The 113,028-nt window shown below is 74.5% G+C and carries 106 protein-coding genes, 1 tRNA gene and 5 pseudogenes (2 of these 112 only partly in view); 60 read left to right on the forward strand and 52 right to left on the reverse strand.

The genetic code is table 11. From position 1 onward, the window contains the following. Positions 1-103, forward strand: partial view of a cytochrome P450 gene (locus tag ACFPK1_RS02165; protein ID WP_378019243.1) — the 3' portion only. It extends 1,133 nt beyond the left edge of the window; the window shows 103 of its 1,236 coding nt (coding positions 1,134-1,236); the start codon falls outside the window, past its left edge; it ends in the stop codon at positions 101-103. Positions 104-126: 23 nt separating this feature from the next. Continuing rightward, positions 127-1,643, forward strand: a pseudogene (locus tag ACFPK1_RS02170) (FGGY-family carbohydrate kinase). Here ACFPK1_RS02170 and ACFPK1_RS02175 read toward each other — a convergent pair. Beyond that, positions 1,626-2,189 carry a TetR family transcriptional regulator gene (locus ACFPK1_RS02175; protein WP_378019244.1) on the reverse strand — a complete coding sequence of 188 codons (564 nt, stop codon included), beginning with the start codon at positions 2,187-2,189 and terminating at the stop codon, positions 1,626-1,628. The pseudogene ACFPK1_RS02170 and the gene ACFPK1_RS02175 sit on opposite strands and share 18 nt — an antisense overlap. Before the next feature lie 86 nt (positions 2,190-2,275). Here ACFPK1_RS02175 and ACFPK1_RS02180 point away from each other — a divergent pair, with 86 nt between their 5' ends. After that, positions 2,276-3,166 (forward strand): SDR family oxidoreductase, encoded by an 891-nt coding sequence (locus ACFPK1_RS02180; RefSeq protein WP_378019245.1) that lies wholly within the window; start codon positions 2,276-2,278, stop codon positions 3,164-3,166. A 60-nt stretch (positions 3,167-3,226) separates the two neighbouring features. On the opposite strand, the gene ACFPK1_RS02185 is transcribed toward ACFPK1_RS02180, so the two are convergent. Beyond that, positions 3,227-4,588, reverse strand: coding sequence for an MFS transporter (locus ACFPK1_RS02185; RefSeq protein WP_378019246.1), 1,362 nt, complete (start codon positions 4,586-4,588; stop codon positions 3,227-3,229). Between the two features lie 95 nt (positions 4,589-4,683). On the opposite strand from ACFPK1_RS02185, the gene ACFPK1_RS02190 reads away from it, so the two are divergent. From ACFPK1_RS02190 to ACFPK1_RS02225, 8 genes are read left to right on the forward strand one after another with little or no spacing between them, the layout of a single operon-like run. After that, positions 4,684-5,883 carry an alpha/beta fold hydrolase gene (locus ACFPK1_RS02190; protein ID WP_378019247.1) on the forward strand — a complete coding sequence of 400 codons (1,200 nt, stop codon included), beginning with the start codon at positions 4,684-4,686 and terminating at the stop codon, positions 5,881-5,883. Continuing rightward, a complete protein-coding gene (locus ACFPK1_RS02195) occupies positions 5,880-6,686 on the forward strand; it encodes an N-acyl homoserine lactonase family protein (protein WP_378019248.1) in 807 nt (268 codons plus the stop codon). Before ACFPK1_RS02190 ends, ACFPK1_RS02195 begins: the two co-directional genes overlap by 4 nt. Continuing rightward, a complete protein-coding gene (locus ACFPK1_RS02200) occupies positions 6,683-7,567 on the forward strand; it encodes an NAD(P)-dependent oxidoreductase (protein ID WP_378019249.1) in 885 nt (294 codons plus the stop codon). Before ACFPK1_RS02195 ends, ACFPK1_RS02200 begins: the two co-directional genes overlap by 4 nt. Further along, a complete protein-coding gene (locus tag ACFPK1_RS02205) occupies positions 7,564-7,950 on the forward strand; it encodes a cupin domain-containing protein (RefSeq protein ID WP_378019250.1) in 387 nt (128 codons plus the stop codon). The genes ACFPK1_RS02200 and ACFPK1_RS02205 overlap by 4 nt, the downstream gene beginning before the upstream one ends. Beyond that, positions 7,947-8,342, forward strand: a complete 396-nt coding sequence (locus tag ACFPK1_RS02210) for a carboxymuconolactone decarboxylase family protein (protein WP_378019251.1) — start codon at positions 7,947-7,949, stop codon at positions 8,340-8,342. Before ACFPK1_RS02205 ends, ACFPK1_RS02210 begins: the two co-directional genes overlap by 4 nt. Further along, the gene (locus ACFPK1_RS02215) at positions 8,339-9,220 is read left to right on the forward strand and encodes an NAD(P)-dependent oxidoreductase (RefSeq protein WP_378019252.1); all 882 of its coding nucleotides are present in this window, start codon (positions 8,339-8,341) and stop codon (positions 9,218-9,220) included. The genes ACFPK1_RS02210 and ACFPK1_RS02215 overlap by 4 nt, the downstream gene beginning before the upstream one ends. Further along, positions 9,217-9,984: a carboxymuconolactone decarboxylase family protein gene (locus tag ACFPK1_RS02220; RefSeq protein WP_378019253.1), complete on the forward strand. Its 768-nt coding sequence runs from the start codon at positions 9,217-9,219 to the stop codon at positions 9,982-9,984. Before ACFPK1_RS02215 ends, ACFPK1_RS02220 begins: the two co-directional genes overlap by 4 nt. Continuing rightward, entirely contained in the window at positions 9,981-10,664 is a 684-nt protein-coding gene (locus ACFPK1_RS02225; protein WP_378019254.1) for a GntR family transcriptional regulator, read from the forward strand. The genes ACFPK1_RS02220 and ACFPK1_RS02225 overlap by 4 nt, the downstream gene beginning before the upstream one ends. Positions 10,665-10,692: 28 nt before the next feature. Here the strand turns inward: ACFPK1_RS02225 and ACFPK1_RS02230 are convergent, their stop codons facing one another. The 10 genes and pseudogenes from ACFPK1_RS02230 to ACFPK1_RS02275 all read right to left on the reverse strand — a co-directional run bounded on the left by ACFPK1_RS02230 (position 10,693) and on the right by ACFPK1_RS02275 (position 18,945). Beyond that, the gene (locus ACFPK1_RS02230) at positions 10,693-11,682 is read right to left on the reverse strand and encodes a sensor domain-containing diguanylate cyclase (protein WP_378019255.1); all 990 of its coding nucleotides are present in this window, start codon (positions 11,680-11,682) and stop codon (positions 10,693-10,695) included. 220 nt (positions 11,683-11,902) lie between these two features. Continuing rightward, positions 11,903-13,102, reverse strand: coding sequence for an amidohydrolase family protein (locus ACFPK1_RS02235; protein ID WP_378019256.1), 1,200 nt, complete (start codon positions 13,100-13,102; stop codon positions 11,903-11,905). A gap of 65 nt (positions 13,103-13,167) precedes the next feature. Then, positions 13,168-14,109 (reverse strand): MBL fold metallo-hydrolase, encoded by a 942-nt coding sequence (locus tag ACFPK1_RS02240; RefSeq protein ID WP_378019257.1) that lies wholly within the window; start codon positions 14,107-14,109, stop codon positions 13,168-13,170. Next, positions 14,106-15,005, reverse strand: coding sequence for a fumarylacetoacetate hydrolase family protein (locus ACFPK1_RS02245; protein WP_378019258.1), 900 nt, complete (start codon positions 15,003-15,005; stop codon positions 14,106-14,108). The genes ACFPK1_RS02240 and ACFPK1_RS02245 overlap by 4 nt, the downstream gene beginning before the upstream one ends. A 9-nt stretch (positions 15,006-15,014) precedes the next feature. Further along, the gene (locus ACFPK1_RS02250) at positions 15,015-16,106 is read right to left on the reverse strand and encodes a hypothetical protein (RefSeq protein WP_378019259.1); all 1,092 of its coding nucleotides are present in this window, start codon (positions 16,104-16,106) and stop codon (positions 15,015-15,017) included. A 100-nt stretch (positions 16,107-16,206) separates the two neighbouring features. Continuing rightward, complete coding sequence (locus ACFPK1_RS02255; RefSeq protein ID WP_378019260.1) at positions 16,207-17,070, reverse strand: LysR family transcriptional regulator; 864 nt, start codon at positions 17,068-17,070, stop codon at positions 16,207-16,209. A 60-nt stretch (positions 17,071-17,130) separates the two neighbouring features. Next, positions 17,131-17,430 (reverse strand): hypothetical protein, encoded by a 300-nt coding sequence (locus ACFPK1_RS02260; RefSeq protein WP_378019261.1) that lies wholly within the window; start codon positions 17,428-17,430, stop codon positions 17,131-17,133. A 44-nt stretch (positions 17,431-17,474) separates the two neighbouring features. After that, the gene (locus ACFPK1_RS02265) at positions 17,475-17,993 is read right to left on the reverse strand and encodes a hypothetical protein (RefSeq protein WP_378019566.1); all 519 of its coding nucleotides are present in this window, start codon (positions 17,991-17,993) and stop codon (positions 17,475-17,477) included. Positions 17,994-18,115: 122 nt separating this feature from the next. Continuing rightward, positions 18,116-18,631: pseudogene (locus ACFPK1_RS02270) on the reverse strand (putative T7SS-secreted protein); the annotation flags it as partial. Further along, the gene (locus tag ACFPK1_RS02275) at positions 18,631-18,945 is read right to left on the reverse strand and encodes a type VII secretion target (RefSeq protein WP_378019262.1); all 315 of its coding nucleotides are present in this window, start codon (positions 18,943-18,945) and stop codon (positions 18,631-18,633) included. The pseudogene ACFPK1_RS02270 and the gene ACFPK1_RS02275, both read right to left, overlap by 1 nt. Positions 18,946-19,040: 95 nt before the next feature. On the opposite strand from ACFPK1_RS02275, the gene ACFPK1_RS02280 reads away from it, so the two are divergent. From ACFPK1_RS02280 to ACFPK1_RS02295, 4 genes are read left to right on the forward strand one after another with little or no spacing between them, the layout of a single operon-like run. Next, positions 19,041-19,733 (forward strand): SDR family NAD(P)-dependent oxidoreductase, encoded by a 693-nt coding sequence (locus ACFPK1_RS02280; RefSeq protein ID WP_378019263.1) that lies wholly within the window; start codon positions 19,041-19,043, stop codon positions 19,731-19,733. Further along, positions 19,730-20,773 (forward strand): S-adenosylmethionine:tRNA ribosyltransferase-isomerase, encoded by a 1,044-nt coding sequence (locus tag ACFPK1_RS02285; RefSeq protein WP_378019264.1) that lies wholly within the window; start codon positions 19,730-19,732, stop codon positions 20,771-20,773. The genes ACFPK1_RS02280 and ACFPK1_RS02285 overlap by 4 nt, the downstream gene beginning before the upstream one ends. Continuing rightward, positions 20,770-21,135 carry a hypothetical protein gene (locus tag ACFPK1_RS02290; RefSeq protein ID WP_378019265.1) on the forward strand — a complete coding sequence of 122 codons (366 nt, stop codon included), beginning with the start codon at positions 20,770-20,772 and terminating at the stop codon, positions 21,133-21,135. The genes ACFPK1_RS02285 and ACFPK1_RS02290 overlap by 4 nt, the downstream gene beginning before the upstream one ends. Positions 21,136-21,168: 33 nt before the next feature. After that, positions 21,169-21,954 (forward strand): MerR family transcriptional regulator, encoded by a 786-nt coding sequence (locus ACFPK1_RS02295; protein WP_378019266.1) that lies wholly within the window; start codon positions 21,169-21,171, stop codon positions 21,952-21,954. Here the strand turns inward: ACFPK1_RS02295 and ACFPK1_RS02300 are convergent. Next, entirely contained in the window at positions 21,866-22,531 is a 666-nt protein-coding gene (locus ACFPK1_RS02300; RefSeq protein WP_378019267.1) for a VC0807 family protein, read from the reverse strand. The genes ACFPK1_RS02295 and ACFPK1_RS02300 overlap by 89 nt on opposite strands. Before the next feature lie 132 nt (positions 22,532-22,663). On the opposite strand from ACFPK1_RS02300, the gene ACFPK1_RS02305 reads away from it, so the two are divergent. The 4 genes from ACFPK1_RS02305 to ACFPK1_RS02320 all read left to right on the forward strand — a co-directional run bounded on the left by ACFPK1_RS02305 (position 22,664) and on the right by ACFPK1_RS02320 (position 25,522). Then, positions 22,664-23,806: a sensor histidine kinase gene (locus ACFPK1_RS02305; protein ID WP_378019268.1), complete on the forward strand. Its 1,143-nt coding sequence runs from the start codon at positions 22,664-22,666 to the stop codon at positions 23,804-23,806. Continuing rightward, complete coding sequence (locus tag ACFPK1_RS02310; protein WP_465252215.1) at positions 23,803-24,456, forward strand: response regulator; 654 nt, start codon at positions 23,803-23,805, stop codon at positions 24,454-24,456. Before ACFPK1_RS02305 ends, ACFPK1_RS02310 begins: the two co-directional genes overlap by 4 nt. Before the next feature lie 164 nt (positions 24,457-24,620). After that, a complete protein-coding gene (locus tag ACFPK1_RS02315; RefSeq protein WP_378019270.1) occupies positions 24,621-24,953 on the forward strand; it encodes a hypothetical protein in 333 nt (110 codons plus the stop codon). 5 nt (positions 24,954-24,958) lie between these two features. After that, on the forward strand, positions 24,959-25,522 hold the full coding sequence (locus ACFPK1_RS02320) for a DUF3558 domain-containing protein (protein WP_378019271.1): 564 nt from the start codon (positions 24,959-24,961) through the stop codon (positions 25,520-25,522). 90 nt (positions 25,523-25,612) lie between these two features. On the opposite strand, the gene ACFPK1_RS02325 is transcribed toward ACFPK1_RS02320, so the two are convergent. Then, positions 25,613-26,551, reverse strand: a complete 939-nt coding sequence (locus ACFPK1_RS02325) for a zinc-binding dehydrogenase (protein ID WP_378019272.1) — start codon at positions 26,549-26,551, stop codon at positions 25,613-25,615. A gap of 128 nt (positions 26,552-26,679) precedes the next feature. Between ACFPK1_RS02325 and recC the strand changes: the two genes are divergently transcribed. The 5 genes from recC (at position 26,680) to ACFPK1_RS02350 (ending at position 36,802) form a co-directional block, all read left to right on the forward strand. Further along, positions 26,680-29,907, forward strand: coding sequence for an exodeoxyribonuclease V subunit gamma (recC, locus tag ACFPK1_RS02330; RefSeq protein ID WP_378019273.1), 3,228 nt, complete (start codon positions 26,680-26,682; stop codon positions 29,905-29,907). Continuing rightward, the gene (locus ACFPK1_RS02335; RefSeq protein ID WP_378019274.1) at positions 29,904-33,290 is read left to right on the forward strand and encodes a UvrD-helicase domain-containing protein; all 3,387 of its coding nucleotides are present in this window, start codon (positions 29,904-29,906) and stop codon (positions 33,288-33,290) included. Before recC ends, ACFPK1_RS02335 begins: the two co-directional genes overlap by 4 nt. After that, positions 33,287-35,134 (forward strand): exodeoxyribonuclease V subunit alpha, encoded by a 1,848-nt coding sequence (recD, locus tag ACFPK1_RS02340; RefSeq protein ID WP_378019275.1) that lies wholly within the window; start codon positions 33,287-33,289, stop codon positions 35,132-35,134. Before ACFPK1_RS02335 ends, recD begins: the two co-directional genes overlap by 4 nt. 88 nt (positions 35,135-35,222) lie before the next feature. Beyond that, on the forward strand, positions 35,223-36,506 hold the full coding sequence (locus tag ACFPK1_RS02345) for an SLC13 family permease (RefSeq protein ID WP_378019276.1): 1,284 nt from the start codon (positions 35,223-35,225) through the stop codon (positions 36,504-36,506). Positions 36,507-36,544: 38 nt separating this feature from the next. After that, a complete protein-coding gene (locus ACFPK1_RS02350) occupies positions 36,545-36,802 on the forward strand; it encodes a hypothetical protein (RefSeq protein ID WP_378019277.1) in 258 nt (85 codons plus the stop codon). A 36-nt stretch (positions 36,803-36,838) separates the two neighbouring features. On the opposite strand, the gene ACFPK1_RS02355 is transcribed toward ACFPK1_RS02350, so the two are convergent. The 3 genes from ACFPK1_RS02355 to ACFPK1_RS02365 all read right to left on the reverse strand — a co-directional run bounded on the left by ACFPK1_RS02355 (position 36,839) and on the right by ACFPK1_RS02365 (position 40,084). Beyond that, positions 36,839-37,459, reverse strand: coding sequence for a hypothetical protein (locus ACFPK1_RS02355; RefSeq protein WP_378019278.1), 621 nt, complete (start codon positions 37,457-37,459; stop codon positions 36,839-36,841). Then, on the reverse strand, positions 37,452-38,462 hold the full coding sequence (locus tag ACFPK1_RS02360; RefSeq protein WP_378019279.1) for a WXG100 family type VII secretion target: 1,011 nt from the start codon (positions 38,460-38,462) through the stop codon (positions 37,452-37,454). The genes ACFPK1_RS02355 and ACFPK1_RS02360 overlap by 8 nt, the downstream gene beginning before the upstream one ends. A gap of 110 nt (positions 38,463-38,572) precedes the next feature. Further along, a complete protein-coding gene (locus ACFPK1_RS02365; RefSeq protein ID WP_378019280.1) occupies positions 38,573-40,084 on the reverse strand; it encodes a carboxylesterase/lipase family protein in 1,512 nt (503 codons plus the stop codon). A gap of 231 nt (positions 40,085-40,315) precedes the next feature. Between ACFPK1_RS02365 and ACFPK1_RS02370 the strand changes: the two genes are divergently transcribed. From ACFPK1_RS02370 to ACFPK1_RS02390, 5 genes are all read left to right on the forward strand, one after another. Further along, on the forward strand, positions 40,316-40,963 hold the full coding sequence (locus ACFPK1_RS02370) for a hypothetical protein (RefSeq protein ID WP_378019281.1): 648 nt from the start codon (positions 40,316-40,318) through the stop codon (positions 40,961-40,963). Between the two features lie 24 nt (positions 40,964-40,987). Then, entirely contained in the window at positions 40,988-41,602 is a 615-nt protein-coding gene (locus ACFPK1_RS02375) for a hypothetical protein (protein WP_378019282.1), read from the forward strand. 152 nt (positions 41,603-41,754) lie between these two features. Continuing rightward, positions 41,755-43,326, forward strand: a complete 1,572-nt coding sequence (locus tag ACFPK1_RS02380) for an N-acetylmuramoyl-L-alanine amidase (protein WP_378019283.1) — start codon at positions 41,755-41,757, stop codon at positions 43,324-43,326. 51 nt (positions 43,327-43,377) lie between these two features. Next, complete coding sequence (locus tag ACFPK1_RS02385) at positions 43,378-44,181, forward strand: transglutaminase family protein (protein ID WP_378019284.1); 804 nt, start codon at positions 43,378-43,380, stop codon at positions 44,179-44,181. A 119-nt stretch (positions 44,182-44,300) separates the two neighbouring features. Further along, positions 44,301-44,846, forward strand: a complete 546-nt coding sequence (locus tag ACFPK1_RS02390) for a PadR family transcriptional regulator (protein WP_378019285.1) — start codon at positions 44,301-44,303, stop codon at positions 44,844-44,846. Here ACFPK1_RS02390 and ACFPK1_RS02395 read toward each other — a convergent pair. From ACFPK1_RS02395 to macS, 3 genes are read right to left on the reverse strand one after another with little or no spacing between them, the layout of a single operon-like run. After that, on the reverse strand, positions 44,843-45,523 hold the full coding sequence (locus ACFPK1_RS02395; protein WP_378019286.1) for a VC0807 family protein: 681 nt from the start codon (positions 45,521-45,523) through the stop codon (positions 44,843-44,845). The two genes, ACFPK1_RS02390 and ACFPK1_RS02395, sit on opposite strands and share 4 nt — an antisense overlap. Positions 45,524-45,570: 47 nt before the next feature. Then, entirely contained in the window at positions 45,571-46,197 is a 627-nt protein-coding gene (locus tag ACFPK1_RS02400; protein ID WP_378019550.1) for a response regulator, read from the reverse strand. A 40-nt stretch (positions 46,198-46,237) separates the two neighbouring features. Then, a complete protein-coding gene (gene macS / locus ACFPK1_RS02405) occupies positions 46,238-47,407 on the reverse strand; it encodes a MacS family sensor histidine kinase (protein WP_378019287.1) in 1,170 nt (389 codons plus the stop codon). A 134-nt stretch (positions 47,408-47,541) separates the two neighbouring features. Here macS and ACFPK1_RS02410 point away from each other — a divergent pair, with 134 nt between their 5' ends. The 3 genes from ACFPK1_RS02410 to ACFPK1_RS02420 all read left to right on the forward strand — a co-directional run bounded on the left by ACFPK1_RS02410 (position 47,542) and on the right by ACFPK1_RS02420 (position 49,813). Continuing rightward, complete coding sequence (locus ACFPK1_RS02410) at positions 47,542-47,916, forward strand: WXG100 family type VII secretion target (RefSeq protein ID WP_378019288.1); 375 nt, start codon at positions 47,542-47,544, stop codon at positions 47,914-47,916. Positions 47,917-48,002: 86 nt separating this feature from the next. Further along, complete coding sequence (locus ACFPK1_RS02415; protein WP_378019289.1) at positions 48,003-48,506, forward strand: hypothetical protein; 504 nt, start codon at positions 48,003-48,005, stop codon at positions 48,504-48,506. A 170-nt stretch (positions 48,507-48,676) separates the two neighbouring features. Further along, positions 48,677-49,813 carry a hypothetical protein gene (locus tag ACFPK1_RS02420; RefSeq protein ID WP_378019290.1) on the forward strand — a complete coding sequence of 379 codons (1,137 nt, stop codon included), beginning with the start codon at positions 48,677-48,679 and terminating at the stop codon, positions 49,811-49,813. 7 nt (positions 49,814-49,820) lie between these two features. Here the strand turns inward: ACFPK1_RS02420 and ACFPK1_RS02425 are convergent, their stop codons facing one another. Then, positions 49,821-50,330, reverse strand: coding sequence for a hemerythrin domain-containing protein (locus ACFPK1_RS02425; RefSeq protein ID WP_378019291.1), 510 nt, complete (start codon positions 50,328-50,330; stop codon positions 49,821-49,823). Positions 50,331-50,402: 72 nt separating this feature from the next. Beyond that, positions 50,403-51,401, reverse strand: a complete 999-nt coding sequence (locus ACFPK1_RS02430) for a hypothetical protein (RefSeq protein WP_378019292.1) — start codon at positions 51,399-51,401, stop codon at positions 50,403-50,405. 171 nt (positions 51,402-51,572) lie between these two features. Here ACFPK1_RS02430 and ACFPK1_RS02435 point away from each other — a divergent pair, with 171 nt between their 5' ends. Beyond that, positions 51,573-51,890, forward strand: a complete 318-nt coding sequence (locus ACFPK1_RS02435) for an adhesin (RefSeq protein ID WP_274200145.1) — start codon at positions 51,573-51,575, stop codon at positions 51,888-51,890. A gap of 21 nt (positions 51,891-51,911) precedes the next feature. On the opposite strand, the gene ACFPK1_RS02440 is transcribed toward ACFPK1_RS02435, so the two are convergent. Both ACFPK1_RS02440 and valS read right to left on the reverse strand, forming a co-directional pair. Beyond that, a complete protein-coding gene (locus tag ACFPK1_RS02440) occupies positions 51,912-52,892 on the reverse strand; it encodes a DUF6925 family protein (RefSeq protein ID WP_378019293.1) in 981 nt (326 codons plus the stop codon). 14 nt (positions 52,893-52,906) lie between these two features. Beyond that, positions 52,907-55,474: a valine--tRNA ligase gene (gene valS, locus ACFPK1_RS02445; protein WP_378019294.1), complete on the reverse strand. Its 2,568-nt coding sequence runs from the start codon at positions 55,472-55,474 to the stop codon at positions 52,907-52,909. Between the two features lie 77 nt (positions 55,475-55,551). On the opposite strand from valS, the gene ACFPK1_RS02450 reads away from it, so the two are divergent. The 3 genes from ACFPK1_RS02450 (at position 55,552) to ACFPK1_RS02460 (ending at position 58,355) form a co-directional block, all read left to right on the forward strand. Beyond that, positions 55,552-56,496, forward strand: a complete 945-nt coding sequence (locus tag ACFPK1_RS02450; RefSeq protein ID WP_378019295.1) for an NADP-dependent oxidoreductase — start codon at positions 55,552-55,554, stop codon at positions 56,494-56,496. 354 nt (positions 56,497-56,850) lie between these two features. Further along, complete coding sequence (locus ACFPK1_RS02455; RefSeq protein ID WP_378019296.1) at positions 56,851-57,297, forward strand: hypothetical protein; 447 nt, start codon at positions 56,851-56,853, stop codon at positions 57,295-57,297. Positions 57,298-57,386: 89 nt separating this feature from the next. Further along, positions 57,387-58,355 (forward strand): hypothetical protein, encoded by a 969-nt coding sequence (locus ACFPK1_RS02460; RefSeq protein ID WP_378019297.1) that lies wholly within the window; start codon positions 57,387-57,389, stop codon positions 58,353-58,355. On the opposite strand, the gene ACFPK1_RS02465 is transcribed toward ACFPK1_RS02460, so the two are convergent. From ACFPK1_RS02465 to ACFPK1_RS02500, 8 genes are read right to left on the reverse strand one after another with little or no spacing between them, the layout of a single operon-like run. Beyond that, a complete protein-coding gene (locus ACFPK1_RS02465) occupies positions 58,356-59,123 on the reverse strand; it encodes a maleylpyruvate isomerase family mycothiol-dependent enzyme (protein WP_378019298.1) in 768 nt (255 codons plus the stop codon). 16 nt (positions 59,124-59,139) lie between these two features. Then, entirely contained in the window at positions 59,140-59,451 is a 312-nt protein-coding gene (locus ACFPK1_RS02470; RefSeq protein ID WP_378019299.1) for a Rieske (2Fe-2S) protein, read from the reverse strand. Beyond that, on the reverse strand, positions 59,448-61,976 hold the full coding sequence (nirB, locus tag ACFPK1_RS02475; protein ID WP_378019300.1) for a nitrite reductase large subunit NirB: 2,529 nt from the start codon (positions 61,974-61,976) through the stop codon (positions 59,448-59,450). The genes ACFPK1_RS02470 and nirB overlap by 4 nt, the downstream gene beginning before the upstream one ends. Positions 61,977-61,978: 2 nt before the next feature. Then, the gene (locus ACFPK1_RS02480) at positions 61,979-62,323 is read right to left on the reverse strand and encodes a molybdopterin oxidoreductase (RefSeq protein ID WP_378019301.1); all 345 of its coding nucleotides are present in this window, start codon (positions 62,321-62,323) and stop codon (positions 61,979-61,981) included. Next, entirely contained in the window at positions 62,323-64,449 is a 2,127-nt protein-coding gene (locus ACFPK1_RS02485; protein ID WP_378019302.1) for a molybdopterin oxidoreductase family protein, read from the reverse strand. The genes ACFPK1_RS02480 and ACFPK1_RS02485 overlap by 1 nt, the downstream gene beginning before the upstream one ends. Positions 64,450-64,499: 50 nt before the next feature. Next, entirely contained in the window at positions 64,500-64,790 is a 291-nt protein-coding gene (locus ACFPK1_RS02490) for a carboxymuconolactone decarboxylase family protein (protein WP_378019303.1), read from the reverse strand. 51 nt (positions 64,791-64,841) lie between these two features. Then, positions 64,842-65,099 carry a carboxymuconolactone decarboxylase family protein gene (locus ACFPK1_RS02495; RefSeq protein WP_378019304.1) on the reverse strand — a complete coding sequence of 86 codons (258 nt, stop codon included), beginning with the start codon at positions 65,097-65,099 and terminating at the stop codon, positions 64,842-64,844. Positions 65,100-65,128: 29 nt separating this feature from the next. Then, positions 65,129-66,178 (reverse strand): LLM class flavin-dependent oxidoreductase, encoded by a 1,050-nt coding sequence (locus ACFPK1_RS02500; protein WP_378019305.1) that lies wholly within the window; start codon positions 66,176-66,178, stop codon positions 65,129-65,131. Positions 66,179-66,358: 180 nt separating this feature from the next. On the opposite strand from ACFPK1_RS02500, the gene ACFPK1_RS02505 reads away from it, so the two are divergent. Then, entirely contained in the window at positions 66,359-67,894 is a 1,536-nt protein-coding gene (locus ACFPK1_RS02505; protein ID WP_378019306.1) for a Re/Si-specific NAD(P)(+) transhydrogenase subunit alpha, read from the forward strand. Next, entirely contained in the window at positions 67,891-69,294 is a 1,404-nt protein-coding gene (gene pntB / locus ACFPK1_RS02510; protein WP_378019307.1) for a Re/Si-specific NAD(P)(+) transhydrogenase subunit beta, read from the forward strand. Before ACFPK1_RS02505 ends, pntB begins: the two co-directional genes overlap by 4 nt. Here pntB and ACFPK1_RS02515 read toward each other — a convergent pair. Beyond that, the gene (locus tag ACFPK1_RS02515; protein WP_378019308.1) at positions 69,281-69,682 is read right to left on the reverse strand and encodes an ankyrin repeat domain-containing protein; all 402 of its coding nucleotides are present in this window, start codon (positions 69,680-69,682) and stop codon (positions 69,281-69,283) included. The genes pntB and ACFPK1_RS02515 overlap by 14 nt on opposite strands. Before the next feature lie 42 nt (positions 69,683-69,724). Continuing rightward, positions 69,725-70,105, reverse strand: coding sequence for a hypothetical protein (locus tag ACFPK1_RS02520; protein ID WP_378019309.1), 381 nt, complete (start codon positions 70,103-70,105; stop codon positions 69,725-69,727). Positions 70,106-70,288: 183 nt separating this feature from the next. Here ACFPK1_RS02520 and ACFPK1_RS02525 point away from each other — a divergent pair, with 183 nt between their 5' ends. The 4 genes from ACFPK1_RS02525 (at position 70,289) to ACFPK1_RS02540 (ending at position 75,404) form a co-directional block, all read left to right on the forward strand. Beyond that, positions 70,289-70,930, forward strand: coding sequence for a response regulator (locus ACFPK1_RS02525; protein ID WP_378019310.1), 642 nt, complete (start codon positions 70,289-70,291; stop codon positions 70,928-70,930). After that, positions 70,927-72,822, forward strand: coding sequence for a sensor histidine kinase (locus ACFPK1_RS02530; RefSeq protein ID WP_378019311.1), 1,896 nt, complete (start codon positions 70,927-70,929; stop codon positions 72,820-72,822). The genes ACFPK1_RS02525 and ACFPK1_RS02530 overlap by 4 nt, the downstream gene beginning before the upstream one ends. 126 nt (positions 72,823-72,948) lie before the next feature. Then, complete coding sequence (locus tag ACFPK1_RS02535) at positions 72,949-75,213, forward strand: carbon starvation CstA family protein (RefSeq protein WP_378019312.1); 2,265 nt, start codon at positions 72,949-72,951, stop codon at positions 75,211-75,213. Further along, positions 75,213-75,404, forward strand: a complete 192-nt coding sequence (locus ACFPK1_RS02540) for a YbdD/YjiX family protein (RefSeq protein WP_378019313.1) — start codon at positions 75,213-75,215, stop codon at positions 75,402-75,404. The genes ACFPK1_RS02535 and ACFPK1_RS02540 overlap by 1 nt, the downstream gene beginning before the upstream one ends. A gap of 90 nt (positions 75,405-75,494) precedes the next feature. Here ACFPK1_RS02540 and ACFPK1_RS02545 read toward each other — a convergent pair whose 3' ends face one another. The 7 genes from ACFPK1_RS02545 to ACFPK1_RS02575 form a co-directional block, all read right to left on the reverse strand. Beyond that, positions 75,495-77,324: a phosphoenolpyruvate carboxykinase (GTP) gene (locus tag ACFPK1_RS02545; RefSeq protein WP_378019314.1), complete on the reverse strand. Its 1,830-nt coding sequence runs from the start codon at positions 77,322-77,324 to the stop codon at positions 75,495-75,497. Between the two features lie 205 nt (positions 77,325-77,529). Next, on the reverse strand, positions 77,530-78,438 hold the full coding sequence (locus ACFPK1_RS02550) for an NAD-dependent protein deacetylase (RefSeq protein ID WP_378019315.1): 909 nt from the start codon (positions 78,436-78,438) through the stop codon (positions 77,530-77,532). Between the two features lie 72 nt (positions 78,439-78,510). After that, on the reverse strand, positions 78,511-79,929 hold the full coding sequence (locus ACFPK1_RS02555) for a metallopeptidase TldD-related protein (protein ID WP_378019316.1): 1,419 nt from the start codon (positions 79,927-79,929) through the stop codon (positions 78,511-78,513). Beyond that, entirely contained in the window at positions 79,926-81,431 is a 1,506-nt protein-coding gene (locus ACFPK1_RS02560) for a TldD/PmbA family protein (protein ID WP_378019317.1), read from the reverse strand. Before ACFPK1_RS02560 ends, ACFPK1_RS02555 begins: the two co-directional genes overlap by 4 nt. A 53-nt stretch (positions 81,432-81,484) precedes the next feature. Next, positions 81,485-81,805 (reverse strand): DUF6802 family protein, encoded by a 321-nt coding sequence (locus ACFPK1_RS02565; RefSeq protein WP_378019318.1) that lies wholly within the window; start codon positions 81,803-81,805, stop codon positions 81,485-81,487. Positions 81,806-81,815: 10 nt separating this feature from the next. After that, positions 81,816-83,483, reverse strand: coding sequence for a hypothetical protein (locus tag ACFPK1_RS02570; RefSeq protein WP_378019319.1), 1,668 nt, complete (start codon positions 83,481-83,483; stop codon positions 81,816-81,818). Positions 83,484-83,515: 32 nt separating this feature from the next. Continuing rightward, a complete protein-coding gene (locus tag ACFPK1_RS02575) occupies positions 83,516-84,889 on the reverse strand; it encodes a dynamin family protein (RefSeq protein WP_378019320.1) in 1,374 nt (457 codons plus the stop codon). A 180-nt stretch (positions 84,890-85,069) separates the two neighbouring features. Here ACFPK1_RS02575 and ACFPK1_RS02580 point away from each other — a divergent pair, with 180 nt between their 5' ends. The 5 genes from ACFPK1_RS02580 to ACFPK1_RS02600 all read left to right on the forward strand — a co-directional run bounded on the left by ACFPK1_RS02580 (position 85,070) and on the right by ACFPK1_RS02600 (position 88,866). Beyond that, positions 85,070-85,516: a hypothetical protein gene (locus ACFPK1_RS02580; RefSeq protein WP_378019321.1), complete on the forward strand. Its 447-nt coding sequence runs from the start codon at positions 85,070-85,072 to the stop codon at positions 85,514-85,516. A gap of 116 nt (positions 85,517-85,632) precedes the next feature. After that, positions 85,633-85,908, forward strand: a complete 276-nt coding sequence (locus ACFPK1_RS02585; protein WP_378019322.1) for a hypothetical protein — start codon at positions 85,633-85,635, stop codon at positions 85,906-85,908. A gap of 134 nt (positions 85,909-86,042) precedes the next feature. Further along, positions 86,043-86,729 (forward strand): tRNA (guanosine(46)-N7)-methyltransferase TrmB, encoded by a 687-nt coding sequence (gene trmB / locus ACFPK1_RS02590; protein ID WP_378019551.1) that lies wholly within the window; start codon positions 86,043-86,045, stop codon positions 86,727-86,729. Between the two features lie 41 nt (positions 86,730-86,770). Then, positions 86,771-87,472, forward strand: coding sequence for an NYN domain-containing protein (locus ACFPK1_RS02595; RefSeq protein ID WP_378019323.1), 702 nt, complete (start codon positions 86,771-86,773; stop codon positions 87,470-87,472). Positions 87,473-87,600: 128 nt separating this feature from the next. Continuing rightward, on the forward strand, positions 87,601-88,866 hold the full coding sequence (locus tag ACFPK1_RS02600; protein WP_378019552.1) for an amidohydrolase family protein: 1,266 nt from the start codon (positions 87,601-87,603) through the stop codon (positions 88,864-88,866). Positions 88,867-88,879: 13 nt separating this feature from the next. On the opposite strand, the gene ACFPK1_RS02605 is transcribed toward ACFPK1_RS02600, so the two are convergent. Continuing rightward, entirely contained in the window at positions 88,880-90,223 is a 1,344-nt protein-coding gene (locus ACFPK1_RS02605; protein WP_378019324.1) for an MFS transporter, read from the reverse strand. Between the two features lie 50 nt (positions 90,224-90,273). After that, a complete protein-coding gene (locus tag ACFPK1_RS02610; RefSeq protein WP_378019325.1) occupies positions 90,274-90,735 on the reverse strand; it encodes a MarR family winged helix-turn-helix transcriptional regulator in 462 nt (153 codons plus the stop codon). Between the two features lie 92 nt (positions 90,736-90,827). Between ACFPK1_RS02610 and ACFPK1_RS02615 the strand changes: the two genes are divergently transcribed. Then, entirely contained in the window at positions 90,828-92,717 is a 1,890-nt protein-coding gene (locus ACFPK1_RS02615; RefSeq protein ID WP_378019326.1) for a propionyl-CoA synthetase, read from the forward strand. Here the strand turns inward: ACFPK1_RS02615 and ACFPK1_RS02620 are convergent. Continuing rightward, positions 92,714-93,079, reverse strand: coding sequence for a hypothetical protein (locus ACFPK1_RS02620; RefSeq protein ID WP_378019327.1), 366 nt, complete (start codon positions 93,077-93,079; stop codon positions 92,714-92,716). The two genes, ACFPK1_RS02615 and ACFPK1_RS02620, sit on opposite strands and share 4 nt — an antisense overlap. A gap of 61 nt (positions 93,080-93,140) precedes the next feature. Between ACFPK1_RS02620 and ACFPK1_RS02625 the strand changes: the two genes are divergently transcribed. Further along, positions 93,141-93,515: a helix-turn-helix transcriptional regulator gene (locus tag ACFPK1_RS02625; RefSeq protein ID WP_378019328.1), complete on the forward strand. Its 375-nt coding sequence runs from the start codon at positions 93,141-93,143 to the stop codon at positions 93,513-93,515. Between the two features lie 21 nt (positions 93,516-93,536). Here ACFPK1_RS02625 and ACFPK1_RS02630 read toward each other — a convergent pair whose 3' ends face one another. Next, complete coding sequence (locus ACFPK1_RS02630; protein WP_378019329.1) at positions 93,537-94,235, reverse strand: transglycosylase SLT domain-containing protein; 699 nt, start codon at positions 94,233-94,235, stop codon at positions 93,537-93,539. A gap of 509 nt (positions 94,236-94,744) precedes the next feature. After that, positions 94,745-95,680 carry an alpha/beta hydrolase gene (locus tag ACFPK1_RS02635; protein WP_378019330.1) on the reverse strand — a complete coding sequence of 312 codons (936 nt, stop codon included), beginning with the start codon at positions 95,678-95,680 and terminating at the stop codon, positions 94,745-94,747. Between the two features lie 100 nt (positions 95,681-95,780). Between ACFPK1_RS02635 and ACFPK1_RS02640 the strand changes: the two genes are divergently transcribed. Genes ACFPK1_RS02640 through ACFPK1_RS02650 form a run of 3 tightly spaced genes read left to right on the forward strand, consistent with a single transcriptional unit; the run spans position 95,781 to position 97,040 of the window. Next, a complete protein-coding gene (locus tag ACFPK1_RS02640) occupies positions 95,781-96,143 on the forward strand; it encodes an ArsR/SmtB family transcription factor (RefSeq protein ID WP_378019331.1) in 363 nt (120 codons plus the stop codon). Then, positions 96,143-96,622, forward strand: a complete 480-nt coding sequence (locus ACFPK1_RS02645; RefSeq protein ID WP_378019332.1) for an SRPBCC family protein — start codon at positions 96,143-96,145, stop codon at positions 96,620-96,622. Before ACFPK1_RS02640 ends, ACFPK1_RS02645 begins: the two co-directional genes overlap by 1 nt. A gap of 25 nt (positions 96,623-96,647) precedes the next feature. Beyond that, the gene (locus ACFPK1_RS02650; protein WP_378019333.1) at positions 96,648-97,040 is read left to right on the forward strand and encodes a DUF6841 family protein; all 393 of its coding nucleotides are present in this window, start codon (positions 96,648-96,650) and stop codon (positions 97,038-97,040) included. On the opposite strand, the gene ACFPK1_RS02655 is transcribed toward ACFPK1_RS02650, so the two are convergent. After that, the gene (locus ACFPK1_RS02655) at positions 97,041-97,547 is read right to left on the reverse strand and encodes a GNAT family N-acetyltransferase (RefSeq protein ID WP_378019334.1); all 507 of its coding nucleotides are present in this window, start codon (positions 97,545-97,547) and stop codon (positions 97,041-97,043) included. 117 nt (positions 97,548-97,664) lie between these two features. Continuing rightward, a tRNA-Gly gene (locus tag ACFPK1_RS02660) sits at positions 97,665-97,738 on the reverse strand. Between the two features lie 280 nt (positions 97,739-98,018). On the opposite strand from ACFPK1_RS02660, the gene ACFPK1_RS02665 reads away from it, so the two are divergent. Together ACFPK1_RS02665 and ACFPK1_RS02670 are read left to right on the forward strand one after the other, a co-directional pair. Beyond that, positions 98,019-98,591: a glycosyltransferase family protein gene (locus ACFPK1_RS02665; protein WP_378019335.1), complete on the forward strand. Its 573-nt coding sequence runs from the start codon at positions 98,019-98,021 to the stop codon at positions 98,589-98,591. A gap of 157 nt (positions 98,592-98,748) precedes the next feature. Then, positions 98,749-100,509 carry a diguanylate cyclase domain-containing protein gene (locus ACFPK1_RS02670; RefSeq protein ID WP_378019336.1) on the forward strand — a complete coding sequence of 587 codons (1,761 nt, stop codon included), beginning with the start codon at positions 98,749-98,751 and terminating at the stop codon, positions 100,507-100,509. A 26-nt stretch (positions 100,510-100,535) separates the two neighbouring features. On the opposite strand, the pseudogene dcd reads toward ACFPK1_RS02670, so the two are convergent. From dcd to ACFPK1_RS02690, 4 genes and pseudogenes are all read right to left on the reverse strand, one after another. Continuing rightward, positions 100,536-100,820: pseudogene (gene dcd, locus ACFPK1_RS02675) on the reverse strand (dCTP deaminase); the annotation flags it as partial. 204 nt (positions 100,821-101,024) lie between these two features. Next, positions 101,025-101,816 (reverse strand): annotated as a pseudogene (locus tag ACFPK1_RS02680) (LAGLIDADG family homing endonuclease); the annotation flags it as partial. 45 nt (positions 101,817-101,861) lie between these two features. Beyond that, positions 101,862-102,167 (reverse strand): annotated as a pseudogene (locus tag ACFPK1_RS02685) (dCTP deaminase); the annotation flags it as partial. A gap of 225 nt (positions 102,168-102,392) precedes the next feature. After that, positions 102,393-104,900, reverse strand: coding sequence for a heterodisulfide reductase-related iron-sulfur binding cluster (locus ACFPK1_RS02690; protein ID WP_378019337.1), 2,508 nt, complete (start codon positions 104,898-104,900; stop codon positions 102,393-102,395). A gap of 485 nt (positions 104,901-105,385) precedes the next feature. Between ACFPK1_RS02690 and ACFPK1_RS02695 the strand changes: the two genes are divergently transcribed. From ACFPK1_RS02695 to ACFPK1_RS02720, 6 genes are all read left to right on the forward strand, one after another. Continuing rightward, positions 105,386-105,652 (forward strand): hypothetical protein, encoded by a 267-nt coding sequence (locus ACFPK1_RS02695; RefSeq protein ID WP_133828392.1) that lies wholly within the window; start codon positions 105,386-105,388, stop codon positions 105,650-105,652. After that, positions 105,649-106,767, forward strand: coding sequence for a hypothetical protein (locus ACFPK1_RS02700; RefSeq protein ID WP_378019338.1), 1,119 nt, complete (start codon positions 105,649-105,651; stop codon positions 106,765-106,767). The genes ACFPK1_RS02695 and ACFPK1_RS02700 overlap by 4 nt, the downstream gene beginning before the upstream one ends. A 61-nt stretch (positions 106,768-106,828) precedes the next feature. Further along, positions 106,829-110,050 carry an ATP-binding protein gene (locus ACFPK1_RS02705; protein ID WP_378019553.1) on the forward strand — a complete coding sequence of 1,074 codons (3,222 nt, stop codon included), beginning with the start codon at positions 106,829-106,831 and terminating at the stop codon, positions 110,048-110,050. Then, positions 110,047-112,089 (forward strand): hypothetical protein, encoded by a 2,043-nt coding sequence (locus tag ACFPK1_RS02710; RefSeq protein ID WP_378019339.1) that lies wholly within the window; start codon positions 110,047-110,049, stop codon positions 112,087-112,089. The genes ACFPK1_RS02705 and ACFPK1_RS02710 overlap by 4 nt, the downstream gene beginning before the upstream one ends. Then, on the forward strand, positions 112,073-112,657 hold the full coding sequence (locus ACFPK1_RS02715; RefSeq protein WP_378019340.1) for a hypothetical protein: 585 nt from the start codon (positions 112,073-112,075) through the stop codon (positions 112,655-112,657). The genes ACFPK1_RS02710 and ACFPK1_RS02715 overlap by 17 nt, the downstream gene beginning before the upstream one ends. A gap of 81 nt (positions 112,658-112,738) precedes the next feature. Then, positions 112,739-113,028 carry the 5' end (the start) of a C40 family peptidase gene (locus tag ACFPK1_RS02720; RefSeq protein ID WP_417281741.1) on the forward strand. 694 nt of this gene lie beyond the right edge of the window, so only the first 290 of its 984 coding nucleotides appear in the window; the start codon lies at positions 112,739-112,741; its stop codon lies beyond the right edge, outside the window.

The following is a 113,028-nucleotide window of genomic DNA, read 5'->3' on the forward strand; positions in this document are numbered from 1 at the left end:
GGCGCTGCTGCAGCGCTTCCCGGACCTGCGCCTGGCGGGCGAGCCGGAGTTCCGCCACCGCACCCTGATCTATGGGCTGCACCGGCTGCCGCTGGCCTGGTGATGGCCTCCGGCCACGTGAGCGATATGGGTCGCCCGAGCGACCCATATCGCTCACGTGCGGGCATCGTCCTCGGCATCGACATCGGGACGTCGTCGTCGAAGGGGCTCCTCGTCGACGGGCACGACGGGCGCGTGATCGCGCGGGCCGAGGTCGAGCACGCCACGTCCTCGCCGCGTCCCGGGTGGGTCGAGCACGACGCCGAGGGCGTCTGGTGGGCCGACGTCGCGCACCTGACCCGCGAGCTGCTCGCGCACGGCACACCCGATGCGGTCGGGGTCAGCGGCATCGGCCCGGTGCTGCTGCCCGCCGACGCGCAGGGACGGCCGCTGCGCCCGGCGATCCTCTACGGCGTCGACACCCGCGCGACGCGCGAGATCGCCGAGCTCACCGCGGAGATCGGTGCCGAGGAGATCGTCGCCCGGTGCGGCACGCCGCTGTCGAGCCAGGCCGTCGGGCCCAAGTGGCGGTGGCTGCAGCGCCACGAGCCCGAGGTCTGGTCCCGCACCGAGCGCTTCCTCATGGCGAGCTCCTACCTCGTGCAGCGGCTGACCGGCGAGTACGTCCTCGACCACCACTCGGCGAGCCAGTGCGACCCGATGTACGACCTCGAGGCCGCCGGCTGGGCGCCCGACCTCGCCGAGGTCGTCGCCCCCGGCCTCCCGCTGCCGCGGCTGCTCTGGCCCGGGGAGCTCGCGGGGACGATCACGACGGGCGCGGCCGAGGCCACCGGGCTGAGGGCGGGCACGCCGGTGATCGCCGGGACGATCGACGCCTGGGCCGAGGCCGCCAGCGTCGGCGTGCGCGACGCCGGCGACACGATGGTCATGTACGGGACGACGATGTCCTGGTGCAGGTCACGGACGCGCCCGTGCGGCACCCGGCGCTGTGGGCGACGCGCGGCGTCCCGCCCGGCTCGTTCACCACCGCGGCGGGCATGGCGACGTCCGGAGCCATCACCGCCTGGCTGCGCGACCTGACCGGCGCCGACTACGCGACCCTCGTCGACGAGGCCGCCGCCGTCCCGCCCGGCGCGCGCGGCCTGCTCCTGCTGCCCTACTTCGCGGGCGAGCGCACCCCGATCCTCGACCCGGACGCCCGGGGACTGGTCCTCGGCCTCACCACGGGTCACGGGCGCGCCGAGCTCTACCGCGCCGCGCTCGAGGGCATCGCCCACGGCGTCCGGCACAACCTCGACGCGTTCCGCGACGCCGGCGGCCCGGACCCGCGCCTCGTCGCCGTCGGCGGCGGCACCCGCGGCGGGCTGTGGACGCAGATCGTCAGCGACGTGACCGGCCGCGCGCAGGACGTCCCCGCCGACACGACCGGCGCGGCCCTCGGCGACGCCCTCCTCGCCGCGCAGGCGCTGGGCCTGCCCGCCGACGTCGCCACCTGGAACCCGATCGTCGCGACCGTGACCCCCGACCCCGAGCGCACCGCGCGCTACGACGCCTTCCACGGGCACTACCGCGCGCTGTACCCGGCCACCGCCGCGGCGGCGCACTTCCTGGCGCACGAGCAGCGGCTAGGGAGCGAGCAGTGACCGCAGCTCGCCCAGCACGGCCCGCAGGATCGCGGCGAGCGGGCGCTGCTCGCCCTCGGCGATCCACGTCGCGAACCCCACCCTGAACACCGCGACCCCGCTCTCCGCGGCGAGGGCGGCCGCGACCGGGTCGGCGCCGCGCCGGCGCAGCGCGTCGGTCATCGCCGCGGCCAGCCCCGAGAGCTTGAGCAGCTCGCGCTCCTGCAGGCCCGGATCGGCGTCGATGACGCCCTGCCGGGCTCGTGACCAGGCCCGCCGCTCGTCGGGGAAGAACGCGGTCGCGCCCTCGAGGGCCGCGGCGACCACGGCCATCGGGTCGTCCCCGGTGGCCTCCTCGATCCCGGCGACGAACAGGCGCTCGAACTCGTCCTGGCCGGCGAAGAGCACCTCGCGCTTGTCGGCGAAGTGCCGGAAGAACGTCCGCTCGGTGAGGCCCGCGGTGGCGGCGATCTCGGCGACGGTCGTGCCGTCGAAACCCGCCGCGGCGAAGCGCTCGAGGGCGGCGGCCTGCAGCCGCTCGCGCGCCCCGGGCTTCCAGCGGACCATGGCGTCAGCGTACTGATGACAGCGACTGACATGAGGGCGTACGCTGATGTCAGTAACTGACATGATGGACGAGGAGGCCACGCGAGATGCGTGTTTTCGTCACCGGAGCCAGCGGCTGGATCGGCTCCGCCACCGTCGACGAGCTGCTCGCCGCCGGCCACGAGGTCGTCGGCCTCGCCCGCTCCGAGCGCTCCGCGTCGACCCTCCATGCGAAGGGCGCCGAGGTGCTGCGCGGCGACCTCGACGACCTCGACGCGCTGCGCCGGGGCGCCGGCGACGCCGAGGGCGTCGTCCACCTCGCGAACAAGCACGACTGGGCGAACCTCGCCGAGTCGAACCGGGCGGAGCGCACGGCCGTCGGGACGCTCGCCGAGGCGCTGGTCGGCACGGGCCGGCCATTGGTGCTCGCCGGCGGGGTCGCGGGGCTCGCGACGGGCCGGCCGGGGACCGAGGCGGACCCGTCGCCCGCCGTCGGCGCGGACTCGCCGCGCGGCGGGACCGAGAACCTCGCGCTCGGCTACGTCGACCGCGGCGTGCGCTCCGTCAGCGCCCGCTTCGCGCCCACCACCCACGGCCACGGCGACCACGGCTTCATCGCGCTGATCATCGCCGCCGCGCGCCGGCACGGGGTCTCCGCCTCCGTCGGCGACGGCTCGACGCGCTGGTCGGCGGTGCACCTGTCCGACGCGGCCCGCCTGGTCCGCCTCGGCCTCGAGCGGGCTCCCGCCGGGGCGCGGCTGCACGCCGTCGCCGAGGAGGGCATCCCCAGCCGGGAGATCGCCCAGGCGATCGGCGACGCGCTGGGCGTGCCGGTCACGTCGGTGGCGCGCGAGGACGCGCTCGAGCACTTCGGGTTCATCGGGGGCTTCTTCGGGATGGACATGGCCGCGTCGAGCGAGCACACCCGGGCGCTCCTGGACTGGACGCCGACCGGCCCGGGTCTGCTCGAGGACGTCAAGGCGGGTGCTTATGCCTGACGGCACGTGAGTGGAATGGGTCGCCAGGGCGACCCATTCCACTCACGTGGGCGGAGCCCATCACTCGAAGTCGACGTCCTTCGTCTCGGGGCCGGCCGCCGCGCCGCCGGCCCCGAGCAGGCCGCCGAAGCCGAGCAGGACGAGCACCGCGACCGCGTAGGGCATGAACCCGCCGAGGCCCTCGAGGAAGAACGCGTAGAACGACGGGATCACGACCGACACGCTGAACCCGAGCCCGAAGCCGGAGGCGCGCACGTCGGTGCGGAAGCGCTCGGTGATGTAGGGCAGGACGACGCCCCACGGCGCGGTGACCACGATCGAGAACACGCAGACCACGAGGATGATCAGCCCGAGCGGCAGGCCCCGCGCGTTGACGAGCACGGCCATCAGCGCGACGCCCACGGTGGCGATGAGCAGCCCGCCGATCACGAAGAACCGCCGACGCCCGATGCGCTGGCCCAGCACCCCGGCGCCGATGTAGCTGCCGACCAGGCAGACGTAGGCGAGCAGCAGCGTGACCGTCAGCTGCGTGTTGGTGAGGCCGACGAGGTTGCGCAGCACGGTCGTCGGGAGGAAGAGCGTCACGAGGTTCTGGGTCAGCCAGAACCCGGTCATCATGAGGAAGACCTGCAGGAACGTCGGGCTGCGCAGCACGGCGAGCAGCGGGCGCCCGGCGCCGCCCTGCGAGGTGCCCTCCGACTTCGCGGCCTCGGCGGCCTCCCAGATCTCCGACTCGGAGACGCTGCGGACGTAGTAGGCGGCGAGCACGAACGCGAGCAGCGCGCCGAGCACGAACGGGACGCGCCATCCCCACACGGCGTACGGCGAGTCCGGCCCGGCCAGCGGGAAGAGCGCGAAGCCGGCGAGGGCGACGAGGTTGATGGCGATGTAGGCCAGCGGGAACGCCGACAGGATGATGCCGCCGAGCAGCCCGCGGCGGCTCTTCGTCGAGTACTCCATGGCCAGGGGCAGCGCGCCGGTGTAGCCGCCGCCGAGGCAGATGCCGTCGAGGAACCGCAGCACGATGAGCAGCCAGTACGCCGCGATCCCGATCGTCGTGTAGCCAGGCACCAGGGCGATGAGCAGCGTGATCACGCCGAAGCCGGTGACCGAGATGATCGTGCTGCGCCGCCGCCCGATGCGGTCGGCGAGCGCCCCGAACACCGCGGCGCCGATCGGGCGCCCGACGAGCGTCGTGACGAACACCAGCGAGGTGAAGATCGCCGCGGTTCCGGGGTCGAGCTGCGCGGGCTGGAAGTAGAGCAGCGCCGGGGTCAGCACCACCGTCGGCAGGTAGATGTCGAACATGTCGACGAACTCGGCGAAGAACGCCCCGCGGGTCGCCGACTTCCGCTTCGCCGCGCGCTCCGGGGTCTCGCTCGCCGCGGTGGCCACCGACCCGGCCTGCTCGTGACTCGTCATCGAGACCACTCCTCATGTCTGGCTGTCAGACAATCGGCAACGTAGGGTCGGCCCCGCCGGACGTCAACCACCTGGGGTCTCGACGAGGAGGCGCGATGGGGCTGGAGCTGCACTTGCTGACCGACGATCTGCTCGCCGGGCTCCCACCCGGCCCCGACTGGAGCCTGCTGCTGCAGATCGGGGCGGAGCGCCACCTCCTGCGGACGGTGGGCGGGGCCCTGCGCCACGAGGGCGCGCCCGGCATCAACGCCACCTGGGACGTCGGCTTCGCCGTGTCCGACGCGGAGTGGGCCGACTTCTGCGCCGACCCGCCCCCGCGCGGCGCCACGTCGGCCCAGGCCCTCGTCGCGACGCGGGGCAGCGAGCGGATCACCGGGCGGCGCGAGGTCTGGGCCCGCATCGCCCCGGCGGTCGACCGCTTCCTCGAGGCCCTGCGCCCCACTGACCGGAAGCGCCATCCCGACCCGGCCCCACCGCCGCCGGGGTTCGGGTCGAGCGTCGGGCGCTACCTGCACCTCGACGACGGAAGACGGATCTTCGTCGAGACCGCGGGGGAGGGCCCGCCGCTGCTGTGCCTGCACACCGCCGGCGCCGACTCCCGGCAGTTCCGCGGCCTGCTCGAGGACCCCCGCGTCACCGACCACCACCGGGTCATCGCGTTCGACATGCCCTGGCACGGGCGCTCCGACCCGCCCGACGACTGGCAGCACCGCCGCTACACCTTCGACACCGCGACCTACGCCGCGACGGTGCTCGCGGTCGCCGACGCCCTCGAGCTCGACCGCCCGGTGCTGCTCGGCTGCTCGATGGGCGGGGCGATCGCGCTCTACCTCGCCGCCGAATACGGGGAGCGGTTCCGCGGGGTGTGCGCGCTCGAGGGCGGGCTCGGGAGCCCCGGGCGCTTCGTCGAGTGGACCCACCGCGCCGACGTCGACCACTCCGCCTTCCTGACCAGCTGGGTCGGCGGGCTGATCGCCCCCGCGAGCCCGGCGGGTCGGCGCGCGCAGACGCTCTGGGGCTACGCGAGCAACGGGCCCGGCGTCTACCAGGGCGACACGGCGTTCTACTCGATCGACTTCCCGCCGATCGCCGCGGCGCTGGGTCGCGCGAGCTGCCCGTTGTACGTCTTCAGCGGCGAGTACGACTACTCGGCCACCACCGAGATGAGTCGCCGGGCCGCCGAGCAGCTCGGCGGTGAGCTCGTCGTCATGACCGGCCGCGGCCACTTCCCGATGTCCGAGGACCCCGAGGGTCTCCTCGAGTACCTGATGCCGGTGTTGGAGAAGATCCGATGAACGAGGTGCTCGCCGTCCGCTACGGCACCCGCACGACCACCCGTTCCGAGAGCTACCTCAACTGGCACGTCTACGGCGAGCCCGACGAGGCGTTCCCGATGGACTACTTCTTCTGGGTCGTCCGCAGCGGCGGGCGCACGACGGTCGTCGACTGCGGCTTCGACCCCGAGGTCGGACGGCGACGGGGCCGGGAGGTGCTCGTCGACCCGGTCGAGGCGCTGCGCGCGCTGGGCGTCGACCCCGCCGGCGTCGACCGGCTGGTGGTCAGCCACGCGCACTACGACCACATCGGCAACCTGTCCCACTTCCCGTCCGCCGAGATCGTCATGACGGCCCGGGAGCTCGACTTCTGGACGGGGCCGCACGCCGGGCGCGTGCAGTTCGCGCACTCGACCGAGAAGAACGAGATCGCCGAGCTCGCCCGCGCGGACGCCGAGGGCCGCGTGACGACGTTCTCCGGGGTCTGCGAGGTGGGGGACGGGTTCTCGCTGCTGGAGGTCGGTGGGCACACGCCGGGCCAGCTGATCGGGCGGGTCGACGTGGCGGGCGGCGAGGTCGTGCTCGCGGCGGACGCGCTGCACTTCTACGACGAGCTCACGCAGGACCGGCCGTTCTTCGTCGTCGCCGACCTGGAGGCGATGTACGCGGGCTTCGACACGCTGCGCGACCTCACCGAGGTCCCCGGCCGCGTGCTGGTCGCCGGGCACGACGTCGACGTGGGGCGCCGCTTCCCCGGCCGCGTGCAGGGCACCGGTATCGACGACCTCGTGATCCGGCTCGACGTGGGGGAGGCACTCCGATGACACCGGTCGGCATGATCGGGCTGGGCAACATGGGCGGGCGCATGGCACGCCGGCTCGTCGACGCCGGGTGGGAGGTCGTCGGGTACGACCCGGTGGCCGAGGTGACCGGCGTCGAGCTGGTGGCGGGCCCCGCGGCGGTCGCGGAGCGGTGCCCGGTCGTGCTGCTCTCGCTGCCCGACTCCACGGTGGTCGAGCCGGTGGTGCAGGAGCTGCTGTCCGCGGCGGGCGCCGGCACGACCGTCGTCGACCTCTCGACCGCGTCCCCGGAGTCGACCGTCGCGCTCGCCCGCGACGCCGCCGCGCGGGGCGTCACAGTCCTCGACGCCGGCATCTCCGGCGGCGCGGCGGCGGCCGAGAAGGGCACGCTCGTGATCATGGCGGGCGGGGACGCCGCAGCGATCGACGCGGTGCGTCCCGTGCTCGCGCCGCTGGCCGCGACCGTGCACCACCTCGGACCGGTCGGCGCCGGGCACACGGCGAAGCTGCTCAACAACTTCCTCAACGCGGTGACGCTCGCCGCGACCGCCGAGGTCATGGTCGCCGGCCGGCGCGCCGGGCTGGACCTGCGCACCCTGCTCGCGGCGATCAACGGTGGCAGCGGGCAGTCGTTCGCGTCGACCAACCGCTTCCCGCGCATCGTCGAGGGCGACTATCTCGAGGGCGGGCTGACCAGCCGTCTGATGACCAAGGACGTCACGCTCTACACGGAGCTGCTCGCCCGCCTGGGCGTGCCGTCGCTCAACGCCGCCGGGCCGGTCGCCTCGTTCGGGATGGCCGCCCACCTCGGCTACGGCGACCTCATCTCCAACCGCGTCGTGGACGCCCTCGGCGATCTCGCCGGCGGGGTCCGCATCCAGCAGAACCGGGAGACCTCCTCGTGAAGATCGTCCACGGCCGCGCCGACGGCGCCGTCACCGAAGCCCGCGGCGCCACCTTCACCGGCACCGTCTGGGGCGACCCCGTGCTGCCGACCACCGACGGCACCACGATCAACTCGGTGACGTTCACGCCCGGCGCGCGCACGTTCTGGCACCACCACGAGGGCGGTCAGATCCTCGTCGTCACCGCCGGCACGGGCTGGGTGTGCACGCACGGCGAGACGCCGCAGCCGCTGACCGTCGGCGACGTCGTCTGGGTCCCGCCGGGCGAGCAGCACTGGCACGGCGCCGGCCCCGACTCGATCATGACGCACCTCGCCACGTCGCTGGGCACGACGACCTGGCTCGACGAGGTGTCCGCCGACGAGTACGGGCAGGCGCGATGAGCCGCGAGAACGGGACGGACCACCGGTTCGAGCGGGGCCTGGCCATCCGCAAGGAGGTCGTCGGCGAGGCCCACGTCGAACGCTCGATGGCGAACGTCAGCGAGTTCTCCCGACCGATGCAGGAGTGGGTGACCCGCGCCTGCTGGGGCGAGGTCTGGGACCGGCCGGGGCTGGACCGGCGCACGCGCAGCCTGCTCAACCTCGTCATGCTCACCGCGCTGGGCCGCTCGCACGAGCTCGCCGTGCACGTGCGGGGTGCGCTGACCAACGGGTGCACGACCGAGGAGATCCAGGAGGCGCTGCTGCAGGCGGCGGTCTACTGCGGTGCGCCCGCGGGCCTGGAGGGGTTCCGGGTGGCGGAGAAGGTGCTGGCCGAGGAGGGACGGCTGTGAGCCCCCCGCCGAGCACACCGTCGAGCACCGTCGGGTTCGTCGGGCTCGGGCACATGGGGACACCGATGGTGTCGCGGCTGGTCGACGCCGGGGTGACGGTCCGGGCGTACGACGCGTCCCCGGAGGCTCGTGCGGCCTGCAGCGGGGCGGTGCCCGGGGCGACCGTCGTCGACTCCGCCGCCGACACCGCGACCGGCGCCGAGGCGGTGCTGCTCTGCCTGCCGGACAGCGACGTCGTCGAGGCGGTGGTGGCCGAGCTGGACGCCGCCCGGGTGGTCGTCGACATGAGCTCGTCGGAGCCGCTGCGCACCCGCGCGCTCGCCGCGCAGCTCGCCGAGACCGGCCGCGTGCTGGTCGACGCCCCGGTCTCCGGCGGCGTCGCGGGCGCCCGCGCCGGCACGCTCGCGATCATGGTCGGCGGCCCCGAGGAGGTCGTGGGCGAGCTGGAGCCCCTGCTCACCGCGATGGGACGGCCGCGCCACGTGGGGCCGGTCGGCGCCGGGCACGCGCTCAAGGCGCTGAACAACCTCATGTCCGCCGCGCACCTGCTCGCCAGTTCCGAGGCGGTGCTCGTCGGCGAGGAGTTCGGGCTCGACCCCGCGGTGATGCTCGAGGTCGTCAACGGGTCGTCGGGACGCAGCGGGTCGACCGAGAACAAGTGGCCGAACCACATCCTGCCCGGCACCTACGGCGCCGGCTTCGCGATCGGGCTCATGGTCAAGGACATCCACATCGCCCTCGACCTCGCCGGCAGCACGGGCGTCCCCACTCGGCACGCGGCGGCCACCGTCGCGGTGTGGGACGCGGCCCTCGCGGCGCTGGGGCCGGGCGCCGACCACACCGAGATCGCCCGCTGGCTGCGGGAGGAGGCATCGTGACGCTCACCGACGAGCAGCAGGCCATCAAGGACGAGTTCGTCCGCGTGCGCGGGACCTGGGACGGGTCGTGGGAGCGGATGCTCGAGCTCGACCCGGCGTTCGTGCGCGCCGCGCTCGATCTCGCCGCGGTGCCCGTCCGGCACGGGGCGCTCGAGCCCAAGGTCCGCGAGCTCCTGCACATCGCCGTCGACGCCGCGGCGACCCACCTCCACACGCCGGGGGTGCGCCGGCACGTGGCGGCCGCGCTGGACGCCGGGGCGACGCCGGCGGAGGTCATGGAGGTCCTCGAGCTGACGAGCACGCTGGGCATCCACGCGGCCAACATCGGGGTGCCGCTGCTGGTGGAGGTGCTCGTCGAGGAGGGCCTGCGCGCCGGCCCGACCCCGCTGGACGAGCGCCAGGAGCGGCTCAAGGCGGAGTTCACCGCGACCCGCGGCTACTGGCACTCCTTCTGGGACGAGATCCTCGAGCTGGACCCGGACCTGTTCGAGGCCTACGTCGCGTTCTCCTCGGTGCCCTGGCACACCGGCACGCTGGAGCCGAAGGTCAAGGAGCTCGTCTACTGCGCCTTCGACGCGTCGGCGACCCACCTCTACGTGCCGGGCCTCAAGCTGCACCTGCGCAACGCGCTGGGGCACGGCGCGACGGTCGCGGAGATCCTCGAGATGTTCGAGATCGCCAGCCTCGTCGGCCTCCACGCGGCCACGACGGCGGCGCCGATCCTGGCCGAGCTCGCGGGACGGGATGGCACGATCGACGCGTGACGTCGTCGGTGTGGGGCTCGGAGCCGCTGCCGCGGGTGGCCGCGCCGCTGCGCGAGCAGGTCACCGACCGGGTGCGCGCGGCGATCCTCGACCTGCGGCTCCAGCCCGGCGAGCGGCTGATCGAGCGCGAGCTCACCGAGAACCTCGGGGTCTCGCGGGCGACGGTGCGCGAGGTGATCCGCCAGCTCGCCGCCGAGGGCCTGGTCACCGTCGTGCCTCAGCGCGGGGCCGAGGTGACGTCGCTGTCGCCGTCCGACGCGGCCGACATCTACGAGATGCGTGCCTCGCTGGAGGCGCTCGCCGTCCGACGGTTCGTGCAGCGCGCGGACGACGAGCAGGTCCGCGCGCTGCGCGCGGCCGTCGACGAGATCGCTCGCAGCGCCGAGGCCGACGGCGACCACCTCGGCGCCAAGGACCGGTTCTACGAGGTGCTCATGGAGGGCTCGGCGAGCGGGCCGCTGCAGCAGACCCTCGCCGGCCTGCAGGCCCGCGTACGGCTGCTGCGGGCGACCTCGCTGTCCGCGCCGGGCCGTCCCGCCCGCGCGGCCGAGGAGCTGCGCGCCGTCGTCGACGCGATCGAGGCGCGCAACGCGGACGCCGCGGCCGAGGCGTGCGTGACCCACATCCGCCACGCCGCCGAGACGGCGACGGCGCAGCTCGGAGGCCCTGCGGGCACGTGAGTGAAATGGGTCGTCATCACGACCCAGATCACTCACGTGGGCCGGAGGCCCCTCGACGGGCGCGCTTGTCGGTGTACATCACCGAGTCCGCCTCGGCACACGCGCCGGGGAAGCCGCCGGCGACCGTGAACGGGGCCGCGCCGATCGAGCACGGGACGCCCGCGGCGTCGAGCGCGTCGCGCAGGCGCTCGACGAGGTTGTGCGCGTCCTCGACGCCGAGCTGGGCGACCAGCGCGAACTCGTCGCCGCCGAGGCGCGCGAGCGGGTCGGTGCTGCGGATCGTGGAGCGCAGGACCGCGGCGCAGTGGCGCAGGTGACGGTCGCCGGCGTCGTGGCCGTGGGTGTCGTTGACGGTCTTGAGGTCGTCGAGGTCCAGCATGACGACCGACGCGGGGTCGCCGAAGCGGCGGAACCGCTCGTCCTCGCGGGCGAGCCAGCGCTCCCAGCCGCGGCGGTTGAGCAGCCCGGTCAGCGCGTCCGACTCGCTGTCGCTGACGGCCCGCTCGAGCGCCCGCGCCGAGTCGACCGCGGCCGTGTCGGCCTCCAGCACCGAGGACAGGAGGCTGGACAGCAGGTCGAGCAGGGGCTCCTGGTCGACGGCCTCGGGGTCGACCGGACGGCGGTTCAGCCCGACGACCGTGCCCCACAGGTGGCCGTCGCCGGTGACGATCGGCGTGCCGACGTAGGTGCCGACGTCCATGCCGTGCGCCGCGGCCTCGGCGGCCATCTCGGCCAGGCCGGGGACGGTGCGGGTGTCGGGCACGATCCGGGGCGCCGCGCCCGCGACCATGAACTGGCACATCGAGCTCGACCACGCCGTGCTCTGGCCGGGAGCCAGGCCGTACCCGGAGTCGGACGTGACCAGCATGGTCTGCTGCCCGTCGGCGACGCGGGTGACCACCCAGGCGTCGAGCGGGACCACGCGCGCGAGGTAGTCGACCACCATGCGACAGGCCGCGTCGAAGGCCCGCGGTGGCGCGAGCCCGGTGGCGACCCGCAGGTCCTGGGTGGACGTCACGATTCCTCCCCCCGGCAGATGCGGTTCTCCCGACCGCTGCCGTCGTCCCAGTGTGGCCAGGACCCGCGTACCCGACTCGGCCAGGTCCCGCTCATCACCCGTCCTGGCGGATCTCGCGCCGTCTCGGGTCGTCTAGCGCCATCACGAGACGGCCGCATACACCGGGATGCGCGCGCTCCTCGGCCTTTCTCGACCCGTCTAGCGTCGCCGCGAGAAAGCTCTAGAGGTCGTCAGGGAGCCGGACGCCGGACCGCCAGACGCCACGGACGTCGCGGGTCGCGGTGACGTCGGCGAGCGGGTCGCCGGCGACGAGCAGCAGGTCGGCGCGCTGCCCGGGGGCGATGCGGCCGCGGTCGGCGAGCCCGAAGACGTCGGCGGGCACCGACGTCGCGGCCCGCAGCACCTGGCGGGGCGTCATCCCGGCGCGGGCGAGCAGCTCGAGCTCGAGGTGCATCGACGCGCCGTGGAGCACGGCCGCCGCGTGGCCCGGGACGTCGTTGGCGTCGGTGCCCGCGAGGATCGTGGCGCCGCCCTCGGCGAGGCGCGCGAGGTTCTGCGCGGCGTGCTCGTACGACGTGCCGGGCCGGCTGCTGACGGGCAGGTGGCCCCGGTCGCCGGCGCGCAGGGCGTCGACGACCTCCTTGTCCAGCCCGGCGAGCAGGCGCGGGTCACCGAGCAGCTCGTCGGTGCTCCGGGCGTCGGACCGGGCCCGCATCATCGCCAGCGTCGGGCAGACGACGAGGCCGGCGAGGTCGACGTCGTCGTCCAGCGGGCCGTCGAGCGGGACGTGGGTGAGGACGTCGACGCCGGCCTCGATCGCGGTGCGGAACGCCCAGCGGGTCGGCGCGTGCGCGACCGTCTGCAGGCCGTGGGATCGCGCCGCGGCGCACACCGCGGCGACGGTCTCCGGGCTGAGCACCGGTCGGTCGACGTCGGCGCTGTTCTCGACGAACACCTTGAGGTAGTCGGAGCCCTCGCGGACGCGGTCGGCCACGAACCGCTCGGCGTCCTCGGGGCCCGAGAGCCCGGGCATCCGCCAGCCCGACGGGTCCGGCGGCAGGATCACCGCGGGCCAGCCGTCCACGGCGCCGGCCATGAGCCCGGAGCTGCGCAGGTCGGCCTCGTCGGTGTTCTTGGCGGCGCGCCGGCGCAGCATCGCGGTGAACTGCGGAGGCGCCGAGAACATGTCGAGGACGGTGGTGACGCCGTAGCGCAGGTCCTGGTCGAGGTTGCCCGCGCCGCGCAGGTGCACGTGGGCGTCGACGAGGCCCGGGAGCAGCGTCATCCCGCGGCCGTCGACGTCGCCGCCGTCCTCGGATCCGGGACGGACGCCGGTGATGACGCCGTCGGCCACGGACACGCTCGCCACCCCGAGCACGTCGATGCCGTCGAACACCCGCGCGCCGGAGATCGTCGTCATGCCGTGCCTCCTTGCCGACCGGGTCCAGGGTGGCACCGGAGGGCGGAGTGTGTCGCGGGCGCGACTCAGGCGAAGCAGGTCAGCGGGCCACCGTGGTAGGTCACCATGTCGTCGAGGGCCCCGAAGACGTCGATCTGCCCGCCACGCTCCAGCCCGTCGAGCTCGGCGTAGGCGCGGTGGAGGTTGCCGACGATCCGCTCGGCGTCGGGCCAGTCGGTGAAACGACCGAGGTCGGTGTCGCGCGCCGCCTGCAGCGGGGTGAGGCCCGCGGCGCGGCCGCGCTCGGCGACGTCGAGGACGAAGCGCAGGTAGTCCAGCGTCGCGTCGAGCGGGGCGCGGTCGTGGAACACCGGGCCGTGGCCGGGCACGACGGTCTGCGCGCCGAGCGGGGCGATGACGTTCTCGAGCACGTCGATCGCCCCGTTCACCGAGCCCATGAGCAGGAACGGCGTGCCGCCGTTGAAGATCAGGTCGCCGCAGAAGAGCGTGGAGCGCTCGGGGAACCAGACGATCGAGTCGTTGCTGGTGTGCGCCGGGGTGCCCACGTACAGGACCTCGCCGCGCAGGTCGCCGACGTGCACGGCGACGCGGTCGGTGTAGGTCACGAACGGCGGGTCGAGGGGCAGGTCGCCCCACTCGGGGTTGTGCCAGTAGGGCAGCTCGCGGGCCGGGCCGAACGCGATCGCCTCGGCGCGCGTCCGCTCGTGGGCGAGGATCGTGGCGCCGCCGAAGAGCGCGTTGCCGAAGGTGTGGTCGCCGTGGTGGTGGGTGTTGACCAGGGTGCGCACCGGCCGGTCGGTGACCGACGCGATCGTGTCCAGGAACGCGCGGGTGCGCCGCTCGGTGGAGCAGGCGTCGACCGCGATCACGCCCTGCGGGCCGACGACGAAACCGGTGTTGTTGATCCACCACGTGCCGTCGGGCTGGACGTAGGCGTGGATGCCGTCGGAGACCTCCTCGCACCGCGGGGGCCCGGGCACGGTGATGTCGTCGGTGCGGGAGCTCATGACGCCTCCTTCAGCGGGATCGGGTCGGGGCCGGGGACGATCCCGGCGTCGATGGCGCCGAGCCCCTCGGCCTCGAGGTGCACACGGTCGCCGGGCCGCAGCCACGGGTAGGCGTCGCCGCCGTGGACCCGGGACAGCTCGAGCAGGCAACCGGTGCCCACCGTGCCCGAGCCGATGAGGTCGCCCGGCACCACGCGGGTGCCGCGCGAGGCGTACGCGATCATCTGGGCGAAGCTCCAGTACAGGGCGTCGAGCCGCCCCGCGCTGCACGGCCGGTCGTTCACCGACGCCGCCATCGCCGCGGTCGGCACGAGCTCGTCGGGCGTGACCATCCACGGCCCGCAGCTCGAGGCGAAGTCCTTGCCCTTGGCCGGGCCGAGGTTGAGCTTCATCTCGGTGCCCTGCAGGTCGCGGGCGCTCCAGTCGCAGAAGAGCACGTAGCCCGCGATGTGGTCGGCGGCATCGGCCGGGGCGACGTCGCGTCCCTCCCGGCCGATCACCGCCGCGATCTCGAGCTCGTAGTCCAGCGCCTCGCTCCCCGGCGGGACCGGGATCTCGTCGTGCGGCCCGCGCAGCGACGACGGGTTCGTGAAGTAGAAGCACGGCTGGGCGTACCAGAGCGGGTCGACGGTCAGCCCGATCGCCGCGCTGGCGGTGACGACGTGCTCCTCGAACGCCATGAAGTCGCGGATCGAGGGCGGCCGGGGGATCGGCGGCTGGAGGGTGACGGTGGCCGGGTCGATCGGCTCGCCGACCTGCTCCGCGGCCGCCGCCAGCCCCTCGCGCGCGATCAGTTCGAGCAGCGACGACGTGCCCGGGACGGGGTGGAGCCGGTCGCCCCGCCACAGGCCGACCTGCTCGTCACCGTCCGTCGTCCGGTACGTGCTCCAGCGCAACGATCCTCCTCAGCCGAACTCGGCGCGCAGCTGCTCGGCAGCGGCCGCCATCGAGACGAGCTTCCCGCGGGCCATCGGCCGCGGCAGCGAGAACAGACCACAGTCCGACGTCAGGTGCACGCGGTCGGGCGAGACGTGCTCGAGCGCCTTGCGGACCCCGGCCACGATCGCGTCCGGCGTCTCGACCACCAGGCGCTTGATGTCGATGCAGCCCACGCCGATGCCCTTGTCGCTGGGGAAGCGTGACCAGAGGTCGAAGTCGTCGTCGGGAAAGCCCGTCTCGGCGAAGGCGTACTCGACGGCGTCGACCTGCAGCTCGTTCGCGACGAGCTCGTGGAAGCCCGCGTAGGGGGTGATGCCGACCGGGACGCCGCTGGCCAGGTGGCAGATGTGGAAGATCGTCAGTGCCTCGACCCCGTCCAGAGCCTGGTTGAGCGTCTCGACGACCAGCGGGTAGTCCTCGGGCTGGTGCAGGGTGAAGCCGACGTCGTCGAGCTGCAGCACCTCCACGCCGGCGGCGACCGCGTCCTTGAACTCGGCGTTGTAGGCCGCGGCGAGGTCGCGGTACAGGGCCTTCTTGTCGTGGTAGTGCCGGTCGGTGAGCCAGCCGGCGAGGTTGGCCGGGCCCATGCCGCTGCAGAACTTCACGGTGCGGGGGCTGACGGCGCGCGCGGAGCGCCACAGGTCGGCGAGGTGCATCGTGCCGCGCCCGATCGGGCCGTCGACGGCGACCTCGCTCCACGTGCCGGCGAACGGGGCCGCGGTCTCCGTGCCGAACAGGTCGAACAGGTGGTTCGGCGCGGGCTCCACCGTGATGCCGTCGAGGTGGTAGGCGGGGTAGAGGAGGAACGAGGAGATGAAGCCCTCGTGGCGGTCGTACCAGAGGTGGCCGTCGGTGGGCAGGTCGATGCCGGCGTCCACCTGGTCGCCGATCATGGCGCGGACGCCGTCGCTGTAGGCCTCGGCGAAGTCCCCGCGGCGCATGGCCACGCGGATGTCCTCGCCGCCGAGGTCGAAGGTGTTCCACTTCGGCCGCGGGTAGGAGCCCACCGCGGTGGTCGGGAACAGGTGGCCGAAGTGGTCGCTGAGCCGGCGGGCCATGGTGGGCCTCCCACGTCGTCGAGGGGTCGTCGTGCCCACCGTGGCGCGGACGGCGACCCGGATCACGTGCCGGTTCGGTTGCGATGCGGCCTTGACAGGGTCAGGTGGCGAGCAGCTCGGCGGCCTGGCGGAAGGCGAGCGCGGTGCGCGAGTCGTCGTCGGCGCGCGTGGCCACCGAGACCTGCGCCTCCGCGCCGGCGAGCGGCACGAAGCACACGTCGGGGCGCGGGAAGAAGCGCCGGGCGAGCTCGCCGTGGACGCCGAGCATCCCGGAGGTGGCGACGGCGGCGGGGATCGCGGCCGGGGTGCGGACGACCGGGCTGCGCCGCGACGCCTGCCCCGTGAACCCGGCCCAGGCGCCGAGGCCCGGGTGCCGCCCGGCGGGCGCCACCCACGGGTGTCCCTCGACGTCGTCCTCGGTGAGGTGGTCCGCGTCGGCGAACGGTGACGCGGCGGGGACCACGGCGACCCGTGGGGTCACGAACAGGCGGTCGAGGCGCACGCCCTCCACCGGCCCGACGTCGTGGATCACGGCGACGTCGACGTCCCCGTCGCGCACGGCCTCGTACTGTCTGTCCCAGTCCTCGATGTGCACGAGCGTGCTGCCCGGGAGCTGGGCGCGGACCAGCTCGCGCAGGTCGGGCCAGCGGTCGGCCGCCCCGAAGCCCAGGACGCCGACGCGCACCACGGCGTCGTCGGGGGTGGGCGGCGCGTCGCGGACGGCGGCGGCGAGGTGGTCGACGCGGGCGAGCACGTCGCGGGCCCGCTCGACCAGCCGCGCGCCCGCGGCCGTCAGCTCGACCCGCCGGCTCGTGCGGTCGAACAGCCGCGCGCCGACCTCCTTCTCCAGGGCGCGGACACGCCGACCGAAGGCCTGCGGAGCGATGTAGTGACGCTCCGCCGCCTTCCGGAAGTGCCGTTCCTCCGCGAGGGTGACCACATAGCGGAGTTCTCGTATGTCCATGTCCGCCTCCGTGTCCGGCGACGCTACTGCGCTCCGGGGGCGGGTGGAACGGGTCTGGACTCAAGTACCGCGAGCGGCCTCGATCGCGTGCGCGATCTCGTCGCCGGCGGGGGTGTTCTGCACCCAGCAGACGTTGCCCGGCCGAAGCTCCTGCTCTGGGTCCCACCACTCGCGACGTACGCGCGCCAGCGCATCCTCTGCCGTCGATGACCAGGGCTCGAAGCGCGGACGGAGATCGCCGAGTTCGGCCAGGCCGCGTGTGACGAGGCTGGTCAAGACAGCGATCGTCGCGGCTCGGAGGTCGGCGGCACTGCCACTCTCGTGCACGCCCACCAGCCACCGTGCTTCGTCCAGGCTCACCCAGTCGCTCAACCCGCGGACCAGGAGCTCCCGCGCAGGAGGCGTCAGTTCAGCGGAATGTGGATCTTCCATCTCTCCCCGTTCGGCAGTCGTGCGTCGATCGTGGTGCCCGGAGACCTCGCCTCATCTCTCAGACCGATCTCGGTCCCGTCGGAGAGCCGTACCACTCTGCCCGAGTAGTTGGTCCAGCTCGTCGGCTCCGCGCCGTCCGCGAGATCCTCGTACAGGGCCTCGACGTCCCCGGAGGTCGGGAGCTGTCGTACGTTGCGGTTCTTCCCCGGCTCGCCGACCGATCTCAGCTGTTCGGCCGGTGGGAGGGGCGCATCGCTCCCGGCGTCCGCATCGGTCGCGACGGTGAAGGGGGCGACGCGGTCGTCCGTGAGGGCGTGCTGGACGGTGTCGGCGGCTCCGAGTCCCGCCATGGCCGCCCCGGTGGCGACGCCGGCCGCGGAGAGCGCGCCGAACGGGACGCCCACGGGGGCGCCGACGCCGGTGGCCGTGACGCCGACCGATCCGGCCACACCGACGGCGCTGACGCCCGCGAGCGCGCCGCCGCCGAGCATCGCCGCGACGTTCCGGGGTGGTCGAGCAGGGCGTTGCCGAGCGACGCGCTCGCGTTGCCGAGCCCCGCCGCGACGGCCCCCGCGCCGTCGGCCAGCTCACCCCAGAACCCGGGCGCGGCCGGTGCCCCGGCACCGGCCGCCGTGACGACGCCGGCCGCCGCGTCACCGGAGTCGCGGACGTGCGCGCGGGCCTGCGCGAGAACGGCCCGGGCGTCGGCGCGTGCCGCGTCCCCGGGGTCGACGAAGGGAACGGGCACCGCGCCCGCGGCCACCGCCTCGTCGTACCGGGCACGGGCGGTGATCGACGTCGCCTGGGCTTCCTGCCAGCGCACGATCGCCTCGCCGGCGCGGCCGCGCGCCCACTCGATCGCGCCCGCGTGGTCGTCCACGGCGCGGGCGGCCTCAACGAACGCGACGGCCGCGTCCTGCCATCGTCGGGGCTCGACGGTGAAGGCGGCGCGGAAGCCGTCCGCCGCCGGGCCGGACCAGCCATCGGGCGTCCCGATCCGATCGAGCCCGGTCGCGGCGTCGCCGAGCATCTGCGCGTAGCGGCGGTAGGTCGCTCCGGCGGTCCGGAGGACGACGGGGTTGCCCGGGACGAGCGCGGCCGGGTCCTCGGTGGCGCCGAGCTCGGCCATCAGCCGCCGCCCGGATCGGGCCCGGAGCCACGCACCAGTCCGTCGAGGCCACGCGCCGCGCCGGTGTCGGTGCGCCGATAGCCGGCCTCCGCGGCGTCCAGCCGGTCGGCGACGGCGTGACCGTCCTCGGCGAGCGCCTCGACACCGCGCTGCCACCGCGTCGCGAACTCGGCGAGGGCATCGTTGAGTCGCTCGTGTCCCGCGGCGGTGCCGACGCCGTCGAGCTGCCCCACCCCGACCTGGTCGACCGTCGCCCGAATGCCCTGGGCCGCGCGGTGCAGGGCCTCGAGATCCACCGCGTAGCCACCCGTCACGCCCGGAGGCTGGCACGTGCGACACCGCCGTCGGTGGGGTTTCGCGGAATCCGGCGCTTGACCTGCACCTTCGTTCAGGTCGCACGGTCGAGGACATGACCGCACAGCAGCCCACAGCCCTCGTCACCGGAGCCTCGCGCGGACTCGGGCGCGCGCTCACCGCCGACCTCGCGAACGACGGCTGGCGGGTCGTCGTCGACGCCCGGCACGGCGACCAGCTCGCCGACGCCGTCGCCGGCCTGCCCGGCGTCGTCGACGTCCCCGGCGACGTCGCCGACCCCGCGCACCGCACCGTCCTCGCGGAGGCCGCCGACGACCTCGGCGGTCTCGACCTCCTCGTCCTCAACGCGAGCCTGCTCGGCCCGAGCCCGCAGCCCGAGCTCGCCGACTACCCGCTCGACGTGCTCGAACAGGTCTACCGCGTCAACGTCCTCGCCCCGCTCGGCCTCGTCCAGGCGCTGCGCGCGCTGCTGCGCCCCGGCGCCCGGATCCTCGCCATCACCTCCGACGCGGGCGCCGAGGCGATGGCCGGCTGGGGCGGGTACGGCAGCTCGAAGGCCGCGCTCGAGCACCTCGGCGCCGTGCTCGCCGTCGAGAACCCGCAGTGGCGCGTGCACGTCGTCGATCCCGGCGACATGCGCACCGTCATGCACCAGGAGGCGTTCCCGGGCGAGGACATCAGCGACCGCCCGGAGCCCGAGACCGTCGTCCCCGCCCTGCGCGCCCTGATCGGCGGTGACCACCCGAGCGGCCGCTACCGGGCCGCGGACCTGGTGGTGACGGCATGACCGTCGTCCCGATGACCTCGTTCCTCCTGCCGCCCGGTGCCGAGGCGCACGAGCCGCCGGAGCACCGCGGACTCGCGCGTGACGGGGTGCGCCTGCTCGTGGCGCGCCCCGGGGTCGTCGAGCACCGCCGCTTCGACGGGCTCGCCGACGTCCTCGACCCCGGCGACCTGCTCGTCGTCAACACCTCCGCGACGCTCCCGGCCGCCCTCGACGTCCGCCACCACGACGGACGCGCGATGACCCTGCACGTCGCGACCGCGCTGGACGACGGCGACTGGGTGGTCGAGCCGCGGCGCCCCGACGGCCCCGAGACCGACGTCGCGGCCGGCGACCGGCTCGGCCCGCCCGGGCTCGTCCTGACACTCGTCGCGCCCTACCCGGACGAGCACGCGCCGCGCCGGCTGTGGCGGGCGCGCCCGTGGCCGCCGGTGAGCCGGATCGGCTACCTGGCGACCTACGGGCGTCCCATCGCCTACGGCCACCTCGCCGGCCGGTTCCCGCTCGCGGACCACCAGACCGTGTACGCCACCGTGCCGGGCAGCGCGGAGATGCCGAGCGCGGGCCGACCGCTGTCCGAGCGGCTGCTCGTGCGGCTGATGGCGCGCGGCATCACGATCGCGCCGCTGGTGCTGCACGCCGGGGTGTCGAGCCCTGAGAAGCACGAGCCGCCGTCGCCCGAGCCCTACACGGTCCCGGCGGCCACGGCGCGGCTGGTGAACTCGGCGCACGGGGCCGGCGCGCGGGTCGTGGCGGTCGGGACGACCGTGGTGCGCGCGCTGGAGACCGTCGCCGCGCCCGACGGGACCGTGTCCCCGGGACACGGGTGGACCGACCTCGTCCTCGGCGCCCACCGCCCGGCCCGCACGGTCACCGGCCTGATCTCCGGGCTGCACGAGCCGGAGGCGAGCCACCTCGCCCTGCTCGAGGCGGTGGCCGGCCCGGCGCTGGTCGGGGAGACGTACGCGGCGGCGGTCGCCGCGCGCTACCGCTGGCACGAGTTCGGCGACTCGACGCTGCTGCTGCCGGGGGAGGAACCGTGAGGTCCACCCGGCACGCGCCCCTGCTGCTGCACAACACCATGCGGATCACCGACGGCCACCTCGACGACTTCCGGGCCGCGGTCGAACGGGCCGTCGCGTTCGTCGAGGACCACGGCCCGCAGCTCGCGGTCCAGGTGTTCGTCGACGAGGAGCGCCTGCTCGCCCACAGCTTCCAGCTCTACCCCGACTCCGCCGCGATGGTGCGGCACTGGGAGCTGTCCGACCCCTACATCGCGGACGTCATGGAGCACTGCTCGGTCGAACGCCTGGAAATGTACGGCGAACCCGAGGCGGACGTCGTCGGGGACTTCCGGCCGGACGTGCTCGTGCCCCGGCTCGTCGGGTTCGTGCGGGAGACTTGACCCTCACGCGACGGAAGGGCCGAGGGTGGTCCCATGACCGAGACGGCAGCGGGGACGACCACCTGGACGGTGGGGCAGGTCGCCGAGCGTTCCGGGGTGACGGTGCGGACCCTGCACCACTACGACGAGATCGGGCTGCTGCGTCCGAGCCGTCGCAGTGCGGCGGGGTACCGGCTCTACACCGAGGACGATCTCGTGCGCCTGCAGCACGTCGTCGTGTACCGCCGGCTCGGGTTCTCGCTCGAGGAGACGGCGGTGCTCCTCGACGACCCCGACGCCGACGTCGCCGCGCACCTGCGCCGGCAGCGGGCCGAGGTCATGTCCCGGCTGGACGAGCTCGCCGAGCTCGTCACGGCCATCGACCGAGCCCTGGAGGCAGAAGTGTCCGGAATCCAGCTCACGCCCGACGAGCAGCGGGAGCTGTTCGGTGAGGGCTTCAAGGAGGAGTACCAGCAGGAGGCCCAGGAGCGCTGGGGCGACACCGACGCGTGGCGCCAGTCGCAGCAGCGCACCGCCCAGTACACGAAGGCCGACTGGGAGGCGATGAAGGCGGAGACGGACGACGTCAACGCCCGCTTCGTCGCCCTCCTGGAGGCCGGCGAGCCGGCCGACGGCGAGGGCGCCATGGACGTCGCGGAGGCCCACCGGCAGCACATGGCGCGGTGGTTCTTCGACTGCTCACCCGAGTTCCACGCGTGCATCTCGGAGATGTACGTGTCCGACCCGCGGTTCACGAAGACGTACGAGGACCAGGCGACGGGGCTGGCGCAGTACGTCCGCGACGCGATCCACGCGAACGCGGCGCGGCAGGGAACATGACCGACCAGTAGCCGGCGCGGCGCAGCAGGACGTGGGTCGGCACCTGGAGCAGGACCAGGCTGACCACCCCGAGCGCCGCGCCGAGCACCGGCACGACGGGGACCGGCAACGCGTAGGCCATCACCACCCGCAGGGCGCCGTCGACGAGACCGACCACGCCCCACGTCGCCGTGATCGACCGCCAGACCCGGCGGAACGCGGCGTCGCCCGCCCACAGGTCCTCCATGAGCTCCGCTCGGCGCGGGAGCAGGGTCTGGGTGACGGTGAGGCAGAACGGGCGGCCCCGGAGCGTGAGCAGCATCCAGCCGCCGAACGGTGCGCTGACCAAGGCGTCGCGGGCGAGCAGTTCGCGGGGGTTGCCGGTCAGCAGCGCCGACACCAGGCCCGCGACCACGGCGATCAGGGTCAGGACGGCGATCGGGGGGAGGCGCCGGTCGCGCACGACGGTGACGACGAGGTGCGCCAGCGGCGGGAGAGCGCTCGCGGTCAGCGCGACGAGGTCGTCGACGCCGAGGGCGTGGAGGACGTAGTAGACGACCAGCGGACCGGCGACGTCGAGCAGGACGGTGGCTCTCATGCCGGGCACCGTCGCCCGGCGGGCCGCCCGGTCGCGTCGGGCGCGGGCACGCCGCGGGTGGCCGGAGGTCGGGGTCGGGGTGGACTTCGGTCGGATGCCCCGGCGTCGGCGCCCGACCTAGTGTCCTGACCCGTGACCGCGACCTGCCCGCCCGACCGCCACCCCGAGCGGTGGGCGGCGTGGACGACGGGCGCGGTGGTGCTGGTCCTCGGCGGCCTCACCCTGATCAGCCGGACGGACGTCCGGGCCTCGACCCTCGCCACCGCCGTCGACGCCGGGGCCACGCTGGTCGCCTGCGCGCTGGTGCCGCTGCTCATCCGCCGGCCTGTGGCGGGGGCGCTCGCGATGGCCATGCTGGCCGCGTTCTCGCCGGCGGCGACCCCGGCGGCGACGATCGGCGTGCTGCGGGTGGCGACGGTGCGCCCGCTCGGGACCGCGATCGCGGTGGGGGCGGCCGGCGTCGTCGCGCACGCGGTGCAGGGACTGGTCCGCCCGATCCCCGGGCTGCCCTACGGCTGGCTGCTGGTGATCGACGTCGTCACCCACGCCGCGCTGGTCGCGTGGGGTGCGCTGGTGCGGTTGCGGACGGCCGCCCGCGACGAGGAACGTCGGCGGGCCGAGGAGGAGCAGGCCGCGCGGATCGCCGCGGCGCGCCGGCAGGAGCGCGCGACGATCGCCCGCGAGATGCACGACGTGCTCGGTCACCGGCTCTCGCTGGTCGCTGCGTCGGCCGGGGCGCTGGAGTACCGGCCCGACGCGCCCGCCGAGCAGATCGCGCGCGCGGCCGGCGTCGTCCGGGCCGGCGCGCACCAGGCGCTGGAGGAGCTGCGGGAGGTGATCGGGGTGCTGCGCGCGGACGAGCTCGTGGGTGCCGACGGGGAGGCGCCCCCGCAGCCGACGGCGGCGGACATCCCGGCGCTGGTCGAGGAGTCGCGGGACGCGGGGGCGTCGGTCGCGCTGTCGTCCTCGGTCGTCGGCGAGGTGCCCGAGACCCTCGGCCGCACCGCGTACCGGATCGTCCAGGAGGGGCTGACCAACGCGCGCAAGCACGCGTCGGGGGTCCCCGTGTCGGTGGTCGTCGCGGGGGCGGCGGGGGAGGTGCTGCGGGTCGAGGTCGTCAACCGCCTGCCGGCCGGGACCGTTGCTCGCGACGGGCGCGGCACGGGCCTGGTCGGGCTCGCCGAGCGGGCCGCGTCGGTGGGCGGGCGCCTCGAGCACGAGGAGACCGCCGACGGCGAGTTCCGCCTGTCCGCCGAACTACCGTGGCCCGCGTGAGCTCCCCGGAGATCCGCGTGCTCGTGGTCGACGACGACGCCCTCGTGCGGAGCGCGCTGACGATGATGCTCGACGGCGCGGACGGCATCCGCGTGGCCGGCGAGGCGGCCGACGGGGACGAGGTGCCGGCCCTCGTCGACGCCCACGCCCCGCACGTCGTGCTGATGGACCTGCGCATGCCGCGTGTCGGCGGCCTGGCGGCGACGAAGCGGGTGCGCGAGCGCCCCGACCCGCCCGAGGTCCTCGTGCTCACGACCTTCGACAGCGACGAGAACGTCCTGCACGCCCTGCGCGCCGGGGCCGGCGGCTTCCTGCTCAAGGACACGCCGCCGGCCCAGATCGTCGAGGCCGTGCAGCGCGTGGCGGCGGGCGACCCGGTGCTCTCGCCGACGGTCACCCGGCGCCTGATGGACCGCGCCGGCGCCGACGCGAGCGATCGGGAGCGTGCCCGCGCGGCCCTGCGGTCGCTGTCCGAGCGGGAGTACGACGTGGCGGTGGCCATCGCGCGCGGGCGCTCGAACGCCGAGATCGCGGCCGAGGCGTACATGAGCCTGTCGACGGTGAAGGCGCACGTGTCGCACGTGCTCGCGAAACTGGACCTGGAGAACCGCACCCAGGTCGCGCTGCTGGTGCACGACGCGGAGCGGTGAGTCCGCCGTCCAGGAGTGACCGAGATCGGCGTCTCGGTGACGATGCCTGTCAGATCTGCGGGCTTCCGTCACCGAAATCGCGATCTTGGCCGAACCGCACCCGCGAGCAGTGGCTGGTCGCTAGCGTGACCAGGCGTCGGGCGAGTGCGGGGAGGGGTGGCGGCGTGACCCAACCGGTGCCCGTCGGCGGCGGCTCGTTCGAGGTCGACATCTCCCGCGCGCCGGAGGCGATCCGGGAGTTGGAGCAGGCCAAGGTCGAACTCGAGGGCATCAAGCGTGACGCGTTCTATCTGGGCCAGATGGCACCTCCGACGAACGACCTCGTCACCCGGGACGCCGCTCGCGTGCTCGGCGACAAGGCGGCGTTCGGGCCGACCTCGTTCATCAGCGCCGTGACTCAGGGCATCGAAGAGATCACGCGGATGATCGAGGCCTTGCAGCTCAGCTTCGCGGAGTACGAGCGGAGCGACGACGAGGCTCGGTCGGGGTTGTCGTAGGCGTGGTGATCGCTCGGATCGTCGTTCTCCTGTTGCTGTTCAGTGCGGCGGCGTGCGCGCAGCCGGCCGGTCCTGACAGCTCGACGCCGTCGAACGGTCGACACGGGGCACCACTACCGTCCGATCCTCGCGACGTGCGCCCGTTGTCGGCCGACCCCTGCAGCGCGCTCGAGCCGAGCCAGTTGCTCGACCTAGGCTTGCGAGTCCAGGGCGAGGTCGTAGTCCTCCCCACCAACGAGAGATCGTGCGAGTGGCGGGGAGCGGACGGTTCCCCGCACGTCAACCTCGGGATCGCAGGGGATCGCGACATCCTCGTCGACACGTACAGGGTCCGTCAGCTCGCCGTGTTCCGACCAACGACGATCGGAGGCCTGCCGGGCTCGGTCGAGCAGACAGCGGAAGGCTCGATCTCCTGCAACGTCACAGTGGGGACCGCGGATGGGCAGGGCTTCCTCGTCATCTATGACGCCGAATTGGGTGCTGATGGTCAGCCCCTCGATCCCTGCGGCCGGGCCAGGTACATCGCGGAGCAGACGGTCGCCGCTCTTCCACCTCTCCCCGGCAAGTAGGTCCCACAACCCGTGTCCCGAGGACACGGGTCCGCGTCCTGGCCTTCCGGTCCTCGGCCACTCGAGGTCGCCGACGACCCTGCCTCCCCCTCACGGCACCAGCAGCGTCTTCCCGATTGCTGCGCGCGCCGCGATCGCGGCGTGCGCGTCGGCCGCGCGCGCCAAGGGGAACGTCTGGCCGATCACCGGCCGGTACTGCCCCGACGCGGCCTCGGACAGGGTCCGCTCGACCAGTTCGCGCCGGTGCGCGCGTGACAGGCGGGGCAGGTCGGTCAGGCCGATCACCGTCACGCCCCGGCGCGCAGCAGACGCCGGGTCCGGTGATGCGAACTCCCCGCCGGCCGTCCCGTACGACACGAACCGCCCGCCGTCGGCCACCAGCTCGAACGCCGCCCGTCCCAGCGTCCCGCCGGCGCCGTCGAGCACGGCGTCGACCGGCGCCACGCCGTCCGTCCACGTCGGCGAGCCGTAGTCGACGACCGAGGCCGCGCCCAGCGAGCGCACCAGCGACGTCTTCGCCTCCCCGCGCGCCGCACCGACCACCTGCACGCCCCGGCGCACCAGCTCCTGCACCAGCAGCACCCCGGCACCGCCGGCAGCCGCGGTGACGAGGACGCGCCTGCCCGACACGAAGGACAGCAATGACTGCAGCGTCGGCCCGTCGTGCACCAAGGCCACGGCCTGCTGGTCCGAGAGCCCCGCGGGCACGGGGATCAGCTCCGACTCGGCCACGGCCGCCCGTGAGGCGTAGCCGCCGACCGGGATCTCGGAGCCGCCCACGTCCTGCTTCGTGTCGGCGACGACGCGCCGACCCTCGACCCGTCCCACCACCCCGCTGCCGGGCACGTACGGCGGCCGGACGGGGAAGAAATCGTCGCCCCACCCCGCCCGCAGCAGGGTGTCCAGGAACATCACGTCGCAGGCGGTCACCTCGACCACCGCCTCGCCCGGTCCGGGCGACGGGTCAGCGACCGTCGCCGGCCTCAGCACCTCGGGTCCACCGAACCTCTCGACCTGCACCACGTCCATGTCCCGAGGCTCGACGCTGAACAACGGTCGAGGTCAAGCGACACGGGTGACCGGGGAGCAGCGTCGTCGGACTCCTCGTCTAGCGTCGGACGCGTCGGGAGATCGGGTCGGCAGGGGGAGGTGCGGGCGTGCTGCACGTGCACCGGGCCGAGCGTGCCGATCGGCTCGTCGAGGCCCTGGCCGACGTGCTCGCCGACCCGCTGGACGACCCCTTCGAGCCCGAGCTCGTGGCCGTGCCGACGCGCGGGATCGAGCGCTGGCTGGCCCAGCGTCTCGCCCACCGGCTGGGGGTCACGGGCGGCGACGACGGGGTGTGCGCCAACGTCGTGTTCCCCTCGCCCGGCGAGGTCGTGGCCCGGGTGCTCGCCCTTCCCGACGACGACCCGTGGCGGCCCGAGCGGCTGGTCTGGCCGCTGCTGGAGACCATCGACGAGTGCGCCGAGGAGTCGTGGTGCGCGCCGCTGGGGACGTTCCTCGGCGTCGTCGGCGACACCACCGGCACCCGGCGCGGGCGACGCTTCGCCGCCGCCCGCCACCTCGCGCGGCTGTTCACCCGCTACGCCGACCACCGGCCCGCGCTGGTCCGCGCCTGGGCGGCGGGCGACGACGCGGGCACACCCGACGACCTGCGGTGGCAGCCCGAGCTGTGGCGCCGGCTGCGTGCCCGCCTCGACGCGGCGAGCCCCGCCGAGACCGTCGCGACGATCGAACCTCCGCGAGAATTCCCGCGACGGCTCTCCCTCTTCGGCGCCACCCGGCTCTCCGACACCGAGCTCGCCGTCCTCGACGCCCTCGCCGCCGACCACGAGGTCCACCTCTGGCTGCCGCACCCCTCGCCGGCGCTCTGGACGGGACTCGAGGGGCGTGACGCCGACCGGCGCGCCGACGACTCCAGCGCGCAGGCCGTCGCCCACCCCCTGCTCGCGAGCCTCGGGCGCGACGTCCGCGAGCTGCAGCTGCGCCTCACGCGCCTCGCCCACACCGACCACCACCACGCCGCCGCGGACGCGCCGACCACCCTGCTCGCGCGCCTCCAGGACGACCTGCGCCACGATCGCGCGCCGTCCGCGCAGCCGGCCACCGACGACGGCAGCATCCGCATCCACCGCTGCCACGGCCCGGACCGCCAGGTCGAGGTGCTGCGCGAGACGATCCTGGGTCTGCTGCGCGCCGACCCGACGCTCGAGCCGCGCGACGTCATCGTCCTGTGCCCCGACATCGAGACGTTCGCGCCGCTGGTCACCGCGTGCTTCGGGGCCGGCGACGGTGAGGAGGCCGCGCACCCCGGCCACCGGCTGCGGGTCCGGCTCGCCGACCGCTCGCTGCGCGAGGTCAACCCGCTCTTCGGCACGCTCGCGACGCTGCTCGACCTCGCCGACGCGCGCGTCACGGCCTCCCAGCTGCTCGACCTCGCCGAGTCCGACCCGGTGCGGCGCCGCTTCCGCTTCGACGACGAGGACCTGCCGCGCCTGCGCGAGCTCGCCGAGCGCTCCGGGGTCCGCTGGGGGCTCGACGCGCCCCACCGCGCGGCGTTCTCGCTCGCCCGCTTCCCGGAGAACACCTGGTCGCAGGGCCTCGACCGGCTGCTGGTCGGCGTGGCCATGTCGGCCGACGGTGGCGACTGGCTGGGCGACGCGTTGCCGCTGGACGAGGTCGACTCGGGCGACGTCGAGCGCGTCGGACGCCTCGGGGAGCTGGCCGACCGCGTCGGGGCCGTGATCGAGGGCCTGCGCGGCGAGAAGCCCCTCACCGCGTGGATCGCCGCGCTGCGCCTCGGGCTCGACGGGCTCACCGCGACCGTCCCCGCCGACGCCTGGCAGCTCGCGCAGGCCCGCGGCGAGCTCACCGCGGTGCTCGAGAGCGCGCGGCACGACCCCGCCATGACGCTGCACGACGTCCGCGCGGTGCTCGCCGACCGCCTGGCCGGGCGCCCGACGCGCGCCAACTTCCGCACCGGCACGCTGACCGTGGCGACGCTGATGCCGATGCGCTCGGTGCCCCACCGCGTGGTGTGCCTGCTCGGCATGGACGACCAGGTGTTCCCCCGCGAGACGCGCGCCGACGGCGACGACGTCCTCGCGCGCGACCCGCGCGTCGGCGAGCGCGACCCCGCCGCCGAGGACCGCCAGCTGCTGCTCGACGCCATCGTCGCCGCCACCGACCACCTCGTCGTCGTCCACTCCGGCGCCGACGAGCGCACCGGCGCCGACCGGCCGCCGGCGGTGCCGATCGGCGAGCTGCTCGACACCCTGGACGCGAGCTTCGACTTCGGCGACGACGTGCGGGCCCGCCACCACCTCACCCGGCGCAACCCCCTGCAGCCGTTCGACGCGGACGACTTCGACGCGCGCGCCCCGTTCTCCTTCGACGGCGCCGCGCTCGCCGGCACGCGGGCCCTGCGCCGCGAGCGCAGCGCTCCTGTCCCGTTCCTGCCCGGCCCGCTGCCGGCCCGCCCCGGCGGGGTGCTCGACCTCGAGGACCTCGCCCGGTTCGTCGAGCACCCGGTGCGCGCCTTCCTGCGCCAGCGCCTCGGGGTGTTCGCGCGCGGCGAGGAGGAGGAGACCGTCGAGGCGGTGCCGGTCGAGCCCGACGGGCTGGCGCGGTGGGCGATCGGCGAGCGCCTGCTGCGCGACCGCCTCGCGGGTCGCGACGTCACCGCCTGCATGGAGGGCGAGCGCCGGCGCGGCGAGCTGCCGCCGGGACCGCTGGGCGACCGGCTCGTCCGGGAGCTCGGGGGCCAGGCCGAGCCGCTGACCAGGGCGGTCGCCGAGCTGCGGACCACGGCCGCGGTCGACGTCGACGTCACCACCGACAGCCTCGTCGGGTCGGTCGGCGGGGTGCACGACACGACGCTGGTGACGGTGACGTTCTCGCGGCTCGCGCCGAAGCACCGGCTGCGCGCGTGGGTCGGCCTGCTCGCGCTCACCGCCGCGCACCCCGAACGGCCGTGGCGCGCGGTCACGGTCGGGCGCGGCGGGCGGGACACCCCGACCTCGGTGTCGACGCTCGGGCCGCTCGAGCCCGAGGTGGCGCAGAAGGTCCTCGCCGACCTGCTCGCCCTGCACGCCGACGGCATGCTCGAGCCGCTGCCGCTGATGTGCCGGACGTCGGAGGCCTACGCGCAGGCGCGCGCCACCAAGGGCGACATCGCGGCGATGAACCGCGCCCGCGACCGGTGGACCGACCGCTTCGGCTCCGAGCAGGACGACCCCGCCCACGTGCTGGTCTGGGGCCGCCGGCGCGCCCTCGACGACCTCGTCGGCCCCGCCGACGGTGACGCGCCGAGCCGCTTCGCCGGGCTCGCGACGCGACTGTGGACCCCGATCCGCGAGACCGAGGAGCTGGCGGCCCGGTGACCGCGACCCTGGAGGCACCGACCTCGTTCGACGTCTGCGGCCCGCTGCCCACCGGCACGACCGTCCTCGAGGCCAGCGCCGGCACCGGCAAGACGTTCACGATCGCCGCGCTCGCCGCCCGCTACGTCGCCGAGGGTCACGCGACGCTCCCGCAGGTCATGCTCGTGACCTTCGGGCGCGAGGCCACCCGCGAGCTGCGCGAACGCGTCCGCGAGCGCTTCGTCCGCACCGAGCGGGGGCTGGCCGACCCGGCGAAGGCGCGAGCCGGGGACGACCCCGTGACGAGGCTGCTCGCGGAGGCCGACGACACCGAGGTCGCCACGCGCCGCGCCCGGCTCACCGCGGCGCTCGCGGGCTTCGACGCCGCGACGATCGCGACCACCCACCAGTTCTGCCAGGACATGCTCACCGGGCTGGGCATCGTCGGCGACACCGATCCCGACGGCACGTTCGTCGAGCGCATCGACGACGTGGTGACCGAGGTCGTCGACGACTTCTACCTGCGCAAGTACGCCGTGCCCGGCGCGCCCGCGCCCCACTTCGACCGCACGGTGGCGCTGGAGATCGGCCGCGCCGTCGTCAACGACCCGTCGGCCGGGATCGCCCCCGAGCAGGACCTCGACGGCCCGGCCGGCGCGCGGGCGTCGTTCGCGCGCGCCGTGCGCCAGGAGGTCGAGAAGCGCAAGCGGCGGCGTCGCCTGTTCACGTTCGACGACATGCTCACCCGGCTGCGCAACGCGCTCACCGACCCGCAGCTCGGCGAGGCGGCGTGCCACCGCCTGCGGGAGCGGTTCTCGGTCGTGCTCGTCGACGAGTTCCAGGACACCGACCCGATCCAGTGGGAGATCCTGCGGGTCGCCTTCCACGGGCACAGCGCCCTGACGTTCATCGGCGACCCCAAGCAGGCGATCTACGCGTTTCGCGGCGCCGACGTCGTCAGCTACCTGCAGGCCGTCGACTCGGCGGGCACCAGGTCCGGGCTCGGGATCAACTGGCGCAGCGACGCGCCGCTGGTCCGCGCACTCGAGAAGATCTTCAATGGTGCGGCGCTGGGCGACGAGAAGATCGTCGTGCCGCCGGTCGCGTCCGCCCACCCGCAGCGCCGGCTCGTCGGGGCGCCGCGGCCGGCGCCGTTCCGGTTGCGGGTGCTGCCCCGCGAAGGCCTGCGCAGCCGCTTCAGCAACAGCCTGCCGATCGTCGCTGGTGTGCGCGAGAAGGTCGCCGCCGACCTCGCCGCCGACATCGCCGAGCTGGTCGCCGCCGACTCGCGCTGGGAGGAGCGGGGGCGCAAGGACCCGACCCTGGGTCCCGGTGACATCGCCGTGCTGGTGCGCACCAACGCCAACGCGAACCTCGTGCGCGAGGCCCTCACCGCGGCGGGCATCCCGTCCGTGCTCGCCGGTGCCACCAGCGTGTTCACCACCGAGAGCGCCGAGGAGTGGCTGACGCTGCTCGAGGCCGTCGAGCAGCCGGGGCGCCCGGCGCGGGTGCGAGCGGCCGCGCTCACCGTGTTCCTCGGCCACGCCGCGGTCGACCTCGACGCGCACGCCGACGCGGTGCTCCCCGAGGTCGGCGCCTCGCTGCGGCGCTGGGGCGCGGTCCTGCACGACCGCGGGGTCGCCGCGTTCCTCGAGGCGGTCGCGGCCGAGACGGGGCTCGCGGCGCGGGTGCTCGCGCGCGTGGACGGCGAGCGGCGCATCACCGACGTCCGCCACATCGGCCAGGTCCTGCACGCGGCGGCGGCCGAGTCGCGGCTCGGCGTCGTCGCGCTCGTCGAGTGGCTGCGGGCGCGCATGGCCGAGGCCGCGGCGGGCACCGGCGAGCTGCGGCCCGAGCGCAGCCGGCGCCTGGAGTCCGACGCCGGCGCGGTCCAGGTGCTCACGATCCACAAGTGCAAGGGCCTCGAGTACCCGGTGGTCTACGTGCCGTTCGGGTGGGACCGCTGGGTGTCCGACGAGCCGCGGGTCGTCACCCACCACGACGAGCGCGGGCGGCGGGTGCGCGCGGTCGGCGGCGAGACCGACCCCGCCTGGCGCGACCACATCGCCGCCGCGCGCGACGAGGACGACGGCGAGGACCTGCGGCTGCTCTACGTCGCGCTGACCCGCGCCCAGGGGCAGGTCGTGTGCTGGTGGGCGCCGTCGACGAACACCAAGCCCTCCGCGGTCCACCGCCTGGTCGTCGGCCGCCCCGCGCCCGGGACCAGCCCCGACCGGGCCTACCCGGTCTGGGAGGACGAGCGGGTCCTCGCGCACCTGGAGGGCCTCGCCGACGAGGACATCGCCGTCGAGCGTGTCGAGCCCCGCCGTCCCGTGCCCTACGTCCCGGCCGCCGGCGCCGCCCACCCGCTCGCCGCCGCCCCGTTCGACCGCCCCCTCGACCTCGCGTGGCGCCGCTCGTCGTACTCCTCGCTCACCGCCGGCGCCCACGGACCGGCGCCGGTCGGCAGCGAGCCCGAGGAGCGCACGCTCGCCGACGAGGCCGACCCCGACGACGAGGGCGGGGCGCCCGAGGTCGCCGACGAGGTCGAGCCCGTCCCGTCGCCCATGGCCGACCTGCCCGTCGGCCCGGCGTTCGGCACGCTCATGCACGCGGTGCTCGAGACCGTCGACACCGGGGCCGGCGACGTCCACCGCGCCCTGGTCGCGGCCGCCGGGGCCGAGCTCGCGCACCGGCCGCACGCCGAGGTCGACGCCGTGACGCTCGCCGACGCGCTGCTGCCGGTGATGACCACGCCGCTGCCGGCCGGCGGCCCCGCCACGCTCGCCGACGTCGCCCCGCGCGACCGGCTCGCCGAACTCGACTTCGAGCTGCCGCTGGCCGGCGGCGACCGCACCCGCCCGGGCGCGGGACCGGTGACCCTCGCCGCCGTCGCCGCCCTGCTGCGCCGCCACCTGCCCGCCGGCGACCCGCTCGCCGGCTATCCCGACGCCCTCGACCATCCGGGCGCCCACGGGCTCGGCGAGCAGGTCCTGCGCGGCTACCTCACCGGCAGCATCGACGGTGTGCTGCGCGGACCCGACGGCCGCTTCGCCGTCGTCGACTACAAGACCAACTGGCTCGGGCCGATCGGGCCGACGGGCCGCGCGCCGCTGACCGCGGCGCACTACGGGCCGACGGCCATGGCCACGGCGATGATCGGGTCGCACTACCCCCTGCAGGCGATCCTCTACGCGGTCGCGCTGCACCGGTTCCTGCGCTGGCGGCTGCGCGGCTACGACCCGCACACCCACCTCGGCGGGGTGCGCTACCTGTTCCTGCGCGGTATGTGCGGCCCCGACACCCCGGTCGTCGACGGCACGACGTGCGGGGTGTTCGCGTGGGACCCGCCGCCGGCGCTGGTGGTGGAGCTGTCCGCGCTGCTCGACGGGACCGCCCGGTGACCCTCGACCTGCTGGCCGAGGACGGCATCCGGTTCGCCACGCGCGCCACCGGGCTGCTCGCGGCGTTCAACGAGCGCGGCGTCCTGGCGGCCACCGACGTCCACGTCGCCCGTCGCCTCGGGCGCCTCGGCGGCGAGGGCGACGAGCAGGTCCTGCTGGCCGCCGCGCTGGTCGTGCGGGCCCTGCGCGCCGGGTCGGTGTGCCTCGACCTCGCCGCCGTCGACCGGACCGTGCTCGCCGAGGGCGACGAGGTCGTCGACACCTCCGACCTGCCCTGGCCCGACCCGGCGCCGTGGACCGCGGCGTGCCGGGCCTCGCCGCTGGTCGGCGGCGACGACGAGACGGCCACCGGGCACCCGCTGCGCCTCGTCGACGGCCTGCTCTACCTCGACCGCTACTGGCGCCAGGAGCAGCAGGTCCGCGAGACCCTGGCCCGGCGTTCCGCCGCGCCGCCGCCGACGGTCGACGCCGAGCGCCTGCGCGCCGCCCTCGACCGGCTCTACCCCGTGCGGCCCGACGCCCCCGACGACGCCCAGCGGCGCGCGGTCGCGGTCTGCACGCTGCGCTGGACCAGCGTGCTCGCCGGCGGGCCCGGCACCGGCAAGACGACCACCGTGGCCACGCTGCTCGCGGTCCTGCGCGACCAGGACCCGACCCTGCGCATCGCCCTCGCCGCGCCCACCGGCAAGGCGGCGGCCCGCATGCAGGAGGCGCTCGCCGAGGTCGACCTGCCCGCCGCCGACCGCGCGCGCATCGACGGCCTGTCGGCGTCGACGATCCACCGGCTGCTCGGCCCCGTCCACGGCTCGTCGCGCTTCCGTCACGACCGCCACCGGCACCTGCCCTTCGACGTGGTCGTCGTCGACGAGACCTCGATGGTGTCGCTGACGCTGATGGCCCGGCTGCTCGAGGCCGTGCGGCCCGACGCGCGGCTGGTGCTCGTCGGCGACCCCGACCAGCTCGCGTCGGTCGAGGCCGGCGCCGTGCTCGGCGACCTCGTCGCCGCCCCCGCCGACCCCGAGCCGGAGCTCGACCGGGCCCTCGAGCGGGTGGCCGCGCCCGGCCCGCCGGTGCGGGGCGGGGTCACCGTTCTCGACCGGACCTGGCGCTTCCACGGCACGATCGCGCGGCTGGCGGCGGCGATCCGCTCCGGCGACGCGGACGAGGCCGTCGCCGCCCTGCGCGCCGGCGAGCACGACGTGGCGTTCGTCGAGGACGCCGACCTGACCACCCGCGACCCGGGCGGGCTGGCGGAGCTGCGCGAGGACGTCGTGGGCAGCGCGGGCGAGACCGAGCTCGCGGCCCTCGACGGTGACGCCGCCCTGGCGCTCTCGCGTCTCGACGAGCACCGCCTGCTCTGCGCGCACCGCCGCGGCCCGTACGGCGTGACCCGGTGGGCGGCGGACGTCGAGCGCTGGCTCCTCGAGGCCGGGCCCGTCGCCGACCGCGACGAGGAGTGGTACCCCGGCCGCCCGCTGCTGGTGACGGTCAACGATCACGACCGCGGCATCTACAACGGCGACACCGGCGTGGTGATCGGGACCCCGCGCGGCCCGCGGGCGGCGTTCGCCCGCGGGGGCGCGCCCGTGGAGATCGCGCCGAGCCTGCTGGACGGCATCGCGACCGTCTACGCGATGACCGTGCACCGGGCGCAGGGCAGCCAGTTCGCGCGGGTCTCGGTGGTGCTGCCGCCCGCCGAGTCGCCGCTGCTCACCCGCGAGCTGCTCTACACCGCGGTGACACGCGCCCGGGTCCACGTCCGGCTCGTCGGCAGCGAGGACGCCGTGCGGGCCGCCATCGCCCGCCCGATCGGCCGGGCGTCGGGGCTGCGTCGCCGGCTCTGACCCTCACGTCGATTTGACGTGCACCCACCCGTATGGGCGAATCGTTCCCCTCGCGGGCAGGGCCGCCCGCCCGGCGGGAGGTGCGCGCATGACGGCCGTGGTCGTCTCGATCGTGGTGCTGGTGGCGATGTTCGTCATCGCGACGCTGCTGCCGGTGAACCTCGGCGCGCTGGGGTTCGTCGCCGCGGCCGGCGTCGGCGTGCTGTTGGCGGGGATGAGCCTCGACGACGTCCTCGCCGAGTTCCCGGGCGACCTGTTCCTCATCCTCGTCGGGCTGACCTACCTGTTCGCCGTCGCGCACCAGAACGGCACGGTGGACCTGCTGGTGCGCTGGTCGATGCGCCTCGTGCGGGGCCACCTCGTCGCCGCACCCTGGATCTTCTTCACGCTGTCCGCGGTGTTCTCGGCGATCGGCGCGCTGTTCGCGGTGGCGATCGTGGCGCCGCTGGCGATGCCGTTCGCTCGCCGCTACGGCGTGAACCTGCTGCTCATGGGCATGATGGTGATCCACGGATCGCTGGCGGGTGCGTTCTCGCCGATCAGCGTCTACGGGACGTTCGTGGCCGGCGTCGTCGTGCCGACCGGCATCCCGTTCAGCTCGACGACGCTGTTCCTCGCGCCGCTGGTGGTCAACGTGGTGATCGCCGGCGTGATCTTCGCGCTGCTCGGCGGCCGGAAGCTGGCCGGGGTGAAGGTGGCGCACGGGGCGCCGGCGGGGACCGACCCGGACACCGTCGTCGAGGAGGACGAGCCCGACGAGACGCCGGTCGTCGTGGGCCGTCCGCAGGTGCTGACCCTGATCGGCATCCTCGTGCTGGCCGTCGGCACGGTGGCGTTCAACCTGGACGTGGGCGTGCTCTCGCTGGCGATCGCGGTGACCCTCGGGATCCTCTGCCCGGCCGGTCACCGCGAGGCGGCCAAGGGCATCGCGTGGTCGACGGTGCTGCTGGTCTGCGGCGTGATCACCTACGTCGGCGTGCTGCAGGAGGCCGGCACGGTGGACGTCGTCGGCAACGGGATCGTGGCGCTGGGCGTGCCCCTGATCGCCGCCCTGCTGCTCTGCTACCTCGGCGGCGTGCTGTCGGCGTTCGCGTCGTCGGCGGGCATCCTCGGCGTCCTGATCCCGCTGGCGCTGCCGTTCCTCCAGCAGGGGTCGGTGAGCGCGATCGGGATGGTCGCGGCGCTGGCCGTGGCGAGCACGGTCGTCGACGTCAGCCCGTTCTCCACCAACGGCGCCCTCGTGCTCGCCTCCACCCCCGAGGACGTCGACCGCGAGGCGTTCTACCGGCGGATGCTCGTCTACAGCGGCATCGTCGTGGCGGCGGGCCCGCTGCTGGCCTGGGCGCTGCTGGTGCTGCCGGGCTGGCTGTAGGGGTTCGCTTGGAGCGGGGAGCCGGGTAGTCCGATCCCATGACCGAGGACAGCGCAGCCCGTCGCGCCCGCAACCCCGCCGCCGAGCCGGACCACACCCCGGAGAAGCAGAGCGAGCTCAAGCTCAACGTCGGGATCGGCACGATCGGGACGATCCTCTCGATCGGCGTCGCCCTGATCTTCTTCCTGGTCGAGCACAGCGTCGTGCTCGGCCTGGTCTTCGTCGTCGTCGCGGTGGTCGCGGGGGCGATCACGCTGTACGCGGCGCAGCGGAAGCGGAAGGCCCGGTCGAGCTGAGGAGCCGAGAACCCTTCGGGAATCGAAGTGTTCTCGTCAAAGCTCAACGGCTGCGGCGAGCCGGGGTTCCACGTCAGCGACGCGACGGCGAAGGACCACCTCGTCGGAGTCGTACATGCGCAGAGGTGTGCCGTCAGATCGGTACCGGTCGATGGCGAGTCCGACAGCTTCCGCCGCCGCACGCACTCGAGGAGAGAACCCCGTGCGCGAGCGGGCGAGGTGCTCACGGAACTCCGCAGCGAACTGTGCCGGTGTGACCGTCCCTTCGAGGAGATCGCGGATGAGCCGGAGGAGTTCGGCACCGCTTCCGGTGTCGGCGAGCAGGGCCGGCCGCGGGCGGCCCTCCTCGACCGCCCGCACCCTGTCGGCCTCTTCCTCGAGCGCGGGGAGCTGTGACGACACGGCATGTCGCAGCTCATCGTCGTCGAGTCCGCCCTTGCGAACGCGCGACTCAGGCTCGGCGATGTGCTCCTCGACGGCGTAGAAGATCTCGCTGATGAAGATCCAGGTCTCGCCGGGCACGCGAGTGGCCTGGCCGATGAGCCGGATCCAGTGCTTCTTGAACGTCGTCGCGTCCTGCACCCCGTCCAGCAGCGCGCGCGCCTCGTTCACGAAGGGTTCGATGTCGGCCGAGGTGCCGACAGGGCCTTCACTCATCGGACCTCACAAGCTCCGTCGGGCGATGACGTTGTCGAGCTGCACCGGGTTGAGCCGCCAGCCTGAGAGGAAGCGTCCGTCGGGCAGCTGCATGGCCATGAGTCGGGTCGCGGGATCGACGGTGGCGGTCGACGGCGTCGAAGACCGGGCCGGCGTTGGCCGCGTGGACCGCGCGCAGTGCGCCGTCGGCCTCGACCACGCCGCGCGCCACGGCGTCGCCGATCGCGCGCCAGGCCTCCCCGACCTCGTGGACGCGGACCGGGTCGACGTCGGGCCAGTACGCGGCCAGCTCGTCGGGGACCGGACCGATCGGACCGGGGCCGGCCGCTGACGCCGGCCCCGCGCCGCCGAGCACGGGGAGGACGGCGGGCGCGGGGAGGCGTTCGCCGGGCCGTCCGCCCGGTACCGCGGTCTCGTCGGCCTCCACCCGGGCGTTGGCGGTGTCGGTGAGCCCGACGGCCATGCCACCGAAGATCGCGACGCCGGCATGGAGCGCCGACCAGGTGCGCCCGGCGAGCGCGTCGTAGCGACCGCGCCAGGCCCCGAGGGCGGCGTCGTCACCCGCGAACCCCGCCGACGCCTCCAGCGTGCCGCGACCGGCCGCCCGCGCGACCGCGTCCTGGACCTCGGCCGACACCTGCGCCGCGCGCACGATCTCGGGCGTCGAGAGCGTCACCCACGGCGGCGCGTCCGGCGCGATGCCGGGACCGGCGGTGGCGGACCACGCACGGACCGACGCGGTCTGCGCGGTCCGGTGGTTCGTGGCCGTGGTGTCGAGCAGCTCGCGCAGGGATTCGAGCCGCGCCCGGACGGACACCGACGCGTCGCGCCACTGCGCCCACGCCGTGGCGAAGGTGTCGGACGCCCCGCCGCTCCACGCCTCGCGCACCGTCGTGACGACGCGGTCGGCCTCGTCGACGGTCCGTCGAAGGTTGTCGACCTGGCGGCGGAGGTCGGCAGCGGACGACGGGAGCGCTCCCGCCGCCACCACGAGATCCGCCACGCGGCGAGCGTGCCAGCCCATGTCGCGCCACGGGTGTGGTTCGACCGAGGCCGCGGGCTCTGATGGAGATGCTTCGGAATCCGAAGCGTTCCCATCGACGAGAATTCGCCCTAGTCGTACCCGCGGAAACCCTCCCACGCGAGGCGGCGCTCGCGGCGGGGGTCGGACTCGATGCGGTCGGTGCGGTCGAGGATCTTCGTCAGGCGGGTCGTGGCGTCGTACCGCGGCCAGTGCGAGGCGGGCGCGCCCTCGCGGGCGAACCGGATCCAGTCGTCCTGCACCCGCTCCTGCATCGCCTGCAGCGCGCGGCGCCCGCCCAGCGCCGTGAGCCACTTGCCGGCGTTCGAGCGGGCGAGCCCGAAGACCGCGTAGAGCTCCATGCCGTGCGTGGCCCGCACGCCCATGAGGTTGAGCACCGGCGTCGTCAGGTCGTAGCGGTAGGCGTACACCGGCCCGCGGTGGGACTGCATGATCCGCACCGAGGGGTACCAGAACATGTAGTCGCCCCCGAGGTCCTTGCGGAACGGCCGGCCCTCGTACGCGGCGAGCACCTGGTCGCGCAGCTCCGGCTGGGTCAGCGCGAACATCCGGTGCGCGCGCTCCTCGCTCACGAGCACGTCGAGGCGCATGCGCGGCAGCTCGAAGAGACGGCCCTCGGTGTCGTTGGTGCCGATGATCAGCGGGACGTCGGCGGCGCGGCCCGCCTCGAAGGCGTCGAGCGGGGACTCGGGCAGCAGGTCACCGTCGACGACGGGCGCGGTCGGGATGGTGCCGGGCTGGTCGCCGAGGTGCTCGCGCAGCACCCGCGCGGCGCCGAGCAGCTGCCCGGGTGTCGCCTGGAGGAGCCCGGTGAGCGGGTCGTCGTCCGCCCCGAGCGCGGTGACGAAGCCGGCGGCCCAGGCCCGGGCCCGCTGCTGCCCGAACACCATGCCGGGCGCCGAGCTCTCGGCGATCGCGCGGTGGAACAGACCGCGCGCGGCCGGCGTCGCCATCAGCGTCGTCACCGAGATCGCGCCGGCCGACTCGCCGAAGATCGTGACCTGGTCGGGGTCGCCGCCGAAGGCCGCGATGTTGTCGCGGACCCACTCCAGGGCGGCGATCTGGTCGCGGAGCCCGAGGTTGTTCTCGACCGGGCGCTCCGCCGTGCCGTACGCGGAGAAGTCGAGGTAGCCCAGCGCGCCGAGCCGGTAGTTGACGTTGACGTAGACGACGTCACCGCGGCGGGCGAGCTCGTACCCGCGGTAGGTGGGGGCCGACCCCGCGCCGACGACGAACGCGCCGCCGTAGAACCAGACCATCACCGGGCGCGGGCCGTCGGAGGCGGTGGCCGGCGCGGTGACGTTGAGCGTCAGGCAGTCCTCGCTCATCGGCGTGTCCTTGCCGGCGCCGAGGAACTCGCCGACCCGCTCCTGGATCGGCACCGGGCCGTACTGCGACCCGTCGCGCACGCCCTCCCACGGCACCACCGGGTGCGGCGCGCGGAGCCGGAGATCGCCGACCGGGGGCGCGGCGTAGGGGACGCCGCGCCAGGTGTGCACGCCGCGTGTGGTGATCCCGCGGACGACGCCGCCGGTGGTCTTGACCTCCGGGCCCGGGACGGGGATCTCCTGCCGCGAACGCATACCGCGAGTCTGTGGGACGGGCCCGTGCTGGCGCTCGCCGATGTGATGGAGGAGCCGCGTCATCACCCGTCCCGGGCGTGTCGCGTGGGGAGGTCCGACCCCTCGACGACAAGACGAGTGGGCGTGCTGACACGCTCGGCGGTACGTCAGGCCACGCTCGGTCACACATCAGATGGATATTCGCTCTAACGGCCCAGCGTGTCGCGTTGCGGGTGCCGATGATTTCTCTCGATGGACGTGCAGACCGACGCGGGGGTCGACGCCGCGCTGTGGGGACTGGAGGCCGCCTTCGTGGCGTCGCCGCCCCCGGAGACGCTGGCGGGCTGCCCGCATTGCCACGGCGAGGTCCGCGTCGCGGACGCCGACCCGCTGACGCTCGCGCTCGCCCTCGGCAACACCCTCGGCACGGCGGACGACCTGCGCGCGCTCACCCCGTGGCTGCTGCGCCGGGCGCTCACCGACGACCGTGTCGACCTGCGCACCGTGCTGACCCGCGTCGCCGAGAACTGGGCGGGCTGGAGCGACCTCGAGCGCGACGCCGTGCGCGACGTCGCCGACGCGGTGTGGACCGCGCTGCTCGACACGCACCCCGACGACCCGGGCGGCGCGACGGCGGTCGCCATGCTCGACAGCATCGCCGCGCTCGGGGACCCGCCGGACCGGCTGCTCGCCATCTGGGAGTACAAGGAGATCGCGAGCGCCGACCACCACCTCGCCGAGCTCGTCGTCGACGCCTTCTACGGTGCCCGGGTCGACCCGCAGGTCCTCGCGTGGGCGCGGGCGGACGCGCAGCGCGCCCGCCTCGAGCGGGCACGCGACCGCGACCGCGGCCGCCCCTGGGCCGGCACGCTCACGGCGGCCTGCGACCTCGCCGGGTGATCAGGGGGGCGCGACACTGGGGGCGTGGCGAGCTCGCGCGGTCTCCCCGACACCCTGGTCGACGAGCTCTGGCGGCGTGCGGTCGGCGGGATCGGTCCGTTCGCGGGCGCGGCGTCCGTCGCCGGGGACGCGCTGACCGCCACGGGGGACGACGTCGAGGCCGCGGTGCGGCGGGTCGTCGGCTCGCACGTGCGGCTCGCGGCGAGCTCGGGGCTGCTGACCAGCCTCGGCGGCGCGGCGACCCTCGTCGTCACCGCCCCGGCGGGCACCACGGGGCTCTACCTGCTCGGCGCGCGCCTCTCGGCGGCCGTGGCGCACCTACGCCGTCGCGACCTCGCCGACCCGGTGGTCCGCACCGCGGCGCTGGTCTGCGTGCTCGGCGCCGACGGGGTCGAGCTCGCCGAGCGCACCGGCCTCGACCTGGTCAACGCCTCCCTGCTGCACGGGCTGCGCGGCCTGCCGCCCGAGGTCCGCGCGCAGCTCGACACGCGCATCGGCTTCCGGCTGACCTCGCGGTTCACGCGCCGCGGCGCCCTCAACGTCACCAAGCTGATCCCGGTGGTCGCGGGCCCGATCGGCGCCGGGGCCGACGCGATGGCGATGCGGACGATGGCGACGTTCGCGCAGGCGCACCTCTGACCTGTCTGACGCACCGCACCCGGATTGTCACGCAAAGTCACCCGACTGGGCGCCTTTGGCGCGTGGTGTGGTGGATGGTGCTCGTGTGGGGGTCATGGTGTGCCGCGGCGGATCACGGGGATACCGCCGAGTGAGCGGGAGGTGCGTGCGTGATGGCCGGGTCCGGGGCTCCCACGGGGCGTGTGCGGCGCACGGCGCGGGCGCGGATGGGCACGGTCGCGCTGACCACCGCCGCGGTGCTCCTGCTGCCCGCTCCGGCCGTGGCGCAGCCGGCGCCGACCGACCCCGGGGTCCCGGCGGGACCGGTCGTGCCCGCCGTGCCCGACGCGGCACCGCTGGGTGTCCGTCAGCTCGACCCCGCGCACGCCGTCATGCCGCCGGCCGCGCTGCCGCCGGCGTCCCCGGTGACCGCAGGGGTGTCGTCGGTGGGCTTCACGCCGGGCGCCCGGGACGCCTCCGGCGCGCGCGAGGTCCGCGAGGCCCGGCCGCTGCGCCTCGTCGCGGTGACCTGGACCGGCGCCGCGCCGGACGCGGTCGCGGTGCGCTCGACCGACGCCGCCGGGCAGTGGGGCACGTGGACCGACCTCGACCCGGCCGGCAGCGAGAAGGACGCGCCGACCCCCGACACCGTGCCCGCCGCGGGCGGCACCGACCCGATCTGGGTGGGCGAGCGCACCGCCGTGCAGGTGCGCGCGCTGCGCGCCGGCGTGCCGGTGACCGACGAGGTGCAGGTCGTGCGCATCGACCCGGGCATCGGGAGCAACGACCAGGCGATCGGCGCCCTCGGCGCCGCCCGCGGGCCCGCCGCACCGAAGTACGTCACGCGGTCGCAGTGGGGCGCCGACGAGTCCAAGGCGACGTGGGGCCCGGAGACCACGCCGACCGTGCGCGCGGTGACGATCCACCACACCAGCGAGTCGAACGACTACGGCCCGGCCGACTCGCCGGCCATCGTCCGCGCGATCTTCGCGTACCACACGCAGAAGCAGGGCTGGGGCGACATCGGCTACAACGCCCTCGTCGACAAGTACGGAACGATCTTCGAGGGTCGGGCCGGCGGGATGGACAAGGCCGTCGTCGCGGCCCACGCGGGCGGGTTCAACCGCGAGACGTGGGGCATCGCCATGATGGGCAACTACATGACCGAGGCGCCGACCCCGGCCGCGCTGAACTCCGTCGCGTCGCTCGCCGCGTGGAAGCTCGGCGGGCTCTACCGCGACCCGCGCGAGCAGGTGCAGCTCACCTCGGCCGGCGGCGGCACGTCACGCTTCCCGAAGGGGCAGTCGACGACGGTGCCCGCGCTGTTCGCCCACCGCGACGTCGGGAACACCTCGTGCCCCGGCGACTCCGCCTACGCCCAGCTGGACCCGCTGCGCGACCAGGTTCAGCGGCTGATCGCCGAGTCCGCCACCGACGTGCGGACGGCGTGGTCGGCACAGCGCGCGTCGCTCGGTGAGCCGACCCGGGTCGAGTCGCCGACCGCCGACGGGTCCGGGCGGATCACGACCTTCGAGCACGGCACGGTGATCTGGTCGCCGCGCACGGGCGCGTGGTCGGTCACCGGGGCCATCGCCGACCACTGGCGCGGGGCCGGCGCGGAGGGCTCGCCGCTCGGGTACCCGACCGGGGCCGAGCACGACGTGCCCGGCGGGCGTGCGCAGTCCTTCGAGCACGGCGCGCTGACCTGGGACCGGGCCAGCGGCGCGGTCCGCGGCGGCGTCTGAGCGGTCCCGTCCCCCCAGCGCTGCGCCGCCACGCACGGCAGGATGCGCGGGGTGGACGACGACGCGGCACGACGTGCGGCCGTCGACGGCGCCGTGAACCGCTTCCTGGCGCTGGTCCGGGGCGGCGCGCCCGACCTGCTCGAGGGGGCCCTGGAGATCGCCCGCGCGGCCGACCCGGCCGCCGACGTCGACGCCGCCCGCGCCGAGCTCGACCGGCTGGCGCAGGGGCTGGGCGACCTCGACGACCTGGTGCGCCGCCTCTACGTCGAGGAGGGCTTCCACGGCGACCGCGAGGACTACTACGACCCGCGGAACTCCTCGCTGACCCAGGTCCTCGACCGGCGCGCCGGCATCCCGATCACCCTCGCGGTGGTCTGCATCGAGGTCGGGCGGCGCGCCGGGCTCGGGCTCGACCCGGTGGGCATGCCGGGCCACTTCCTCGTGCACCCGCGGGGCGCGCTGCAGCACCTCGACCCGTTCACCGGCGAGATGCTCGACCGCGAGCAGTGCATCCGCCGGTTCCGCGAGTCGACGGGCCTCGGGCCCGACGTCCCGTTCGACGACACCCTGCTGGCCCCGATCGGCGCCGACGCGGTGCTCGTGCGCATGCTGACCAACCTTCGCGGCATCCACCGCGCGCGGGGCGATCTGGGCGAGCTCGGCTGGGTCCTGCGCATGCGCCTGGGCCTGCCCGGGGTCAGCGCGGTCGAGGTCGCCGAGCTCGCCGAGGTCCGCGGCCGGCGCGCGGGGTTCCGCGAGGCCGCCGACCTGCTCGAGGAGTGGGCCGAGGTGCTCCCCGACGACGCCCCGGCCCTGCGCCGCCACGCTCGCAGCTGGCGCGCGCACCTGAACTGAGGGGCTCCGCCCACGTGAGTGGTATGGGTCGTCAGGACGACCCATACCACTCACGTGGCCGCAGGCCATCCCCGACCTGTCGCCATGGACATGTCAGGATGGACTGGTAGCGTCGCCGCATGTCGCTGCGCCACGCCCTGCTGGGGCTGCTCGCCCACGGTCCGGCCAGCGGCTACGACCTCACCCGCGCCTTCGACGGCAGCATCGGCCGCTACGCGTGGCAGGCCGGCCACAGCCGCATCTACCCCGAGCTGGCGAAGATGGCCGAGGCCGGCCAGGTCGTCGTCGAGGAGACCGGCCCGCGCGGGCGCAAGACCTACGCGCTCACCGCCGACGGCCACACCGAGCTGCGGCGCTGGATGCTGCACTGGCCCGAGCAGACCTCGGTGCGCGACGAGACCGTGCTGCGCATGTTCCTCGTGCAGTCGCTCGAGCCCGACGACGCGCGCAAGCTGCTCGAGGGCATCGCCGCGCACTGCGCCGCCGAGATCGAGAACCTGCGTCCGGTGATGGAGGCCGACGACGCCGAGCACACCCCCGGCGACCCGCTGCCCTTCGGTCGCCTGGCCGGCGAGTACGGGCTGCGCCAGTACGAGGCCGTGCACGGGTGGGCGTTGTGGAGTCTGGAGCGCCTGGGGTCGGCGCAGCCCGCCACCCGGGCCTAGGCGACGGCGGGCCGCTCGTCGAGGTGCTCCGCGGCCCATTCGCGGGCCTTCGCCCCGGCGCGCCGGCCGTACCAGGCGTTCCAGATCGAGAGCCCCACGATCGTCGCGACCATCATCCCGGTCGACAGCCCGACCATGACGTCGATCGGCAGCAGGTAGATCAGCGGGATGCGCAGGGTCGCCTCGAGCAGCAGCCCGACGCCCCACACCACGGCACTGCGCCGGAACATCGTCCGGATCGGCGGCAGGGTCCGGTAGAACTCCTCCATCTCCTGCGCCCCGCGCGGCTGCCAGGTCTGGAACGCCGAGAGCGTCAGGGGCTTGCCGGCGACCAGGCTCGCGAGGAACACCAGCCCCACCAGCGCCGTGCCGAACGAGTCCTTGACCAGCAGGAACCGCGGGTCACCGCCGACGAACGCCAGCGCGAGGCCGAGCCCGAACACGCCGAGCATCACCGCGGCGAACCATGTCACCTGCCGGGCGCGGACCGCGACCCAGACGAGCCGCACCCCGGCCGCGAGGGTGGCGACGAGCAGAGCCACCCAGTCGGAGGCGCCGAGGGCGTGCAGGCCGTAGTAGCCGACGAGCGGGAGACCGACGTCCCACAGCAGGCCCGAGAAGTGTCGCAGAACGCCCCCGCGCTCCTCCTGCTCGTCAGCGCCGGTCTCTCGCTCCATGCCCGAGAGCGTGCACCTGTCCGTCACGACATGTCAATCAGGACATGTCACTCGTCGGCGTCCAGACCGCGCTCGATGGCATATCGCGCCAGTTCCACGCGGTTGGTGAGCTGCAGCTTGCGCAGGGAGTTCTGGACGTGGTTCTCCACCGTGCGGTGCGACAGCGTCAGCCGCGCGGCGATCGCCCGGGCCGTGAGCCCCTTGGCGACGAGGCGCAGGACCTCGGTCTCGCGCGGGGTCAGCTGCGGCTCGTCAGGGGCCTCGGTCTCGCGCCGGCGGTACTCGCCGAGCACCAGACCCGCGAGGCCCGGGGAGAACACGGCCTGCCCCTCGGCGGTGCGCCCGATCGCGTCGACCAGCTCCTCCATCGCCGCCGACTTGGTGAGGTAGCCCGTCGCCCCCGCCCGGACGGCGCCCAGGACGTCGCCGTGCTCGGTGCTCGCCGACAGCACGAGCACCTGCGTGTCGGGCAGGGCCGCGCGGACCTGCGCCGTCGCCTCCGCGCCGGACAGCTCCGGGAGCTGCAGGTCCATGAGGACGACGTCGGGGCGCACCGCCCGGGCGATCCGCACGGCCGCGGCGCCGTCGGGGGCGGTGGCGACGACCTCCACGCCGCGCTCGGCGAGATCGCGGGCGACGCCCTCGCGCCAGATCGGGTGGTCGTCGACGACCATCACGCGGACCACTAGGAGCTCCTCCTCGTGCGGGGGACGGTCATTGTCGGTGCCGGCTCCGCAGGCTGCGCGGCACCATGATCTCCCACTCGGTGCCCTCGCCGGGCGCGGTGTGCAGGTCGATGGTGCCGCCGAGGCCCTGCACGCGACCGCGCATCGACCCGGCGACCCCGAGGTGCCCCTCAGCCGCCGCCTGCTCCAGGCGGCCCTCGGGGATGCCGACGCCGTCGTCGCGCAGGCTGACCGTGACGCGCGCGGCGTCGTCCTCGACGAGCACCCAGAGCCCGGCGTCCTCGCCCGCGTGGGCGGCGGCGTTGTGGGCGGCCTCGCGCACCACGGCGGCGAGCTCGTCGACCACCGCGGCGGGCAGCAGCACCGGCTCGGCGGGCACGGCGAGCGAGGCGTGCGCCGGGACGACGCCGGCGAGCCGGGACGAGAGGTCGACGGTGCCGTCGGGGCCCGCGACCGGCGCCGAGGTGATCAACCGCCGCAGCGCGACCTCCTGCTCCCCGGCGAGGCGGGCGAGATCGAGGGCGGACGCGTCCCGGTCGACCCGCGCCAGCTCGGCGCCCCGGCGGCGCACGAGGGCGAGGACCTGCAGCACGCCGTCGTGGATGTCGCGGGCGAGGCGCTCGCGCTCGGCGGTGGCCGCCTCGAGCGCCGTGGCGGCGCGCAGCTTCTCGACCGAGCGGCGCATGGTGTCCGCGGCCAGCCCGACCGCGAGCCCCGCGACCAGGAGGAGCTGCGCGTCGAACAGCAGGTCGGTGTCGACGACCCGGCGCACCCCGAACAGGACGGTGACGGTCACGAGCGCGCCCCCGAGCCCGCCCCGCCAGCCCAGCGCGATCGCCAGCGCGAGCACCGGGCCCGCGGACCAGACGGTGGTGATCACCGGCCCGCCGTCGGCGACCCGCTGCGGGGTGTCGACGAGCAGGGTCGACGCGGTGGCCAGCGCGGTGAGGACGAGGTCGAGGCACGCGGTGACGGGGTCGCCGGTGCGCAGGTAGCGCGTGGACGAGACCACCGTCCACACGGCCATGGCGGCGACGACGGCGACCCCGAGCGCCGGGTGCGCCCACTGGCCACCGAAGCGCACCGCGTTCACGACCACGGCGACCAGCGCCACCGCGCGGTAGACGACGAGCCCGCGCCAGAGCGGGACGAGGTGGGGGTGGGCCCGCGCGCGCAGGGAGACGTCGACGGCGGTCACGTCACCTCCCCGGGCGCGAGGCGCGAGCGTATCGGGCACGTCGGACACCCTGGCGTGCGTCGCCCGGCGGGGGATGGGGGGAACTACGCGGAACCGCACCCACGGCGACCGCCCACCGGGCAGCATCGGCCGGCGTGACCGACGGATTCGGCGTCGACCCGGCGATGCTCGCGCGCACCGCGCAGGGCATCCGCGGCGTCGTCGACACCCTCGGCGAGGTGGGGCACGGCTACCTCGCCGAGTCCGGGCGCGGGCTGTCGTTCCTCGCGCTCGGGGGGGAGGAGTCGGGGCACCCGCAGGTGGGCGCGTCGTTCGACGCCTTCCTCGACCGCTGGTCCTGGGGTCTGCGGGCCCTGGTGCAGGACGGGCGGGCGGTCGCCGAGGCGCTCGACGCGGCCGGCGTCGAGTACGACGGCGTGGACACCTCGGTGTCGGGAGAGCTGCGGCGCCTGGTCGCGCTCGCCGTCGGCGACCCGGGCAGCGACGGGGTGCCGGGCGCGTTGCGGTAGGACGTCGAACGGCCGCCAGGGCACTTGGGAGTTGGTCGTGGACCCCGAACGGAAGCTGATCCTCCACTTCCTGCACCTGGGGGGAGATGACGTCGCTCCGGCTCCGGGTCGGAGCGGGGGCCGAACTGCTCGGCGATCTCCACTACGTCCGTGACGAATACTCGTTCGACTTCCAGCCCTCGGACGGCGACGTCCTCGCCAGGCGGTGTCCGGCGGGGACGACGTCCCTGCTCGTGCAGAACCTCCAGCTCGAGGTCGGACTCCCGGAGCAGTCCCTGATGTTCGCGTGGGGCCTGCACCCGCAGACCATCTGGAGCGAGAGTCGTCTCGAACCACCGGCCGCGCGGCCCGGGGTCGTCGAGGTCGTGTGGCCCGACGATCTCTCGCTCGGGACGTCGGTCGCCGTCGACGACCGCTTCGCGTGGGGCACCACCTGGGACCCGGTCCGGCGATGGCTGCGCATCGCCCCGTCCAGCGTCGACGACGGAACGGCGGTCGAGATCGCGACCGGTGTGATCGTCGTGGTGAGCGGCGACCAACTGCGCTCCGTCTGGTTGAACCCGGCCATCGTCGACACCCGCGCGTCGTAACCCTCCGACCCTCGCCTCCTTCTCGTCACTCCGGATCGGCGAACGGACTACCGCGAGGTATCGATCGTGGATCAAGATCCCGGAAAGGGCTAACGTGGCGCGACGCTGCGCCGAACAGATGAGAGCTGGGGCACCTGCTCGGGCGATGATCGCGCACCAGAGGGGGAGACGTGGACCGGTGGACGATGGTGCTGGAAGCGGTGCCGGGATCGCTGCGGGCCGTCCGCGTCGAGGACGACGACCACCGCCCGATCGACGTCGACCTCGCCGACGGTGACGCCGACACCCTGAGCGCGTCGCTGCTCGCGCTGGTCGACGCCGAGGACGGCCGTCCGGACCACCTCGTCCTGGTCGTGCCCGGTGACCTCGACGAGGAGCGCTTCACCGCCCTGTCCACCGCCGTGCGGCTCGCCCGCTTCCCCGAGCCGTCCTGGCTGCCCGACGCCGTGTCCTGGGCCGGCGGGCACCTGGCCGGCTGGGGCTCGGGGACGCCGGTGACCGTGGTGGACGCCCGCGGCGACGACCTGGTCGTGTGGCCGATCCGGACCTCGGACGACGGTGTGGAGATCGGCGAGGGTGCCCCGCGTGACCTCGGCGGACGGCTCGACGCCCTGCTCACCGGGGTCGTGCACGCCAAGCTCGCGATCGTCGCGCCCGGGATCGCCGAGGCCCTGCGGCTGCGCACCGATGCCGTCGGGCGCCGCGATGCGGCCCACCTCGGCCACGAGCTGCACGAGGCCCGCCGGCTGATGTGCGCGACGGACGGCGAGGAGCTCGTCGTCACCGCCGGCGACGCCGAGGTCTACGTGACCCGCGAGGAGTTCACCGGCCTCGTCGACCACGCCCTGCGCGACACCGTCGGGGGCACCGTCGCGCAGGACGCGGCGCACACCCTCGTCCTCGCGCCCGGGACCTCGCCGATCGTCGAGCAGCTCGCCGCCACCCCCGGCGGGGCGGTGCTCACGGCGCCGGTGGGGACGACGTCGTTGGTCGGGGCGGCGGCCCTGGTCCTGCCGCGCCCGCACGGGGTCGACGACCCCACCCCGACCGACGGCATCCGGCTGCCCGGCCGGGCGCCGCGCGAGACGGCGGTCGTGCCGCTCCCGCGCGAGACCTCGGGGCGCGACCGCCTCCCGATCTGGGCGGTCCCCGCCCTCGCCGGCCTGCTCGTGCTGAGCCTGGCCGGGGCCGGGACGGTGCTCGCCACGGCCCCGGACCCCGGCGTCGTCCCGGCCGCCGACGCGGGCTCGCTGTCGCCCGTCGTGCCGGTCGGCTTCGACCGCCTCGGGGGAGACGGCGGACGCTGAGGCGCGCTCAGGAGGTGACGGCCTCCACGTACTTCTGAGGGTCCTTCTCCTCGAACGACAGTCCGCGGCCCTCGGCGTGCTCGACCTTGAACTGCTCGAACTTCGCGCCGAGCTCCTGACGGAACGCCAGCGTCGTCTCCTTGCGGAAGGGCGCGAGGTCGTCGCGCTCCTCCTCGGCCATGTGGTGGTTGTTCGCCTGGTCGGTCTCGTCGATGGCGTCCCACCACTCCTGGCTGCCGACCTCCGCCTTGCGCGCCTTCTCGGTGCCCTCGCGGATCTCGTCGTGGTCGCCGATCGCGTCCTCGGTCGCCGACGCGTCCTCGTCGTCGACGCGGCGCGCCATCGACGGGTAGAAGTGCTGCTCCTCGGCGGAGGCGTGGATCTCGAGCTGGACGGCGAGCGAGTTCCAGACCTTCTCGGCCTCCTCGGGCTGCTCCCGCAGGTCGGCGAGGTGCAGGAACTGGCGCCGGAACCAGTCGTGGTCGTCGAGGATCATCTCGGTGATGTCGGCGGACATGGGTCCCTCTCGTTCGCGTGGTGGCGTCCGGGAGCTACCCCGACTGCGCGAGGGAGAACCGGAAGGCGAGCCTCACCTCGCGTGCACGGACCCCGCGGCGTCGACGAACCACACCTCGGCCCCCGCACCCTCCAGGGACGTCGCCCGCTGCGCGGTGAGGCTGCGGTAGCGCCGGGTGTCGGGCAGCGCGATGACGATCCGCGCCCGCGGGTGGGCGCGCCGCCGCTCGGCCGCGGCGTGCTCGGCGGCGCTGAACCAGTCGCCCGCGATCGTCGTCGGGTGGGTCCGCGCCCCGTCGGCGGGCCAGCCGGTGACCTCGACGTGCACGTCGTCGCCGTCCAGCGACGCGATCAGGTCCCGCGCGGGACCGGTGCCGTCGACCGACGCCCAGCGCAGCGTCGCGCCCCGCCGCACGAGCCACCCGGCCACCAGCGACTGCACGTTGACCACCCGCGACCACGCCTGCAGCGCGTCGTAGGGCGGGGGTCCGCAGGTGCTCGACGCGGCGGTCCCGGACTCCTCACCCGGGGACGGGCCGTCGGTGGTCGACAGGCCGGGTGTGACGGCGTCCCCTGGGCCCTCGGCCTCCGGAGCGGGCGCCTCGTCGGTGACGGCGGGGACGTCGACCTTCGGAGCGTGCTGCTCGGAGGCCTCCCCGTCCGGCGCCGGGTCCGCGGCTACCGCCGTGGCGTCGGCGCTCGTCGACGCCCCGGACCGCGCCTTCCGCGGGCGACGAACCTTCGGCGCGACGGCCGCCGGTACCGCCTGCTCCGGTGAGGTCGCCTCGACCTGCTCAGCGTTCTCCTCGGGGGAGAGCGGCGCCGGCTCGGCCACCGTGCGCGTGCGGCGGGCCTTCGGCGCGGCGGTGGTCGACTCGGACGCCCTCGCCCGGCGGCCCCGGCGCTTCGTCGGCGCCGGGAGGCGGTTGACGATCGGGCGCGTGCCGACGCGTTCGAGCGCCCCCTCGGCGACGAGGCGCCGGCAGAGCTGGTTGACGGTCTGCGGGCGGACATCACCGAGTTGCCGTGCGAGGGCGGCGTCGGTCAGCCCGTCCGGTGACTCCTCGAGCATTCGGAGCACCGCAGCACGCCGATCGGTGGGGTCGGGGCTCACCGGGAGGGCCATCCTGTCGTTCCCCTCCGTGTTCGGGCGGTCAGTTCGGTCTGAGCTGGGGATTTCCGTCGCGTGACGGCTCGCGCATCCGCGTGCGTGACCAATCCGTGACCCGTATGGTAACGAGGCATGCTGGCACTGACGGAGACGGCGGCCGAGGCCATCTCGTCCATCCTCGAGTCCAACGAGATGCCCGAGGGGTCGGGTCTGCGCATCGCGGCCACCCCCAACATGGCGGAGGAGGGCCTCGAGCTCTCGGTGGCCCCCACGCCCGCCGCGGACGACACGGTGCTCGAGGGTGGCGGCGCCGTCATCTTCCTCGAGCCGCAGGCGGCCTCGGCCCTGGACGACAAGGTCCTCGACGTGGAGCGGGTGCCCGACGCCGAGCGCGGCGACGGGGACGAGTTCCGCTTCGCCATCACGCCGCAGTCCGAGCTCCAGGACTGACGTCCCGCTCGACCCGGCGCGTCATCCCTGCGCCGGGTCGTGGGTGAGCGGCTGGCCGGCACCCTCCGACCGCTCCCGCGGCACCTGCGCCCGCCACCGGGCCAGGTGCGGATGTCCGGGCTCCAGCTCCTCCACCTGCCGCAGCGCGAGTTCCACCGCCGCCCGGTACCCGCGCGTCAGCGCCCACGGCGGCGGCTCGGCCGACGCCGCCAGCGCCTCGGTCACCGCCGCCTTCGCCGCCACCACCGCGGGCTCCCCGAACCGGGCCAGCGCTTCCTGCGCGTGACGGTGACGCTCGGGGCGCGGCGTGATCGCGCGACCCTCGACGGTCCGGGTCGGGTGCGGGAGGTGCAGCGTCGCCCCGGGCGCCCGGCCCGGTGGGATCGGGTCGGTGGCCGCGTGCGTCCGTCCGCTCGCGAGCAGGCGCGGGAGCAGGTGGGTGTGGGGCCCGTCGGGGCTCGTGCCGTCGGGCGGCGGGATCGGGGTGAAGACCTCGAGGCGTGCGACCGCGGTGCGGAACACCCGGTGCGGGCCCCCCTCGACCAGCAGCCCGATCGCCGCGCCCGCCTCGGCGAGCGGCCGCCCCTCCACCGCGCGCAGCGACGCCAGCAATTCCGCATCGCTCGTGCGCACGCACGCCGCGAGGTGCGGCGCGCCGACGCCGAGGTCGACGAGCACGGCGTCGCGGTCCTCGGCGCGCAGGGCGTCGCGGTCGGGGCCCAGCTCGGTGACCACCGAGCGGCCGCCGGCGTCCGCGGGCACGCACAGCGCCACGGCCTGGCTCCAGGAGTCGCCCGCGCGACGCTCCCACGCCAGCGGCACGACGTCGTCGGCCACCTGCACGGCGATGCCACCCCGCGCGGTGACCGCGGTGGCCCGGCCGGGCGCGCGCGTGAGGGAGACCTCCTCGTCCGGATCGCGCAGGAACTCGGCGAGCGCGCCGAAGGTCCCGACGCTCCAGCCCGCGTCCGGGTCGTCGATCCAGGCGAGGAGGTCGTCCATGCCGTCGGGGCGGCTCAGCCGGTCGGGCCGCCGACGGTGGTGACGAGCTCGCCGTCCGGGGAGACGACCAGCTCCACGTCACGCACCCGGCCCGCGGCGCGGACGTCGGCCAGGGCCTCGCGCAGCGCCTCGAGCGCGGCCGGCGCGGCCTGCACCGACAGGCTCTCGACCTCGGTGCGGATGGAGAGCTTCTGCTCGGACTTCGCCCGGCGGATCCCGCCGATGACGTCGGAGGCGATGGTCAGGACCTGCGGGTCGACCTCGGCGGACGTCGCGAGCTCGTGGATGTCCGGCCACGGGGCACGGTGCACCGAGCCCTCCTGCCACCACGACCAGACCTCCTCGGCCACGAAGGGCAGCACCGGCGCGAACAGCCGCTGGAGCACCCGCAGCGCGGCGGCGAGCGTGGCCCGCGCGGAGTCGCGGCCGGCCTCGTCGAACTCGCCGTAGGCCCGGGACTTGACCAGCTCGAGGTAGTCGTCGCAGAAGAACCAGAAGAACTGCTCGGTGACCTCGAGCGCGACCGCGTAGTCGTAGTTCTCGAGCGCCGCGGTGGCCTTCTCGACGACCTCCGTGAGCCGGGCGAGCAGCGCCCGGTCGAGCGGCGTGGTCACGGCGGAGACGTCGGGCTCGCCCGCCGCCACCCCGACCCCGAGGATGAACTTCGACGCGTTGAGCAGCTTCATCGCGAGCCGCCGGCCGACCTTCATCTGCCCGCGGTCGAACGCCGTGTCGACGCCCGGCCGCCCGCCGGCCGCCCAGTAGCGCACCGCGTCGGAGCCGTACTCCTCGAGCAGGCCCATCGGCGTGACGACGTTGCCCTTGGACTTCGACATCTTCTTGCGGTCCGGGTCGAGGATCCAGCCGGACAGGGCGGCGTGCGCCCAGGGCAGGCTGTCGTGCTCGAGGTGGCTGCGCAGGACCGTCGAGAACAGCCAGGTGCGGATGATGTCGTGCGCCTGGGGCCGGAGGTCCATCGGGAAGACGCGGGAGAACAGGTCGTCGTCGATGCTCCACAGCCCGGCGATCTGGGGCGTCAGCGACGAGGTGGCCCAGGTGTCGAGGATGTCGGGATCGCCGGTGAAGCCGCCCGGGACGTCGCGCTGGTCGGCGGTGAAGCCGGGCGGGACGTCGGTCGACGGGTCGACGGGCAGGGCCTCGTCGGCCGGGATCAGCGGCTTGTCCGGGATGACCTCGCCCTCGCCGTCGAGCGGGTACCAGACCGGCACCGGCACGCCGAAGAAGCGCTGGCGGCTGACCAGCCAGTCGCCGTTGAGCCCGCGCACCCAGTCCTCGTAGCGGTGGCGCATGTACTCGGGGTGCCACGCCAGCTCGCGCCCGCGCTCGAGCATCTCCTCGCGGACGGTGGCCTCGCGGCCGCCGTTGCGGATGTACCACTGGCGGCTGGAGACGATCTCGAGCGGCTTGTCGCCCTTCTCGTAGAACTTCACCGGGCGGGTGACGGGGCGGATGTCGCCCTCGAGCTCGCCGGTCTCCTGCAGCATCGCGACGATCCGCTCCTTGGCGGTGTGCACCGTCGCGCCGGCCACCTCGGCCCAGCGCTCGCGGCCCTTCTCGTCGGTGATCCACTCGGGGGTGTCGCGGAGCAGGCGCCCGTCGCGGTTGATCACCGTGCGGTTGGGCAGGTCGAGCTCGCGCCACCACTGCACGTCGGTGAGGTCGCCGAACGTGCAGCACATCGCGATGCCGGCGCCGCGGTCCATCTCGGCGGCCGGGTGGGCGAGCACCGGGACCTCGACGTCGAACAGCGGCGAGCGCACCGTCGTGCCGAACAGCCCCCGGTAGCGCTCGTCGTCGGGGTGGGCGACCAGCGCGACGCACGCGGGGATGAGCTCGGGGCGCGTGGTCTCGATGAAGATGTCCTGGTCGGCGCCGTGGTAGGCGATCCGGTGCCAGGCGCCGGTGTGCTCGCGGTCCTCGAGCTCGGCCTGCGCGACCGCCGTGCGGAACGTGACGTCCCACAGCGTCGGGGCCATCGACACGTAGGCCTGGCCGCGCTCGACGTTGCGCAGGAACGCGCGCTGGCTGATCGCGCGGGCCCGGGCGTCGATCGTCTGGTAGCCGTGCGACCAGTCCACCGACAGGCCGTTGCGCCGCCACAGCGCCTCGAACGCCTTCTCGTCCTCGGCGGTGAGCGTCTCGCACAGCTCGACGAAGTTCTTGCGCGACACCGGGATCTGCTGCTTGCCGGGCTTCTCGGGCGGCGTGAAGTCCGGGTCGTAGGGCAGGCTCGGCTCGCAGCGCACGCCGTAGAAGTTCTGCACGCGCCGCTCGGTGGGCAGCCCGTTGTCGTCCCAGCCCATGGGGTAGAAGACGTGCTTGCCGCGCATGCGCTGGAAGCGGGCGACGATGTCGGTGTGCGTGTAGCTGAACACGTGCCCGACGTGCAGCGACCCGGACACCGTCGGCGGCGGGGTGTCGACGGAGAACACCTGCTCGCGCGAGGCGGTCCGGTCGAACGCGTAGGTGCCCTCGTTCTCCCATACGCGCGCCCACCGGTCCTCGAGGCCATCGAGGGTCGGCTTCTCGGGCACGCGTGTACCGGGGTCGGACTGCACCATGACACCCAGTTTACCGAGGGGGTGCGCGCCACTTCCGGCCTGCTCAGGGTGTGCGCACGGCGGTACCGGGGCACGTCATGACCATGCGCCGGATCACCCAGGACACCGCAGGCGGACCCGAGGTCCTGCACGTCGAGGACGCCCCGGTCCCCGAGCCGATCCCGACCGAGATCCGGGTGCGCGTGACGGCCGCCGGCGTGAACCCCGTGGACACCAAGGTCCGCGCGGGCGGTGCCGGGCTCGGTGACGACATGACCGCGCCGCCGTTCACGGTGGGCTGGGACGTCGCCGGGGTCGTCGACGCCGTCGGCATGGGCGTCACCCGCTTCGCCGTGGGCGACCGGGTGTTCGGGATGCCGTGGTTCCCGCGGCAGGCCGGGGCCTACGCCGAGTACGTCACCGCCCCCTCGCGACAGTTCGCGCACATCCCCGACGGCGTCGACGACGTCACCGCAGCCGCGACGCCGCTCGCCGCGCTGACCGCCTGGCAGATCGTCGTGGACACCGCCGACGTGCAGCGCGACCAGCGCGTCCTCGTCCACGCGGCCGGCGGGGGCGTCGGGCACCTCGCCGTGCAGATCGCGAAGACCCGCGGCGCCCACGTCGTCGGCACGGCCTCGGCGGCCAAGCACGCGGACCTCGCCGCGCTCGGGCTCGACGAGGCGATCGACCACCGCACGCAGGAGATCGCGCGGGCGACCCGCGACATCGACGTGGCCGTCGACCTCACCGAGGTGAACGGCCCGGCCTCGCTCGCCGTCCTGCGCCCCGGCGGCCTGCTGGTGTGCGTGCCCTCCGGGGTGCCCGAGGGCCTCACCGAGCAGGCGCAGGTGGAGGGCAAGCGGGTCACCGACTTCCTCGTCGAGCCCGACGGCGTCGCCCTCACGGGCATCGCCCGGCTCATCGCCGAGGGCACGCTGACCGTGCGCGTCGCGGGCACCTACGCGCTCGAGGACGCGGCCTCGGCGCACCGCGAACTGGAGAAGGGCTCGACGTTCGGCAAGCTCGTGCTCACGCTCTGAACAGTTCCGAGAATTCGCGCTGACATCGTGGACAGCGGTACCGCGCGCGCTCTAATGTCCTCCTCGTACACGGAGAGGAGGTCCAGATGATGTTGTCAACGCTCAGCGGTTATCGCTTCGAGGTCACCGTCCGGACCGGCCCCGTGTCCGCAGCGTGCTGACGTCCCGCACGCTGCGCGCACGTCCCTGACGTCGCTGCTGCTCACGGTCCCCCGTCCTGACGGTCGGACGCGCATCCGCGCCATTCTCGCGGCAATTCCTGCCGTTCTCGACGCCATTTCCTGTGCGTCGATCCCTCTGCGCCCGAAAGGGGGCGACATGAGCTGGATCTTCCGTACCGTGTCCTTTCCCCTGATGCCGTCCCTCCGGGCCGGCGTCGCCGCACGGGAGCGCGAGGCCGTCGCCCGGGCCTTCGAGTCCGACATGCGTCGCGAGTTCCGGGCCGCCGCCGAGTTCCTGGGTGTGCGCACGAAGACCCACGTGGCGGCCGGCGTCACGATCACGACCCCGCGCACCGGCGGGGTGGAGATGGGTCCGCCGGTGACTTTCACCGTCGAGCTGATGCCGGGCCTGGTGCCGTCGGACCTGCTCGGCCCGGCCCGCCGGGTGGCGGAGGCCGTGGGTGGCCGGGACGTGCGCCTCGAGCGCATCGCCGGTCGGTGGCTGCGCGTGGTGGTGCTGGACGACCCGGAGCCGCCCGCGGACGAGATCGAGCCCGCCCGGCCCGGCCCGCGGCGGCTCCGGACCCGGCCCTTCACCACGCCGTGCCCGGCGGAGGGCGCCCCTCACTCGTTCCGGTGACGGGTGCTAACGGTTCGGTTCCCCCGACGACATGAGCGGCATGACCGCCGGACGGCGGCCACCACACATCTCGTCGGGGGATCCGAGCCATGACCACTGTCCAGCCGCCGCGCCACCGTGCTCCCGCCGGAGCCCAGGGATTCGGCCGCGAGCCGCACCCGTCGGGCCCGGTGACGGTCGCGCCGCGCGTGGCCCGCCGGCCGGTCTCCACCCCCGACGCGTCGGTCGAGCCGCCGACGACGCCGATCTCCCGGGCCGCGCTCGACGCCGCCGCGGGCAAGCACCCGCAGCGCTCGCCGATCGTGCCGCCGGCGCCGGTCGCGATGGCCGCGGTGCCGGCCGCGCCGCCCGTCCCCCCGCGCAACGGGCTGGGCATCGCCGGCCTCGTCCTCGGCGTCTGCGGCCTGGTCGTCGGCATGATCCCGCTGTTCGGGATGGGCGCGATCCTGCTCGGCGTGATCGGGCTGGTGCTCGGCCTCGTCGGCGTCACCCGCGCCCGCCGCCGCATCGCCACCAACACGAAGACCGCCGTCTCCGGCGTCGTCGCCTGCGTCCTCGCGATCGCGCTGGGCATCACCGGCCTGGTGATCGTCGCGAACGCCTTCACCCAGCTCGACCAGGACCTCTCCGCGATCGGCGCCGGCACCGCGCCCGTGTCCGCCCCGGCCCCGGCGACCTCCGCCGTCGCGTTCGGCCAGACCTTCACCTACGCCGACGGCCTCGCCGTCACCGTCAGCGAGCCGGCGGCCTACGACCCGTCGAGCTACGCGGCCGGGAACACCAACCCCTACGCGTACAGCGTCACCGTCCGCGTCACCAACAACACCGGCGCGGCGTTCGACCCGGTCCTGCTCCACGCCGCGATGTCGACCGGCGGCGCGCCGGCCTCCCAGATCTTCGACGCCGAGACGGGCATGCCCCCGCAGAACCAGCTGCAGCCCGGCCGCAGCATGACCTACGACGTGGCCTTCTCGACCACGACGAACAGCGGCGAGGCCCAGGTCGACGTCACCCCGTCGTTCGACCACGACGCGGCGGTCTTCACCGGCACCCTCTGATCAGACGGCGCCGTGCTCGCGCCACAGCGTGAGCAGGTCCGGGGCCCCGAGGACGTCGACACCGGCGACCTCGGGGCTCTCGCGCGCCGTGAGCACGGCGAGCAGCGCCCGGGCCGGTCCGCGCACCGCGGTGTCGCTCTTGCGGTGCGCGTGCTCGATCGTCGGCCCGTCGGCGCCGAGGGTCACCACCCACTCGCCGAGTCGATGGTCCAGCCCCTCGTCCGTGGCGTGCAGGTGCAGCGTGGCGCCGTCGGCCCGCAGGCCCTCACGTCGCGCCGCACCCATCGCGACCATCGCCAGGTGCTCGTCGACGGCGTCCGCCGCGATCACCGGGTCCACGTCGGCCAGCGGCGGCAGGCCGGCGGCGAGCTCGGCGTCCGCGCGGTGCACCAGCGTCTCATGGCACTGCCGCCGGGCCCAGAACGACACCGGGACCAGCCGCCCGAAGCCGCCGACGAGGGTGTCCTCGTCGACGGCCCGGATCGCCTGGGTGAGCGCGGCCGCGCCCTCGAGCAGCCAGGTCGACACCTCGTCCTCGGCCACGGGCATCGGCGGGTCCGTCGGTCCCCGCCGGACGAGCTTCTCGCCCGGCCGGGCGACGGTGCCGGCGCACCAGCGGTGGACGCCGCCGAGGTGGTCGGCGAGGTCGCGCACCGACCACTCCGGGCACGACGGCACCCGCGCCTCCTGCCCGGCCGCGTGCACCGCGTCCGCGAACGCCGTGGTGTGCAGGACGATCTCGTCGAGGAAGCGCTCGGTGGTCGGCACGGGCGCCATCCTGGCGTCAGCCCAGGCGCACGACCAGTTCGCCGTCCTCCTCGCTCGCGGTGTACGCCGCGACGCCGTCGGCACCCGTCCCGCAGGAGCCGTCGGCCAGCGAGAACTGGTGGTTGTGCAGCGGGCACATCACCACCTCGCCGTCGGTGAGACCGTCGGCGAGCGGGCCGCCGCGGTGCGGGCAGATCGCCCGCAGCGCGTACAGCCCGCCGCCGCGCGGGCGGAACACGGCCACAGGCTCGTCGCCGACGAGGAACGCCCGCCCCTCACCGAGGGGCACCTGGTCGACCGGCCCGAGCCGGGCCTCCACGCCGCTCACCTGACCGGCACCTGGGGCAGCGGCACCAGCGGCAGCGCGTCGTGGAACTGTCCCGGCGTGCTCTCGGTCTGGTCGGCCGCCCACGGGTCGACGTAGCGGTCGACCGCCTCCTGCATCCGGGCGTCGAGCTCGGCGGCGATGCCCTCGGTGTCGTCGACGATCACACCGATCAGGTGGTCCAGGCCCATCCGCGGCACGAAGTCGTAGGTGCGCTCCAGCCAGTTCGCGTTCTCCCGGTAGTACTGCAGGAACCGGCCGGTGATCGTCATGGCCTCCTCGTGGGAGTCGACGGTGGCCAGGACGTCGCCCTTCCGGATCGTCGCCCCGGCCGCGCCGCCCACGTAGATCTGCCAGCGCGCACCCTCGATCGCCACCAGACCCACGTCCTTGACCATCGACTCCGCGCAGTTGCGGGGGCACCCGGACACGGCGAGCTTCATCTTCGCCGGGCCCTCGATGCCCTTGTAGCGCTCCTCGATGTCGATGCCGAGCCTGGTGGAGTCGCCGAGCCCGAAGCGGCAGAAGTCGGTGCCGACGCACGTCTTCACCGTCCGGAAGCTCTTGCCGTAGGCCCAGCCCGAGGGCATGTCGAGGTCGGCCCACACCTCCGGGAGCTTCTCCTTGGGCACGCCGAGCAGGTCGATCCGCTGGCCGCCGGTCAGCTTGACCATCGGGATGTCGTGCTTCTCGGCGACGTCGGCGATCCGGCGCAGCTGCTCCGGCGAGGTCACCCCGCCGGACATCCGCGGGACGACCGAGAACGTGCCGTCGCGCTGGATGTTGGCGTGCACCCGGTCGTTGATGAACCGGCCGTCGCGCTCGTCGACGAACTCGTCGGGCCACATCATCCGCAGCAGCGCCGTCAGCCCCATCTTCGAGCCGACGTGCTCCGCGCCGCCGGGCGCGAGCGCGGCGAACACCGACGAGACGCTGGTCAGGCCCCGCGCCCGGATCTCGGCCATGAGCGTCGGCTTGTCGAGCGGGATGCCGGGCACGTAGTAGGAGTCGGCCGGATCCTCGGCGCCCGCGCCGCCGAGCGCGGCCTCGACGACCTCCTTGACCAGCCCCTTGCACGACCCGCACCCCTTGCCGGCCCGGGTCGCCGCCGTGCACGCCGACACCGTCTCGGCGCCGTCGTGGACGCACGCCACGAGGTCGCCCTTCGAGACGCCGTTGCAGTGGCAGATCTGGGTGTCGTCGGGCAGGTCGGCCGCGCTCGCGTCGTCGCCGGCGGAGCCGAGGTCGAACAGCAGCTTGACCCGCTCCTCGGGCAGCGCCGAGCGGCTGTCGAACGCCTGCGTCAGCGCGGCCGCCTTGGTGATGTCCCCGACGAGCGTCGCGCCGATCAGCGTGCCGTCGCGGATGACGACGGTCTGGTAGACGCCGCGGCCGGTCTCGGAGAACTGCACGAACTCGTCCGAGCTGCGCTCCGGGGTCTTGACGCCCATCTGCGCGACGTCGACGCCGGCGACCTTGAGCTTCGTCGCCAGCCGCGACCCGTGGTACTCGGCGTCGGGGTTCGCGCCCGTCACGACGTCGGCGAGCACGCCGGCCTGCTCCCACAGCGGCCCGACGACGCCGTAGACCTCGCCGCGGTGCTGGGCGCACTCGCCGACCACGAAGATCGAGTCGTCGTCGACCGAGCGCATCCTGTCGTCGACGACGATCGCGCGCTGCGTCTCCAGCCCCGAGACCATCGCCAGCCCGATGTTGGGCCGGATACCGGCGGTGACGACGACGGTGTCGCAATCGAGCGTCGAGCCGTCGGTGAAGCGGACCCCGGAGACGCTGCCATCCGATGTCAGGATCTCGCTGGTCTTCACCCCGAGGTGCATGTGCAGACCCAGGTCCTCGAGCTTGCTGCGCAGCACCTTCGACGCCTCGGCCTCGAGCTGCTGGTTCATCAGCACCTCGGTGGGGTGCACCACGTGCACCGCGAGCCCGTGGGCCTGCAGCCCGGCCGCGGCCTCCAGCCCCAGCAGGCCGCCGCCGATGACGACGGCGGACGCCTTGCCCCGCACGTGGCGCAGCATGCCCTGCGCGTCGCCCAGGCTCCGGAACCCGAAGACCCCCGCGGTCAGCTCGGTGTCGCTCCTCCACATGCCCTCCATGGGCGGGAAGAACGACCGGCTGCCCGTGGCGAGCACGAGCACGTCGTACGGCGTGACCGAGCCGTCGTCGCCGAGGACGACCTTGGCGTGCCGGTCGATGCGCACGATGCGCACGCCGGCGTGCAGGTCGATGCCGTTCTCGTCGTACCAGCCGCGCGGGTTGAGGAAGAGCTCGCCCTCGTCGTCGTCGACGGTCTCGCCTGCGGGGCCGGCCAGCACCTCGGACAGCAGGATGCGGTTGTAGTTGCCGTAGGGCTCGTCGCCGAAGACGGTGATCGAGAACTGGTCCCCGCCGCCGCGGGCGAGGATCTCCTCGATCGCGCGGGCCCCGGACATGCCGTTGCCGACGACGACGAGGCGGCGCTTCGTGGCGGTGGGCTGCTCGACGTCGGGCCGCTCTGCCGTCTGCGTCACCGTCAGACCTCCACCAGACCGCAGTCGACGACGGCCGTGCCGCTCGCGCCCTCGGGCGCGGCGAGGTGGACCTCGACGGTGGTGCCGGCGAGGAGGTCCTCGACGACGCGCAGCGAGACGTGCATGTCACCCCGGGCGCCGACCGGCAGCCAGCGCGAGGGCGCGCCGTCGACCACGAGCACCAGCGTGATCAGCTCGTCGGACGAGTTGCCCCCGCGCAGGTAGAGCACCTGCCCGGTGGTGCCGTCGGGGACGGTGTAGGTGAGGCTCGGGTCGAGCGGGGCCGGCTTGTCCAGCCCGCGGCCCTCGAACCCGAACACGCCCTGCAGGAAGCGCGGAGTCGTCATCACGTGCCTGGCTCCCAGCTGTCGGGGGTGGTGGGCGCGGCCGTGAGCTCGACCGCGCAGGTCTTGAACTCCGGCATCCGCGACGCCGGGTCCAGAGCGGGGTTGGTGAGGTCGTTGACCGTCGCGCCGCCCGACCAGTGGAACGGGGCGAAGACGGTGTCCGGCCGGATCTCCCGGCTCAGCCGGACCCGCATCCGCGCCTCGCCGCGGCGGCTGCGCAGCAGCAGGTCGCCGCCCTCCTCGACGCCCAGGCGCGCGGCGAGGTCCGGGTGCACCTCGACCGCGGGCTCGGGCTCCGCGTCGACCAGCGCCTTGGTGCGGCGGGTCTGCGTGCCCGACTGGTAGTGCGCCCGGCTGCGGCCGGTGGTCAGGCGGTAGGGGTACTCGTCGTCGGGCAACTCGGCGGCGTCGCGGTGGTGCACGACGTGGAAGCGCGCCCGGCCGTCCGGGGTGGGGAAACCCTCACGGAACATCCGCGGTGTGCCGTCGTGGTCCTCGGACGGACACGGCCAGAACACCCCGCGCTCGGCCTCGATGCGCTCCCACGTGATCCCCGCGTAGTCGGCCCTGCCGCCGGCGCTCGCGCGGCGCAGCTCGTCGAAGACCGTCCGCGGGTCGTGGTCGAAGAGGTGGCCCCGGCCGAGACGGGCGGCGAGGTCGGCGAGCACCGCGAGGTCGCTGCGCGCGCCGTCGGGCGCGTCGGCCGCCCGCCGCCGGCGCAGGACGCGGCCCTCGAGGTTGGTCATCGTCCCGTCCTCCTCGGCCCACTGCGTGGTGGGCAGGACGACGTCGGCGAGCTCGGCGGTCTCGGACAGGAAGATGTCGGAGACGGCGAGGAAGTCCAGCGACCGCAACCGGTCGCGGACGTGGGCGGCGTTCGGCGCGGACACCGCCACGTTGGACGCGATGACCACCAGCGCGCGCACGCCGCCCGCGGTGCCGAGGCGGTCGAGCATCTCGTAGGCCGAGACCCCCGGCTGCGGGAGCTCCCCGGGGTCGACGCCCCAGACGCCGGCCACGTGCTCGCGGGCGGCCGGGTCGGCGAGCATCCGGTAGCCGGGCAGCTGGTCGGCCTTCTGGCCGTGCTCGCGCCCGCCCTGCCCGTTGCCCTGGCCGGTCATCGTCGCCCAGCCGGAGGCCGGACGTCCGGGCAGGCCGAGCGCGAGGGCGAGGTTGATCCAGGCCAGCGCGGTGTCGGAGCCCTTGGCGTGCTGCTCGGCGCCGCGCCCGGAGAGGATCATCGTCGCGCGGGACGCGGCGAGCAGCCGCACCGCGCGCTCCATGACGCGCACGGGGACGCCGGTGATCCGCTCGACGCGGTCGGGCCAGTACTGGCGCACCGCGCGCCGCACCGCGGGCCAGCCGGTGGTGCGCTCGGCGATGTAGGCGGTGTCGACCAGGCGGTGCTTCACCGCGAGGTGCAGCAGCCCGTTGGCCAGGGCGAGGTCGGTGCCCGGGACGGGCTGGAGGTGGACGTCGGCGGCGGCCGCCGTCGCCGTGTAGCGGGGGTCGACGACGAGGTGCTGCGCGCCGCGCTCGCGGCCGGCGGCGAACCAGCGCATGGCGGGCGGCATGACGTCGGCCGGGTTCGAGCCGACGAGCAGGACCGTGTCGGCGCGGGCGATGTCCGCCAGCGGGAACGGCATCCCCCGGTCGACGCCGAACGCCCTGGTCGCGGCCGCGGCGGCCGACGACATGCAGAACCGGCCGTTGTAGTCGATCGAGGCGCTGCGCAGCGCGACGCGCACGAACTTCCCCGCCTGGTAGGCCTTCTCGTTCGTCAGGCCCCCGCCGCCGAAGAGGCCGGCGGCGTCGGGGCCGTACCGCTCCTGGGCGACGGTGAGGGCGTCGGCGATCCGCTGCAGCGCCTCGTCCCAGCTCGCCGCGCGGAACGGCTCGTCGCGGGCGTCCCGGACCAGCGGGGTGGTGAGGCGGTCGGGGTGCGTGAGCAGCTCCGCCGCCGAGAGCCCCTTCTCGCAGAGGCCCCCGCGGTTGGTCGGGAACGCCGCCCCGGTCACCTCGAGGACCGGGCCGGCGCCGTGCTCGCGCGGGGTCAGCGTCATCGCGCACTGCAGCGAGCAGTACGGGCAGTGCGTGGTGACGCCCTGCGCGGGAGACCCGGCCATGCCCCCACGCTGCGGGCGCGATGTTTCCGGGCGGTGACGCGGGCGCTACGTCACGTCGGGGGTGGCGGGATCGACACCGCGCACGACGCGCCGGTCGCCTCGGCCGTCGCCTCGTCGACGTCGGTGTGCACCGTCGCGTGGAAGCGGCTGACCAGCTGGTCCAGCCCGACCGTGAAGGAGACCTCGACGATCTGCCTGGTGTCGAAGTGCGCCTGCAGGTCCGCCCACATCTCGTCGGTGATCGTCTGCATCCACGTCGACGCGCGGGCGTAGCGGATCACCGCCTCCTCCGCGGGCGAGAACATCCCCGCCGGGAGCGGGTCGTCGAGGAGGTGCGCCATCTCCTCGTCGGACAGCCCCGATGCTCGACCGAGCACCACATGGGTCGGCGTTCAATAGAAGCAGCGGTTGGCGACCGCGCTGGTCAGGTACGGCAGCTCCCGCAGGCGATCGGTCGGGAGCGAGTTCCGGAAGTAGACCGTGTCGGCGAGCGCGTAGAACTGCTCCATCGCCTGCGGGTGGTTGGCCATCGCCCGCTGCACGTTGCGCAGCCCGGGCATCCCCCGGCGTTCCCGCAGCGCCGCGAGGGCCGCGCGCGCCTCCGGGTCGGCGTCCGGGTCGTCGGGGTCGGGCAGCGGGATGCGGGCCATGGAACCCGAGTGTCCGGGGTGCCGGACCCCTACACCTGCGCCAGCGACGGCGTCGCCGCGTCCGGACCCGTGACGCCGAAGGCGCTCGCGACGAGCTCGTAGGAGCGGCGGCGCTCGGCGACGTCGTGGATCGGGCTCACGATCATGATCTCGTCGGCGTCCGCCTCCTGCGCGCGGCGCTCGAGGTCGGCGCGGACCTCCTCGGGGGTGCCGGCCGTCATCTTGGCGGCCATGCCCCGCTCGACCTGGAGCTCGACGGCGCTCCAGTCGTGGGCCACCGCCTCCTCCGGGCTCGGCAGCGGGCCCGGGTTGCCGGTGCGCAGGCGGGCCATCGACAGGGCGTGGGCGCGACCCATCGCGCGGGCGCGCTCGGGGTCCTCGCTGCACATGACGGCGGCGGCGAGGACGACGTGCGGGTCCTGGGCGCCGGCGGCGTCGCTGGGCCGGAACTGCTGGCGGTAGATCCGGGTGGCCTCGCCGGGGTCGGCGCCGCCGAAGTGCCCGGCGTAGGCGAAGCCGGTGCCGAACGCGGCCGCGGCCTGCCCGCCGTAGTAGCTGGACGCGAGGATCCAGACCGGCGGCAGCGGGACGTCGTTGGGCATCGCCTCGATGCCGGCGAAGGGGTGGTCGGCGGGCAGCCCGTCGACGTAGCCGCGCAGCTCGGTGAACTGCTCGGGGAAGTCGTCGGCGGTCAGCGCCTCGCGGCTGCGGCGCAGGGCGACGGCGGTGCGCGGATCGGTGCCCGGGGCGCGGCCGATGCCGAGGTCGATGCGGTCCGGGTGCAGCCCGGCGAGGGCCCGGAAGGTCTCGGCCACCTTCAGCGGCGAGTGGTTGGGCAGCATGATCCCGCCGGAGCCGACGCGCAGCGTGCTCGTGGCGTCGGCGACGGCCTGGATGAGGATCTCCGGGCTGGAGCTGGCGACGCTCGGGATGCCGTGGTGCTCGGCCAGCCACATGCGGCGGTAGCCGGCGCGCTCGACGGTGCGTCCGAGCTCGATCGTCTCGTGCAGGGCGGCCGACGTCGACGAGCCGGAGGGCACCGGCGAGAGGTCCAGGACCGAGAGAGCGAGATCGCGCATGTCCGGTGCAACGCCCCGTCGCCGCGCGCGTGTTCCGGGGGGCGGGGTGTGACACGAGGCCGTCGCCGAGCGATGTCGGTTGCGGAGACTAAGGTCACGCCCATCGGGCGGTCGCGGGCGCGATGATCCGGTGAACATCCGGCGACGACGCCGGCGGCGGGGAAAGTAGGGAGCACGACCGTGCGCATCGGTGTGCCCCGGGAGACCGGGGAGCACGAGACCCGGGTGGCCGCGACCCCGGCCACCGTCGTGGGTCTCATCAACCTGGGGGCGACGGTCGTCGTCGAACCGGGCGCGGGGGAGCTCGCGAGCTTCCCCGACGCGGACTACGCCGCCGCCGGCGCCGAGATCGGCGACCCGTGGTCGGCGGACGTGGTGCTCGCGCTCCGGACGCCCGACGCCGAGCACCTCGACCGCATGGCGGCCGGGACCACGCTCGTCGCGATGGTCGGCCCCGCCCGCAACCCCGCGGTGCTCGAGGACCTCGCCGCGCGCGGGCTCACCGTCCTCGCCACCGACGCGGTGCCGCGCATCTCGCGCGCCCAGTCGCTCGACGTGCTCAGCTCGATGGCCAACATCGCGGGCTACCGCGCGGTCGTCGAGGCCGCCCACCGCTTCGGTCGCTTCTTCACCGGCCAGGTCACGGCCGCGGGCAAGGTCCCGCCGGCCACCGTGCTGGTCGCGGGCGCGGGCGTCGCCGGACTCGCGGCGATCGGCGCGGCCTCGAGCCTCGGCGCCGTCGTGCGGGCCACCGACCCGCGCCCCGAGGTCGCGGAGCAGGTCCGGTCGCTGGGCGGCGAGTTCCTCGCCGTCGAGGTCGAGCAGGAGGCGAGCACCGACGGCTACGCCCGCGCGACCTCCGAGGCCTACGACGCCCGCGCCGCCGAGATCTACAGCGAGCAGGCCGCCGACGTCGACGTCGTCGTGACCACCGCCCTCATCCCGGGCCGCCCGGCGCCGCGCCTGCTCACCGCCGCCGACGTCGCGAGCATGAAGCCCGGCAGCGTGGTGGTGGACATGGCCGCGGGCCAGGGCGGCAACGTCGAGGGCTCGGTGGCCGACCAGGTCGTCGTCACCGGCAACGGCGTCACCATCGTCGGCGACACCGACCTCGCCGCCCGCCTGCCCACCCAGGCCTCGCAGCTCTACGGCACCAACCTGCTGAACCTGCTCAAGCTGCTGGTCCCCGAGAAGGACGGCCGCCTGGTCCTCGACCTCGAGGACGTCGTCATCCGCTCGATGACCGTGACCCACCACGGCGACGTGCTCTGGCCGCCACCGCCGATCCCGGTGTCCGCGGCGCCGAGCGTGCCGGTCGAACCGGCGGCGTCGACCCCGGTCGTGGAGCCGAAGCGGCCGATGTCGCCGGCCCGGCGCTACGGGCTGGTCGCGGTGGCGTTCGCGCTGCTCTTCGTCGCCACGGCGTTCGCGCCGCCGGAGCTCGCCACCAACCTCACGGTGTTCGTGCTGGCCGTGGTCATCGGCTACTACGTCATCGGCAAGGTCCACCACGCCCTGCACACGCCGCTGATGTCGGTCACCAACGCGATCTCGGGCGTGGTCGTGGTCGGGGCGCTGCTGCAGTTCGGCCAGCACGGCACGGTCGTCTCGGTGCTCGCGTTCGTCGCGGTGCTCCTGGCCAGCATCAACATCGTCGGCGGCTTCGCGGTGACGCGGCGGATGCTGGCCATGTTCACGAAGGGATCCGCCCAGTGAGCGCCGGAGCCGCCGCGACCGCGGCCTACGTCGTCGCGGCGCTGCTCACCGTCATGAGCCTCGCCGGGCTGTCGAAGCACGAGACCGCGCGCTCGGGCGTCGCCTACGGCATCGCCGGCATGGCGGTCGCCCTCGTCGCGACCGTGGTGATGGTCGCCGAGTCGATCCCCGCGGGCGCCGTCGCGCTGCTCGCCGTCGCGATGGTGGTCGGCGGCGGCATCGGGCTCTGGCGCGCCCGCGTGGTCGAGATGACCGGCATGCCCGAGCTCATCGCCCTGCTGCACAGCTTCGTCGGTCTCGCCGCGGTGCTCGTCGGGTGGAACGGCTACCTGGAGGTCGAGGCGCTCGGCCCGGCCCAGACGACGGTGGCCCCCGAGCTCCTCGGCATCCACTCCGTCGAGGTCGGCATCGGGGTCTTCATCGGTGCGGTGACGTTCACCGGCTCGCTCGTCGCCTACGGCAAGCTCTCGGGGCGGATGAAGTCGCGCCCGCTGACGCTGCCGGGCAAGAACGCGCTCAACCTCGGTGCGCTGGTGGCCTTCGCCGCGCTGACCGTCGGCTTCACCGTCGCGCCCTCGCTCGGGCTGATGATCGCGATCACCGCGGTGGCGCTGGCGCTGGGCTGGCACCTGGTCGCCTCGATCGGCGGCGGCGACATGCCCGTCGTCGTGTCGATGCTCAACAGCTACTCGGGCTGGGCCGCGGCGGCGTCGGGCTTCCTGCTCGACAACACGCTGCTGATCGTCACCGGCGCGCTCGTCGGGTCGTCCGGTGCCTACCTCTCGTACGTCATGTGCCAGGCGATGAACCGCTCGTTCCTGTCGGTCATCGCCGGTGGGTTCGGCGTGGAGTCGGGCACCTCGGCGGCCGTCGAGGGCGAGCACCGCGAGGTCACCGCCGACGAGGTCGCCGCGATGCTCACCGACGCGTCGTCGGTCGTCATCGTCCCCGGCTACGGCATGGCGGTGGCGCAGGCGCAGTACCCGGTCGCCGACCTCACCCGCCGCCTCGTCGAACGGGGCGTCGAGGTCCGCTTCGGCATCCACCCGGTGGCCGGGCGCCTGCCCGGGCACATGAACGTGCTGCTCGCCGAGGCCAAGGTCCCCTACGACATCGTGCTCGAGATGGACGAGATCAACGACGACCTGGCCTCCACCAGCGTCGTGCTGGTCATCGGGGCCAACGACACCGTCAACCCGGCGGCGATGGAGGACCCGGCCAGCCCGATCGCCGGCATGCCGGTGCTGCGCGTGTGGGAGGCCAAGGACGTCGTGGTGTTCAAGCGCTCGATGGCCGTGGGCTACGCGGGCGTGCAGAACCCGCTGTTCTTCCGCGAGAACACCTCGATGATCTTCGGTGACGCGCGGGTGCGCGTGGAGGACATCATCAAGGCGCTGTGAGGATCGCCAGGAGGTCCTCCCGCTCGAACATCCGCGCCGTGTCGACGGCCGTCGGGTGCCCGGCGAGCGGGTCGGCGCCACCGGCGACCAGCGCGTGGACCACGGCCTCCTCGCCCTTGAAGACCGCGCCCGCGAGCGGCGACTGACCGCGGTCGTTGAGCCGGTCGACCTCGGCGCCGCGCGCGACCAGCACGGCCACCGCGTCGGCGTGGCCGTGGTAGGCGGCGAGCATGACGAGCGTGTCTCCCTTCTCGTTCGTCAGGTTCACCGGGACGCCGGCGTCGACGTAGGACGCCAGCGACGCCGCATCGCCCGCACGCGCCATGTCGAAGACCCGCGTCGCGAGCTCCCGTACGGCCTCGTCGGAGTGGTCCGGCTCGTCGCTCATCGGCACCGAGTCTAGGAGTGCGGGGTGCGCCCGGCCTCGCTCTCACGCGTCGGCGCGCACGCGGGCGCGGGTCCGGCTCATCAGCAGCACCACGGCGACCACCGTCAGGACGACCGTGGCCGCGCCCCACGCGACGAAGGGCGGCGGGACGTCGGGCACGAAGAACGCGGGCAGCGAGGTGATCGCCGCCAGGATCCGGGTCACCGCGATCACCCGGATCCCCACCCGGCTGCCCGTGCGGGCGACCACCACGGCGGCGGCGAGGGTCACCAGGCCCATGACGGCGCAGAACACCATGACCACCAGCGGCGGTCCGGGCTCGCCGTCGGCGGGCAGCGGGGCGAAGGCCCCGGCGATGTCGGCGACCGCGAGGACGACGGCGAGCCAGAACCCGACCTTGGCGCGGGTGGTGAGGGTGCTCATGGCGGTGCTCCGGGTGTCGGGTGTGCCGGGTGGAGGGGTCGAGCGGCATGACGGGGACGAGCGTGCGCGCCGGGCACGCCCCGTGACAACGGCCGGGCACCCGGGCGGGCCGGGCATCTTCCCGGGTGAACCGGGCAAGCGAGGACGGGGACACCGCGACCACGAGGTGTCACGATCGGGATCGTGAGCCGGCCGCCGATCCGCGTGGTCCTCGCCGACGACCACCCGGTGGTGCGGCGGGGGCTCGCGGCGCTGCTCGAGTCGGTGGAGGGCGTCGAGGTCGTCGGCCAGGCCGCGACGGGCCGCGAGGCGGTCCGGGAGGCCCAGCTGCTCGCGCCGGACGTCGTGCTGATGGACGTCCAGATGCCCGACCTCGACGGGGTCGAGGCGAGCCGGCGGATCGCGACGGCGAGCCCGGGCGTCGCGGTGCTCGTGCTGACCATGCACGACGACGACGAGACCGTGGTCGCGGCGCTGCGGGCCGGCGCGCGGGGCTACCTGCTCAAGGGCGCCGACCAGGAGGAGATCCGGCGCGCGGTCCACGCCGTCGTCGCCGGCGAGATGATCGTGGCGCCGGGCGCGGCCGCGCACGTGCTCGCGCGCCTGTCCGCGCCCGCGCCGACGGTCCCGTTCCCCGAGCTCACGGCGCGCGAGCGCGAGGTGCTCGCCGCCATGGCGCAGGGCCGGCGCAACGGTGCGATCGCCGCCGAGCTGGGGCTCGCGGCGAAGACGGTCGGCAACCACGTGTCGGCGATCCTCGCGAAGCTCGGCGTCGAGACCCGGGCCGAGGCCGTGGTGGTCGCGCGGCGGGGCGGTCTCGGGTGAGCCGGCGCCCCACGGCCGGCGAGCTCGCCGCGGGCGCGGCCGTGCTCGGGGCGGCGGGCGTGGTCGTGGCCCGCCCGCCGGTGACGGGCACCGGTGCGGCGTGGACCGTCGGCGCGCTGGTGCTGGGCGCGGCGGGACTCGTGGCGGCCGCCGTGGTGCGTCGCCGGGGCGGGGCGCGGGGGACGGCGGCGTGGATGAGCGCGACCGGGGCGTCCCTGCTGGTCCTGGCCGTGCTGGAGAGCGCGCTCGACCACGACGCGGGCCTGCTCGGCGTCGAGCTGCGCGTGCTGGCCGTCGTGCTGGCGCTGCTCGTGCCCGGCCTGGTGATCACGTTCCCGACCGGGCGCCTCGAGCACCTCACCGACCGGGTCGCGGCGGGGGTGGTCGCCGCGTGCGGACTCGCCGTCGTGGTCGCGCCCGTCGAGCCGGTCGCCCTCCCGGCGGGCGTGCTGCTGTGCACCGCGGTGGCCGGCGCGGTGTGGGCGCGCTTCGAGCGCTCCCGCGACCTCGACCGCGAGCGGATCCTCTGGGTGCTCCTGGGTGTGGGCACGGTCGTGATCGTCGGCGGGCACCTGCTCTTCGCCGCCGAGCAGTTCCCGGGGTCGGCCGTCGAGACCGCGCTGCTCACCGTGGTCGGGCTGTGCGGGCTCGGCATCCCGGCGGCGCTGGTCGTCGCGCTCGTGGCGCCCCGCGCCGCCGACGTCCGCCGCGCGATCTCCGGGGTCGCCGTCGTCATCGTGATGATCGATCTCGCACTGGGCGTCTTCGCCGGCACGCTCGCGACGCTGGAGGCGCTCACCGGGCGCGCGCCGTCGCGGGCGGTGGCGTCGGTGGTGTGCGTGGTCGTCGCGGCCGGCTTCCACCCGGCGCTCGTGCGGGTGCGCGAGACCCTCGACCAGGTCCTGTTCGGCGGGCGCCCCGACCCGGTGGGTGTGGTGTCGTCGTTGGGCGACGAGTTCCGCCGCGGCGGCGGCCCGCAGCAGTGGCTCGACGCGCTGCGGGCCTCGGTGGACCTGCCGTGGGCGGCCCTCCACCAGGACGTCGATCTCCACGACGACGAGGTCGTCGCGACCTCCGGGGACCCGGTCGAGCCGGTCACGACGATCGCGCTGCACGCCGGCGACGAGCACGTCGGCGACCTCGTCGTCGGCCTCCCCGAGCACCACCGTGAGCTGCCGCGCGCTACCGACGCGGTGCTGCGCCTGGTCGCCGGGCCGCTGGCCCGCGCGCTGCAGAGCGCCCGGTTGGCCGCGCAGCTGCAGGAGTCGCGCCGGCTCGTCGTGCTCGCCGCCGAGGAGGAGCGCCGCCGCCTGCGCCGCGACCTGCACGACGGTCTGGGCCCGGTGCTCGCCGGCGTCGGCTACACCGCGGACGCGGCGCGCAACGTGCTCGACGCGCGGCCGGAGCGCACGGCGGAGCTGCTCGCCGCGCTGCGCGAGGACGTCGGCGGCGCCATCGCCGAGGTCCGCCGGCTCGTCCACGACCTGCGGCCCCCGGTGCTCGACCAGCTCGGCCTCGTCGCGGCCGTGCGCCAGCAGGCCGAGCGGGTCACGCAGGACGGGGCGGGGCCGGCGGTGACGGTCGAGGCCGGCACGGTCGGGTCGCTGCCCGCCGCGGTGGAGGTCGCGGCCTACCGGGTGGTGTCCGAGGCGGTGCTCAACGTCGTGCGCCACGCCGGGGCGCGCCGGGCCCGGGTCACGGTCCGCCGCGAGGACGCGACGCTCGAGCTGCTCGTCGCCGACGACGGCTGCTCCGGTGCCCCGTGGACGCCCGGGGTCGGGCTGACCTCGATGCGCGAGCGGCTCGCCCAGCTCGGCGGCACGCTCGAGGCCGGGGCGACGCCCGACGGCGGCCGGGTGTGCGCGCGCCTGCCGCTCGGGTCACCCGTGTGAGCTCCCCGCCGGTCCCCGACCGTGGCGCGCGGATCGCCCCGACGGCCACCTCGTGTAGTCGATCGAGGACAGAGTGCACCCGATGCACCTATTCTCCCTCCGGGTCCGATCGGAGCGGAGGTCACGATGACGACGACGTCGAGTGGATCGGGCGGCGTGGCGGCGCCGTCCGAACGGGAGCTGCCCCCGACGGCGGTCGACGACGAGGTGCTGGAGCACGAGCGCAGGCGCTGGACCCCGGCCCGGATCGCGATCTGGGGGGCCATCGCGCTGCTCGGCGGGCTGGGCTGGGTGATGCTCGCGATCATCCGCGGCGAGTCGGTGAACGCCATCTGGTTCGTCTTCGCCGCGGTGTGCACCTACCTCATCGCCTACCGCTTCTACTCGTCCTACATCGAGCGCAAGCTGCTGCGCCCCGACGACCGGCGCGCCACCCCGGCCGAGCACTCCGAGAACGGCCAGGACTACATGCCGACCGACCGGCGGGTGCTCTACGGGCACCACTTCGCCGCGATCGCCGGCGCCGGCCCGCTGGTCGGCCCGGTCCTCGCCGCGCAGATGGGCTACCTGCCCGGCACGATCTGGATCATCGTCGGCGTGGTCCTGGCCGGCGCCGTCCAGGACTACCTGGTGCTGTTCTTCTCGATGCGCCGCGGCGGGCGCTCGCTGGGGCAGATGGCCCGCGACGAGCTCGGGGTGATCGGTGGCGCCGCCGCCGTCGTCGCGACGCTCGCCATCATGATCATCCTGATCGCGGTGCTCGCGCTGGTGGTCGTGCAGGCGCTGGGCGAGAGCCCGTGGGGTGTCTTCTCGGTGGCGATGACCATCCCGATCGCCCTCTTCATGGGATTCTACCTGCGCTTCCTGCGTCCCGGGAAGGTCGGCGAGGTCTCCGCGATCGGCGTCGCGCTGCTGCTGCTCGCGATCGTCGCCGGCGGCTGGGTCTCCGAGAGCGGCCTGGCCGAGTACTTCACGTTCAGCCGCACGAGCCTCGCCTGGGGCGTCGTCATCTACGGCGTGATCGCGGCGATCCTGCCGGTGTGGATGCTCCTCGCGCCGCGCGACTATCTCTCGACGTTCATGAAGATCGGGACGATCGTGCTGCTCGCCGTCGCGATCGTCGTGGTGCGCCCCGACGTCATGGCGCCGGCGATCAGTGAGTTCGCCGGCCGCTCCGACGGCCCGGTCGTCCCCGGGCCGCTCTTCCCGTTCCTCTTCGTGACGATCGCGTGCGGTGCCCTGTCCGGCTTCCACGCGCTGATCTCGTCGGGGACGACGCCCAAGCTGATCGAGAAGGAGCGCCAGACGCGCTTCATCGGCTACGGCGGGATGCTCATGGAGTCGTTCGTGGCGATCATGGCGCTGGTCGCCGCGATCTCGATCGACCGCGGCATCTACTTCGCGATGAACGCCCCGGCGGCGATGACCGGCGGCACGGTCGAGACCGCGGCGCTCTGGGTCAACAACCTCGGGCTCACGGGGGTGAACATCACCCCCGACGTGCTCGCCGGCACCGCCCAGGCCGTCGGCGAGGAGTCCATCGTCTCGCGCACCGGCGGGGCGCCGACCCTCGCGCTGGGCCTGGCGAACATCCTCGCGCAGATGTTCGGCGGCGCCGCGCTGATGAGCTTCTGGTACCACTTCGCGATCATGTTCGAGGCCCTGTTCATCCTCACGGCGGTGGACGCGGGCACGCGGGTCGCGCGCTTCATGCTCCAGGACGCGGTGGGCACGTTCGTCCCGAAGTTCAAGGACATGTCCTGGCGGCCCGGGGTCTGGATCGGCACGCTGATCATGGTCGGTGGCTGGGGCGGCATCCTGATCATGGGTGTCACCGATCCGCTCGGCGGGATCAACACGCTCTTTCCGCTCTTCGGCATCGCCAACCAGCTCCTCGCGGCGATCGCACTGGCGGTCTGCCTGGCCATCGTCGCCCGGCGGGGGACGGTCACGTACCTGTGGATCGTGCTGGTCCCGCTGGTCGCGGTCACGGTGATCACGGTGACGGCGTCGCTGTACAAGATCTTCTCGCCGGTGCCGGGCGTCGGCTACTGGGCGCAGAACGCGGCGTACCGCGAGGCCATCGCGGCGGGCAGGACGAGCATGGGTGCCGCCAAGACGCCCGCACAGATGGAGGCCGTCGTCCGCAACACCTTCATCCAGGGCACGCTCTCGATCATCTTCCTGGTGCTCGCGGTCATCGTGATCGCGGCCGCGACGGCGGCGGCGATCCGGTCGGTGCGCGCCGGGGGGAGGCCGAGCAACGAGGAGGAGTCGGTGCCCTCGGCCCTCTACGCGCCCTCGGGCCTGGTGAGCCAGCCCGCGGAGAAGGAGCTCGAGAAGCGCTGGCTCGCCGAGGTCGGGGCGCCGTCGCGGGGCGGGGGGCACTGATGGACACGGTCGTGCGGGCCTGGCGCGGGCTCGCCTGGTGGATGCGCGGGGTGGTCGGGGCGAACGCGTACGAGCAGTACCTCGCCTCCCACCACCGCCGCGGTCACGACCACGCGCCGATGACCGAGCGCGAGTTCTGGCGCGCCCGCATCGACCACCAGGAGCGGAACCCGCAGGGGCGCTGCTGCTGAACGGCCGCACCCCGGAGACACGAACGGCGCTCTTGCTGCTTGCGTACCAGCGAGAGCGCCGTTCGTTCGTCCCGGGCGGGACCTAGCTCCCTAGCTCGCGTCGAGACGCTGCTTGAGGGCGTCGAGCTCGTCGCGCATCGAGGTCGGCAGCTTCTCGCCGATCTTGGCGAACCACTCCTCGATGAGCGGCAGCTCCTCGCGCCACTCGTCGACGTCGAAGCGCAGGGACGCCTCGATGTCCTCGATCGGCTCGGACAGGCCCTCGGTGTCGATCTGGTCGGCGCTCGGCACGTGCCCGATCGGCGTCTCGGTGGCCGCGGCCTTGCCCTCGAGCCGCTCGATGATCCACTTGAGCACGCGGCTGTTCTCGCCGAACCCGGGCCACAGGAAGCGGTTGTCCTCGCCCCGGCGGAACCAGTTGACGTAGAAGATCGACGGCAGCTTGGTGGCGTCGGCGTTCTTGCCCACGTCCACCCAGTGCTGGAAGTAGTCGCCGACGTTGTAGCCGAGGAAGGGCAGCATCGCCATCGGGTCGCGGCGGACCTGGCCCTTGCCGCCCTTGGCCGCGGCCGTCATCTCGCTGGACATCGTGGCGCCCATGAAGGTGCCGTGCTGCCAGTCGAACGACTCGGTGACCAGCGGGATCGTCGTCTTGCGCCGGCCACCGAACAGGATCGCCGAGATCGGCACACCCTGCGGGTCGTCCCACTCGGGGGCGACGACGGGGCACTGCGAGATCGGGACCGTGTAGCGCGAGTTCGGGTGCGCGGCCGGCTTGGCCGAGCCGGGCGTCCAGTCGTCGCCGGTCCACGCGGTGAGGTGCTGGGGGTCGCCCTCCAGCCCCTCCCACCAGACGTCGCCGTCGTCGGTCAGCGCGACGTTGGTGAACAGGGCGTTGCCGTGCTCGATGGTGCGCATCGCGTTCGGGTTGGTCTTCCAGTTCGTCCCGGGCGCGACGCCGAAGAAACCGAACTCCGGGTTCACCGCGTAGAGCCGGCCGTCGCCCCCGAACCGCATCCAGGCGATGTCGTCACCGACGGTCTCGGCGCGCCAGCCGGGGATGGTGGGCTGGAGCATCGCGAGGTTCGTCTTGCCGCAGGCCGACGGGAACGCGGCCGCGATGTAGTACGCCTTCTCCTCCGGGCTGATCAGCTTGAGGATCAGCATGTGCTCGGCGAGCCAGCCCTCGTCGCGCGCCATCGCCGAGGCGATGCGCAGCGAGTAGCACTTCTTGCCCAGCAGCGCGTTGCCGCCGTACCCGGACCCGAAGCTCCAGATCTCGCGGGTGTCGGGGAAGTGGCTGATGTACTTGGTGTCGTTGCACGGCCACTTGACGTCCTGCTGGCCGGGCTCGAGCGGCGCGCCGACCGAGTGCAGCGCGGGGACCCACTCGGTGTCGCCCTCGTCGAGGCGCTTCGCCACCTCGGGGCCCATGCGGGTCATGATGTGCATCGAGGTGACGACGTAGGCGCTGTCGGAGATCTCGACGCCCAGCTTGGGGTGCTCGGCCTTCACCGGCCCCATGCAGAACGGGATCACGTACATCGTCCGGCCGGCCATGCACCCGCGGTACAGCTCGGTCATCGTGGCCTTCATCTCGGCCGGGTCCATCCAGTTGTTGGTGACCCCGGCGTCGGCCTCGTTGACCGAGCAGATGAAGGTGCGCTCCTCGACCCGCGCGACGTCGTCGGGGTCGGAGGCGGCGTAGAACGAGTTCGGCTTCTTCTCCGGGTCGAGCTGCGTGTACGTGCCGGCCGCGACGAGCTCCTTGGTCAGCCGGTCCCACTCGTCCTGGGACCCGTCGCACCACACGACCTGGTCCGGCGTGGTCAGCTCGGCGACCTCGGCCACCCAGTCGATCACCTCGCGGCGTCGGATCGGCGGGTTCTCGAGTCCTCGGATGGTCGGAACAGCAGTCATGCGTCTCCTCGGTCGCTGGCTCGCTCGCCGGAACGCCGCGGACCGCGAAGCGGCCCCGGTCGCCTCGGGAAAGGAGTCATCGCCGGTCACGGCGCCGTGACCGGTGGTGTACTCCGTCGGTGGTGCTCGACGTTAACGAGACTTCCTGAGAAGGACACCGCCAGGTGCTGTCGGGGGCCTCACTTCCACGATCAAGCTGAACGATTCAGGCCCGATCGGGCAAACGGAGGGTGTCGAGCGCGGCCGGCAGCACCTCGCCGAGGGCACCGGTCAACCGGATGCCGGCCACACCGTCGGCACGGCTCGGACCGCTGGTCACGACCGCGATCGGCAGGCCGCGGCGCGCGGCGGCGTGCACGAAGCGCAGGCCCGACATGACCGTGAGCGACGATCCGAGCACCACGAGTGAGCGAGCCCGCTCCACGAGCGCGAAGCAGTGGTCCACACGCGGACGCGGGACCGATTCACCGAAGAAGACGACGTCCGGCTTCAACGGCCCGTCACCACAGGCCGGGCAGGCGGTCATCGCGAAGCGGTCGAGCTCGTCGTCGGGCAGCTCGGCGTCGCCGTCGGGGTTGATCTCGACGGCGCGGGCGTCGAAGCCGGGGTTGAGGGCGGTGAGGCGCCGCTGGACCTCCGCGCGCGACGGCGCCGCCCGGCAGCCGAGGCACACGACGCGGTCGAGGGCCCCGTGCAGCTCGACGACGTCGCGCGCGCCCGCGGCCTGGTGCAGCCCGTCGACGTTCTGGGTGATCACGCCGGCGACCAGGCCGGCGCGCTGCAGGGCGGCGACGGCGCGGTGCCCGTCGTTCGGGCGGGCGGCGGCCATCTGCGGCCAGCCGACGTGGCTGCGCGCCCAGTACCGGTGGCGCGCGACGGGGTCGCCGACGAAGGCCTCGTAGGTCATGGGGGCGTGGCGGCGCGCCGCGCTCGTCGGGCCGCGGTAGTCGGGGATGCCGGAGTCGGTGGAGATCCCCGCGCCGGTGAGCACCAGCGCGCCGCCCTCGGCGAGCAGCGTGGCGAGCGCGGGGACGTCGCCGCGGACCGGGACCTCGGCCTCCCACGCCTCCTGCGGCGCGGTGTAGCGCATCAACGACCGGACCACGGTGTCCATGATGCGCCTCCGGCGCACGTGAGTGTTCTGGGTCGCCGGAGCGACCCGGAACACTCACGTGGCCGCAGGCCATCACCGCCCCGGGGACACCGAGGTCATGTGGAAGTCGGGCACGCGCAGCGGGGGCATGGCGGCGCGGGTGAACCAGTCCTTCCACTCCCGTGGCAGCGTCCGCTCGGTGGTGCCGGCCTCCGTGGCGCGGCGCAGGAGGTCGAGCGGCGACTCGTTGAAGCGGAAGTTGTTGACCTCGCCGACGATCTCGCCGCGCTCGACGAGGTAGACGCCGTCGCGGGTCAGGCCCGTGAGCAGCAGCGTCGTCGGGTCGACCTCGCGGATGTACCAGAGGCAGGTCAGCAGCAGGCCGCGCTCGGTCGAGGCCACCATCTCCTCGAGTGTCGCCTCCTCGCCGCCGGTGAGGACCAGGTTGTCGGTGGGCGCCGCGAACGGGGCGTCGTACTCGGCCGCGGCGGCGCGGGGGTACGCGAGCGTCGCGACCTCGCCGTCGCGCACCCACTCCACCCGCCCGGTGGTGGCCCCGTTGTCGAACACCGAGACCTCGTCGCCGGAGTAGGTCGTCGCCAGCACCGGCGTGTAGGCGAGGTCGGGGAAGCCGGGCGCGGCCGGGTCGCCGGCCAGGGTCAGCGGCAGCGGGCCGAGGCGCTCGCCGACCCGGGTGCCGCCGGCCCGGGAGAACGCCGAGCGGCCCTCCTGCGCGGGCCGCCCGCCCATCGACCACGCCATGTAGATCATCAGGTCGGACACCGCCGACGGCGGCAGGATCGTCTCGTGGCGCCCGGCGGGCAGGTCGAGCCGGCGCCGGCCCCACGGCAGCCGGTCGCGCAGGCGCCCGACCAGCGCGGTGACGTCGACGTCGGCGACGTCGGTGGCGCCCTCGCCGCCCCACACCGACGTGCCGGTCGCCGGGTCCTTGAGGTTCAGCTCGACCGCCCCGCCCGGTTCCGCCCAGCGCCGCCGCACCCCCGCCGAGGTGCCCAGCCAGGTGGTGGTGACGCGGTGGTCGGCGAACCCGAACGACGCCTCGTCGGGCCGGAACGACGCTCCGAGCTCCTCGGCGAGCCGGCCGAAGACGGCCATCGAGGTCGCGCCGGCGGGCTCCTCCCAGTCGGCGGGGGTGTCTCCGCCCGCGGAGGGCAGCGGGGCGGCGTCGCGCGCCGGACCGGCCCGGCGGGCGGCCTGCACCGCGCCCGCCACCGCCTCGGCGATCACGGCGTCGCCCTCGGGGCCGGCCGCGAGCGCGGTGGGCGCGGGCACGGTGGCCACGCCGGCGCCCGTCCCGCCCTCGAGCGGCACCAGCATGATCACCGACAGGCGGCGCTCGACGGTCTGCCCGTTGGTCGTGAGCGTGGAGTTCGCCCAGCGCACGACGGCCTCGGACACCTCGCGGACCGTCGCCACCGCGCCGGCGTCGGGCGCCTGGCGCGCCGCGATCGCGAGCGTGCGCTCGACCAGCGCCGACCCCGGCGCGCTCACGACCCGCTCCCCGTGTTCAGCACGGTCACGCCGCGCAGCAGCGCCGAGGGACACCCGTGGCTGACGGGCGCGACCTGGCCGGGCTGGGCCTTGCCGCAGTTGAACGCCCCGCCCAGGCGCCACGTCGAGCGCCCGCCGACCGCCTCGAGCGAGCCCCAGAAGTCGGTCGTCGTGGCCTGGTAGGCGACGTCGCGGACCTGGCCGACGAGCTTGCCGCCGCGGATGCGGTGGAACCGCTGGCCGGTGAACTGGAAGTTGTAGCGCTGCATGTCGATCGACCAGGAGCGGTCGCCCACGATGTAGATGCCGTCCTCCACGCCGTCGATCAGCGCCGCGGTCGACCGGTCGGTGTCCGGGTCGGCGCGCAGCGACACGTTCGCCATCCGCTGCAGCGGCACGTGCTCCGCGGAGTCGGCGTACGCGCAGCCGTTGGAGCGGTCCAGCCCGAGGCGCGGCGCGAAGGAGCGGTCGACCTGGTAGCCGACGAGTACGCCGTCGCGCACGAGGTCGAAGTCCTGCGCGGCGACGCCGTCGTCGTCCCAGCCGACGCTCGCGAGCCCGTGCGGCACCGTCCGGTCGCCGGTGACGGTGAGGACGTCGCTGCCGTAGCGCAGGGTGCCGAGCTTGTCCGGCGTCGCGAAGCTCGTGCCGGCGTAGGCGGCCTCGTAGCCGATCGCCCGGTCGTACTCGGTGGCGTGCCCGATCGACTCGTGGATGACCAGCCAGAGGTTGGTCGGGTCGATGACGAGGTCGGTCGGCCCGGCCACGACGCTCGGCGCCGCCACCTTCTCGGCCAGCAGGTCGGGCAGCTCGGCGAGCTCGCCGTCCCAGTCCCAGCCCGTGCCGGTGAGGTACTCCCAGCCGCGCCCTGTCGGCGGCGCGAGGGTCCGCAGCGTCTCGAAGCCGCCGCCGGCCCGGTCGACGGTGGTGATCGTGACGTCGGGGTCGACGCGGACGCGCTGCTGCGTGGTGGTGGTGCCGGCGGTGTCGGCGTAGAACGTCTGCTCCTTGACCGCCACGCTGCTCGCGGCGACGTGGTCGACACCCGGCGCGGCGAGCAGGCCCGTCGACCGCTCGGCCAGCAGGCCGATCTTGTCGGCGACGTCCACCGACCACGGGTCCACGTCGTAGGGGGAGACCCAGGTGACGCCGGCGTGCACCGGCTCGTCGGCGAGGGTGACCCGCTCGGTGGCGAGGGCGGCGAGCGTCCCCGACACCTCGAGGGCCCGCCGCGCGGTCGCCGCGGCCGTCTCGGGCGTGAGGTCGACGTGCGCGGCGAAGCCCCACACGCCGTCGCGCAGCACGCGCACCGCGAGGCCGACGGTCTCCTGGTCGGCGGCGACCACGACCCGTCCGTCGCGCAGCTCCAGGTGCTGGCTGCGCAGGCGGTGCACGCGCAGGTCGGCGTGCTGGGCCCCGCCGCGGCGGGCGGCGTCGAGGGCGGCGTCGGCGAGCGCGGCACGGGGCAGGGCGAGGAAGTCCGCGTCCACCGCATGCGTCACGGGGCTGACCACGAGCGCCGAACCTACCCGGACGCGCCCGCGCAGCGGCGCATTCAGCCGCCGCGGACCCACCGTCCGGTCGCGGGGTCGATGGTCGGCGCCGGCGGGACGGGGCCCTCGTCCCACGCGAGGTCCTCGGTGGTGACCCGGCCGTCGTCGTGCACGCGGGTGACCACGTCGACCCGCGCGTCGCCGTCGAGGTCGGTGCCCAGCACCAGCGCGTCGGGCTCGGGCACCACGGCGGTGTCGGGACGACCGTCGGCGTCGCTGTCGACGGTGGCGGCGCCGAGGGCGTGGGCACCGATGAGCAGCTCCGGGGCAGGGCCCGCCGGGTCGACGAACGCCTCGGGGTGGAGCTCGGGGACATCGACCATGTCCCCGAGGCTAGGTCGCGGGCGCGGACCGCGGGTGCGGTTCGGCCACATCCACGCGGTCGCGCAGCTCGGCGAGCCGGCGCAGCAGCGTCTCCGCGCGGTCGCGGCCCTCGCGCGCCTCGGCGGCGGTGCGGGCGGCGGCCCGGTCGGCCTCGGCGCGGTCGGTGCCCGCGCGGCGCACGGCGTCCAGCGCGTCGTCGAGGTCGCGCGCCCGGTTCTCGAGCGCGGCGTCGAGGGCGAGCGTCACCTCCCGCTCGGTGGTGATCAGGGCGTCGGCGAGCACGCGCTCGAGGTCGCCGCGCACCTCGGCGAGCGCCTCGACCGACCACTGGCGCAGGTGCGCCCGGTCGGCGGCCAGGCGGCGGGCGCGCGCGACCCAGCCCGCCGCGCCCAGCCCGAGGCCCACCGACACCGGCACGAGGGCCGCCCCGAGCGCGGCCGGCGCGATCGGCACCGCGAGCAGCGGCAGCAGCGCGAGTCGCGACAGCCCGAGACCGCCCGAGGCGCCGGCGACGACGAGCAGCCGGTCCTCGGCCGGGCGCGTCCGCGGGGCGGGCACGAGGGCGGGCTCGCCGAGGTCGGCGACGCGCAGCGCCGGCAGCTCGCCGGCGGGCACGAGGTCGGCGAGGGTCGCGGCCACCAGGTCGCGCAGCCGCGTCCCGAGCCCCGCGACGACCTCGGCCGCGAGGGTCTCGACGTCGCCCGCGAGCTCCCGCGGCACCGCCGCGAGCCCCGCGCGGTCGGCGTCGTCGATCCGCGCGCGCACCGCGACGCCCAGCGCGCGCACCCGGGCGGCGAGGTCGTCGGTGGCCGCGACCCGGGCGGCGGCGAGATCGGAGCGCCAGCGCGTGTGGTGGTCGCGGCGCAGGGCCGACCGGGCGGCGAGCAGCTCGTCGCGCCGTCGGGCGAGGTCCCCGCCGGCCGGAGTCCGCAGCGCCGTGCGGGTCGCCTCGGCGCGCGCCGCCACCCCGTCCAGGGCGCCGGCGAGCAGGCGCAGCGCGTTGGCCTCGGCGAGCATCCGTCGCCGGCGCGCGACGAGCCGGTGCAGCTCGCGCTGCAGGGCGGCGAGGCCCGAGCGCCGGCGCAGGGCCGCGGCGCCGTCCGGGGGGACGCCGGCGGCCCGCCGCGCCAGCGCCGCCGACACCGGGAACCACGGCGCGTCCGCCAGCCGCGGCACGTGCGCGGCGACGAGCGCGCGGTCGGCCTCGAGGACGGTGCGCCAGCCCCGGTGGGCCTCGGTGCGGGTGAGCGCGAAGACCACGGTGTCGACGCGGGCGGCGGCGCGGGCCAGCGCGTCGAGCTCGTCGGCCCCCAGCGGCGCGGCCGCGTCGGCGAGCACCAGGGCGGCCGTGACCCCGTCGACCGGCCACGTGCCGGGGTCGGCCGGGCGGGCCGGCACGACGAGGTCGAGCTCCTCGAGCAGGGGCACGGGCAGGGGGCCGTGGCTGGCGCGGACGGTCCCGTCGGCGCCGGGCCCGGGCGCGGCGTCGAGCCCGAGCAGGGCGGCCAGCAGCTCCCGGCGACCGCGACCCGGGGCGCCGACCAGCGCCACCGTGGGCCGGGCCGGGGGCGGCGGCGCGGCGGCCCGGGCGGCGGCGTCGGGGTCGAGGCGGGCGAGCAGGGTGCCCAGCGCCTCCCGGGTGCGGGCGATCTCGGCCGGGATGTCGCTGGACGTCATGGGTCGAGCTCCGCTCCGCTCCGTCTCCCGGGTCACGCCGTCAGCTCCCGCCACAGCCGCACGTAGGTGCGGTGCACGACGTGCGCGAGGTCGGCGATGCGGCGCGGCGCGCCCCACGCCCCGTAGGCCCGCCACCAGGCGGCGCGCCGGGACGCGTGGCCGGCGAGCTCCACCGGGTGCGCGCCCGGGTGCGCCAGGCGGACGTCGGGTGGGCCCGGCGCCGCGAGCCGGTCGACCTCGTCGAACAGGTCGGCGGGCAGCCCGAGCGCGCCGGCTCGCAGCCGGGCGCGGGCGGCGAGCAGCGCCCGCTCGGCGAACGCCTCCCGACGGGCGAGCGAGCCGGCGGCGTCGACGATCCGCGTGCCCTCCCCGGCGGGCGCCTCCTCGGCCGCCTCCGCCCGGGCCCGCACGTCCCCGAGGGCGGCGAGGTCGCGCAGCCCGGCCGCGGCGGCGTGCAGGTCGGTGCGGGCGCGCACCTCGTCGTGCAGCCGGCCGACCAGCGACGCGAGGCCGGACGCGGCGAGCAGGGCGTCGCACAGCTCCCCGACCCCGGCCGACGCGTCGGCGCGCAGCAGGGCGAGCCCGAGCGCCAGACCCCGCAGGTCGAGCAGCTCGAGCAGCCGCACCCGCGCCTCGACTCCCACGGGCAGCTCCGCGGTGGTGAACAGCTCCGCGTCGAGCAGCGCCACCTCGAGCACCGCGGGGTCGGCGCCCGCGAGCAGGCGCAGCGCGCCGACGTCCTCGGTGCGCAGCGCACCGGTGACCGCGGTCTCGGCGAGCAGCCCGATCACCGGCGTCACCGGCCCCACCCGGTCGCCCAGGCGCCGGCCCAGGTCGACGGCGAGCTCGCGCCCGTCGTCGGGCCCGACGGTGTCGGCGCGGCCGAGCACCGCCACCACGCCGGCGGGCCCGTGGGTGGCCGGGCCGGGCAGGACGTCGAGGTCGCCCGCGTGCGCCGTCGCGGGCAGCACCACCAGCGCCGCGTCCGCGTGCGCCCCGCCGGTCGGGCCGGGCGGGCGGCGGGCCGAGCCGGTGCCCGGGGTGTCGATCACGGTCAGCCCGTCGAGCGCGGCGCTCGTCAGCGTGACCACCAGGTGGTCGACGTCCTCGGGCCGCACGCCCAGCCGGTCGCCCACCGCGGCGGGGACGCGCCCGCCGGCGGCCAGCGGGAGCGGGCGGCGGGTGCCGTCGACGAGCACGACGTCCAGCCGGTCGACCGGGCCCCGGACGTAGGTGGCGGTCAGGCCGGTGCACTCGCCGGCGCCGGTGGGCGCGACCCGGCGGCCGACCAGGGCGTTGACCAGCGTCGACTTGCCCGACGACACCGGGCCGGCGACGACGAGCGAGGGCGTCGCGAGCATCCGGGCGGCGATGGCCTCGACCTCGTCGGCGGTGGGCAACGACACCCGGGGCGCCAGCGCACGGCATGTCGCGACGACAGCGCTGCGCAGAGGGCCCACAGTCGTCGCAGAGTAGGCGCACGGCCGGTCACAGAGGGGCCGGTCGCGCAGGTCGCGAAGGGTTTCGCGTGATCGCCCGTCGGGGGAGACTGCTCACGAACCGTCACGCGGGAGGGGAAGCACCCAGTGCTCGACACCGGCACGTACCTCTTCATCGTCGCCGTCGGCGGCGTCATCACGCTGGTGGTGGGCCAGATCCTCATGCGGTCGGGCATCGGGTTCCTGCGCGACGTGTTCGACTCCGAGGAGACCGCGGTCTCCGCCAACCGCCTGCTCGGCGTGCTGTTCCACCTGATCGCGCTCGGGTTCCTCGCCCTGATCTCGACCTACCGGCCTTTCGACGTCCAGGGCACCGTCCAGATCGTCATCACCCAGCTCGGCGGCGTCATGCTGCTGCTCGGTGTCCTGCACGGCCTGACGCTGCTGCTGCTGGCGCGCATCCGCAGCCGCCGCCGCAGCGAGACGATCGAGTCGGAGATGACCGCGCAGTACGAGCAGCAGCGGCGCGCCCGGCAGAACCCCCGCCAGCAGGTGATCGAGGGCGGTCCCCCGTCCGGCGGAGCGTCGCACTGACCAGCGGGTCCACGCGGGCCGTCCGAGCACCTCGGATCGCCCGACCGGGCGATCCTTCGTTCTATGGCTAACCCGCTCCGAGAGCGCAGCGATGTGCGGGTGTGACCCTCGTCCCCTTGACCCGTCGCCCGGCGCGTGTCGCGGCCGAGCCGCTGACCATGCCGATGCCGCGGCTCGCCGATGTCGTGCACGCGGTGACCGCGACGTTCGGCTCCGCCGGGTGGACGCTGCGGTTCGGCCCGTCCGGTCAGCAGGTCGTGGTCGACCGGCTCGCCGACGCGCACGCCGCCGCCCGCCGGCTCGTGGGTGGGGTGCTCGGTATCCCCGCGGCCGCCGTCCGTATCCGGATCACCCCTGATCGCGCCACCCTCGCCCCGCTGCGTCGCTCCTGAGCCCAGCACCGGCCGCGGTCCGGGACCCGTGTGAAGATCGGGGGGTGGCAGGGCCCGAGCACGACACGCTGTCGACGTCCGGAGGGGACGTCCGGCGTCGCTCGATCCTGAGCTTCACCGACCGCGGCGGGCGGATGACCGCCGGCCAGCAGCGCGCCTGGGACCGGCTCTGGCCCCGCTTCGGCGCCCTCGCTCCGGGCTTCGACCGGGAGGGTGCGGGGCCACCACCACCGACCCGTGACGGGCTGCTGGACGCGCCGGCCTGGTTCGGTCGCGAGGCACCCCTGCGTCTCGAGATCGGCTCCGGGATGGGCGAGACGACCGCGGCGCTGGCCGCCGCCGAGCCCGACGCCGACCACGTCGCCGTCGAGGTCTACCCGCCCGGCCTCGCGCAGCTCCTCATGCGGATCGAGGAGCGCGGCCTCGAGAACCTGCGGCTCCTGCGCGGCGACGCCGTGGTCGTGCTCTCCGAGCTCGTGGCCCCGGGCGCGCTCGCCGGCCTGCGCGTCTACTACCCCGACCCGTGGCCCAAGCGCCGTCACCACAAGCGCCGCCTGATCCAGCCCGCGACCGTCGCGCTGATGGCGTCGCGTCTCGCGCCCGGAGCGACGCTGCACCTCGCGACGGACGTCGAGGACTACGCCGAGTGGATGCTCGAGGTGACCGACGCCGAGCCGCTGCTGGAGAACCCGCACGGCGGCTTCGCGCCGCGCCCGGAGTGGCGTCCGCGCACCAAGTTCGAGTCCCGCGCGGAGCAGGAGGGACGTCCCAGCCGGGATCTCCTCCTGGTGCGGACGGCCCCGGAGGGGGGCACCCCCTGAGCACGCGTCGCGTCCGGCGGCGGGCGGTTAGAGTCGGGCCCGTGTCGCCGTCCCCCTCGCCCGCCGACCTGGCCACCCCGCCCACCGCGCTGACCGGCGGCGTGGTCGAGGAGACGAGCACGGCCGGGCAGGGCTCCGAGGACGCGCCGCCGAGCCGCACGCTGCTCGTCTGGGACGCGCCCAACATCGACATGAGCCTCGGCTCGCTGCTCGGCACGCGCCCCACGTCGGCGTTCCGCCCGCGCTTCGACGCGGTCGGCCGCTGGCTGCTCTCCGAGGCCGGCCCGGACGGGCTCGCCGAGGCCACGGTGTTCACCAACGTCGTGCCGGGCTCCACCGAGATCGTGCGGCCCTGGGTCGAGGCGCTGCGCAACGTCGGCTTCGCGGTGTTCGCCAAGCCCAAGGTCGCCGACGACTCCGACGTCGACGAGGACATGCTCGCCCACATCGAGGCGCGCCGCGTCGAGGGCGGCCTCACCCACGTCGTCGTGGCCTCGGGCGACGGCCGCGCGTTCCGCGAGCCGCTCGAGGACCTCGTCGCGGCGGGCGTCACGGTCACGGTGATCGGTTTCCGCGAGTACGCCGCGTTCGCCGTGGCGTCCGAGATCGTCGACTTCCTCGACCTCGAGGACATCGAGGGCGTGTTCCGCGAGCCGCTGCCGCGCGTCAGCCTCGACACGCTGCCCGACGCCGGCGCCTGGCTGCCCCCGCTGCGCTCCCTGCGCTCGCTGCTGGAGCGTTGATGCTGCGCACGTGAGTGATGTGGGTCGTCCCGGCGACCCGGATCACTCACGAGGCCGTAGGCCATCATGGCGGCGTGACGACCGCACGCCGCCTGCACGCCCCGATCGTCCTGCCCTGCGACGAGGCCATGAGCGTCCTGCGCGACGCCGTGGTCGACGTCGACGAGACCGGGCGGATCGCGCACGTCGGGCCCCTCGCGGACGCCCCCGCCACCGCCGCGCCGGTGCAGCGGGTGACCGGCCTGCTCATGCCGGGGCTGGTCAACACCCACGCCCACACCCCGCTCACCGTGCTGCGCGGCAAGGGCGGCGACCTGCCGCTGATGCGCTGGCTGACCGAGGTCGTGTGGCCCGCCGAGGCGAAGCTGGGCCCCGCGGACGTGCGCGACGGGATGCTCGCGGGCACCGCGGAGATGCTGCGCGGCGGCGTCACCACCTCGACCGAGATGTACTTCCAGAACGAGAACGTGGTCGAGGCCGTGCTCGCGATCGGCTCCCGGGTGGTGCTGACCCCGGGGATCATCACCGCGCCCGGGATGGAGCGATTCGGCACCTGGCAGCAGATGCGCGACGCGATCACGCGCTGGATCGACGCCGACGGGCTGCGCTCCGGGCCGGCCGAGCGCATCGAGCTGGGCTACGGCCCGCACTCGGCCTACACGCTGCCGACCGAGGCGATCGTCAGCACCGCCGCGCTGGCGAAGGAGCGCGGCGCGCTGCTGCACATGCACGTGGCCGAGGCGCCCGGCGAGGACGACGCGGTGCGCGCGGAGTACGGGTCGGTGCCCGCGATGATGGAGGCGACGGGCTCGCTGGGCGGGCGGGTGCTCGCCGCGCACGCCATCCAGCTCTCCGACGACGACGTCGCGATCCTCGCCCGCCACGACGTCGCCGTGGCCCACTGCCCGGGGTCGAACGCCAAGCTCGCGGCGGGCGTCGCCCGGCTCACCGACCTGCGCGCGGCCGGCGTCCGCACCGGGCTGGGCACCGACTCGCCGGCCTCGAACGACGACCTCGACCTGTGGGAGGAGCAGCGCCTCGCCTCGCTGTTCGCCCGCCAGCGCGGCGCCGACGCGACCGCGCTGACCGCGGCCGGCGCGCTCGCCATGGCCACCCGCGAGGGCGCCCGCGCGCTGGGCCGCGACGACCTCGGCGTGCTGGCGCCCGGCGCCTGGGCGGACATGGCGCACGTGCGGGTCGACGACGCGGCGTTCGTCGACCCGGACGACGACGACCAGCTGATCTCGAACCTCGTGTGGGCCAGCGGCTCGCGGGGGGTGCGCGACGTGTGGGTGGCCGGCGAGCCGGTGCTCGCCGACGGCGCCCCGACCCGCGTCGACCCCGCCGAGGTGCTCGCCGGGGCCCGCCGCGTGGCCGCCAAGGTCCGTATGTGAGTGGTTCCTGCCCCTATGGCGTGGACAATCGCTCACGTGGGAGGGCCACGGCGACCACGAGGGCGGCGGCGAGAACGAGGGCGCCGGCGACGAGGTAGGCGGTGCGGAAGCCCGCGGCGGCGGCGACCGCGGCCAGCACGGCGATGCCGATCGCCCCGCCGACCTGCTGGCCGGTGTTCGCGAGCCCCGAGGTCAGGCCGGCGGTGTCGGCGTCGGCGTCGCTCATGACCACCGACGTCACCGACGGCAGCACCAGCCCGGCTCCGAGGCCCAGCAGGAGGAGCGCCGGCAGGAGGTCGGTGAGGTACGCCGTGCCGGGCGCGAGCACCAGCACCGCGAAGCCCGCCAGCAGCAGCGCCAGCCCGGCGAGCAGCACCCGGCGCGCCGTGAACCGGGCGATCACCGGCCCCGCGACCCGCAGCGCGACCACCCCGATCACCGCGGCGACCGGCAGCATCGCCAGGCCCGTCCCGCCCGGCGAGTAGCCGAGCACCTGCTGCAGGAACAGCGCGGTGGCGAACTGGAAGCCCATCATCGCGGCCACCGTGAGCACCTGCGCGAGGTTGCCGAACGACACCGACCGTGAACGCAGCACCGCGAGCGGCACGAGCGGCGACGCCGCCCGGGCCTGGCGCACCCCGAAGCCGGCGAGCAGCACGAGCGCCACCCCGCCCGCGAGCGCGTGGACCTCCACGATCGCGAACACCAGCGCCGCGAGCCCGAGCGTCACGAGCGCCGCCCCGAGGAGGTCCGGCGCCGCGCCCCCGGACCGGCGGGGATCCGGCGCCAGCACCCACAGCGCCAGCACCGTCGCCGCGACCCCGATCGGCACGTTGACGAGGAAGATCGCGCGCCAGCCGACGGCCTCGGTGAGCACGCCACCCAGCAGCAGCCCGAGCGACGCCCCCGCCGCCCCGACGAACGCGTAGGCGCCGAGGGCCCGCGCACGATCCCGGGAGTCGTCGAACAGCGCCACGACCATCCCCAGCACCACCGACGACGCCATCGCCGCGGCGACGCCCTGCACGGCACGGGCGGCCACGAGCACGGCCGGGCCGGTGGCGAGCCCGCACGCCAGCGAGGCGAGCGTGAACAGCACCAGCCCGGCGACGAGCATCCGGCGCCGGCCCGCGAGGTCGCCGAGACGCCCGGCGAGCAGGAGCAGCCCGCCGAGCGGGACGAGGTAGGCGTTGACCGTCCACGACAGCCCGGTGGCGGTGAAGCCGAGGTCGTCGCGGAGCGCGGGCAGGGCGACGCTGACGATCGTCCCGTCCAGGATGATCATGAGCATGGTCGTGCTGAGCACCGCGAGCGCGACCCAGGGGGACGCGGGGCGGGTGCGGTCGGCGAGCAGCATGGTCCGACCGTAGCAGAACGTCTATTGCGGAACTATCTCGAATGGACCCATCATGTTCGGGACGACCGGCGGGGCCGGGTGTCGTGCCCGTCGCCGCGCAGCGGGCCCTCGACCAGCCGGGTCAGCCCGCCCACCACGGCGTCGCGGTCGGCGCCGAGCACGCCGAGGACCTCGTCGTACAGCGCGCTGATGACGGTCGCGGCCTTCTCGACCAGGGCCTCGCCCTCGGCGGTGGTCTCGACGATCCGGGCGCGCCGGTCGGTCGGCGACGGCACGCGGCGCGCGAGCCCGGCCCGCTCGAGGCCGTCGAGGGTCGTGACCATCGTGGTCTTGTCGAGCAGGGCGTCCTCGGCGATCTGGCCCTGCGTGCGGTCGCCGGCGGAGGCCTTGTCGAGGACGCAGTACTGGCGCGCGGTGAGGCCGAGGTCGGCGAGCGCCGTGGTCATCCGGGCTGCGAGCGACTCGCTCGCCTTGTCCACGAGGAAGCTCAGGTCCGGGGTCACGCGCGCCATGTCGTCAGCGTACGGAACCTTCCACAACGGAACGATCCGTGCGGCCGGTCGGACGGTGCGCGGGGTCCGGGCGCGTGGCTAGGGTCCGGGCCATGAGTGGCGAGTACCGGCAGGCCTACGACCGCAGCATGAACGACCCCGACGGATTCTGGCGCGAGGCCGCCGGCCTGATCGACTGGTACCGCGAGCCCGAGACGATCGTGGACGCGTCGGCGCTGCCGTTCTCGCAGTGGTTCGTCGGCGGCGAGCTCAACACCTGCCACAACGCCCTCGACCGCCACGTCGACGGCGGGCGCGGCGACCAGGTCGCCCTGATCCACGACTCGCCCGTGACCGACGACCGGCAGCGCTTCACCTACCGCGAGCTGCGCGACCGTGTCGCCGCGTTCGCGGGCGTCCTGCGCGCGCAGGGAGTCGGCAAGGGCGACCGCGTGATCATCTACATGCCGATGATCCCCGAGGCGGCCGTCGCCATGCTCGCCTGCGCGCGGCTCGGGGCGATCCACTCGGTGGTCTTCGGCGGGTTCGCCGCCCGCGAGCTCGCCGTGCGCATCGACGACGCCACGCCCTCGGCGATCGTCAGCGCGTCCTGCGGCATCGAGGGCAAGCGGATCGTCGAGTACAAGCCGCTGCTCGACAAGGCCATCGAGCTCGCCTCGCACGACCCGGGTCCCTCGATCGTCTTCCAGCGCCCGCAGTACACCGCCGAGATGGGCGCGCGCGACGTCGACTGGGCCGAGGCCGTGAAGCACGCCGAGCCCGCCGAGTGCGTGCCGGTCGCGGCCACCGACCCGCTCTACGTCCTCTACACCTCGGGCACCACCGGCAAGCCCAAGGGCGTCCAGCGCGACAACGGCGGGCACGCCGTCGCCCTGGCGTGGTCGATGACCAACATCTACGACGTCGGACCCGGCGAGGTCATGTTCACCGCCTCCGACGTCGGCTGGGTCGTCGGGCACTCCTACATCGTCTACGCGCCGCTGCTGATCGGGGCGACGACCGTGCTCTACGAGGGCAAGCCGATCGGCACCCCCGACGCCGGCCAGTTCTGGCGCGTGGTGCAGGAGCACGGCGTCAAGGCGCTCTTCACCGCGCCGACGGCGTTCCGCGGCATCAAGAAGGAGGACCCGGACGCGACGTACCTGCAGCAGTACGACATCTCCAGCCTCCGGACGCTCTTCCTCGCCGGCGAGCGCCTCGACCCCGAGACCTGGACGTGGGCGTCGGAGAAGCTCGGCGTGCCGGTGGTCGACCACTGGTGGCAGACCGAGACGGGCTGGCCGATCGCCGCCAACCTGCGCGGCCTCGAGCCGATGGAGCTCAAGGCCGGCTCGCCGTCGGTGGTCGTCCCCGGCTACCAGGTGGAGATCCTCGACGTCGACGGCACCGTGCTGCCGCACGGCGAGGAGGGCGCGATCACGATCAAGCTCCCGCTGCCGCCGGGCTGCCTGCAGACGCTGTGGCAGGACGACGAGCGCTTCCGCGAGTCGTACATGTCGCGCTACGAGGGCTACTACCTCACCGGCGACGGCGGCTACCTCGACGAGGACGGCTACCTCTACGTCATGGGCCGCACCGACGACGTCATCAACGTCGCCGGCCACCGCCTGTCGACCGGGTCGATGGAGGAGGTCCTCTCGGGGCACCAGGACGTCGCCGAGTGCGCCGTGATCGGGGTGCACGACGCCATGAAGGGCCAGGTCCCGCGCGGGTTCGTCGTGCTCAAGGCCGGTGTCGAGCGTGACGAGGCCGAGCTTTCCGCCGAGCTGGTGACGATGGTCCGCGACGAGGTCGGCGCCGTCGCGTCGTTCAAGAACGTCGCGATCGTCCCGGCGCTGCCCAAGACCCGCTCGGGCAAGGTGCTGCGCAAGACCATGCGCGGCATCGCCGACGGCAAGGACGAGGCGGTGCCCTCGACCATCGACGACGCGAGCGTGCTCGACACCCTGCGCCCGGTGCTGCAGAAGGGGCCGGACGTCTAGTGCTCCTCGGGTAGGTCGAGGAGGGTGAGGACGGCGATCCGGTAGCCGTCCTCGCCCGCCACGAGCTGGTAGCAGAAGCGCTCGGCCGGGCCGTGGCCGTGGTCCCAGGTCACGTCGGCCCAGACGCCGACCGGGCCCTCACCCATGATCGTGATGGTGGGGTCGGCGGCGGCGGTGTCCTCGTACTGCGACCAGGACGAGGCGAAGAACGCCGCGGTCTGCCCGCGGTCGCCCACCGCGATCGAGGTGCCGGGGAAGAGCACGAGCGCGGGCACGGCGTAGAGATCGGCGACGGCCTGCTCGTCGCGGGCGAGCAGGGCCGCCGCGTAGGCGGCGAAGAAGGTCTCGACGGTGTCGGTCACGGTGGCGACGCTAGGGACGGAACCGGACACGCCGGTGTCGTGTTCTGGCATCGTCCCGGTCGTGGACCTCGCCGCGGCCTCCCGTGACGGCCACCTCGCGCTGCGCCGGGTCGAGCGCCAGCAGGCGGTCATCGAGCGCCTGCACGCCGCCCGGGGCGCGCGGCTGCGGATCGCCGACCTCGCGCGTGACCTCGGCGTCTCGGCCCGCACGCCGGCCCGCGACGTCGAGCGCCTCCGCGACGGCGGCGTCCCGATCGCGACGCACCCCGGGCGGGGCGGCGGGGTGAGCCTCGCGCGCGTCGACGCCCCCGCCGCCGTCCACCTCGACCTGCCCGAGGCGGCGGCGCTGCTCTCCAGCCTCGCGGTCCTCGGGCCGACCGTCAGCCCGAGCGCGGCGTCGGCGATGCGCAAGCTCGTGGCGGCGCTGGCCGGCTGACGCTCCCCGGGCGGGAGGGGCTCAGTCGGCCCGGCCGAGACCGTCGTCCGGGATGGCCGCGCCGCCGTAGCCGATGTAGTTGCCCGCCGAGTTGCGCAGGCCGCCGGCCTCGACGTCCTCGATGCTGTGGTTGGCGACCATCGTGCGGACGCCGGCGGTGATGTTGGCGACCGGGTCGAAGATGCCGCGGTCCGCCAGCTCGGGCAGCACCGCGTTGCGGAAGGTCGTGTCGATGAGCTGCATGAGCCCCTTCGACGGCGTGCCCGCCGAGGCGTTGGAGTCCCAGTCGTTGACCGCGTTCGCGCGGCCCGTCGACTCCCGCATGATGATCTTCTTGACGCCGGGGGCCAGGCGCTGCGGCAGGCCCATGAGCCCGAGGGCCTTGGCGATCTGCCCGTCCAGGGTCCGCTCGTTGCCGGCCTCGTAGGGCGTGCCGAACTCGAGCGGGCCGTTCTCGCGCGTGACGCTCATCGACTTGATCAGCGAGGAGACGTCGTTCTCGTCGCCGGCGCTGGCGTCGGAGTCCGACGAGGAGGACGACGTGGTGGCCGCCGCCGTGGAGGCGGGCATCGCGATGGGGCTGACCCCACCGACGGCGTGGCGAGCGGGCGCGGGCGCGTGCTGCGCGGCGAGCGCGAGCGAGGCGGTCGCGGCGTCGGGTGCCGCGGGGGCCTCGGCGTCGGCGACGTGGGTGTCGAGGGTCTGGATCGCCGGGAGCACCGCACCGGCGGCGACCGCCGCGACGAGGATCGAGCCCGTCGTCGAGGAACGGGACGGCCGGTTTGTCCGTCGGCCCGTCGGGGCATTGCTGAGGGAGAACGGGACGGTGTCGGGGTCACCTACTCCGTGACGGCTCACCATCACCTCCTCGTCGTCGGGATGGGCCCGGCGGTACGAGGGGGAGCCGTCGCCGTGACCAATCCGTGATCGGACCGGCTGAACATAGCGAGGTCCGCGCGCGCCCCGGCACGCCCCTCCCCGTCCTGGAGGCCCCCGATCGGGGACGGTCGCGTGTCCGTGACGGCGAGAGGTCCGGTGGGCGGCCGGGGTTGCCGATGCGTTCCCGTGCATGCCCGCGGGCGGACGACCGGGCGCGCCGAGCGGTCGCCCCGACGGCGGGCGGTCGGGTCGACCGGCGAGGTCAGCGGCCGTTCGGGGTCGCGGACCCTTCACCGCACGGCGAGGTCGTCCGGCGGTCCCGCGCGTGTCGGGGCCCTCAGGTCGGGGGCTCAGGCTCCGAGGAGGGCGCCGAGCGCGTCGAGGGCGCGGTCGCCCTCCTCCCGAGCGGCCACCGAGGCCGCGGCCAGCCCGAAGTACCCGTGCACGAGGTGCGCGCCCTCGGGCCGGCGGACCGCGACGCCCGCCGCCTCGAGGGCGTCCGCGTAGGCGCGGCCCTCGTCGCGCAGCGGGTCGAGCTCGGCGGTGGCGACGACGGCCGGGGCGACGCCGTCGAGACCGTCGGGGTCGCTCAGCGGCGCCAGCGCGGGGTCGTCGCCGGCACCGGGCCCGGGGGCGTAGTGGCCCCAGAACCAGTCCAGGTCGGCGCGGGTGAGGAAGGGGCCGCCGGCGTTCTCGGCGATCGACGGCGAGCTCATCGTCGGGTCGAGCCCGGGGTAGAGCAGCAGCTGCGCGTCGAGCCGCGGGCCCCAGTCGCGGGCCAGCAGGGCCGCGCCCGCCGCGAGGCCGGCGCCGGCGCTGTCGCCGCCGATCACGAGGCGATCCGACGGCCGCAGTGTCGCCGCCCAGCGCAGCGCGGTGTGGGCGTCGGTGACGGGCGCGGGGTGGGGGTGCTCGGGGGCGAGCCGGTAGTCGACCGAGACCACGGTGGCGCCGAGGTGCGTGCACACGCGCCGGGCCGCCCCGTCGGCGGTGTCCAGGTCGCCCAGCACCCAGCCGCCGCCGTGCAGCCACACCACGGTGATCGCGCGCTGCTCGCCGGCGGGCTCGTAGACGCGCACGGCGACGTCGGCGTCCTGCCCGGGCACCACGTCGTCGTGCACCGAGCCGACCGCCGCGGCCTCGCCGCGGCGGATCAGCGCCAGCTCGCGGTAGCTGCGGCGCGCCTCGGCGACGTCCTCGCGCCACAGCGGCAACCAGCCGTCGGTCTCGAGGCGGGTGATCGCCGCGGCGAGCTCGGGGTCGATCCGGGACGCACCATCGGTCATGGTCGACATCCTCTCCCACGGTCAATTCAACTCAAGGGTTGAGCAAGGGGTGGATCGGCGGTACGGTCTTTTCAACCGTAAGGTTGAGCAAGGAGTGAGTGTGGACGACCAGCTCTCCCGGGTGTTCTCGGCCCTCGCCGACCCCATCCGGCGCGACATGGTGGCCCGCCTGGCCGATGCCGACGCCGGCGTCAACGAGCTCGCCGAGCCCTACGACGTCAGCGTCCAGGCGGTGTCCAAGCACCTCAAGGTGCTGGAGGAGGCCGGGCTGGTGAGCCGCACGCGCGAGGCGCAACGGCGGCCGGTCCACCTCGAGGCGGAGGTCTTCGACCTGATGACCAAGTGGATCGAGCGCTACCGGCGCCAGGCGGAGGAGCGCTACCGCCGTCTCGACGATGTGCTCGCCGAGATGGACGCCGACCAGCACACAGCCCCGACCGACCGCGAACGAGGAGCATCCTGATGGGCACCACGACCCGCGAGACCACGATCACCGCCGACCCCGCGGCGCCGACGGTCGTCATCACCCGCGAGTTCGACGCGCCGCGCGAGAACGTCTTCCGCGCCCACGTCGAGCCCGATCTCGTCAAGCGCTGGCTCGGCCCGCGCGACCTGACGATGGAGATCGACACCTACGACGCCCGCACCGGCGGCGCGTACCGCTACACCCACCGGGACGCCGACGGCGAGTACACGTTCTTCGGCTCGTTCCACGAGGTCCGGCCGAGCGAGCGGATCGTCCAGACCTTCACCTACGAGGGCTTCCCCGACTCGGTGACCCTCGAGACGATGACCTTCATCGACCTCGGGGACGGGCGGACCCGCCTCGAGGGCCTGTCGGTGTTCGAGTCGCTGTCGGCCCGGGACGGCATGGTCGCCAGCGGCATGGAGATCGGCGTCAACGAGGGCTACGAGAAGCTGGACGAGCTGCTCGCCGAATGACCGGGGCGCGGCAGGATGCGGACCCGTGGACACCCGCGACGTCACCACGTGGTTCGACGCCTACCTCGACCTGTTCGTGGCCCTCGGCCGCGGCGACCGTGACGACGTCGAGGCGATCCTCGACTTCTACGGGGTGCCGATGCTGCTCAGCGCGCCGGGCGCCAGCGGCTGGCTGCACGAGCCGGACCAGGTGATCGGCGTGGTCCGCGGGCAGGTCCAGGGCCTGCGGCACGTCGGGTTCGACCGGACCGTCGTCGAGGACGCCGCGACGGTGCTGCTCAACGACAGCTGCGCGCGCCACGAGGGGCGCTTCCTGCGCCTCGCCGGCGACGCCTCGGTGATCGCGGACTTCCGGGCGAGCTACCTCGTCGCCGACGGTCCCGCCGGCCCGCGGTGCGCGGCGCTGGTGGTCGGGTGATCACAGGTCCCCGAAGGGCGCGGCGTAGCGGAACGCCCCTCGCGGGGCGGCCGGTGTGAACACGCGGGCCTGGAAGTACCGGCCCCACGCCGGGTCGGGCGCGTCGACGCCGTGCTCGGCGGCCGGGACGAAGCCGAACCGCGCGTAGTAGGCGGGCTCGCCGAGGAGCACGACGAGCTCCTCGTCCCGCGCCTCGGCGGCCCCGAGCAGGGCGTGCAGCAGCGCCGTGCCGACGCCGCGCCCCTGCCGGTCGGGACGCACGGCGACCGGTCCGATCCCGAGGCCGGGCCGGTCGCCGACGTCGCCCCGGGTGGCGACGACGTGCCCGACGACCGCGCCGTCCTCCTCCGCCACCAGGGAGAACCGCGGGATCCAGCCCCCGTCCTCCCGCAGGCGGTCGAGCAGGACGACCTCGACGGGGATCCTGCCCGCGCTCTCCTGGAACGCGGCGGCGACCACGGCGCGCACCGCCGGGACGTCCTCGGGGTGCTCGCGTCGCACGATCATCCGCGCACCCTGGCGGCGGGCGCGGGGCCGGCGCAACGAGGTTTGCGGTGCCCCGCGACGACGACGGCCCGCCCTCCGATGATCGGTGAGCGGGCCGCTGACCTGCATAAACGAGTCTGGAGCGAGTGACGGGAATCGAACCCGCGTTCTCAGCTTGGGAAGCTGATGTTCTACCATTGAACTACACTCGCGCGTTGCGATCCGCAGCCTACACGGCGTCCGCGCCGGCCCGGTGTCCGGGCCGGAGATCCGATCCGGGGTCGTTCGATCCGGCGCGGGGCGCAATCACATCCGTGTCGTTCACCGCTCGATCACGGTGCGATCACGAGCCGGGTGCGACGTGCGCGTACTCAGCGTCACGGTAGGTTAGGTCGACAGGGTAGATCCGCGACCAGGCCCTGCTGCTGGGGCTGCGCGTCGTGTTGGCTGGTCAGCGACATGGGACCGGAGACGCCCGAGGAGGAGGACGCCATGACTGCCCGTGAGCAGCACGAGCGCTCCCTCCCGGAACTGTTCGTCATCGTCGCGTCCGCGGAGGACGCGAACGCCCTCGCGCCGCTCGGTGAGCGCGATCCCGAGGTACGCCCCGTCCTCGTCGCCACCGGGCCCGACCCGATGGCGGTCGACGAGGTGCTCGACGACCTCGGGGCCCTCGCCGGCCGGGTGCTGCTCGTCGAGACGCCCGACGCCGGACCGGTGGCGGAGGTGGCGGCGATGCTGCCGCGGCTCGACGATCTCGTCGCCGACGACACCCCGGCAGCCGTGCTCGTGCGCGGCGGTTCGGCCACCGCGCTCGCCGCCACCCAGGTGGCCGTCTGGCGCGGGGTGCCGGTGGTCGCGGTGCCCGTCGACGGGGTGACCGGGGTGGAGACCGCCAACCAGGCGGCCATCGCCGCGCTCGTCGCCACCCAGGACGCGCCGGACGTCGCCCCCGAGAACGTCCGCGCGGCCGCGGCCGCGCACCGCCTCGTGCGGGAGCGCCCCGAGCCCGGCCACGGGCCGCGGGTCGTGCGCCTGCCGACGCACCGCACGCTGTCCGCCTGACGAAACGTCACCCTCCGCGACGAGCACCCCCGACATCATCACTCAGTGATGAGGAGTGCACGAAAAGTGGAGTCAATTACCCGGTCCCGGCTAACGTCATGCACCGTCAGCCTGATGGTCCTGGTGGACAGTCGGCGCACCAGGAGGGCGGGGGTCGGTGAGGCGAGCACCGAGGTTGATCCACGAGGTCCAGCGGCTGGGCCTCACGGTGTCGATCGCCGCCCTGCTCATCGTGCTGCTCGTCGTTTTCCGGCTGGTCTGGTCGGTGGCGGTGACGGCGCCGGCCGACCAGCGCCTGCAGGACGGTCTCCTCGCGCTCGAGGACTCCCACCAGGCGATGCTCGACATGGACGCTTCGTTGCGGGGCTACCTCGCGACCGGTGACCGGTTCTTCACCGACAGCGCCACCGACGCCGCCCCGCGGCTCGCGGCCGCCGACAGCCAGATGGTCAACCTCCTCGAGGAGCCGCAGCTCCGCCAGGACGTGCTGGCCCTCCTGCTCGCCCAGCAGCGCTGGCGCACCGAGTGGGCCGACCAGGCGCGGCGCCTGCCGCCGCCCGGCGGCGCGGAGACGTTCCTCAAGCAGGGCACGGCGCTCTTCGACGACTACCGCGCCCGCAAGGACGGCACCCGCGTCGACGTCCTCGACGCCATCGAGTCCGCCGACGCCGACGCGGTGGTCGCGCAGTGGGTCATCGGGGTGCTCATCGCCGTCATCGGCATCGGCACGCTCGTCGTCGCCCTCCGGGGCCGCCAGCGCCTCCAACGCCACGTCGTCACGCCCGTCGACGGCCTGCTCGCGTCGGTCCGGGGCATCGGCGAGGGCCGGCTCACGCCCCCGGAGCCCGTCTCGGGATCGGCCGAGCTCGTGGCGCTGCGCGACGGCCTCGCCGACATGACCGTCGCGCTGCGCCGGCAGCGGGAGGAGGCCGCGGCCCAGGCCGAGCGCCTGCAGTCCCAGACCGACCGCCTGCGCACGATCCTGATCATGACCCGCGAGATCGCGGGCAGTCTCAACACGCGCTACGTCATCGACTCGACGGTGCAGGCGGCCGTGGCCGTCACCGACGGGCGGGTGCTGCTGTGGCTGCTGGAGGAGGACGGCAACGGCCTCGAGCTCGCCTACGACTCCGACCGCGGCGCGGTCTCGCCGATGGAGACCCACTGCAACCTCGGGGTCGGCGTCGTGGGGCGCTCGGCGCGCTACGGCCAGATCTCGCGCGGCGACCCCGACACCGGCGAGGACGCCGCGGTGGCGGTCCCGCTGGTCGTCGGTGCGCGGGTGATCGGCATCCTCGAGTGCTACGACTCGCCCGACGGCGAGGTCGACGGCCAGCGCCTGTCGGCGGTGGAGATGCTCGCGACGCTGTCCGGCTCGGCGATCGAGGCCAGCCGCCTGCACGCCGCCACCGAGCGACTCTCGCAGTTCGACCCGCTCACGCAGCTGGCCAACCGGCGGCGACTGGGGGCGGACCTCGACGCGGCGGTGGCGAACGCCAAGCGGCACTCCTCGCCGATGTCGGTGATCATGCTCGACCTCGACCACTTCAAGGAGCTCAACGACCGCTACGGCCACCAGCAGGGCGACGTCGTGCTCCAGGAGGTCGCCTCGACGCTGCGGACCGCGATGCGCGACGGGGAGACCGCCTACCGCTACGGCGGCGAGGAGTTCGCCATCCTCGTCACCCGCGGCGGGCCCGACGACGCGGCCAAGCTGGCCGAGCGCCTGCGGGTCCGGGTCGAGGAGGACTTCCGGCGCGGCGACAAGCAGCTGGTGACGGCGTCGTTCGGCGTCGCGGGGCTCCCCGAGCACGCGGGCGACGGCGAGGCGCTGCTCAGCGAGGCCGACCGGGCGCTGTACTCGGCGAAGAACGCCGGCCGCAACCGCGTACACCGCGCCGGCGGGCTCGTCGACTGAGTCCTCCCGGCGACGTGGGAACGCGCCTAGGAGTCCTCCGGCGGCAGGCCGCGGCGGAAGTTGACGTACGAGCGCGACGGCGTCGGGCCCCGCTGGTCCTGGTAGCGCGAGCCGTAGACCGGCGACCCGTACGGGTGCTCGGCGGGCGAGGAGAGCCGGAACAGGCACAGCTGCCCGACCTTCATCCCGGGCCAGAGCCGGATCGGCAGGTTCGCGACGTTCGAGAGCTCGAGCGTGACGTGGCCGGAGAAGCCGGGGTCGATGAATCCGGCAGTGGAATGGGTGAGCAGGCCGAGGCGCCCGAGACTCGAGTTGTGTGTCGGGATGAAGGTGTGCCCGACCAGGAACATCCCGTCGTCCGCCGACACCTGGATGCAGCGGACGGGGCGCGACCCGGTCGGCTGGACGTCGACGATCCCGCGGTGCAGGTGGTGCCGGCGGTCGGCCGTCTTCAGCCGTGCCACCTTGCGCTCCAGCCGGAAGACCTCGAACCAGGGCGTGAACTTCACCTGGTGCGCGATGCCGTGCTCGACGCCGCCCAAGGTGGCTTGTTTCTTGCGCTGTCGCGGGCGCAGGCCGAGGCTGGCGGCGAGCTCGGCGACACCGTTCGACAGGTCCTCGCGCATGTTGACGAACTCGCAGCGCCCCGCGATGTCGACGTAGCCGTCGGAGTCCATGAGACCCTGGAGAAGCGCGAGGCGCTGGCCGATGCTCCCGCGGAGGTAGGCCACGGGAATGTGCTTGTTGCCGAGCACACCGAGCGCGCGGAGCGAGGTCGAGAGCGACCCGTCCCCGCTGTAGCGCCCACCCGCGTCGCGCGTCCTGCCGACGCGACCCCGACTGAGTCCGCCGACGCGGTAGGCGTACCGACCGCTCGCCTTCCACACGTCGTGGCCCGCTGCGCGCATCTCCTCGAGGACCTGCTCGTCGCCGGGACCGCAGGTGACCTCGGCCGTGGTGCTCGTGCCGTCGCCCAGCCACACCCCGAGGACGTACGGGTCGATCGGGAGGTCGGCCTCCGGGCAGCGCACCGCGTTCGCCAGCTCGACGTGGTGGTTCACCTCGTCGCGCCACCGCAGGCTGGCGGCGACCTCCGCCGTGGTGCTGACGGATGCGGGTCGTTGACGCTTGCGCGCGGGCTTCGTCGTCGTCCGCCAGAGGTGCGCGGCGTCGGCGGTGATGACCTCACCGTCGGAGAACCGGACGTCGTAGCAGGGGCGACCGAGCATGACCTCGGTCGCCGCGACGACCCGCACGGGGCGCCCGTCGAGGCCGAAGACCTCGTCGCCGACGCGCACGTCGCCCATCGTCGTCCAGCCCGTCGGTGTCGGGACCGGGGTGTCGACGGCGAGGGCCTTGCCCTCCAGGCGTCCGGCGATGTCTTCGGGCAGCGAGATGACCTCGTACGTCGAGCCGAGCACGAACTCGCCGGGGTGCAGCACGAACGCCTCGTCCGGCGCCGGCTCGACCATGCGCGTCAGGTCGTCCTGCTGCGTCGCGGGGTCGATGTGGGTGTAGGCGTGGTTGTTGAACGTGCGGAAGTGCCGGTCGAGGCGCAGGTCGACGCTCGAGGGCTGCAGCAGCGTCGCGTCGAACGGGTCGAGCCCGACACGCCCGGCCGCGATCTCGGCGCGGATGTCGCCGTCGGAGAGCAGCACGAACGGACCCTATCGAGGCCCACCGACAACGCGCCGAGCCCTCAGCCCATCCGCGCCCCAGGTCGCCGCCTCTGGGGAGTGCGACCGGGGACTTCGCGCGCATAGAAGCCGCGAACGGCCCGTTCGCTGCCGGCCGGAGCACGGCGCGGAGACGGCGCGGAGACGCGAACGGCGCCGTCGCTGCTCGCGGAGCAGCGACGGCGCCGGTCGTTCGTCGCGCCGGGATCAGCTCTCGGTCGACGGGTTCTGCACGTTGGCCGAGGTGGCCGCGGTGTCGGGGTCGGAGTCGCCCTCGTGGTCGGTCTCCGCGGTCTCCGCCGGGTCCCCGCGCTTCACCGCGGCGAGGAGCATCTGCGAGACGTCCATGACCTCGGTGCCGACGGCCTTGGCCTCGCTCTGGCGCTCGGTGAGGCCGTCGGTGAGCATCACGCGGCAGAACGGGCAGCCGGTCGCGATCGTGTCGGTCTCGGTGGAGATCGCCTCGTCGACACGCTCCATGTTGATGCGCTTGCCGATGTGCTCCTCCATCCACATCCGCGCACCCCCGGCGCCGCAGCACAGGGCACGGTCGGCGTGGCGGGGCATCTCCTTGAGCTCGGCGCCCGCGGCCTCGACCAGCTCGCGCGGCGGGCTGTAGACCTCGTTGTGCCGGCCCAGGTAGCAGGGGTCGTGGTAGGTGACGGTCTTGCGGGCGGCGTGCCCGTTCCCGTTCGACCCCGCGTGCCCGTTCGTCGACTCCTTCTCGGCGAGCGCCACCGCGGCGGGCGCGGCCTGGTCGCCGTCGTGGCCCGGCGTGCCGTGGCCGTCGGCGGGGATCAGCCCGCGCTCGGTGCCGTCGGAGTGGGGCCCGTGGTACTGCAGGCCCGTCGCCGGGTTGATGTCGATCTTCTTCGCGGCGGGGACCGGCGAGGACTCCGGCGCCACCGGCACCAGCTTCTTCTCGCGGACGAGCTGGTTGAGCAGCTGGGTGTGGTGCACGACCTCGTAGTGCCCCTCGAGCTGCGGGTACTCGCGGCCCAGGGTGTTCATGCAGTGCGGGCAGGTGGTGACGATCTTGCGCGTCCCCGGCTCGCGGCCCTCGAAGACGGCGTCGAGCATCTCCTTGGTCTGCATCGCCATCATCTGGAAGAGGAATTCGTTGCCCGAGCGCCGCGCCGGGTCGCCCGTGCAGCTCTCCTCCTTGCCGAGCACGACGTAGTCGACGCCCGCGATGTGCAGGAGCTCGGCGGTGGCGCGCACCGTCTTCTTGGCGTTGTCGTCGAACGCGCCGGCGCAGCCGATGAAGAACAGGTACTCGGTCTCGGGGCGCAGCTCGCCGTCGAACTCGGGCACCTCGAAGGGCAGGTCCTTCGCCCAGTCCATGCGGCTGGAGTTGTTCTGGCCCCAGGGGTTGCCCTTGTTCTCGAGGTTACGGAACAGCACCCCGAGCTCGGCCGGGAACTCCGACTCGATCATGACCTGGTTGCGGCGCATGTCGATGATGTGGTCGACGTGCTCGATGTCGACCGGGCACTGCTCGACGCAGGCGCCGCACGTCGTGCACGACCAGAGGACGTCGGGGTCGATGACGCCGAGGGACTCCGCGTCGCCGACGAGCGGGCGGGTGGCCTGCAGGACGTCGGTGCCGCGGTGGCGCTCGTAGCCCGACTCGGGCACGCCGTGGCCGTGCCCGACCTCGTCGCCGCCGGCGTTGGTCGTGCCGTCCTGGGTGGCCGCGCCCTCGTCGACCTCCTTGCTCCCGAGCATGTACGGCGCCTTCGCGAACATGTGGTCGCGCAGGTCCATGATCAGGAGCTTGGGCGAGAGCGGCTTGCCGGTGTTCCACGCCGGGCACTGGCTCTGGCAGCGACCGCACTCGGTGCAGGTCGCGAAGTCGAGCATGCCCTTCCAGGTGAAGTCCTCGATCTTGCCGCGACCGAAGGACGCCTCCTCGGGCGGGTCCTCGAAGTCGATCGGCTTGCCCTCGTGCTCGATCGGCGGCACCGGGCCCAGCGCCTTCGGCAGGCGCTTGGCCGAGACGTTGATCGGCGCGATGAAGATGTGCAGGTGCTTCGAGTAGAGCACCACGATGAGGAAGCCCAGCGCGACGCCGATGTGCAGCAGCAGGAAGACCGACTCGAGGACCCCGAGGACGCCGACCGGGATGCCGGAGAACAGCGTGCCGACCCCGATCGAGGCCCAGGCGCCCGAGTCGTACGGGAAGTAGCCCAGCGCCGAGGACGCGCCGCGGAAGGCGAACAGCGTCCAGACGACGTTGAAGATCAGGAACAGGATCAGCCAGGCCCCGCCGGTGTGGCTGCCGTAGAAGCGGGAGGTGCGGGCGCGACGCTCCGGCGCCTGCTGCACGCGCATGATCGCGAAGGCGATGATCGAGATCAGCACCATGATCGCGATGAAGTCCTGCAGGAAGCCGAGGACCGCCCAGCGCCCGATCAGCGGGATGTGGAAGTCCTCGACGAACAGGGCGCCGTAGGCCTCGATGTAGACCGTCAGCAGGATGATGAAGCCCCACATCGTGAAGAGGTGGGCGAGGCCGGGGATGGACCAGCGCAGCAGCTTGCGCTGCCCGAACACCTCCACGAACTGGGCGCGCACGCGCGCGCCGAGGCCGTCGGCGCGCTTCGCGTCGGGCTGGCCGGAGGCGATCAGGGTGTAGAGCCACCAGGCCCGGCGCGCGGCCACGACGACCACGACCAGGGTCAGGGCGAGCCCCAGGACCAAACGGACGATCACGACGGGACCTCCGGAGTGGACCGGGCCCGTGGTGGAGGACCCGGTGAGACAACGACTGCGTCGGCGGCACTGTAACGGCCGGTAGGGACCTCGGCGCTCCGAGAGGTGACCGATGCTACTCACCGGTAACCGCAGCGTTCGTCCGATCGCCGCTCCCGGCGGCGCCGACCGGCGACACGGACGAGCGATGCTTTGCGATCGCGAACGCGGTCGCGCCACGCCGGAGCGTGATGACGGCTCGTGGCGTGTGGATCACGATAGGCTCTTCCGGACCAGGAGAGCGGGTCGACACCACCCGCCGGTCGCGGAGGGTCGACGATGCGAGCACGCCTGTGGGGGAGGGCGTGGTGAGCGGGTGCTCAACGGCCGTCGGCGGGTGTGACCGACCCGTTACCGAAGGTGTTGGATTCCCTCAGGGTGCCGTGTTTACTCGACCGGTCGAGAACGTCCGGCACATCGACCAGCACGTTCGCGGGAGGACCGCCATGACCGTCACGTTCCTCGGCGCCGACCTCGTCGCGCAGGCTCCGGGGACCGGCGGGCTCCAGGGCTGGATCCAGGACAACATCGTCCCGCTGATCCTCCTGGGCATCGCGATCATCATGTTGTGGATCGGCGGACGCGGTGACAACGCCGGCGTCGCGCGCCGCAGCATCGGTCTGATCATCGGTCTGATCGCCCTCGGCATCGCCCTGACGCCCGGTGCGGGCGCGCGTGTCGGAGCGTTCTTCGCCCAGCTCATCACCGGGTGACGCGGGTGCACATCCGCACCGACGACGAGGTCTACCGCGTCGACGCCGTCTGGCTGGGTCCGCCGCGCGCGACGTTCCCCTGGCGCGCCCGCTACTCCGCCTACGGCGTCGGGCTGATCGTCATGCTCGTGGTGATGTTCGTGCAGCGCCGCCTGGGCATCGACCTCGGTTTCTTCTCCGTGGCGTGGGCGCTGCTGATCACCGTCGCGGTCACCCGCTTCGTGTCCCGGCGCATCAACGACGAGCGCCCGCTGTTGGAGTGGCTGACGCTGTTCGTCCACGAGCTGCGCGGGCCCCGGGCCCGCCACCGCGTCACCGGCGGGGCGCTGACCACCGGGCACGTGACCGTGCGCCGCGACCGTCCGAAGCTCACGGGCGCGCCCACCGCGATCGCCCTCCCGCGGGGCAGCAGCGGCGCGGCGGACAAGCCCGCCCGGCCGGTGGCGGTGGACCCCGCCGACGACGCCGCCTGGGGCCCGCCGCCGCGCGACGGCGAGGTGCTGGTCGCCGAGCCCGTCGCCGAGCCCGTCGCCGAGGTGCCCGCGGAGCCCGCCGCGGAGACCGCCGACACGCCCGGCGTGGCACAGGCCGGGCCCTCGCACGCCCGCGCGGCCCGCGGCGGCCGGGTCCCGAGCGCGGCCACCGAGGCCCGCCGGCGCGCCCGCGCCGAGCGGGCGGCGGCCCGGGCCCGTGCGGCGGCCGAGGCGGACTTCGGCCCGCCGTCGAGCGCCGACGTCGGCGATCCCGTGGCGCGCGAGGAGCTCGCCGAGAAGCCGGCCGAGAAGCCCGGGGGGAAGCCCGCCGAGCTGCCGCCCGTCCCGGACCCGCGCCGGGGCGACGCGACGATGGCCGCGTGGACCGGTGCCCGCACCCGGCGCGAGGCCGTGCCGGCGCGCCGGGTCGGCTCCGCCCGCAAGGACGCGGCCGACCCCGATCCCGACCGCACCCAGCGGCGCGCGGTGCGCCCGCGCCGACGTCCGGGCTGGCCGATGTCGAACGAGCCCGCGGGCCCGTCCGGCACCGGGAGCACCGAGGGCACCGCTGCCCCGTTCGGCCCGGGCTCGCGCTCGCGCGACGCCGACCGACGAGGAGATCCCGGTGCTGCGCCGCGGTAGGTCCCGGCGCGCTCCCGACTCCCCACCTCCGGCGATCGAGGCCGGCGACTCGTCGAGCGGCCTGCGCCCGGCCCGGACGAGCACCGCGGGTCAGCACGGCGGACGCGGGCGGCGCGGTCGCTCGCTGGTCGGCGAGTCGCCCGCCGCGGGCTACCGGCCCGCGATCTCGCTGCGCGCCATCGACGGCAACCTCGCGCGCACGGCGTCGGCCGTCACCGCCTGGTACCGCCTCGCCCCGCAGCCGTGGAGCTTCCGCAGCGACACCCAGCGCGAGACGCTCATCCGCCAGATCGCCACGCAGCTCGGCGAGCTGCAGGGCCGCTGGCTGCACGTCCGGGTCACCTCGCGGCCCTACCCCGTGGCGCTGTGGGCCGAGACGTTCGACCACAACGCGCCCGGGCGCCTCCCCGACGTCCCCGGCGCGCTGAGCTGGGAGAGCTTCCTCGAGGGCGAGCAGCGCCACCTCATGGGCCTGTCGATGTCGGACAAGGAGGTCTTCCTCGGCGTCGAGGTCTCCGGGCGCTCGGTGGTCGACCGCTGGCTCGAGGGCGCGGCGCCGGTGCTGGGCCGCCTGGTCCCGTCGGCGGCGACCGCGGAGCTGGCCGCGCTGGAGTCCGAGATCGCGCACGTCGAGGCGCTGGTCTCGCGGGCGGGCCTCGACGCGGTGCCGGCCACCGCCGAGGACATGGCCTGGCTGATGCACCGCTCGTGCTCGCTGGGGCTGCCCGCGCCGCGCACGGTCGCGCCGGCGTCGGGCGAGCACTGGGAGGCCGAGGACCTCGCCGCGTTCACCGACGGGGTCGCGCTGCAGCAGGAGCCGTACGCGCCGACCGTGCAGGTGCTCGGGCGCTTCGGCACCCAGCCGGTGCAGCGGCACGTCGCGGTGCTGTCGGTGGGCCTCATGGACGCGCTGCGCATCCCCGAGGCCGACGACCCGTGGATGCAGCGCAGCGACCGTCTCCCGTTCCCCGTCGAGTGGTCGGCGCGGATCTACGTGCGCAAGCCCGAGGAGGTCGCGGGCGAGCTGCAGCGCCAGATGGGCAAGGTGCGCAGCCAGATCCGGCACTACACCCACGACCACGACCTCGACCCGCCGATGTCGCTGTCGCGCCAGGCCGACCGGGTGCTGCAGATCGAGGACGAGCTCTCCGGCGGGCTCACGCAGCTCAACACCCGGGTCTACGGCTGGTGGCGCGTCGCGGTGTCGGGTCGCGACGAGGGCGAGGCGCTCACGCGCGCGCAGCAGGTGCTCGACCTCTACCGCCCGCGGGTCGCGATGGAGCACCCGGAGGCGCAGTACGCCTACGCGCGCGAGTTCATCCCCGGCGAGCCGCTCGCGTCCACGGCCTACCGGCGCCGCGGCTCGGTGACCTGGGTGGCCGCGGGTGTGCCGGCCGCGTCGGCGTCGGTCGGCGACCGGCGCGGGATCATGATCGGCGAGACCTGCACGGCCACCCGCCGCCCGGTGGCGTGGGACCCGTGGATGGCGCAGGAGGTCCGGCGCGCGTCGGGCCTCACCGCCGTCGTGGGCGGGCTGGGGTCGGGCAAGTCGTTCCTCACCGGCCTGCTCGTCTACAAGACGCTGCGCGCCGGGGCCCGCTGGACGGTGCTCGACCCGTCGGGCCCGCTCGCCGAGCTGACCAAGCTCCCGGAGCTCGCCCCGTTCTCGCGCCACATCCACCTGCTGGGCGCCGACCCCGGCATCCTCAACCCCTACCGCGTGGTGGCCGAGCCCCGCCGCGACCACTTCCTCGACGAGGACGACCCGGACAAGGCGTGGCGCCGCGAGCGCTCGCTGGCCGCCGCGACCCGCCGGCGCCTGGTGCTCGACGTCCTCACCGGCCTGCTGCCCTTCGACGTGGCGCGCCTGCCCCACACCCGGATCGTGCTGCTGCGCGCGGTGCGCGAGGTCGGCGGCGCCCCGGACCGCGACCCCGGCCAGGTCATCGCCGTGCTGCGCCGCCACGCGCGCGAGGGCGAGGAGCACGCCGACGTCGTCGCCGACTTCCTCGAGGAGCGCCGCGAGCTGCCCCAGGCCGCGCTGCTGTTCCCCGACCGCAACACCGACCCGCGCGCGGACCCCTGGCAGGGCGAGGAGAACTACCGCCTCACCGTGCTGACGATGCAGGGCATGTCCCTGCCGCGCCCGGGCAGCCCGCGCGAGGAGTGGACCGACGGCGAGTCCCTCGCGGTCGAGCTGCTCAACCTCGCGTCCTGGCTGACCCAGCGCACGATCTACACCGCCGACCGGAACCTGCGGAAGGGCGTCGCGCTCGACGAGACGCACTTCCTGTCGCAGATCCCCACCGGCAAGGTGCTCATCGACCGGCTCGCCCGCGACTCGCGGAAGTTCAACGTCCGCGCCCTGTTCGCCTCCCAGCTCGCGGGCGACCTGCTGCGCGTGCCCGGGTTCGCGTCGCTGGTCAACGCGGTGTTCGTCGGCCGCACCGACGACGAGGAGGCGCAGGCCGAGGCGCTGCGCCTGCTGCGGGTGCCCACCGAGGTCGGCTACGAGGAGATGCTCGGCACCCTCTCGCCGCGGCCCCGCCACGACGACCGGCCCGACGACACGCCCCGCCAGTTCGTGTTCGCCGACGGCCACGGCGGCGTGGAGAAGATCCGGATCGACCTCGAGGGGCCGCACCTCGAGCACCTGCGCGAGACCCTCGACACCAACCCCGACGCCCGCCGTGTCCGCACGCTGCCGCCCGCAGCGTCGGGGGCGGGTCCGGGGTCGGGTCCGGGGACCGGATCGCACGCCGTCCCGCCCGAGACCGACGCCGAGCGCACCGGGCCGGTGCCGGTCGTGCCCCCGGTGGGACCGCCGCCGGCCGCGCCGCCCCGGAGCGCCCCGACCCCGCCGCCCGGCACCGCGCGCGTGTCGCCGGTGACGCCGTCGCGCGACCCGCTCGTGGAGCGCACCGTCGTCGAGGGCACGGTGCTGGACGAGCGCGCCGACGCCGAGGCGATCACCGCGCGGTCGGGGGTGGGCTTCGACGAGCGCCTCGACGACCTCACCCCCGACCTCGACGACGACCTCGGCGGCACGGCCCCCGTCGCCGACGCCCCACCGGACCCGGCGCCCGTGGGCGACGACGAGTGGGCCGATGCCTGGGTGATGGACGAGGGCGAGACCACGGGTGACGCGGTCGGCGAGCTGGCCGACGACGCGACCGTCACGACGCCGGCCGACCGCAACCCGGGCTGGCGCGAGGGCAGCGAGGTGCAGGACCCCGGTCGGTGGGTGGGCGCCGGCCGCCGCGCGCCGGGGACCCCCGGGTGACGCTCGCCGTCGCGATCCTCGTCGCCGCCCTCGTCGTGGGGTGGCGGCGGTCCCGGCGCGCCCAGCAGGAGCGCGAGGGCGTCCCTCGCTGCCCCCGACGCAGTCAGGGCGTCCCTCGCTCGGCGCCGCGACCCGGCCGGCGGCGGGCCGCGACGGTCGTCGTCATCATGCTGACGGGGCTGGTGCTGGTCGCCCTGCCGGCGTCGGCGGCGCCGCTGGACTGCAAGGCCCCGCCCGACCCCGACCGGCCCGGCACGGGGCTCGTCGGCTCGCTCGACCCCGCCCCGCTCGGCGTCGGCGCCCCGGGCAGCGTCTACCACGAGGTCGGCTACGCCGGGCAGATCTGGTGGACCTACGACCTCGGGTGCGGCCCGGGCGCCGCCCGCGACCCCGCCGCGGCCACCGACACCTGGCTGGGCAACCAGTTCTTCAACCTCGCCAAGCTCGTCGTCGGCGGCGTCAACTGGGCGCACTACCTCATCGAACAGGGTTCCGGACTGCTGTCGCCGCTCGACGGCATCGTGCAGGCCGGGACGTCGGCGATGTACGACGCGGTGTTCACCACCTGGGTCGGGGTCGCGCTCATCGTGCTCGCGGCGATCCTGCTGGTGCTCGCGATGCGCGGCGACCTGTCGCGCCAGGCCCAGCGGGCCGGGATCGCGGTGATCGCCCTGGCGATCGCGGCGGCGGCCTACGCGGCACCCGTGCGCTGGTCGAGCATGCTCGACGGCGTCCTGCTCGACGGCGTCACCGCGATGCAGCGCGGGTTCCTCTCGCAGGTCGGGGTGGGCGACGCGAACACCCTGCCGACCGTGCTGACCGACCAGATCGTCTACAACAACTGGCTGCGCGGGGAGTTCGGGGCCGCCGACGTGCCCCAGGCCCGCGACATGGGCCGGGAGCTGCTGCGGGCGCAGACGTTCACCAAGCAGGAGGTCGCGGACGGCCAGGACACCCAGGCCACCGCGGACGCGAAGAAGCAGCAGTTCACGGCCGTCGCCGACCGCGCCGGGGACCGGTACAGCTACTTCCAGGGCCGCCAGGGCTCGCGCACCGGCGCCGGCATGCTCGCGCTGATCCAGGCCGTGTGCATCGGGCTGTTCCAGCTGATGAGCAAGCTGCTCATCCTCGTCTCGATGCTGATCATCCGGCTGCTCGTGATGATCGCGCCCGCGCTCGCCGTGATCGCCCTGCTCAAGCCCGAGGTGCTCCCCGCGACCCTGCGCGTCGGCGGCGCGGCGCTGGTCAACACGCTGCTCGTGGGCGCGATGGCGGGCCTGCACTCGCTGATGGTCATCGCGCTGTTCCGGCCCGGCGCCGGGGTGAACACGTGGCTCGCGCTGCTGGTCACCGGGGTCGTGACCATCGTGCTGTGGGCGCTGGCGCGACCGTTCCGCCGGCTCGCGGCGATGGTCTCGCTGACCCGCGACCAGATGAGCGGCGTGCTGCCGCCCGCCGGGGGCGGCATGTTCTCGCGCTTCCTGCCGCGCTCGCCCGCCCGCCAGGACGACTGGTGGTCCGAGCGCCGCGAGGCCGCCGGCGCGGGCGCGGGCTGGCGCCCGGAGGGCAGCACCCCGTCGCGGACCGACCCGACGGTCGCGGCCGCCGGGATCGCCGACCCCGCGTCCCCGGTGCGCGTGGACAGCGAGCGGGTGGGCGCCGGCGCGGGCAGCCCCGGGCACGACGCCGACCCCGCCGCCGCGCTCGCCTCCCGCACCGCCGCCCGGGCCCTGCCCCGCGGGTCGGGCGCGGTGCCCGGGGCCGCGCCCCGCGGCGACCGCGACGCCACCCCGGCGCGCGCCCAGATCAGCGACGCCGACCGCAGCCTCTACCGCAGCGTCGCCGCGCGCACCGGCGAGGCGGGCGGGCCGGGGGGACCGCGCCGCCCCGTGCAGGCCGAGCTGGTCGACGGCGCGCCGGTCTACCGGATCTACCGCCCCAGCCGCCCGATCGGCGCCGGGTCGTCGACCCGCTCGTCGCGGTCGGCCCCCGCCCCGCGCTCCGCCGGCGAGGGAGGCGCAGGTGCCGATCCGGACTAGGCGGGGGCGCGCGGCGGCCTACCGGGCGCTGTGGGAGTGGCCCCTGCACTCCCCGGCGCGCCTGTTCCTCGTGGTCGTCGTGGCCATCGCGATCGTCGCGGGCGTGTCGTACCTCGGCGGCTCGGTCGGCACCCCCGGCGCGGGCTCGGGGCGCGCGCTCGGCCCGGCGCCGTCGGCGTCGCCCGGGACCGCCACGGCCGCACCCGGCCAGCCGACGATCACCGAGCTGCGCCCCCAGAGCCTCCCGCTCAGCGCCGCCCCGCCGGTCGCGCTGGCGGTCGCCGAGCGCTGGACGCAGGCGTGGGCCACGCACCCGCCGGGGACGACGCCCGCGCAGTGGAGTGCCGGCCTGGCGCCGTACACGACCGACGAGTACCTCGCGGTGCTCGCGTCGGTCGACCCGGCGAACGTGCCGGGCTCGCGCGTCACCGGCCCGCCGCAGGCCGTCGACGTCCGCCCGGAGGCGGTCCGGGTGCAGGTGCCCACGGACGCCGTGCGCCTCGAGCTGCTCCTGGTGCAGGTGGGCCCGGGCGACTGGCGCGTCTCCGGCTACGACCGGGCGTCGTGACCCGTGATCACCCCGCCCCGGCTGCCCCCCGGCCTGAGGATCCTGCGCCTGCTGCTGCCGGTCGCGGGGCTCGCGGCGTTCATGGTGGTCGTCCTGGCCGGGGGGCTGCTCGTGGCGGGCCAGTTCGTGCCCGGCGGCGACGAGGGCGCCGAGAGCGGCACGTGCGAGGCCGGCACGGGCACCGGGCCGTCCGGTGACGCCCCGCAGACGTCCGCCGAGCTCAACGAGGTGCAGCGCCAGACCGCCGCGACGATCATCGGCGTCGCCAAGGGCATGGCGGTGCCGCCGCGCGGCTGGGTGGTCGCGCTCGCGACGGCCATGCAGGAGTCCCAGATGGGCACCGTCGGCATGGAAGTGGCGGTCGACCACGA

Source organism: Actinomycetospora rhizophila (assembly GCF_042657905.1).
Classification (GTDB): domain Bacteria; phylum Actinomycetota; class Actinomycetes; order Mycobacteriales; family Pseudonocardiaceae; genus Actinomycetospora; species Actinomycetospora rhizophila.

Bases quoted from the DNA above. Each gene is read 5' to 3' on its own strand.
- ACFPK1_RS02175 (WP_378019244.1), bottom strand. From the start codon at position 2,189: ATGGTCCGCTGGAAGCCCGGGGCGCGCGAGCGGCTGCAGGCCGCCGCC.
- ACFPK1_RS02180 (WP_378019245.1), top strand. From the start codon at position 2,276: ATGCGTGTTTTCGTCACCGGAGCCAGCGGCTGGATCGGCTCCGCCACC.
- ACFPK1_RS02185 (WP_378019246.1), bottom strand. From the start codon at position 4,588: ATGACGAGTCACGAGCAGGCCGGGTCGGTGGCCACCGCGGCGAGCGAG.
- ACFPK1_RS02190 (WP_378019247.1), top strand. From the start codon at position 4,684: ATGGGGCTGGAGCTGCACTTGCTGACCGACGATCTGCTCGCCGGGCTC.
- ACFPK1_RS02195 (WP_378019248.1), top strand. From the start codon at position 5,880: ATGAACGAGGTGCTCGCCGTCCGCTACGGCACCCGCACGACCACCCGT.
- ACFPK1_RS02200 (WP_378019249.1), top strand. From the start codon at position 6,683: ATGACACCGGTCGGCATGATCGGGCTGGGCAACATGGGCGGGCGCATG.
- ACFPK1_RS02210 (WP_378019251.1), top strand. From the start codon at position 7,947: ATGAGCCGCGAGAACGGGACGGACCACCGGTTCGAGCGGGGCCTGGCC.
- ACFPK1_RS02235 (WP_378019256.1), bottom strand. From the start codon at position 13,102: ATGACGACGATCTCCGGCGCGCGGGTGTTCGACGGCATCGACGTGCTC.
- ACFPK1_RS02240 (WP_378019257.1), bottom strand. From the start codon at position 14,109: ATGAGCTCCCGCACCGACGACATCACCGTGCCCGGGCCCCCGCGGTGC.
- ACFPK1_RS02250 (WP_378019259.1), bottom strand. From the start codon at position 16,106: ATGGCCCGCCGGCTCAGCGACCACTTCGGCCACCTGTTCCCGACCACC.
- ACFPK1_RS02255 (WP_378019260.1), bottom strand. From the start codon at position 17,070: ATGGACATACGAGAACTCCGCTATGTGGTCACCCTCGCGGAGGAACGG.
- ACFPK1_RS02265 (WP_378019566.1), bottom strand. From the start codon at position 17,993: ATGCTCGGCGGCGGCGCGCTCGCGGGCGTCAGCGCCGTCGGTGTGGCC.
- ACFPK1_RS02280 (WP_378019263.1), top strand. From the start codon at position 19,041: ATGACCGCACAGCAGCCCACAGCCCTCGTCACCGGAGCCTCGCGCGGA.
- ACFPK1_RS02285 (WP_378019264.1), top strand. From the start codon at position 19,730: ATGACCGTCGTCCCGATGACCTCGTTCCTCCTGCCGCCCGGTGCCGAG.
- ACFPK1_RS02295 (WP_378019266.1), top strand. From the start codon at position 21,169: ATGACCGAGACGGCAGCGGGGACGACCACCTGGACGGTGGGGCAGGTC.
- ACFPK1_RS02300 (WP_378019267.1), bottom strand. From the start codon at position 22,531: ATGAGAGCCACCGTCCTGCTCGACGTCGCCGGTCCGCTGGTCGTCTAC.
- ACFPK1_RS02325 (WP_378019272.1), bottom strand. From the start codon at position 26,551: ATGGACGTGGTGCAGGTCGAGAGGTTCGGTGGACCCGAGGTGCTGAGG.
- ACFPK1_RS02345 (WP_378019276.1), top strand. From the start codon at position 35,223: ATGACGGCCGTGGTCGTCTCGATCGTGGTGCTGGTGGCGATGTTCGTC.
- ACFPK1_RS02350 (WP_378019277.1), top strand. From the start codon at position 36,545: ATGACCGAGGACAGCGCAGCCCGTCGCGCCCGCAACCCCGCCGCCGAG.
- ACFPK1_RS02355 (WP_378019278.1), bottom strand. From the start codon at position 37,459: ATGAGTGAAGGCCCTGTCGGCACCTCGGCCGACATCGAACCCTTCGTG.
- ACFPK1_RS02365 (WP_378019280.1), bottom strand. From the start codon at position 40,084: ATGCGTTCGCGGCAGGAGATCCCCGTCCCGGGCCCGGAGGTCAAGACC.
- ACFPK1_RS02370 (WP_378019281.1), top strand. From the start codon at position 40,316: ATGGACGTGCAGACCGACGCGGGGGTCGACGCCGCGCTGTGGGGACTG.
- ACFPK1_RS02380 (WP_378019283.1), top strand. From the start codon at position 41,755: ATGGCCGGGTCCGGGGCTCCCACGGGGCGTGTGCGGCGCACGGCGCGG.
- ACFPK1_RS02390 (WP_378019285.1), top strand. From the start codon at position 44,301: ATGTCGCTGCGCCACGCCCTGCTGGGGCTGCTCGCCCACGGTCCGGCC.
- ACFPK1_RS02395 (WP_378019286.1), bottom strand. From the start codon at position 45,523: ATGGAGCGAGAGACCGGCGCTGACGAGCAGGAGGAGCGCGGGGGCGTT.
- ACFPK1_RS02400 (WP_378019550.1), bottom strand. From the start codon at position 46,197: ATGGTCGTCGACGACCACCCGATCTGGCGCGAGGGCGTCGCCCGCGAT.
- ACFPK1_RS02415 (WP_378019289.1), top strand. From the start codon at position 48,003: ATGACGTCGCTCCGGCTCCGGGTCGGAGCGGGGGCCGAACTGCTCGGC.
- ACFPK1_RS02425 (WP_378019291.1), bottom strand. From the start codon at position 50,330: ATGTCCGCCGACATCACCGAGATGATCCTCGACGACCACGACTGGTTC.
- ACFPK1_RS02430 (WP_378019292.1), bottom strand. From the start codon at position 51,401: ATGCTCGAGGAGTCACCGGACGGGCTGACCGACGCCGCCCTCGCACGG.
- ACFPK1_RS02435 (WP_274200145.1), top strand. From the start codon at position 51,573: ATGCTGGCACTGACGGAGACGGCGGCCGAGGCCATCTCGTCCATCCTC.
- ACFPK1_RS02440 (WP_378019293.1), bottom strand. From the start codon at position 52,892: ATGGACGACCTCCTCGCCTGGATCGACGACCCGGACGCGGGCTGGAGC.
- valS (WP_378019294.1), bottom strand. From the start codon at position 55,474: ATGGTGCAGTCCGACCCCGGTACACGCGTGCCCGAGAAGCCGACCCTC.
- ACFPK1_RS02450 (WP_378019295.1), top strand. From the start codon at position 55,552: ATGACCATGCGCCGGATCACCCAGGACACCGCAGGCGGACCCGAGGTC.
- ACFPK1_RS02455 (WP_378019296.1), top strand. From the start codon at position 56,851: ATGCCGTCCCTCCGGGCCGGCGTCGCCGCACGGGAGCGCGAGGCCGTC.
- ACFPK1_RS02460 (WP_378019297.1), top strand. From the start codon at position 57,387: ATGACCACTGTCCAGCCGCCGCGCCACCGTGCTCCCGCCGGAGCCCAG.
- ACFPK1_RS02480 (WP_378019301.1), bottom strand. From the start codon at position 62,323: ATGACGACTCCGCGCTTCCTGCAGGGCGTGTTCGGGTTCGAGGGCCGC.
- ACFPK1_RS02485 (WP_378019302.1), bottom strand. From the start codon at position 64,449: ATGGCCGGGTCTCCCGCGCAGGGCGTCACCACGCACTGCCCGTACTGC.
- ACFPK1_RS02490 (WP_378019303.1), bottom strand. From the start codon at position 64,790: ATGGCGCACCTCCTCGACGACCCGCTCCCGGCGGGGATGTTCTCGCCC.
- ACFPK1_RS02495 (WP_378019304.1), bottom strand. From the start codon at position 65,099: ATGGCCCGCATCCCGCTGCCCGACCCCGACGACCCGGACGCCGACCCG.
- ACFPK1_RS02500 (WP_378019305.1), bottom strand. From the start codon at position 66,178: ATGCGCGATCTCGCTCTCTCGGTCCTGGACCTCTCGCCGGTGCCCTCC.
- ACFPK1_RS02515 (WP_378019308.1), bottom strand. From the start codon at position 69,682: ATGAGCGACGAGCCGGACCACTCCGACGAGGCCGTACGGGAGCTCGCG.
- ACFPK1_RS02520 (WP_378019309.1), bottom strand. From the start codon at position 70,105: ATGAGCACCCTCACCACCCGCGCCAAGGTCGGGTTCTGGCTCGCCGTC.
- ACFPK1_RS02535 (WP_378019312.1), top strand. From the start codon at position 72,949: ATGACGACGACGTCGAGTGGATCGGGCGGCGTGGCGGCGCCGTCCGAA.
- ACFPK1_RS02540 (WP_378019313.1), top strand. From the start codon at position 75,213: ATGGACACGGTCGTGCGGGCCTGGCGCGGGCTCGCCTGGTGGATGCGC.
- ACFPK1_RS02545 (WP_378019314.1), bottom strand. From the start codon at position 77,324: ATGACTGCTGTTCCGACCATCCGAGGACTCGAGAACCCGCCGATCCGA.
- ACFPK1_RS02550 (WP_378019315.1), bottom strand. From the start codon at position 78,438: ATGGACACCGTGGTCCGGTCGTTGATGCGCTACACCGCGCCGCAGGAG.
- ACFPK1_RS02565 (WP_378019318.1), bottom strand. From the start codon at position 81,805: ATGGTCGATGTCCCCGAGCTCCACCCCGAGGCGTTCGTCGACCCGGCG.
- ACFPK1_RS02570 (WP_378019319.1), bottom strand. From the start codon at position 83,483: ATGACGTCCAGCGACATCCCGGCCGAGATCGCCCGCACCCGGGAGGCG.
- trmB (WP_378019551.1), top strand. From the start codon at position 86,043: ATGACCGCCGGCCAGCAGCGCGCCTGGGACCGGCTCTGGCCCCGCTTC.
- ACFPK1_RS02600 (WP_378019552.1), top strand. From the start codon at position 87,601: ATGAGCGTCCTGCGCGACGCCGTGGTCGACGTCGACGAGACCGGGCGG.
- ACFPK1_RS02605 (WP_378019324.1), bottom strand. From the start codon at position 90,223: ATGCTGCTCGCCGACCGCACCCGCCCCGCGTCCCCCTGGGTCGCGCTC.
- ACFPK1_RS02610 (WP_378019325.1), bottom strand. From the start codon at position 90,735: ATGGCGCGCGTGACCCCGGACCTGAGCTTCCTCGTGGACAAGGCGAGC.
- ACFPK1_RS02615 (WP_378019326.1), top strand. From the start codon at position 90,828: ATGAGTGGCGAGTACCGGCAGGCCTACGACCGCAGCATGAACGACCCC.
- ACFPK1_RS02635 (WP_378019330.1), bottom strand. From the start codon at position 95,680: ATGACCGATGGTGCGTCCCGGATCGACCCCGAGCTCGCCGCGGCGATC.
- ACFPK1_RS02645 (WP_378019332.1), top strand. From the start codon at position 96,143: ATGGGCACCACGACCCGCGAGACCACGATCACCGCCGACCCCGCGGCG.
- ACFPK1_RS02655 (WP_378019334.1), bottom strand. From the start codon at position 97,547: ATGATCGTGCGACGCGAGCACCCCGAGGACGTCCCGGCGGTGCGCGCC.
- ACFPK1_RS02665 (WP_378019335.1), top strand. From the start codon at position 98,019: ATGACTGCCCGTGAGCAGCACGAGCGCTCCCTCCCGGAACTGTTCGTC.
- ACFPK1_RS02695 (WP_133828392.1), top strand. From the start codon at position 105,386: ATGACCGTCACGTTCCTCGGCGCCGACCTCGTCGCGCAGGCTCCGGGG.